This is a genomic window from Pectobacterium aquaticum, assembly GCF_003382565.3.
Taxonomy (GTDB): Bacteria; Pseudomonadota; Gammaproteobacteria; order Enterobacterales; family Enterobacteriaceae; genus Pectobacterium; species Pectobacterium aquaticum.
The window spans coordinates 1,092,511-1,207,853 of the sequence record NZ_CP086253.1; the positions used below are offsets into that span (position 1 = coordinate 1,092,511).

The 115,343-nt window shown below is 52.1% G+C and carries 95 protein-coding genes, 8 tRNA genes, 3 rRNA genes, 11 pseudogenes and 1 other annotated feature (2 of these 118 only partly in view); of the genes and pseudogenes, 77 read left to right on the top strand and 40 right to left on the bottom strand.

Going from position 1 to position 115,343, the window contains the following annotated elements:
• From tssK to DMB82_RS05185, 17 genes are all read left to right on the top strand, one after another.
• Positions 1-1,306, top strand: partial view of a type VI secretion system baseplate subunit TssK gene (gene tssK, locus DMB82_RS05100; RefSeq protein ID WP_010303141.1) — the 3' portion only. The gene continues 32 nt to the left of window position 1, outside the view; only the last 1,306 of its 1,338 coding nucleotides appear in the window; its start codon lies off the left edge, out of view; it ends in the stop codon at positions 1,304-1,306.
• Positions 1,307-1,321: 15 nt separating this feature from the next.
• A complete protein-coding gene (gene icmH, locus DMB82_RS05105; protein ID WP_039276629.1) occupies positions 1,322-2,098 on the top strand; it encodes a type IVB secretion system protein IcmH/DotU in 777 nt (258 codons plus the stop codon).
• A gap of 13 nt (positions 2,099-2,111) precedes the next feature.
• Positions 2,112-4,709, top strand: a complete 2,598-nt coding sequence (gene tssH / locus DMB82_RS05110) for a type VI secretion system ATPase TssH (protein ID WP_116163210.1) — start codon at positions 2,112-2,114, stop codon at positions 4,707-4,709.
• A 2-nt stretch (positions 4,710-4,711) separates the two neighbouring features.
• Entirely contained in the window at positions 4,712-6,250 is a 1,539-nt protein-coding gene (locus DMB82_RS05115) for a sigma-54 interaction domain-containing protein (protein ID WP_116163212.1), read from the top strand.
• Positions 6,250-6,810 (top strand): type VI secretion system-associated protein VasI, encoded by a 561-nt coding sequence (vasI, locus tag DMB82_RS05120; RefSeq protein WP_116163214.1) that lies wholly within the window; start codon positions 6,250-6,252, stop codon positions 6,808-6,810. Before DMB82_RS05115 ends, vasI begins: the two co-directional genes overlap by 1 nt.
• Positions 6,811-6,821: 11 nt before the next feature.
• Complete coding sequence (tssA, locus tag DMB82_RS05125) at positions 6,822-8,243, top strand: type VI secretion system protein TssA (protein ID WP_116163215.1); 1,422 nt, start codon at positions 6,822-6,824, stop codon at positions 8,241-8,243.
• Between the two features lie 24 nt (positions 8,244-8,267).
• A complete protein-coding gene (tssM, locus tag DMB82_RS05130; protein WP_116163217.1) occupies positions 8,268-11,765 on the top strand; it encodes a type VI secretion system membrane subunit TssM in 3,498 nt (1,165 codons plus the stop codon).
• Between the two features lie 48 nt (positions 11,766-11,813).
• Positions 11,814-13,250: a VasL domain-containing protein gene (locus DMB82_RS05135; RefSeq protein ID WP_116163219.1), complete on the top strand. Its 1,437-nt coding sequence runs from the start codon at positions 11,814-11,816 to the stop codon at positions 13,248-13,250.
• Positions 13,251-13,278: 28 nt separating this feature from the next.
• A complete protein-coding gene (locus DMB82_RS05140) occupies positions 13,279-14,634 on the top strand; it encodes a tetratricopeptide repeat protein (protein WP_116163221.1) in 1,356 nt (451 codons plus the stop codon).
• 1,441 nt (positions 14,635-16,075) lie between these two features.
• Positions 16,076-16,594: an Hcp family type VI secretion system effector gene (locus tag DMB82_RS05150; RefSeq protein WP_116163223.1), complete on the top strand. Its 519-nt coding sequence runs from the start codon at positions 16,076-16,078 to the stop codon at positions 16,592-16,594.
• 195 nt (positions 16,595-16,789) lie between these two features.
• Complete coding sequence (locus DMB82_RS05155; RefSeq protein ID WP_116163328.1) at positions 16,790-18,826, top strand: type VI secretion system Vgr family protein; 2,037 nt, start codon at positions 16,790-16,792, stop codon at positions 18,824-18,826.
• 9 nt (positions 18,827-18,835) lie between these two features.
• Entirely contained in the window at positions 18,836-20,209 is a 1,374-nt protein-coding gene (locus DMB82_RS05160; RefSeq protein ID WP_102119028.1) for a PAAR domain-containing protein, read from the top strand.
• A gap of 80 nt (positions 20,210-20,289) precedes the next feature.
• The gene (locus tag DMB82_RS05165; RefSeq protein WP_116163326.1) at positions 20,290-20,988 is read left to right on the top strand and encodes an ankyrin repeat domain-containing protein; all 699 of its coding nucleotides are present in this window, start codon (positions 20,290-20,292) and stop codon (positions 20,986-20,988) included.
• A gap of 159 nt (positions 20,989-21,147) precedes the next feature.
• The gene (locus DMB82_RS05170; protein WP_116163324.1) at positions 21,148-22,104 is read left to right on the top strand and encodes a DUF4123 domain-containing protein; all 957 of its coding nucleotides are present in this window, start codon (positions 21,148-21,150) and stop codon (positions 22,102-22,104) included.
• On the top strand, positions 22,101-23,018 hold the full coding sequence (locus tag DMB82_RS05175; protein ID WP_116163322.1) for a DUF4123 domain-containing protein: 918 nt from the start codon (positions 22,101-22,103) through the stop codon (positions 23,016-23,018). The genes DMB82_RS05170 and DMB82_RS05175 overlap by 4 nt, the downstream gene beginning before the upstream one ends.
• Positions 23,019-23,038: 20 nt before the next feature.
• Positions 23,039-28,228, top strand: coding sequence for an RHS repeat-associated core domain-containing protein (locus tag DMB82_RS05180; RefSeq protein WP_228400048.1), 5,190 nt, complete (start codon positions 23,039-23,041; stop codon positions 28,226-28,228).
• Positions 28,225-28,596, top strand: a complete 372-nt coding sequence (locus DMB82_RS05185) for a hypothetical protein (protein ID WP_116164927.1) — start codon at positions 28,225-28,227, stop codon at positions 28,594-28,596. The genes DMB82_RS05180 and DMB82_RS05185 overlap by 4 nt, the downstream gene beginning before the upstream one ends.
• A gap of 74 nt (positions 28,597-28,670) precedes the next feature.
• On the opposite strand, the gene DMB82_RS05190 is transcribed toward DMB82_RS05185, so the two are convergent.
• The gene (locus DMB82_RS05190; protein WP_338045021.1) at positions 28,671-28,787 is read right to left on the bottom strand and encodes a SymE family type I addiction module toxin; all 117 of its coding nucleotides are present in this window, start codon (positions 28,785-28,787) and stop codon (positions 28,671-28,673) included.
• On the opposite strand from DMB82_RS05190, the pseudogene DMB82_RS05195 reads away from it, so the two are divergent.
• The 3 genes and pseudogenes from DMB82_RS05195 to DMB82_RS05200 form a co-directional block, all read left to right on the top strand.
• Positions 28,750-29,982 (top strand): annotated as a pseudogene (locus tag DMB82_RS05195) (RHS repeat domain-containing protein); the annotation flags it as partial. The gene DMB82_RS05190 and the pseudogene DMB82_RS05195 overlap by 38 nt on opposite strands.
• On the top strand, positions 29,980-30,381 hold the full coding sequence (locus DMB82_RS20720; RefSeq protein WP_228400065.1) for an EndoU domain-containing protein: 402 nt from the start codon (positions 29,980-29,982) through the stop codon (positions 30,379-30,381). The pseudogene DMB82_RS05195 and the gene DMB82_RS20720, both read left to right, overlap by 3 nt.
• Positions 30,382-30,390: 9 nt before the next feature.
• Positions 30,391-30,711, top strand: coding sequence for a hypothetical protein (locus tag DMB82_RS05200; protein WP_116165006.1), 321 nt, complete (start codon positions 30,391-30,393; stop codon positions 30,709-30,711).
• Positions 30,712-30,776: 65 nt separating this feature from the next.
• Here DMB82_RS05200 and DMB82_RS05205 read toward each other — a convergent pair.
• Positions 30,777-30,911 (bottom strand): annotated as a pseudogene (locus DMB82_RS05205) (SymE family type I addiction module toxin); the annotation flags it as partial.
• A gap of 224 nt (positions 30,912-31,135) precedes the next feature.
• Here DMB82_RS05205 and DMB82_RS05210 point away from each other — a divergent pair.
• Together DMB82_RS05210 and DMB82_RS05215 are read left to right on the top strand one after the other, a co-directional pair.
• Positions 31,136-32,950 (top strand): annotated as a pseudogene (locus DMB82_RS05210) (RHS repeat-associated core domain-containing protein); the annotation flags it as partial.
• Between the two features lie 424 nt (positions 32,951-33,374).
• Positions 33,375-33,704, top strand: coding sequence for a hypothetical protein (locus tag DMB82_RS05215; protein ID WP_011094917.1), 330 nt, complete (start codon positions 33,375-33,377; stop codon positions 33,702-33,704).
• Positions 33,705-33,764: 60 nt separating this feature from the next.
• On the opposite strand, the pseudogene DMB82_RS20770 reads toward DMB82_RS05215, so the two are convergent.
• Positions 33,765-33,899: pseudogene (locus DMB82_RS20770) on the bottom strand (SymE family type I addiction module toxin); the annotation flags it as partial.
• A 124-nt stretch (positions 33,900-34,023) separates the two neighbouring features.
• Between DMB82_RS20770 and DMB82_RS05225 the strand changes: the two are divergent.
• From DMB82_RS05225 to DMB82_RS05235, 3 genes and pseudogenes are all read left to right on the top strand, one after another.
• Positions 34,024-35,823 (top strand): annotated as a pseudogene (locus DMB82_RS05225) (RHS repeat-associated core domain-containing protein); the annotation flags it as partial.
• On the top strand, positions 35,821-36,222 hold the full coding sequence (locus DMB82_RS05230) for an EndoU domain-containing protein (RefSeq protein WP_228400065.1): 402 nt from the start codon (positions 35,821-35,823) through the stop codon (positions 36,220-36,222). The pseudogene DMB82_RS05225 and the gene DMB82_RS05230, both read left to right, overlap by 3 nt.
• Positions 36,223-36,231: 9 nt before the next feature.
• Entirely contained in the window at positions 36,232-36,552 is a 321-nt protein-coding gene (locus tag DMB82_RS05235) for a hypothetical protein (protein WP_116165006.1), read from the top strand.
• Positions 36,553-36,617: 65 nt separating this feature from the next.
• On the opposite strand, the pseudogene DMB82_RS05240 reads toward DMB82_RS05235, so the two are convergent.
• A pseudogene (locus DMB82_RS05240) lies at positions 36,618-36,752 on the bottom strand (SymE family type I addiction module toxin); the annotation flags it as partial.
• 224 nt (positions 36,753-36,976) lie between these two features.
• On the opposite strand from DMB82_RS05240, the pseudogene DMB82_RS05245 reads away from it, so the two are divergent.
• Positions 36,977-39,211 (top strand): annotated as a pseudogene (locus tag DMB82_RS05245) (RHS repeat-associated core domain-containing protein); the annotation flags it as partial.
• Positions 39,208-39,537 (top strand): hypothetical protein, encoded by a 330-nt coding sequence (locus DMB82_RS05250; RefSeq protein ID WP_011094917.1) that lies wholly within the window; start codon positions 39,208-39,210, stop codon positions 39,535-39,537. The pseudogene DMB82_RS05245 and the gene DMB82_RS05250, both read left to right, overlap by 4 nt.
• Before the next feature lie 60 nt (positions 39,538-39,597).
• On the opposite strand, the gene DMB82_RS05255 is transcribed toward DMB82_RS05250, so the two are convergent.
• Positions 39,598-39,708, bottom strand: a complete 111-nt coding sequence (locus tag DMB82_RS05255) for a SymE family type I addiction module toxin (RefSeq protein WP_071778510.1) — start codon at positions 39,706-39,708, stop codon at positions 39,598-39,600.
• 262 nt (positions 39,709-39,970) lie between these two features.
• The gene (locus DMB82_RS05265) at positions 39,971-40,372 is read right to left on the bottom strand and encodes a helix-turn-helix domain-containing protein (RefSeq protein ID WP_011094905.1); all 402 of its coding nucleotides are present in this window, start codon (positions 40,370-40,372) and stop codon (positions 39,971-39,973) included.
• Positions 40,373-40,485: 113 nt separating this feature from the next.
• Here DMB82_RS05265 and DMB82_RS05270 point away from each other — a divergent pair, with 113 nt between their 5' ends.
• From DMB82_RS05270 to DMB82_RS05285, 4 genes are read left to right on the top strand one after another with little or no spacing between them, the layout of a single operon-like run.
• The gene (locus tag DMB82_RS05270; RefSeq protein ID WP_116163158.1) at positions 40,486-43,371 is read left to right on the top strand and encodes a DNA primase; all 2,886 of its coding nucleotides are present in this window, start codon (positions 40,486-40,488) and stop codon (positions 43,369-43,371) included.
• 29 nt (positions 43,372-43,400) lie between these two features.
• Positions 43,401-44,426, top strand: a complete 1,026-nt coding sequence (gene xerC, locus DMB82_RS05275; protein ID WP_116163160.1) for a site-specific tyrosine recombinase XerC — start codon at positions 43,401-43,403, stop codon at positions 44,424-44,426.
• 48 nt (positions 44,427-44,474) lie between these two features.
• A complete protein-coding gene (locus tag DMB82_RS05280; protein WP_102119017.1) occupies positions 44,475-44,753 on the top strand; it encodes a type II toxin-antitoxin system ParD family antitoxin in 279 nt (92 codons plus the stop codon).
• Positions 44,753-45,073 (top strand): type II toxin-antitoxin system RelE/ParE family toxin, encoded by a 321-nt coding sequence (locus DMB82_RS05285; RefSeq protein WP_102119016.1) that lies wholly within the window; start codon positions 44,753-44,755, stop codon positions 45,071-45,073. The genes DMB82_RS05280 and DMB82_RS05285 overlap by 1 nt, the downstream gene beginning before the upstream one ends.
• Before the next feature lie 1,006 nt (positions 45,074-46,079).
• Here DMB82_RS05285 and DMB82_RS05290 read toward each other — a convergent pair.
• Positions 46,080-47,207 carry an ISAs1 family transposase gene (locus tag DMB82_RS05290; RefSeq protein WP_116164942.1) on the bottom strand — a complete coding sequence of 376 codons (1,128 nt, stop codon included), beginning with the start codon at positions 47,205-47,207 and terminating at the stop codon, positions 46,080-46,082.
• A 183-nt stretch (positions 47,208-47,390) separates the two neighbouring features.
• On the opposite strand from DMB82_RS05290, the gene DMB82_RS05295 reads away from it, so the two are divergent.
• Positions 47,391-47,663 (top strand): hypothetical protein, encoded by a 273-nt coding sequence (locus tag DMB82_RS05295; RefSeq protein WP_125176123.1) that lies wholly within the window; start codon positions 47,391-47,393, stop codon positions 47,661-47,663.
• On the opposite strand, the gene DMB82_RS05300 is transcribed toward DMB82_RS05295, so the two are convergent.
• A protein-coding gene (locus tag DMB82_RS05300) for an IS1 family transposase (protein WP_116163613.1) occupies positions 47,635-48,332 on the bottom strand; the annotation gives its coding sequence in 2 pieces (ribosomal slippage) (positions 47,635-48,083 and positions 48,083-48,332; 699 coding nt in all). The genes DMB82_RS05295 and DMB82_RS05300 overlap by 29 nt on opposite strands.
• A gap of 438 nt (positions 48,333-48,770) precedes the next feature.
• On the opposite strand from DMB82_RS05300, the gene pvcA reads away from it, so the two are divergent.
• Positions 48,771-49,730 (top strand): L-tyrosine isonitrile synthase, encoded by a 960-nt coding sequence (gene pvcA / locus DMB82_RS05305; RefSeq protein ID WP_116163611.1) that lies wholly within the window; start codon positions 48,771-48,773, stop codon positions 49,728-49,730.
• Between the two features lie 407 nt (positions 49,731-50,137).
• Positions 50,138-50,560 (top strand): bacteriocin immunity protein, encoded by a 423-nt coding sequence (locus DMB82_RS05310; RefSeq protein WP_116156701.1) that lies wholly within the window; start codon positions 50,138-50,140, stop codon positions 50,558-50,560.
• A gap of 97 nt (positions 50,561-50,657) precedes the next feature.
• On the opposite strand, the gene grxB is transcribed toward DMB82_RS05310, so the two are convergent.
• Positions 50,658-51,293, bottom strand: a complete 636-nt coding sequence (gene grxB / locus DMB82_RS05315; protein ID WP_116163610.1) for a glutaredoxin 2 — start codon at positions 51,291-51,293, stop codon at positions 50,658-50,660.
• A gap of 186 nt (positions 51,294-51,479) precedes the next feature.
• Between grxB and DMB82_RS05320 the strand changes: the two are divergent.
• Positions 51,480-51,661, top strand: a pseudogene (locus DMB82_RS05320) (LysR family transcriptional regulator); the annotation flags it as partial.
• A 313-nt stretch (positions 51,662-51,974) separates the two neighbouring features.
• Here DMB82_RS05320 and DMB82_RS20680 read toward each other — a convergent pair.
• The 4 genes from DMB82_RS20680 to DMB82_RS05335 all read right to left on the bottom strand — a co-directional run bounded on the left by DMB82_RS20680 (position 51,975) and on the right by DMB82_RS05335 (position 53,789).
• Positions 51,975-52,154 carry a GGDEF domain-containing protein gene (locus DMB82_RS20680; RefSeq protein ID WP_264177038.1) on the bottom strand — a complete coding sequence of 60 codons (180 nt, stop codon included), beginning with the start codon at positions 52,152-52,154 and terminating at the stop codon, positions 51,975-51,977.
• Positions 52,115-52,468 (bottom strand): GGDEF domain-containing protein, encoded by a 354-nt coding sequence (locus DMB82_RS05325; RefSeq protein ID WP_240349038.1) that lies wholly within the window; start codon positions 52,466-52,468, stop codon positions 52,115-52,117. The genes DMB82_RS20680 and DMB82_RS05325 overlap by 40 nt, the downstream gene beginning before the upstream one ends.
• Positions 52,469-52,542: 74 nt before the next feature.
• On the bottom strand, positions 52,543-53,217 hold the full coding sequence (locus DMB82_RS05330) for a MarC family NAAT transporter (protein ID WP_010307203.1): 675 nt from the start codon (positions 53,215-53,217) through the stop codon (positions 52,543-52,545).
• Between the two features lie 83 nt (positions 53,218-53,300).
• A complete protein-coding gene (locus tag DMB82_RS05335; RefSeq protein ID WP_102119011.1) occupies positions 53,301-53,789 on the bottom strand; it encodes an SRPBCC family protein in 489 nt (162 codons plus the stop codon).
• Between the two features lie 479 nt (positions 53,790-54,268).
• Here DMB82_RS05335 and DMB82_RS05340 point away from each other — a divergent pair, with 479 nt between their 5' ends.
• The 14 genes from DMB82_RS05340 (at position 54,269) to luxS (ending at position 64,895) form a co-directional block, all read left to right on the top strand.
• Positions 54,269-54,604 carry a hypothetical protein gene (locus DMB82_RS05340; protein WP_010285350.1) on the top strand — a complete coding sequence of 112 codons (336 nt, stop codon included), beginning with the start codon at positions 54,269-54,271 and terminating at the stop codon, positions 54,602-54,604.
• A gap of 234 nt (positions 54,605-54,838) precedes the next feature.
• Positions 54,839-55,333, top strand: coding sequence for a nicotinamide-nucleotide amidase (gene pncC, locus DMB82_RS05345; protein WP_116163608.1), 495 nt, complete (start codon positions 54,839-54,841; stop codon positions 55,331-55,333).
• A 107-nt stretch (positions 55,334-55,440) separates the two neighbouring features.
• Positions 55,441-56,514, top strand: a complete 1,074-nt coding sequence (gene recA / locus DMB82_RS05350) for a recombinase RecA (protein ID WP_102119009.1) — start codon at positions 55,441-55,443, stop codon at positions 56,512-56,514.
• 45 nt (positions 56,515-56,559) lie between these two features.
• Positions 56,560-57,048, top strand: a complete 489-nt coding sequence (gene recX, locus DMB82_RS05355; RefSeq protein ID WP_102119008.1) for a recombination regulator RecX — start codon at positions 56,560-56,562, stop codon at positions 57,046-57,048.
• A 138-nt stretch (positions 57,049-57,186) separates the two neighbouring features.
• Positions 57,187-59,814, top strand: coding sequence for an alanine--tRNA ligase (gene alaS / locus DMB82_RS05360; RefSeq protein WP_116163607.1), 2,628 nt, complete (start codon positions 57,187-57,189; stop codon positions 59,812-59,814).
• A gap of 323 nt (positions 59,815-60,137) precedes the next feature.
• Positions 60,138-60,323, top strand: coding sequence for a carbon storage regulator CsrA (csrA, locus tag DMB82_RS05365; RefSeq protein WP_005972168.1), 186 nt, complete (start codon positions 60,138-60,140; stop codon positions 60,321-60,323).
• A gap of 294 nt (positions 60,324-60,617) precedes the next feature.
• Positions 60,618-60,710 (top strand) — tRNA-Ser (locus DMB82_RS05370).
• Between the two features lie 8 nt (positions 60,711-60,718).
• Positions 60,719-60,795 (top strand) — tRNA-Arg (locus DMB82_RS05375).
• 71 nt (positions 60,796-60,866) lie between these two features.
• Positions 60,867-60,943, top strand: a tRNA-Arg gene (locus tag DMB82_RS05380).
• A gap of 189 nt (positions 60,944-61,132) precedes the next feature.
• Positions 61,133-61,209, top strand: a tRNA-Arg gene (locus DMB82_RS05385).
• A 389-nt stretch (positions 61,210-61,598) separates the two neighbouring features.
• Entirely contained in the window at positions 61,599-62,165 is a 567-nt protein-coding gene (gene yqaB / locus DMB82_RS05390; RefSeq protein ID WP_102119006.1) for a fructose-1-phosphate/6-phosphogluconate phosphatase, read from the top strand.
• Positions 62,162-62,590 carry a YqaA family protein gene (locus DMB82_RS05395; RefSeq protein ID WP_116156399.1) on the top strand — a complete coding sequence of 143 codons (429 nt, stop codon included), beginning with the start codon at positions 62,162-62,164 and terminating at the stop codon, positions 62,588-62,590. Before yqaB ends, DMB82_RS05395 begins: the two co-directional genes overlap by 4 nt.
• Before the next feature lie 82 nt (positions 62,591-62,672).
• Positions 62,673-64,226 (top strand): glutamate--cysteine ligase, encoded by a 1,554-nt coding sequence (gshA, locus tag DMB82_RS05400; protein ID WP_116163605.1) that lies wholly within the window; start codon positions 62,673-62,675, stop codon positions 64,224-64,226.
• Positions 64,227-64,379: 153 nt separating this feature from the next.
• A complete protein-coding gene (gene luxS / locus DMB82_RS05405) occupies positions 64,380-64,895 on the top strand; it encodes an S-ribosylhomocysteine lyase (RefSeq protein ID WP_102119003.1) in 516 nt (171 codons plus the stop codon).
• Positions 64,896-64,965: 70 nt separating this feature from the next.
• On the opposite strand, the gene DMB82_RS05410 is transcribed toward luxS, so the two are convergent.
• Positions 64,966-65,760 (bottom strand): cytochrome C assembly family protein, encoded by a 795-nt coding sequence (locus tag DMB82_RS05410; protein ID WP_102119002.1) that lies wholly within the window; start codon positions 65,758-65,760, stop codon positions 64,966-64,968.
• A 169-nt stretch (positions 65,761-65,929) separates the two neighbouring features.
• On the opposite strand from DMB82_RS05410, the gene ffh reads away from it, so the two are divergent.
• From ffh to rplS, 5 genes are all read left to right on the top strand, one after another.
• Positions 65,930-67,291, top strand: coding sequence for a signal recognition particle protein (gene ffh / locus DMB82_RS05415; protein WP_095700327.1), 1,362 nt, complete (start codon positions 65,930-65,932; stop codon positions 67,289-67,291).
• A 157-nt stretch (positions 67,292-67,448) separates the two neighbouring features.
• Positions 67,449-67,697, top strand: coding sequence for a 30S ribosomal protein S16 (rpsP, locus tag DMB82_RS05420; RefSeq protein WP_010285998.1), 249 nt, complete (start codon positions 67,449-67,451; stop codon positions 67,695-67,697).
• A gap of 18 nt (positions 67,698-67,715) precedes the next feature.
• Entirely contained in the window at positions 67,716-68,264 is a 549-nt protein-coding gene (gene rimM, locus DMB82_RS05425; protein ID WP_102119000.1) for a ribosome maturation factor RimM, read from the top strand.
• A gap of 38 nt (positions 68,265-68,302) precedes the next feature.
• Complete coding sequence (gene trmD, locus DMB82_RS05430) at positions 68,303-69,058, top strand: tRNA (guanosine(37)-N1)-methyltransferase TrmD (protein ID WP_116156397.1); 756 nt, start codon at positions 68,303-68,305, stop codon at positions 69,056-69,058.
• A gap of 63 nt (positions 69,059-69,121) precedes the next feature.
• Positions 69,122-69,469 carry a 50S ribosomal protein L19 gene (rplS, locus tag DMB82_RS05435; protein ID WP_039483928.1) on the top strand — a complete coding sequence of 116 codons (348 nt, stop codon included), beginning with the start codon at positions 69,122-69,124 and terminating at the stop codon, positions 69,467-69,469.
• A gap of 356 nt (positions 69,470-69,825) precedes the next feature.
• Here the strand turns inward: rplS and DMB82_RS05440 are convergent, their stop codons facing one another.
• From DMB82_RS05440 to btsR, 3 genes are all read right to left on the bottom strand, one after another.
• Positions 69,826-70,764: a class I SAM-dependent methyltransferase gene (locus DMB82_RS05440; protein ID WP_102118999.1), complete on the bottom strand. Its 939-nt coding sequence runs from the start codon at positions 70,762-70,764 to the stop codon at positions 69,826-69,828.
• A 262-nt stretch (positions 70,765-71,026) separates the two neighbouring features.
• Positions 71,027-71,338 carry a DUF2799 domain-containing protein gene (locus tag DMB82_RS05445; protein ID WP_338090984.1) on the bottom strand — a complete coding sequence of 104 codons (312 nt, stop codon included), beginning with the start codon at positions 71,336-71,338 and terminating at the stop codon, positions 71,027-71,029.
• A gap of 82 nt (positions 71,339-71,420) precedes the next feature.
• Complete coding sequence (gene btsR / locus DMB82_RS05450) at positions 71,421-72,137, bottom strand: two-component system response regulator BtsR (RefSeq protein WP_010285977.1); 717 nt, start codon at positions 72,135-72,137, stop codon at positions 71,421-71,423.
• Positions 72,138-72,386: 249 nt separating this feature from the next.
• On the opposite strand from btsR, the gene DMB82_RS05455 reads away from it, so the two are divergent.
• Both DMB82_RS05455 and tyrA read left to right on the top strand, forming a co-directional pair.
• Positions 72,387-73,460, top strand: coding sequence for a 3-deoxy-7-phosphoheptulonate synthase (locus tag DMB82_RS05455; RefSeq protein ID WP_116163604.1), 1,074 nt, complete (start codon positions 72,387-72,389; stop codon positions 73,458-73,460).
• 6 nt (positions 73,461-73,466) lie between these two features.
• Positions 73,467-74,588 (top strand): bifunctional chorismate mutase/prephenate dehydrogenase, encoded by a 1,122-nt coding sequence (gene tyrA, locus DMB82_RS05460; RefSeq protein ID WP_116156569.1) that lies wholly within the window; start codon positions 73,467-73,469, stop codon positions 74,586-74,588.
• 81 nt (positions 74,589-74,669) lie between these two features.
• Here tyrA and pheA read toward each other — a convergent pair whose 3' ends face one another.
• From pheA to bamD, 3 genes are all read right to left on the bottom strand, one after another.
• Complete coding sequence (pheA, locus tag DMB82_RS05465) at positions 74,670-75,830, bottom strand: bifunctional chorismate mutase/prephenate dehydratase (RefSeq protein WP_116163602.1); 1,161 nt, start codon at positions 75,828-75,830, stop codon at positions 74,670-74,672.
• 28 nt (positions 75,831-75,858) lie between these two features.
• Positions 75,859-75,984 (bottom strand) — a sequence feature (Phe leader region).
• Positions 75,985-76,177: 193 nt separating this feature from the next.
• Positions 76,178-76,516, bottom strand: coding sequence for a ribosome-associated translation inhibitor RaiA (gene raiA / locus DMB82_RS05470; RefSeq protein WP_116163600.1), 339 nt, complete (start codon positions 76,514-76,516; stop codon positions 76,178-76,180).
• A 319-nt stretch (positions 76,517-76,835) separates the two neighbouring features.
• Positions 76,836-77,570, bottom strand: coding sequence for an outer membrane protein assembly factor BamD (bamD, locus tag DMB82_RS05475; protein ID WP_102118994.1), 735 nt, complete (start codon positions 77,568-77,570; stop codon positions 76,836-76,838).
• Positions 77,571-77,704: 134 nt separating this feature from the next.
• Here bamD and rluD point away from each other — a divergent pair, with 134 nt between their 5' ends.
• The 9 genes from rluD (at position 77,705) to DMB82_RS05520 (ending at position 87,961) form a co-directional block, all read left to right on the top strand.
• Positions 77,705-78,682 (top strand): 23S rRNA pseudouridine(1911/1915/1917) synthase RluD, encoded by a 978-nt coding sequence (gene rluD / locus DMB82_RS05480; RefSeq protein WP_102118993.1) that lies wholly within the window; start codon positions 77,705-77,707, stop codon positions 78,680-78,682.
• Between the two features lie 43 nt (positions 78,683-78,725).
• The gene (gene yfiH, locus DMB82_RS05485) at positions 78,726-79,451 is read left to right on the top strand and encodes a purine nucleoside phosphorylase YfiH (protein ID WP_102118992.1); all 726 of its coding nucleotides are present in this window, start codon (positions 78,726-78,728) and stop codon (positions 79,449-79,451) included.
• Between the two features lie 133 nt (positions 79,452-79,584).
• Positions 79,585-82,161, top strand: coding sequence for an ATP-dependent chaperone ClpB (gene clpB / locus DMB82_RS05490; RefSeq protein ID WP_102118991.1), 2,577 nt, complete (start codon positions 79,585-79,587; stop codon positions 82,159-82,161).
• A gap of 490 nt (positions 82,162-82,651) precedes the next feature.
• Positions 82,652-84,193 (top strand): 16S ribosomal RNA (locus tag DMB82_RS05495).
• Positions 84,194-84,266: 73 nt separating this feature from the next.
• A tRNA-Ile gene (locus tag DMB82_RS05500) sits at positions 84,267-84,343 on the top strand.
• A gap of 42 nt (positions 84,344-84,385) precedes the next feature.
• Positions 84,386-84,461 (top strand) — tRNA-Ala (locus tag DMB82_RS05505).
• A gap of 219 nt (positions 84,462-84,680) precedes the next feature.
• Positions 84,681-87,587: ribosomal RNA gene (locus DMB82_RS05510) — 23S ribosomal RNA — on the top strand.
• Between the two features lie 129 nt (positions 87,588-87,716).
• A 5S ribosomal RNA gene (gene rrf / locus DMB82_RS05515) occupies positions 87,717-87,832 on the top strand.
• The 16S, 23S and 5S rRNA genes sit together here with 3 tRNA genes alongside, the layout of an rRNA operon.
• A 52-nt stretch (positions 87,833-87,884) precedes the next feature.
• Positions 87,885-87,961, top strand: a tRNA-Asp gene (locus tag DMB82_RS05520).
• A gap of 136 nt (positions 87,962-88,097) precedes the next feature.
• Here the strand turns inward: DMB82_RS05520 and DMB82_RS05525 are convergent.
• Positions 88,098-88,426, bottom strand: a pseudogene (locus DMB82_RS05525) (IS30 family transposase); the annotation flags it as partial.
• Between the two features lie 321 nt (positions 88,427-88,747).
• On the opposite strand from DMB82_RS05525, the gene DMB82_RS05530 reads away from it, so the two are divergent.
• The 4 genes and pseudogenes from DMB82_RS05530 (at position 88,748) to DMB82_RS05545 (ending at position 91,317) form a co-directional block, all read left to right on the top strand.
• Positions 88,748-89,269 carry a hypothetical protein gene (locus DMB82_RS05530; RefSeq protein WP_226888939.1) on the top strand — a complete coding sequence of 174 codons (522 nt, stop codon included), beginning with the start codon at positions 88,748-88,750 and terminating at the stop codon, positions 89,267-89,269.
• Positions 89,262-89,810 (top strand): Mu transposase domain-containing protein, encoded by a 549-nt coding sequence (locus DMB82_RS05535; protein WP_226888940.1) that lies wholly within the window; start codon positions 89,262-89,264, stop codon positions 89,808-89,810. Before DMB82_RS05530 ends, DMB82_RS05535 begins: the two co-directional genes overlap by 8 nt.
• Before the next feature lie 145 nt (positions 89,811-89,955).
• A pseudogene (locus tag DMB82_RS05540) lies at positions 89,956-90,402 on the top strand (IS1 family transposase); the annotation flags it as partial.
• Between the two features lie 126 nt (positions 90,403-90,528).
• Entirely contained in the window at positions 90,529-91,317 is a 789-nt protein-coding gene (locus tag DMB82_RS05545; protein WP_116163106.1) for an endonuclease/exonuclease/phosphatase family protein, read from the top strand.
• Positions 91,318-91,383: 66 nt separating this feature from the next.
• On the opposite strand, the gene mltD is transcribed toward DMB82_RS05545, so the two are convergent.
• Both mltD and gloB read right to left on the bottom strand, forming a co-directional pair.
• Positions 91,384-92,757 (bottom strand): murein transglycosylase D, encoded by a 1,374-nt coding sequence (gene mltD / locus DMB82_RS05550; protein ID WP_102118603.1) that lies wholly within the window; start codon positions 92,755-92,757, stop codon positions 91,384-91,386.
• Between the two features lie 70 nt (positions 92,758-92,827).
• Positions 92,828-93,583 (bottom strand): hydroxyacylglutathione hydrolase, encoded by a 756-nt coding sequence (gene gloB, locus DMB82_RS05555; RefSeq protein WP_102118602.1) that lies wholly within the window; start codon positions 93,581-93,583, stop codon positions 92,828-92,830.
• A 43-nt stretch (positions 93,584-93,626) separates the two neighbouring features.
• Between gloB and DMB82_RS05560 the strand changes: the two genes are divergently transcribed.
• Positions 93,627-94,337 carry a class I SAM-dependent methyltransferase gene (locus DMB82_RS05560; RefSeq protein WP_102118601.1) on the top strand — a complete coding sequence of 237 codons (711 nt, stop codon included), beginning with the start codon at positions 93,627-93,629 and terminating at the stop codon, positions 94,335-94,337.
• A 19-nt stretch (positions 94,338-94,356) separates the two neighbouring features.
• On the opposite strand, the pseudogene rnhA reads toward DMB82_RS05560, so the two are convergent.
• Positions 94,357-94,924 (bottom strand): annotated as a pseudogene (rnhA, locus tag DMB82_RS05565) (ribonuclease HI).
• Here rnhA and dnaQ point away from each other — a divergent pair.
• Both dnaQ and DMB82_RS05575 read left to right on the top strand, forming a co-directional pair.
• A complete protein-coding gene (gene dnaQ / locus DMB82_RS05570) occupies positions 94,878-95,615 on the top strand; it encodes a DNA polymerase III subunit epsilon (protein WP_116156205.1) in 738 nt (245 codons plus the stop codon). The pseudogene rnhA and the gene dnaQ overlap by 47 nt on opposite strands.
• A gap of 171 nt (positions 95,616-95,786) precedes the next feature.
• Positions 95,787-95,863, top strand: a tRNA-Asp gene (locus DMB82_RS05575).
• 112 nt (positions 95,864-95,975) lie between these two features.
• On the opposite strand, the gene nrdF is transcribed toward DMB82_RS05575, so the two are convergent.
• The 7 genes from nrdF to DMB82_RS05610 form a co-directional block, all read right to left on the bottom strand.
• Positions 95,976-96,938, bottom strand: a complete 963-nt coding sequence (gene nrdF, locus DMB82_RS05580; RefSeq protein ID WP_104213592.1) for a class 1b ribonucleoside-diphosphate reductase subunit beta — start codon at positions 96,936-96,938, stop codon at positions 95,976-95,978.
• A 24-nt stretch (positions 96,939-96,962) separates the two neighbouring features.
• Positions 96,963-99,044, bottom strand: a complete 2,082-nt coding sequence (nrdE, locus tag DMB82_RS05585) for a class 1b ribonucleoside-diphosphate reductase subunit alpha (RefSeq protein WP_240822408.1) — start codon at positions 99,042-99,044, stop codon at positions 96,963-96,965.
• A 77-nt stretch (positions 99,045-99,121) separates the two neighbouring features.
• A complete protein-coding gene (nrdI, locus tag DMB82_RS05590) occupies positions 99,122-99,529 on the bottom strand; it encodes a class Ib ribonucleoside-diphosphate reductase assembly flavoprotein NrdI (RefSeq protein ID WP_102118596.1) in 408 nt (135 codons plus the stop codon).
• 9 nt (positions 99,530-99,538) lie between these two features.
• Positions 99,539-99,778: a glutaredoxin-like protein NrdH gene (nrdH, locus tag DMB82_RS05595; RefSeq protein WP_039352306.1), complete on the bottom strand. Its 240-nt coding sequence runs from the start codon at positions 99,776-99,778 to the stop codon at positions 99,539-99,541.
• A 688-nt stretch (positions 99,779-100,466) separates the two neighbouring features.
• Entirely contained in the window at positions 100,467-101,261 is a 795-nt protein-coding gene (gene speD / locus DMB82_RS05600) for an adenosylmethionine decarboxylase (protein ID WP_102118595.1), read from the bottom strand.
• Between the two features lie 45 nt (positions 101,262-101,306).
• Positions 101,307-102,170, bottom strand: coding sequence for a polyamine aminopropyltransferase (speE, locus tag DMB82_RS05605; RefSeq protein ID WP_102118594.1), 864 nt, complete (start codon positions 102,168-102,170; stop codon positions 101,307-101,309).
• 107 nt (positions 102,171-102,277) lie between these two features.
• Entirely contained in the window at positions 102,278-102,625 is a 348-nt protein-coding gene (locus DMB82_RS05610) for a YacC family pilotin-like protein (protein WP_010280797.1), read from the bottom strand.
• Positions 102,626-102,918: 293 nt separating this feature from the next.
• Here DMB82_RS05610 and DMB82_RS05615 point away from each other — a divergent pair, with 293 nt between their 5' ends.
• Positions 102,919-104,541, top strand: coding sequence for an ABC transporter permease (locus DMB82_RS05615; protein WP_116163104.1), 1,623 nt, complete (start codon positions 102,919-102,921; stop codon positions 104,539-104,541).
• A 4-nt stretch (positions 104,542-104,545) separates the two neighbouring features.
• Complete coding sequence (locus DMB82_RS05620; protein ID WP_102118592.1) at positions 104,546-105,631, top strand: ABC transporter ATP-binding protein; 1,086 nt, start codon at positions 104,546-104,548, stop codon at positions 105,629-105,631.
• On the opposite strand, the gene DMB82_RS05625 is transcribed toward DMB82_RS05620, so the two are convergent.
• Entirely contained in the window at positions 105,632-106,066 is a 435-nt protein-coding gene (locus tag DMB82_RS05625; protein WP_116163102.1) for a GNAT family N-acetyltransferase, read from the bottom strand.
• A 152-nt stretch (positions 106,067-106,218) separates the two neighbouring features.
• On the opposite strand from DMB82_RS05625, the gene hpt reads away from it, so the two are divergent.
• Positions 106,219-106,752, top strand: a complete 534-nt coding sequence (gene hpt, locus DMB82_RS05630) for a hypoxanthine phosphoribosyltransferase (protein WP_208644324.1) — start codon at positions 106,219-106,221, stop codon at positions 106,750-106,752.
• 58 nt (positions 106,753-106,810) lie between these two features.
• Here the strand turns inward: hpt and can are convergent, their stop codons facing one another.
• The gene (gene can, locus DMB82_RS05635) at positions 106,811-107,452 is read right to left on the bottom strand and encodes a carbonate dehydratase (protein ID WP_005969011.1); all 642 of its coding nucleotides are present in this window, start codon (positions 107,450-107,452) and stop codon (positions 106,811-106,813) included.
• A gap of 333 nt (positions 107,453-107,785) precedes the next feature.
• Between can and DMB82_RS05640 the strand changes: the two genes are divergently transcribed.
• Both DMB82_RS05640 and DMB82_RS05645 read left to right on the top strand, forming a co-directional pair.
• A complete protein-coding gene (locus DMB82_RS05640) occupies positions 107,786-108,724 on the top strand; it encodes an ABC transporter ATP-binding protein (protein WP_103862597.1) in 939 nt (312 codons plus the stop codon).
• On the top strand, positions 108,721-109,491 hold the full coding sequence (locus DMB82_RS05645; protein ID WP_039360891.1) for an ABC transporter permease: 771 nt from the start codon (positions 108,721-108,723) through the stop codon (positions 109,489-109,491). The genes DMB82_RS05640 and DMB82_RS05645 overlap by 4 nt, the downstream gene beginning before the upstream one ends.
• A 54-nt stretch (positions 109,492-109,545) precedes the next feature.
• Here the strand turns inward: DMB82_RS05645 and panD are convergent, their stop codons facing one another.
• The 7 genes from panD to dksA all read right to left on the bottom strand — a co-directional run.
• Positions 109,546-109,926, bottom strand: a complete 381-nt coding sequence (gene panD, locus DMB82_RS05650) for an aspartate 1-decarboxylase (RefSeq protein ID WP_014916285.1) — start codon at positions 109,924-109,926, stop codon at positions 109,546-109,548.
• A 17-nt stretch (positions 109,927-109,943) separates the two neighbouring features.
• Positions 109,944-110,798, bottom strand: coding sequence for a pantoate--beta-alanine ligase (gene panC, locus DMB82_RS05655; RefSeq protein ID WP_116163098.1), 855 nt, complete (start codon positions 110,796-110,798; stop codon positions 109,944-109,946).
• A gap of 335 nt (positions 110,799-111,133) precedes the next feature.
• Positions 111,134-111,931, bottom strand: coding sequence for a 3-methyl-2-oxobutanoate hydroxymethyltransferase (gene panB, locus DMB82_RS05660; RefSeq protein ID WP_116156209.1), 798 nt, complete (start codon positions 111,929-111,931; stop codon positions 111,134-111,136).
• A gap of 108 nt (positions 111,932-112,039) precedes the next feature.
• A complete protein-coding gene (gene folK / locus DMB82_RS05665) occupies positions 112,040-112,582 on the bottom strand; it encodes a 2-amino-4-hydroxy-6-hydroxymethyldihydropteridine diphosphokinase (RefSeq protein WP_116163096.1) in 543 nt (180 codons plus the stop codon).
• Positions 112,582-113,994 carry a polynucleotide adenylyltransferase PcnB gene (gene pcnB / locus DMB82_RS05670; RefSeq protein ID WP_208644323.1) on the bottom strand — a complete coding sequence of 471 codons (1,413 nt, stop codon included), beginning with the start codon at positions 113,992-113,994 and terminating at the stop codon, positions 112,582-112,584. Before pcnB ends, folK begins: the two co-directional genes overlap by 1 nt.
• A gap of 139 nt (positions 113,995-114,133) precedes the next feature.
• On the bottom strand, positions 114,134-115,066 hold the full coding sequence (gene gluQRS, locus DMB82_RS05675) for a tRNA glutamyl-Q(34) synthetase GluQRS (RefSeq protein ID WP_116163094.1): 933 nt from the start codon (positions 115,064-115,066) through the stop codon (positions 114,134-114,136).
• Positions 115,067-115,194: 128 nt separating this feature from the next.
• Positions 115,195-115,343 carry the end of an RNA polymerase-binding protein DksA gene (dksA, locus tag DMB82_RS05680; RefSeq protein ID WP_005969032.1) on the bottom strand. The gene runs 307 nt beyond the window's last position, so only the last 149 of its 456 coding nucleotides appear in the window; its start codon lies beyond the right edge, outside the window; it ends in the stop codon at positions 115,195-115,197.

Here is a 115,343-nt window from a genome sequence, read left to right on the forward strand (position 1 = left end):
AGGTCTGTTCATTAAACCGCAGCATTTTCAACAACAGCAACGACACACCGATTACGCACTGCACGCGCGTCTCAGCGCCCTCAGTGACTATTTCTATGGCTTGCAGTCGCTGGCGATTAATGAGGAATACCTCAATTTTGGCCGCATCGCGCTGGTTAACGCCAGCGGTGTGATGCCTGACGGCACCGTGTTCAATATTCCGGGTGATGACGCTCTGCCGCTGCCGTTGGAGATTACCGACGTCGCGCTGGCAAACCAGAAAGTGTATCTGGCGTTGCCGCTGGCGGTGAATGGCGTTAGTGAAGTCGGCCAACCGGGACAGGGGATCGCCAGCCGCCTGCAATCGCATCGGCATGATGTGCGCGATCTGCACAGCGACGGCGGCGACATCGTTTCTCTGGAGGTCGGTAAAGTCAGCCTGCGCCTGATGCTCGATCGTGACGATCGCAGCGCCTATGCCTCGCTGGCGATTGCCAACATTCTGGATAAGCGCCCTGACGGCGGCTTGATTCTGGATCCTAACTTTATGCCGTGCAGCATCAGCGTCACCGCGATCCCCACTTTAAAACGCTTTCTGGGTGAATCCGCCGGTTTAGTGGCAGAGCGCGCACGCAGTCTGGCGCAGCGTATTGCCGCCCCGGGACAGCAGGGCGTCGCGGACGTGGCTGAATTCATGATGCTGCAATTGCTTAACCGCGCTCAGCCTAAATTGTCGCATCTGGCGCGTCTTGGCACGTTGCACCCCGAACGCCTGCACGAAACGCTGGTTGAACTGTGCGGTGAGCTGATGACGTTTACCGATGAGTCGCGCCTGCCGCCGGAATTCCCCGCCTATCGCCACGAACACCAGCAAGCCAGCTTTGAGCCGCTGATGATGGCGCTGCGTCAGGCGCTGAGCACCGTGCTGTCGCCGCGTGCCGTCTCCATCCAACTGAAGAAACAGCCATACGGCGTGATGGTGGCAATGGTTGGCGATGCAGAATTGATGGCCAGCGCCGAGTTTGTACTGGCGGTGCGTGCGCGTATGCCGCAGGAGCATCTGCGTAAACAGCTGCTGCAACAAACGAAGATCGCCTCCAGCGAGAAGATCCGCGAACTGATTAGCCTGCAACTGCCGGGCATCCCGCTGCTGCCGTTGCCGGTGGCGCCGCGCCAACTGCCTTATCACGCGGGTTACAGCTATTTCCAACTGGATAGACAAAGCCCTGCCTGGCAGATGCTGGTGTCCGGCAATACGTTGGCGTTCCACATTGCTGGCGAATTCCCAGAACTGGATATGCAGCTTTGGGCTATTCGTGGCCAGTAGTCAGGAGAGGAAGAGATGAGCATCGAAGTGATTAAAAATGAGCAACTGGGCGATCTGCTTTTTGACCATGCCCGACAAATGGATATGGACTCCGACTACTGGTTCCGCCTGCGTGGACAAAGCATTAATCCGATGGTGGATGCGGTCACGCCGCTGTTGGGCATGGTGGAGCGGGTACGTCAGCTCTCGGCCTATGAGGGCGTAGAGGATCTGTACCAGCGTGTGGTGTCTGAAATTCAGGCTATCGAACAGGAATTACATTCTCATGGCTACGAAAACGGCGTGATTTTGTCGTTCCGCTACATCCTCTGCACCTTCATTGATGAAGCCGTGATGGGGCGGGAGTGGGGCGGTCAAAGCATGTGGTCGGCCCATTCTCTGCTGACCCGTTTTCACAATGAAACCTGGGGTGGCGAAAAGGTGTTTGTCCTGCTGGAGAAGCTGCTGGATGACCCCACCCGCTATCGCGACATTCTGGAGTTTATCTACCTCTGTCTCTGTCTGGGTTTTGAAGGGCGCTATCGGGTGATGACGCAGGGGCGTGAAGAACTGAACCGCGTTGTAAACAAGCTGCATGACACCCTACGCCCAGAGCCTGCGAATTCGCCGACGGTTTTCCACCTGAATCTGGGGCAGCAAGCCTCGCGCTATCAGCTGCGCAGACAGGTGTCATTACGCACGCTGTTTGTCGGCGTGTGTGTGGTCTTGGTGGCCGCCTTCGGCCTGTACCGCTATCAGCTAACTCATCAAACCCAGGACGTACTGCGTCAGCTGGGAGAATTATTACAATAACAGGAGCTACACCGTGATTCGAATTGAACTGCCGACACTGGTTGAACGACTCAACCCCGTGTGCCGTCATATGCTGGAAGAAGCGGCGGCACTCTGTATTCAACATCAGGGCGCGGAAATCCGTATTGAGCATCTGTTGCTGAAAATGCTGGAAACGCCGCTGTGTGATGTGCGCCAGATCCTCAAGCGTGCGGGCGTGGATGCGGATGAGCTGTCTTCGCTACTGTTGCCTTCCTCCATGGATAAAGAATTTGACGCGGGCTATCCCTCATTCTCCCCTCTGCTGGTGGAGTGGTTACAGGATAGCTGGCTGCTGGCCTCGGCTGAATTTCAACACGTACGCCTGCGCAGCGGCATTTTGCTGCTGGTCTTGCTGCTGACGCCCAATCGCTATGTGGCAGGCGCGGTATCCCGCCCGTTGGCGCAGATTAACCGTGAGCTTTTACGTCAGCAGTTTGATGAGTGGGTGAAGGATTCGGTGGAAACGGAGGTCGCGGTGCAATCCGCCACGGCCGAACAGGCTGCTGCGGCGAACACGCAACTCTCTCGCTATACCCAAAACGTGACGGAATCCGCCCGACAGGGGCAACTGGATCCGGTGCTGTGCCGCGACCATGAAATCGATCTGATGATCGACATTCTCTCCCGCCGTCGTAAAAACAACCCGATTGTGGTCGGGGAAGCGGGCGTCGGTAAAAGTGCGCTGATCGAAGGGCTGGCGCTGCGTATCGTGGCCGGTGCCGTGCCGGAAAGATTACGGGATGTGGAACTGCTCACGCTCGATCTGGGTGCGATGCAGGCCGGTGCCTCGGTTAAAGGTGAATTTGAGAAGCGCTTCAAGGGCGTGATGCAGGAAGTGAAGGATGCGCCGCGCCCTATCATTCTGTTTATCGATGAAGCGCATACGCTCATCGGGGCGGGCAATCAGGCCGGTGGGCTGGATGTTTCCAACCTGCTCAAGCCTGCACTGGCGCGCGGTGAACTGCGTACTATCGCAGCCACGACCTGGAGTGAGTACAAAAAATACGTCGAGAAAGACGCTGCGCTTTCCCGTCGTTTCCAGCTCGTCAAAGTCGGTGAGCCAAACGCGGAAGAAGCCACGGTTATCCTGCGTGGGCTGCGCGGCATCTATGAAAAAGCACACGGCGTTCTGATTGATGAAGATGCGCTTCAGGCGGCTGCGAAGCTGTCGGCACGCTATATCTCGGGTCGCCAACTGCCCGATAAGGCCATCGACGTGCTGGATACTGCCAGCGCGCGCGTGGCCATTAACCTGACGACGCCACCGCGTGCGGTCAGCCAGCTACAAACCCGTCTGCATCAGCAGGAGATGGAAATCACCCAGCTTGAGCGTCAGGCGCGTATTGGTCTGGGCAATACCGAAGAACGCTTAGCCGAGCTGCGTGACGCCCGCGAAACCGGTGCGGTACAGCTGGCACAGCTGGAAGCAGATTGGCAGCAGCAGAAAACACAGGTTCAACGCGTGATTGAACTGCGCACGGCTCTACTTGATGAAGAACAGTCTGTTGATTTTGATACGGTGTCGGCAGCAGCGGAACTGGCGGCCTGTGAACAGGCGCTGGAAGCGCTGCAACAGTCCTCCGTGCTGGTCTCTCCCCACGTTGATAAAACGCAAATTGCGGCCGTTATTGCCGAGTGGACGGGCGTGCCGCTGAACCGCATCTCACAGAGTGAAATGGATGTCGTCACGCGCCTGCCTGAATTCCTGGGGGATTTAATTAAAGGGCAGCAGTTGGCGATTGCTCAATTGCATAAACATCTGCTGACCGCGCGTGCGGATCTGCGTCGTCCGGGGCGTCCACTGGGGGCTTTCCTGCTGGTAGGGCCGAGCGGCGTGGGTAAAACGGAAACCGTGCTCCAGATTGCCGACCTGATGTTTGGCGGACGCAACTATCTCACCACCATCAATATGTCCGAGTATCAGGAAAAGCATACGGTTTCACGCCTGATCGGTTCGCCGCCGGGCTACGTCGGGTTTGGTGAAGGCGGCGTGTTGACCGAAGCCATCCGCCAGAAACCGTATTCCGTGGTGCTGCTGGATGAGGTGGAGAAAGCGCACCCGGATGTCCTGAACCTGTTCTATCAGGCGTTTGATAAAGGTGAACTTGCCGATGGTGAAGGCCGGGTGATCGACTGCCGCAACGTGGTGTTCTTCCTGACGTCCAACCTCGGGTTCCAGACGATTGTGAACTACGCCGAGCAGTCGGATGTGTTGCTGGATGCGCTTTACCCTGAACTGGCAGCCTTCTTCAAACCCGCGCTCTTGGCACGTATGGAAGTCATCCCTTACCTGCCGCTGGCGCATGACACCATGGTTGAGATCGTGCAGGGCAAACTGTCGCGTCTGGTGTCCCTGTTGCAACAGCGCTTTGGGGCGGAAGTCATCATTGAGAACGAAGTGCCGGAAGAGATTCTGCGGTTGGCAAACCGCAGCGAAAATGGCGCGCGTATGCTCGAATCGGTCATTGATGGCGCCTTGCTGCCACCGGTCTCGCTACAGCTGCTGCAACGCATGTCTGCGGGTGAACCTGTCAGCCGTATTCATTTCCGCGTCGAAGCCGGCCAGTTCCAGACTGAGGTTGAGGGCTGAGTATGCAACATGCCCTCGAACTGGCGCTTGCACTCACCCGACAGCATGACGAGGCCGGTCTGTGCGACTGGCTGCTGGAGACGATGCAGGCCGCCTGGCAGCCTCAAGGGATGCTACTGGGTATGGTGGATGTCAGCGGCAGGCAACTGACCTGCCAGGGACGAGTGCATGAAACGCCGGTGGCGCTGAGTCTGGGCGTGGATGACTTTAGCCACCCGCTGGCTTATGCGCTGCATAAGAATCAGGCGCGCACCTGGGATTCTCTCTATGGCGGTGCCCGCATTGAGCACCGTGAATTCCGGCAGATGCTGGTTTCTGTCGGGACGAACTGCGGGCTGCATGCGCTGCCGCTGCTGTCGGAGAGCGGTAAACCGCTGGCAGTGCTGGCGCTGCTGGATACGCCGACGCGCCTGCAAACGCTGCATCAGCGCGGCGAGTGTGAGCGGCTGGCGCAGGTGTTTTGCCGTCAGCTTATGCTGCTGCGTGAGCTGGCGCATACCCGGCGGGAGCAGGTCGCGCTGAGAGATTCACTCCGCCAGATTAAGGATGAAGGGCAGAGCCGCCGCGAGCAGGAAACGCGGGTGGAAGCGACGCTGATTGGTCGATCTGTCGTCATTAAAGAGCTGCATCAGCAGATTTATCAGGCGGCAAAACACCGTCTTTCGGTGCTGATTCAGGGCGAAACCGGTTCAGGAAAAGATGTGGTAGCGCGTCTGCTGCATCAGTGTTCCGAACGTGCCGACAAACCTTTTATCGCCATCAACTGCGCGGCGATCCCAGAAAACCTGATTGAAAGCGAGCTGTTTGGCTACCAAAAAGGCGCGTTCTCCGGCGCACAAAGTAACAAGATTGGTCTGGTCGAGCAAGCTAACGGCGGAACCCTGTTTTTGGATGAAGTCGGCGATATGCCGCAGTCCATGCAGGCCAAGCTGTTAAGGGTGTTGGAAACGCACAGCTTCCGCCCGCTGGGCGCGGAGAAAGAAGTGCATTCCGATTTCCGTCTGATTGCCGCGACCCATCAGCCGCTGGAGCAGCAGGTGTCTGACGGCGTATTTCGGCAGGATCTCTATCATCGTCTTTGCCAGTGTCTGTTGCAGGTCGCCCCGCTACGCGAGCGGCCGGACGATATTCGTCTGCTGTGTGAGCACTTCATCGGTCAATTTGCAGATAAACAGCAAAAGCACGTTGCACCATTGAACCGGGCCTTCCTGCGCCAATTGGTGGCGTATGAATTTCCCGGCAATGTGCGGGAACTGCGTAATCTGCTGGAAGTCGCCTGCGCACATACGCCGGACGGCGAAGCGCTGTCTCTGACATCGCTACCGCCGGAACTGCGCGAGCGACTGACGAGCAGTACAACTGAGGAACAGGATCGCTATCAACACATCTACGATTTGCGTATTGCCACACAGCGGTATGAAGCGGCTGTCATTGAGGCACGGCTGCGCCAGTTTCAGGGCAATCGCCTGCTGGTGGCTGATAGCCTCAATATCCCTAAACGCACTCTCGACCACAAATGCCAGAAGCTGGAGGTAAATTGATGTTTCTGACGATGGCACCTCTATTGTTGGCAACGGCCGCGACACCCGATCCCGCCTGGCAGTCATTATGGGAACAGTGCCGCAATGAGACGTCTTCAGAGCTCCGGCTGGCCTGTTATGACGCGCTGGGGCGGGAAGCGGAACGCAACGGCACGCTGTCCCCGCAGCGTGATAACGCCGCGACGGGCGGAACGTTTCAACTGGGACGTGAAGCAGACAGCGGCGATATGACGCTCACCCGCGTGCTGGCCGATGGCAATACGCTGGTGATTAGCTGCGCCAGCAATATTACACACTTGCGCTTAACGCTCAGTGAACCCTGGGCAGGTGAGTCCGTCACATCGCAACTGGATGGCGTGACGGTGTCCGACAGCTGGTTTGTCCGCAACCGTGGGCTGCTGCTGGAATCGGGACGCGGCCTGCCGGCGATTGATGCGTTAAAGCGTTGGATTGGGCATCGCGAACTGGTGCTTAACGGCGCGGACGGTCATGCGCTGCGTATCGAACTCGCCGGGCTGGGCGAAGCGCTCGCGCCACTGCGTCAGCAGTGTCACTGGTAAAGGAGGCGTTCATGCATGCACATCCCTGGTGTAAACGCCTGCAAACCTCGTTGCCGGATGAGAAATTGCGCGCGGCGGTATTGGCTGACGATCCGCTCTGGGAAAAGGTCGAAACAGAGCTGGTCAAGCTGGGGTCGCTGGCGCATAACCAGGTCGATCTTAACGTGGTGGCAGGGTATTGCCTGACCTTGCTGGAAAGCAAAACCAAAGATATGCGGGTACTGGTGCAGCTATTGCGCTGCTTACAGCACCCAGCCAAAGCGACACCGTTTTCTACTGCCCTGATGCTGCTGGACAGCTGGCTGGAGAGTTACTGGGTGCCTGCCTGGCCTGCCAGTCCGGTTCAGAAACAGAAGTTAATGATCCAGATTGTTCGGCGTTTTGAGAGTGCGCTGCCCCGCATTGCAGAAAGTGCCTCCAGCGCAGAGCTGGAGCAATTACAGCAGTTAACGGAACAGGTGGCGACCCGCTGGGGCGAACTGGCCAGTGACAAAGCGGTGCTGATGGATGAGCTGGTGCAGGGCGTTAAGCGTGCCAGACAGCGACAGCAGGCGCAGGAACAGGCGAATCAGACGGCGAAGCCAGCACCGGCAGCCAGCAGTAGTGGAAGCGCGGGCGGAAGTGAAACCAGCACGAGCGCGGCCTCGACGCCCGTCAGCTCGGTGGAGATTAATTCATCCGATGAACGCGGCTGGCGGCAAACCCAACTGAACGTCGCGGCGCTGCTGGTTGAGCGTCATCCCGCTTCACCGATGGGTTACCGTCTGCGACGCCACGCTATCTGGTCCGGCATTGCCACACCGCCGATGTCGTCCAAGGGGAATAAAACCCAACTGGCACCCGTCTCGTCAGACCGCGTGGATGAATACCAAAGTGCGCTGGCTCAGGCCGATTTGGCGCTGTGGGAACGCATAGAACAAAGTCTGGTGCTGGCACCTTACTGGTTTGATGGCCATATGTTGTCGGCCTCGGTGGCCTCACGTCTGGGGCATGCTTCCGTCGCGACGGCGATTGCCGAGGAGCTGTCTGCGTTTATTCAGCGTGTGCCGGAGCTGCGTGAACTGGCGTTCAGCGATGGCACACCTTTTTTGACCGGGAAATGTAGCCAGTGGTTGCAGTCCAGCCAGCCGGTTCGCGGCGGCGGGGCGCGGCAGGACGATCTGGCGACGGAGGCGGCGGCCTGTCGAGATGAGAAAGGCATTGGGGCGGCGATGCAGCTATTGGATGAACGCATGCGTCGCCTGAAAGAGCCGCGCGACCGCTTTTATGCCGAGTTGGTTCTGGCGGATTTACTCGCCGAAGAAGGGATGAAATCACTGGCAGCACAGCACTATCAGCACATGTGGCAGGAAAGCCAACAATTGGGCCTGATGCAATGGGAACCGGGACTGGTTAGCCGCGTGGAGCGGTTGGCGGCATCCCGCAAAAAATAAGACATTCGGAGTGAATGGTCACTTATGTTTAAAACAATCATAACCTTTCTACGCAAGCAGTTGCCTAAACTGAAACCCTCTTGGCTGCTTTTAGGCGTGCTGCTGTGGGTTGTCGTGTTGGTTCTGGCCTGGTGGCTGGGGCCGCGTTTGACGGTGGGCGAGTCCCGTCCGTTGCAGGGAATCTGGGGCCGCGTGGTGTTCACGCTGGTTTGGCTATGGCTGGCGTTCTCCTACAGTGCCTGGATGGTCTGGCGTCGTGTGCAGCAGATGCGTGCGGAGCGTCATGAACAGCAGGTGATTGAGCAGGATCCCTTGCAGGTGTATGTCGACAGCCAGCAGACGTTTCTCGATCGCTGGCTGGAAGCGTTTCAGACCCAGTTGGGTAAAAGGGCGCTGTATGCGATGCCGTGGTATCTGACGATTGGTCTGGCTGGCAGCGGGAAAAGTAGCCTGATCCATCGCGCTAATCCGGCAAACAAAATGAATCCGAAGCTGGATGCGGAGCTGCGAGACGTGGCGGCAGGCCAGCAGGTGAGCAGTTGGGTTGGTGAATCCGCGGTGATTTGGGACCCCAGCGGACAGCTACTTGCCCAGCCTGAACTGGAGGGCGATTCGCTCGGGCAGCGTCATGCTCGACTGTGGCAGCACCTGTTACAGTGGCTCAGCGAAAACCGCCGCCGCCAGCCGCTCAACGGTCTGGTGCTTACGCTGGATATCTCCTGGCTGGCACAGGCTGGGGTCGCCGATCGCAAAGCCTACGCGCAGGTCATGCGCGCCCGCTTGCAGGAAATTTCCGTCAACATTAATACGCGCTTACCGGTGTATATCGCACTGACCCGGTTGGATATGCTGAGCGGCTTCGATAAGGTCTATCGCCAGTTAAACCGCGAAGCGCGTCAGGCCGTATTAGGGGTGACGTTTACGCCGCAGGCAAGCAACAGCAAAGGCTGGCTAGAAGAGCTGGAGCGCTTCTGGGACGAGTGGGTCACGCACCTGAATGACAACCTGCCGGACATGCTGCTGACGCAATCCGACAGAAGCGTGCGCAATTCGCTGTTCTCGTTCGTTCGCCAACTGGCCGGCGTGAAAGATTACGTGATGGACGTGTTGACGGAAACGTTAGCGGCGGGCGAGGATCGCGCGTTCCTGATTCGCGGTGTCTACGTCAGCTCTGTCTACCAACAAGGGGTGCCGTTCGATGCCTTTGCGCAATCGGCTTCCCGACGTTACCAACTGCCCGAACCGATTAACCCTGCGCTGCGCGGTGAATCGAATACGTTCTTTGTACAGCGCCTTTTCCCTGACGTCATTTTCCCTGAGGCCAGTCTGGCGGGCGAAAACCGGCTGCATAGCCTCTATCGCCGACGTCGGCTGAGTATCGGCGTGGGCTGCATGCTGCTCGCCAGTCTGGCGCTGATTGGTAGCTGGCACCATTTCTACCGGGTCAATGAAGAAGCCGGACGTAACGTCCTGACGAAAGCGCAGGCCTTTATCGGCACCAATGAGCTGGAAGGCCAGCAGGGCTACGGCTATCAACAACTGCCGCGTCTGAATTTGATTCGCGATGCGACCTTATCCTTTGGTAATTACCATGAGCGCACGCCGCTGCTGGCCGATCTTGGCCTGTATCAGGGCGCCAAGATTGGGCCTCATGTTGAAGGCACCTATCTGCAAATGCTGAATCAGCGCTTTCTCCCTGCGGTGATGCAAGGGCTGCTGGAAGATCTGAATCAGGCACCGGCCAATAGTGAGCAAAAGCTGACGATTCTGCGCGTGATGCGGATGCTGGATGATGCGTCAGGGCGCAATAAATCGCTGGTCGAACAGTTTATGGCGCAGCGTTGGCAGAAGGCATTTCCCGGACAGGGCAACGTGCAGGAACAGCTGATGCAGCATCTGGATTACGCCCTTGAGCACACTGATTGGCACAAGGCGCGTGAGCAAAAAGATGCGGTAGCGATCAGCACTTTTGCACCCTTTAGTCAGCCGATTACGCTGGCCCAGCAGGAACTGAGCAAGCTGCCGATGTATCAGCGCGTTTATCAGAGTCTGGTGATGAAGGCGACGCAGGTGCTGCCGCCGGATTTAGCGATTCGTGATGAAGTCGGCCCGACGTTTGATCCGGTGTTTTCCCTGCGCAATGACAAAGCGGGAAGCGTGCCTCGACTGCTGACGTATCCCGGCTTTAGCGACTATTACCTCAAGCAGGACAAAGCGCTGTTAGAGCTGACAGCGCTGGATGCCTGGGTGCTGGGACAGCGTGAACGTGCACAGTTCAGCGAGGCCGATCGGCGGGAAATTCTGCGTCAGGTGAATGACCGCTACATTACGGATTACATCAACCAGTGGCAGAAAGTGCTGGCGAATATTGATGTGCAGACGCTCGATACGCCGGAGCAGGCGCTCGATATTCTCACGGATATTACCGGCAACGATCAGCCCTTCCAGCGCGTGCTGACCACGGTGAGTGATAACACCCGTATCCGCAAGCTGGCCGATGATGATAACGACACGGCGCAGAGCATTAACACGCGTACGGGTCGTCCGTTTATGACCATCAATGCGGCGCTGAGCGGGCGCGGTGAGCAGGGACCGCTGGTGCAAGAGGTCAATCAGAAGCTGACCGATCTCTACCACTATCTCGATCAGATCGTCAACGCGACCGATCCGGGGCAGGCAGCGTTGAAAGCGGTGCAGGCGCGGCAGGGAAATAAATTTGCCGATCCGGTATTCGCCTTACAGCAATACGCCCGCAGCCTGCCCGCGCCGTTGGATCGCTGGGTAGGACAATTAGCTGGAGAAAGCGCGAGTCTGGTGACTGGGTTGGCGATGTCGTCGCTGAATCAGGAATGGCTGGATAAGGTTGTCATGCCATTCAATGAGAAGCTGGCAGATCGTTATCCCTTCGACCCGTCATCGAACAAGGATGTGCCGCTATCGGAAATGGAAATGTTCTTCATGACTGGCGGGACGCTGGACAGCTTCTATCAAACCAACCTCAAGGCGATGATGGAGAGCGGCATGCTGGAAGAAGGCATGGCATCGCCTTTGCAGGCAGAGCTGGTGAAACAGCTTGAACGCGCGACCCGCATCCGCCAGACCCTGTTTAATGCACAGGGCAGCCTGGAAGTGCATTTCGTGCTGGAGCCGCTGGAACTGACGGCGAACAAGCGCCGCAGCGTGCTGAATCTGGACGGACAGTTGCTGGAATACAGCCACGGTCGTCGCCAGAAAACGCCGCTGGTATGGCCAAACAGTATGCGTGACGGTGCCGAAAGCAAGCTGACGCTGGTGCCGGACGATCGTGAACGTTCGCCGCGCAGCCTGAGCTTTAGCGGGCCGTGGGCGATGTTCCGGTTAGTCAATAGCGATCAGTTAACGCAGGTGAATGAGAACACCTTTGACGTACGCTTCTCGCTGGAGAACGGGGCGATGACGTATCGCGTGTACACCGATGCCAGCCATAACCCGTTTGCCGGTGGTCTGTTCAGCCAGTTCACGCTGCCTGACTCGCTTTATTAATTAACTCTCGGGAGCCTGCTTAGGCTCCCTATTGCTGGATGATGTGATATGCAAGATGCACAACAGGCCCTGAAAGTGGGCCGCGATCCACGGATGCTGCCGGAGTTTGACGCACTTCGGGCGGAAATTAACAAGTTGAGTCACGCGTCTCGCCCTGATGTGGATTGGATGCTGGTGCACGATATGGCCACCACTATCTTTGAAAAGCAGGGCGTGGATCTCCAGACCGCGATCTACTTTACGCTGGCGCGTTCACGACTGGGGGGATTGACCGGCTTCACGGAAAGCTGTGAGTTTCTGGCGAATTTGATCGTGACGCAGTGGGATAACTTCTGGCCGCCGGTGCATCAGGAACGAGCGCGTATCGAGATGCTGGACTGGTTTATTGCTCGTATCAGCGAAGTGGTGCGGCAGTATGCCATTAGCCATGAACACAAGCGGCTGGTTTATCGTTGCGAACGCGCGCTGCAATTGATGAGTGAAAAGCTGCACAACTCGGGGTTGAGCCGCATTCCTCGCGTCGAGAATCTGCTGCACTTCGTTGAAGGCTATACCCATTTGTTTGATGAAACCGAAATTGTCATTGTGTCGGACGATCAGGAACTGAAAAAGCAGGATATGCAGATTCCGCCCATGGTGTTCTTTCACTCTGACATGGAGCCCGGCGCGACGGTGCCAAGCAGTGGTTCATCAGGCTCGGGTCAGGCTGCTTTGCCTGCGGGTAGCATTCTCATCGGACGGGAGAAAGGGCAAATGAAACCGACGGTATTGAAAATTGAGGCGCATAAAAAGCAGAAGCCAGCGTGGTTCTGGTTTGTCTCCGGGCTGCTGACCTGTGCGTTGCCTGTTGCAGCGATGACAGGCTGGCAGTATTGGCAAGAACAGAAAGCCGATGCGCTGGCGTTACTGCAACAGCCAGCCTACGCGTTGCCCGCCGCCCCCGATCATAATGATATTCGCCGGGTACGTATTGCGCTGGGCGAGCAGAAATTGCAGGGCATGGAAGGTGAGCTGATCAACCGCTATCAGGCACAACTGGAACAGGTGAAAAATGCCTCGCCTTTCTACCTGTATCAATACGGCAACGGGTTGAAAAACGTGATGCAGCAACTCTATCCCGATTCGCTGGCGGTGAAGGAAATGGAACGCCAATGGCAGATTGCGCTTGAACGTCAGCAGGGCGATGAGCCGAAAACGCGGGGTTACGAACAGGTTCAGGCCAGAGTCAACGATACCTTGCAGCAACTGCTGGAACTGGAGCAGCAGCGCCGGACGGTGACGATTTCCTATCTGAAATCAAAGCTCTACGATATGCAAAAAGACCTGATATCGGACGTTCCCTTTGGGATACGGCTGCGGGAGCTTGAGGCGCGTAAAACCAGGAGCCAGTCGCTGACGCCTGCGGAGCTACGTGCGATGGAAGACGAACTGCGCGCCTTCAACGTTCGCTTGTACCGTTTGCAGCAGAGTAATTCTGCCAGCTGATTGTCGAGAAGGGAAAAACGCTGAGCACATGATGAAATACAAAAAATTAGTGATAGCTCTGTCGGCCTGTTGGCTGGCGTCATGTCAGGCGCCCGTCACATCGCTGTCTGAATCGGAACTCGTGGCGTCAGCGAACCGGGGAAACGGTGAGGCGCAATATCAACTGGCAAAGACGCTAGCCGCGCGATCGCAGTACACCGAGGCGATGCAGTGGATGCAGAAGGCATCTGGTCTGTCTGAACTTCCCGCTAATGCGGAACTGCGCGCTGCCGCCGCGCTTCAGGTTGGTGACTGGTATCAGGCCGGGCTGGGTGCGCCCAAGAACAGCCCGTCTGCTCGCCAGTGGTGGACAACGTCCTCACGTCTGGGAAATGGCGAAGCGGGGCATCGGCTTGGTATGGACTGTCAGGTTCAACATCAGGGAAAGCTGGTGGCGGCCTGCCTGAATGCTTTTGAATCGGCTGCGGCAAATGGTTATCCCCCCGCGCAGTTGATTGTCGCCCAGTGGCACGCAACGCATGCGGGCGGCGAAAAAGAGGCCATAGCATGGTTGCTGAAGGCCTCCGAACTAGGCAATCGGGATGCGCAATACCAGTTGGCGCAGCGCTATGAGCAAGGTAAAGGTGTGGTGATCCGTCGCGATCTGGCCGAACGTTGGTATTTCCGTGCGGCGACGCTAGGTCAGGCACAGGCGCAGCTGTGGATGGCGCGACACGAAGACGGCGAAAATGCGTTGAACTGGTATCAAAAATCCGCGTCATCAGGTGATGCCGAAGCACAGCTTTGGCTGGGCAAGGCATACCGCGAAGGTAAGCATTTACCTTGGGATGAGCAAAAGGCGCGTTATTGGCTGGAGCGTGCCGCGTCTGGCGGATCGGGCGAGGCCGATTATTTGCTCAGTCAGAGCCAGACAACCCATGAAAAGCGCGAACAGTATCTGGTTCAGGCTTCCTCTGCGGGCTATATCCAGGCACAGCGCGAACTGGGTGAGCGGTTATTTAAAGCGAACGAATTCGCACGTGCGCGTGAAGAATATGCCAAAGCAGCATCAGCAGGAGATGCTGAGTCCCGACTAGCCTATGGCGAGATGCTGCGGCTGGGACAAGGAGGAAAAGAGGATTATGTCGAGGCGATGAAGCAGTACCGTCTGGCGGCGAATGACGGTAATCGTATGGCTCAATATCGTATGGGCATGATGCGTCAGGACGGGCTGGGGGCTTCCCGTAATCGTATTCATGCATACGCCTGGTACGCGATGGCGGCGACGGAGGGAATGAGCGAAGCCATTCATGCGCGTAACGATCTGGAAGCGACGATGCAGCCGGATGAAATCAAAGCTGGGCAGCGGTTGGCGATGCACTGGTCATCCGGAAAAACGGAGTAATCCGTGGTGGTGCATTGAAGGGCAATATTTTTATCAGGATAGCGACGTACCGTACTGGGAGAACCGGTAGCCATAGCAACGGCGAAGAAGGAGAAAGCCGATAGCAAACAGTACAGGATTGCAGTTCACCGTAAAGGTCGGCGCCCTGACGGCAGGCACCTTTACGGTGGTGGATTTCTAGCTGGATGAAGGGCTGAACCGGCCTTTCAGCCTGTCGCTGAGTCTGGCTAACGCGCAGCCGGATATTGATTTCGGCGCAGTGCGGGAATATTGCGTGCAGTATCAGTAAAGACGATATTCCTGATGCGCAACCAAATGAAGAAACGAACGAGGCTGAAATTGAAAAAGAGTCAGTAAAAAATTCTTGCGCAGCAGGTCGAGATGGGACATTTCCCTTCCCATTATTTGATCGATAACTATTTCCCTGTCAGAACAGGTTGTTAAGTAAGTTCTTTTTTGTCACAGATGAGAAATGTGTTCTTCTTGCAGAAACACTGAACTGACAGGAATACTCATCCCAATATTGAAAAAGCGACTAATAGTATCTTCTTCACAATTTGTTGATCTTCACCGCGAGCGATCTGTGACGAGGCATGACTTAGCTGAGCATCAATATAAATGGCTGCAAACTCTGATGAAATTAATGCTGCCAAGCAACCCATTCAAGATCGTGTTTTGAAAGAAATGCAACTAGACAATGTGTTAGGCGGTTCTGACGTGTAATTTTCGGTGTCAGGGGCGAATTATTTTTTGCCCCTTTTTTGGCTTTGTTGAAGAAATCGAACTTTCTTCGATAAACAGGATCAGAATGTTCTCAACCCTGACAGAGCATGGCGAACCGTGGCAAAGCAAAAGTTCAACATTACCCATTGGAAAACTTATAACGATGCGCTTCGGCAGTGGGGGAAACTGATGCTCTAAATTCGTGATGACGCGACTGCTTCATGGTACGACAAGGCTCCTCCAGAGCGGCACGGCAGGCCGTTGCGCTACACCGATACGGCGATAATCACCGCGCTGATGCTCAAAATGTTTTTCATTAAATGTGAGTAAGTACTCGCATGCACGCAATATTTGTGTGATTTATTTATCGCCTAAAATAGAAGAAATTCTATCAATAAGTGTCGATTTAATAGATCATCCCTTGCATGAATTAATCCCTAACTCAAACTTTCAGAATAACTGCGCATTCTGCGCAACTTCTTGCTCACTTTCTGGTGTAAATCACTTTTTGCGCAATGGATGCCGTTTTTTCACGAGGTCTGCGCAACTTCTTGCTCAAATTTTGCTTAAGGAAAATTTGAGTTAAGTAAATGTTGTTATAAAACATATGGATAAAAGTTGGCATGCAGATTGCTATACAGAGCGTGAAGTTATTCATTCTGTTTAATAACTCAACTCGTTCAACAACTCATTTCGTTCAACAACAAGGAGCAAGACTATGCCAACGCCATGCTATATCAGCATCGAAGGTAAAACTCAGGGCAACATTACCGCGGGTGCTTTCACTTCTGATTCTGTCGGTAACATCTATGTGCAAGGCCACGAAGATGAAATGCTGGTACAGGAATTCAAACACATTGTCACCGTCCCAACCGACCCGCAGTCCGGTCAGCCATCCGGTCAGCGTGTACACAAACCGTTCAAATTTACCGTCGCGCTGAACAAAGCCGTACCGCTGATGTACAACGCCCTGGCGTCTGGCGAAATGCTGCCGACCGTGACCCTGAAATGGTACCGCACGTCGGTTGAAGGTAAGCAAGAGCACTTCTTCTCTACCATCCTGACCGATGCCACCATCGTTGACGTTAACTGCCAGATGCCACACTGCCAGGATCCAGCGAAGCTGGACTACACCCAACTGATTGAAGTATCGCTGGCCTACCGCAAAATCGATTGGGAACACACCGTTGCAGGAACCTCTGGTTCCGATGACTGGCGTGCACCGGTCGAAGCGTAATCCTTCTGTTTCTAACCCGGCCACCGTGCCGGGTTTTCAGCGTTTTTCTCAACGCGATGCTTTATCAACATGAACTGTGGTGTGAGCAGACTCAGACCACCGCGCAGGTTTTTATTTTAATCAGGATAGTGACGTGCCGCTCTGGGAAAACTCGGGGCGTGCGGTAGCCATGGCGAAGGAAAAAGGAGAGGACAGGTGGCAAACAGTGCAGGATTACAGTTCACCGTAAAGGTCGGTGCCCTGGAAGCAGGCACTTTCGCGGTGGTGGATTTCAGGCTGGATGAAGGGCTGAATCGGCCTTTCAGCCTGTCGCTGAGTCTGGCGAGCGCGTTGCCGGATGTCGATTTTGGTGCGGTGCTGGACCAGCCGTGTGAGCTGATGATGTGGTATGAGGGCGAGCTAAAACGTCGGGTCAGCGGGATTATCAGCGGCTTCACGCAGGGCGACACCGGATTCCGGCGCACGCGCTATCAAGCGGAAGTCCGTCCGGCGCTGTGGCGGCTGGGGTTACGCACCAATGCCCGCATCTTTCAGGCGCAGAAGCCGGAGGCGATTATCGGTACGTTGCTGGAGGAAGCTGGCATTACCGACTACGCCTTTGCACTGCGCCACGACCACGCACCCCGCGAATACTGCGTGCAGTATCGGGAAAGCGATTTAGCCTTTATCACCCGCTTGGCCGCCGAGGAGGGTATGTATTTCTTCCACGAATACGAAGAAGGTAAGCACCGCGTGGTGTTTGCCGACGATGCGGGTGCATTGACCAAAGGCCCCGAGCTGTTCTTCAATCTGGCGACACAAGGGCTGAGTGAGGGCGAATATGTTCGACGCTTCCACTATGCGGAGCGGGTGAGCACATCGGACGTCGAGCTGAAAGACTACAACTTCAAGACACCGGCTTACGGGCTGTCACACAAGAAAATGAGCGGCGAACTGTCGCACCAGCGCGAAAGCTACCAGCATTACGACTATCCGGGGCGCTATAAGCAAGACCCGAGCGGCAAGGCGTTCAGCGGTTACCGGCTGGATGCGCTGCGCTCAGGGGCGGTGACGAGCGAAGGGGAATCCAACTGTGCGGGGCTGATGCCGGGCAACACGTTTACGCTGACGGAACACCCGAATGCGGCGCTGAACGCGGTGTGGCAGACAGTGAGCGTCACGCACGTCGGGCAACAGCCGCAGGCGCTGGAAGAGGAAAGCGGCGGCGAACCGACGACCATGAGCAACAGTTTTACTGTGGTGAAAGGCACGACGACGTGGCGTGCCGCCATGCCCTACAAACCGATGGTGGACGGCCCGCAAATCGCCACCGTCGTCGGTCCAACGGGGGAAGAGATCTACTGCGACCAGTATGGTCGGGTAAAACTGCAATTCCCGTGGGACCGCTACGGGGCGAGTAACGACCAGAGTTCCTGCTGGGTGCGCGTCAGTCAGGGCTGGGCGGGCGGCCAGTACGGAATGATTGCGATCCCGCGCATCGGGCATGAAGTGATTGTTAGCTTCCTTGAAGGCGATCCGGATCAGCCGATTGTGACTGGGCGAACCTTTCACGCGACTAATCCGACGCCGTATGTTTTACCCGCGCACAAAACGCGTACCACGCTGCGTACCGATACCCATAAAGGCAGTGGTTTCAACGAACTGCGGTTTGAAGATGAGGCGACGCGTGAACAAATTTATTACCACGCGCAGAAAGATATGGATGGTGTCATCAACAACATTCATCGGCAGAGCGTGGGGCGGGATCAGCACCTCAGCGTAGCACAGGATCAATTCCAGCGGGTCGATCGCCATCGCCATCGAACGATAGGGAAAGATGATTTTGAGAACATTGGTCAGGATCATCATCAAGAGATTGGGCGGAGTTTTATTCAGAAGATTGGCTCTTCCTTCAAACGCTTTATCGGCGGGGGAGAAATTACCCGTATCGAAGGGAGCCGTCAGACCACGATGTCCGGCTCTGAAGAGACGCTGATTGGGGCGCACCAACGTGTTTTGGTCAATACGGACAGCTATCTGAAAGCCGCAGATATTGTGCTGGAAGCGGGGCAGGCGCTGACCATTAAAGCGCCTGGCGGTTTCATCAAGATTGATAGCGCGGGTGTCACCATTTCTGGGACGATTGTGAAGATCAACGATGGCGGTGCGGCGGGTGTAGGGACTGCGCCAGTATCCATTACGCCAGAAGACCCCACGAAGCCGACGCTGCCAGATGCGCCAGACAGACGTTAAGGAGGAACTATGCCAGGTGCTGCACGTTTAGGGGACAGCTGTGCGGGTCACGGCTGTTTCCCTGCCACCCCGATTATCGAAGGCAGCGGTGATGTCATCATCAATGGCAAACCAGCGGCCCGTAAAGGCGATGGGGTTTTGCTCCATGCGTGCCCTTGCCCAAATATGCCCCACGGCGTGCATAATCGTGCGATATCCGCGGGCTCCGGTACGGTCATCATCAATGGAAAACTGGCGGCGCGTATTGGTGATGCGATCGGCTGCGGCGGCTCGGTTGCTGCTGGCAGCGGGAATGTGATCATCGGCGACTCGCCCTATCAATCCCCGGTGAAACCGTGCGCCGAACAATCGGCAAAAAGTCGCGCCCCTCTGCTGGCATTGACGCCGATGTTATTGCCGACGTTAATGGAATGGGCGTCGGTCGCCGAGCTGCCCATTCTTGATGACCTGCTCTCCGTTGCCCAGCGTAAAGATCGTTATCTGGCGCGTGCCAAGTTGGCGACTGAGGCAGCGACTCTGCCGAGATTAGCCGATGCTGCAAAGCGGCTGGCGTTTAATAACGACAGCATCTTACGCGCCGAGGCGGCCCAGTATGTTTATTCGGTCGATGAATTTCGACGAGGCGTGCTGGATAAACTGCCTAAGGCACCGGTTGGGCTGGATATTCTGGATACAAGTAAGCTTCCTGGCCTGACAGACAATGATTTTATGGATAAGAAAACAGGGTTTGGTTCTGCTCTGTTCAAATCAGCAATTAATGGCGAAACGATGTTGACCTACCGGGGCACCAATAATGCGGTGACAGGCGTTAAAGACTGGTTGACTAACGCCACTCAGGGTATGGGATTTGAATCAGCGCAGTACAAACAAGCAATGGATCTCGCGACTCAAGTCAAAGATCTGATGCCAAATCCTCCACCTGTTATTGTTGGCCATTCTCTGGGGGGCGGGTTAGCCTCCGCTGCGGTCAGTGTGACAAAACTTCCCGGTTATACGTTCAATGCCGCAGGATTACATGAGAATACTGCCTTGCGAGGTGGTGGTGCGACATTGGCAGAAACAGCGTCATTGATTAAAATACAAGCGGTCGATGGCGAGATATTAACCATGGCACAAACCTACGGTAAGGCTTTGGTTCCAGGTTTACTGTCTGGCGCGGGCGCATTGATTGGTGGAACCGCTGGTGCAGTGCTTGGGGGAGTCATCGGTGTTGCAAAATTACTGGAAGGGGGCCTGCCGAAAGCCAGCGGTGATATGATGGCTCTTCCCGCTGTTGGCGGTTCACCGATTGCGCGTCACGGTATGGATCAGGTGATTGCGGGTATTGAAAGCCAGAAAAAGGAAGATATCGGGAAGATAACCAATACATTCAGGGGAATATAATGCAATGGTTGGCACGTATAAAATGGGTAGGCGTCGTTATTCTGGGATTATTAACCGCTTGTCAGGCAGGAGGACACAGTATGCGGGCGAGTGAACTTTTTGAACCGCCCGTGGTGGCGGTACTGGAAAGTATTCAAAAAGGTGACGAATCAGCAGCCCGTCATCAGCTGTCGCAGGGCGTTAACCTGAATATTCAGGGAAAAGAAGGCATCACGCCGCTGCTGTGGCTGATTTATGAAGCGAAGGATAAAAAAGCCGTCACGCTGGCGCTTAAACTGGGTGTCGATCCAAACTATAAAGACGGCTTTGGCGATAGCGCCGTCAATTCTGTTGCGGGCGCGAAAGACCCTGACTGGCTTCGCATTATTCTGGATGCGGGAGGCGACCCGAATGCGATTGGGCGTCGTGGTCAGCCTGCAATATTTAGTGCTATTAATGAGCAACGATGGGCTGATATTAAGCTACTCGTTGAGAAAGGGGCTGATCTGAATTTAGAAGATCAAAATAAAAGAAATAGTGCGCTTTATGCCGCCTATGTAAATGAATACGAAATTGTTTATTGGTTGATTGAACAGGGAGCAAGTTTCGAGACCTATTCTTCAACCGGTAGTAGCCTAGCGTGGCGTGTACACGACAGCTTATCCATTATGTCTCCTAAATCGCCTCACTACCCTTGGGCACTAAAGGTAAAACAGCTGTTACTGGATCGCGGCGTTAAATTCCCACCGCTTCCGCCTGCGGAGGTCAGGGAGCGTTGGGAAAAAGGACTGCCGTTGTAATTTCCTTTTTATTCACGGCTTTTATTATTTTCCCTACGTCATAAAAATAAACTGCACTTCCAGACCAGATAATCAGCATGATTATTTGGTCATTGCTATAACACTTAATACACGCTCATCGTATTAAAAATCATCTCATTTATTTATAGGCAAATAGCGATGATAACGAACAGTTATACTCTGTTTGAAATCAGCCAGGTTGATGCGCCTTTGTACGCGATTATTTCACCGCTGAGCTATCCCGAATTACCTGAATATTGGCAGGCTTTTCAACCTGCGGCGGCGGAGATATGGCAACCGCTGTATTTTGGCAAAGGTGCCGAAAGCTGGCAGATGTGGGCGCCTATTGTGGTGAAAATAGAAGAAGGCAAACCAGGAGAAACACTGCTGCACTGGCTGACTGAGACACAGCCGGAGCGGCATGGTGGCGTGATCCTCATGCATAGCGAGCTGGCATTGCAACAGGTTATTGATTTTTGGCAGCAGCGCATTTTTTGTCTCTGGCCTGATGGCACGCGAGCGCTATTTCGTAGCTATGCACCAGACGTTTTATCGGCCTGGTGGTCCACTCTGGATCGTGCTGCACAAACGGATTTTCTCGGCCCGCTAAATAACCTGTACTTGCCCATAGCGAATAGCGAACGTGGGGAATATCAGCTATTCGCACAACAGGATGTTAATAAAGAAAACAAGAAAAATATTAATAACGAATACCAGATTAATTTAACACGTTACCAATATTATCTTCTCGCTAATGATAATCGCCTGCACCGACTGGCTAATGAACTGTTTCTTTTTGTCAGTGCACAATGTTTTTTTCCTCTGGATATTGAAATAGTAAAAGCTCGCTTTATTAGCGGCATTGCATTAGCTGAGAACTATTACCCGAAAGCCAGCGAAGCGGAATGTGAAGCCTGGTCTGCTCATCGCTGGGTGCTCGGCAGTGAATTCTATTTGCACCCGATCTTTATTCATCTAACTGAACGTTATTCGATCGCGGACAGTATTCGGATTTTTAAATCCGAACCTGAACGTATTGATAGTGTGCAGCTTAATTACCATCGCCCTGGTTGGATGCGGGGCGAACTGCCTGACATAACGGAGGTCACGCTGTGAGTGTATCGCAACCTTTCCTTGAATTGACGCCGGAAGATGACGCCGTCTGGCAAACGCGTATCGCTCAGGGCGGCTGTTTTGTTATCGCCGAAGCGTCGATGAACGATGCTGTGCCGTGGCTGGCCGAACGCTGGGGGGGCAGCCTGGAACAGACGCGTTTGTACTGGGGTGAAGCAGGGCGCGTTCATGCTTCTGTCGCACCCTACTGCATCCCGCTTCACGCCGCTAACTGGTCGCAAGTGAAAGAACACATTATCACTCAGCCGGGCTGGGGAATGGGCCTGCAACTGGAATGGTTTATGCTGGCGTATTCACCGCTCGATCAACTGCTTGAGGTGACGAAGCATCTGCGACAGTGGAGCCTGGTGACTTCCCCTTCCGGGGAGAATGCCATCCTGCGTGTAGGTGACTGGCAGGTGATGAATCAGCTGCTATCCGCCAGTTCCGCACAGGAAGCCTGTGCACTCTATGGCCCAATAGCCAGCTTCTGCGATATTTCCCCTGACGGCGCGGTACGTGTTTTAAACCTCACCGCCCGCGAACCCCATTCTATTCCAGACATACTGCCGCGCCAACTGAGTGACGAACAATGGCAAGCCATCATGGTGCCGTATGGGCATCAGAATCTGGCGCGCTATATGGAACATCTGCGCACTTACCATGCTGACTGGCAACATGCGTCTGACGATGAACTACGGGCGTTTACCCATCAGCAGGCGGAACAGGCGAAGAGCAACGGCTTTAACAACGACCGCGATATCGTGCGTTGGCTGGCATTGGCGACAGAACTCTCGCCGGAATTTATTCATCAGCCCTGGGCAAAAAACATTCTGGTACAGCCTGAATACATTGGCACGCAAAGCCGTATGGATCGCCTGTATCAGGCAGCCATTGACCACCTGGACGAAGCATAAAATAAAAAGGACGTCATTTCATGAGTCAGAACAAACAGGCAACGTTGCTTTCCAGCGAGGACGCGGCGAGTCGGGGTTTTAGCACGGATAAAAAAATATCAGGAGGCTGTGCCAAGTGTGGTTATGAAGTCCTGATTTATTACCATTATGACTCTGGGGAGCCGGTTCCCAATGCGCCATTTGTCCTCATCGACAGCAATAAAACAGAAATCCACGGGCAGACGGATGCCAACGGCCTCTGTTTTATTTATGACATGGGGGGAGGTACGTTTGAGCTGCTACTGGAAGAAGGTGAAGATGAGTTCACGCCGCAGGAAACCATTCAGAATAACCCCGTATTACAGTCTACCCCAGGTTATGCCGCATTAGCAGGTGAGTACTTCACGCTGTTCCTTCTCCTGCGTAAACAGGGGCTAGTGACGTATGACGCCGATGACAGCAGTGATCGACACGTTGATGTTGATGGCGCGGGAATATTAACGTCTATCCCAGATGACTATAAAAAGGCTTACAAGCGTTTCTGGGAACTGGATAAACAGATTAACCGCGGTAATCGCCAACTGAAGCAAGCCATCAACAAAATCCACCATAGCCTCGCGGCAGAAACGGCGGATGCGGGTGGGGATGATAACGCCGCGCTCATGATGTTCTGCGAGATTATTCTGGGTTGTATTCCTGTGGTGGGGCAAGCGCTGGACGTGTACTCCATTGGTGAGTGGTGCTGGCAAACCCATGAAGATCCTAAACTGATGGACGACCCACTGCATGTGGCCGGTGGTGTCCTGTGTGTGATTGGGGTAATTCCCGGGCTGGGTGATGCCATTAAGGTGAGCGGGCGGGCGATTATTAAAGCACTGAGAAATGCCTCCTCACCTGCGGCTGTGCAGTTTGCCATCAAAACGATCCGCAGCCTGTCCAACGGTAACCTGGTGAAAGGCGTCACCGAACTGCGTGGTTTGCTGAAAGAATACGGAAAGAAAGGCAAAGCGATGCTGTTGACCATGCAGCAGGCTTTGGTGACGGCAATGAAGGCCTCGGAGAAGGATGGCTGGATTGTTGCGCTGATGAAAGATCGGTTCAGCAAGATGCTCGACTATCTGGATCAGTTAGTTAAACGTTACGATGAGGCCATTGCGACCCTTGAGAAAGAATTCGATAAGTTTATTCCTCTGATTGTGACACGGGTTTCCGGTAGTCCGCGGCCTAAAGGTTCCTTTGCGAAAAAGGCTGATGCCCCACAAAGCCATACGACGGCGGAAAGCAGGGCGGCCAGTCCATCCTCTGGTTCAAAGTCTGAGCCTACTGATGCGCCAACCGCAACGAAACAAAGCGATGCCAAGTCGGGTGGTGACAAAGGAAAAGATCAGCCGCCTAAAAAACAATCTCCAGAAAAAAATACGCCACACAAATCAGAAGCGTCAAAACCGACTGATGCCATTGAAGAAAAGCCCAAACCGAAAGCGCCCGTAAAGAAAAAAAGCGAATCCCCTCCGGAAGAGGCGAACAGCATTAATGCGGGCAGCAATACGGAAAAGCCATCGGGTAAAAAGGGGGCTAAGAAGGATGCACAGGCAAAGGATGACAATGCCAAGGCAAAAACAGATGACATTAAGAAAAATGGCGACCCGGTCGATATGGCAACCGGTGCCGTGGTGGAACAGCGCACCGATATTCAGCTAACGGGGACGCTGCCGCTGTCACTGCAACGCTACTACCGCTCGACGGGAGAGCGGTACGCCGGTTTGCTGGGGACTCTATGGCGCACCAACTGGGATATCAGCCTGACGCTCAACAACGGGGTAGCAACGCTAACGGATGGTGAGTTCAATCAGGCGTTCTTCGTCCTGCCCAATGAGGGAGAAGTCAGCCGTTCGCCGTCCAACCTGCAATGGCGGCTGACCCGCCAACAGGGTGAACTCGTTCTTCATCATGTTGATGGCCTGCGCTATCGGTTTGAGCATGCGCTCGGTCTCCAGCTTTGTCTGACGTCGATTGAAGATACAGCCGGCAATCGGGTGACGTTCGAGTGGATGCTGAGCGACCTGTGCTGGGTTGTATTGTCCGACGGGCGCTTGATTCACGTCACAACGGAGCGCCGCAGGATCACGGCACTTACGCTATGTACCCCGCAGCGTCAGCCCTTAAAAACGCTTGCCAGCTATACCTATGACGAACACGGGCATTTACTGAGCGTACGGGCGGATGAGGGGCGCAATTTTGACTATCGCTACTCGCCGGAAGGCTGGCTGCTGCGCTGGTCGGATTTAGGCTCGACCTGGGTTGAGCACGATTACGATAAAAAAGGCCGCGCCATCCGCGACAGAACGTCGGAAGGCTACTGGCCGGGTCACTTTGAATACGACGATGACACCCTGACCAGCCATTACCACAGCGGGTTTGGCGGGGTATTCAGCTATGTGCGCGATGAGCGTAATAATATTCTGCTCCAGCGCACGCCTGATGGTGGTGAGACCCGGTTCGAGTGGGTGGATAACCAACTGGTGGCGGAGACCGACCCGTTGGGCGGCCGCACGGCGTATCAGCGTAATGACTGGGGGCAGGTGACCGAGGTTACGCTGCCCGACGGCGCGACACATCACTACGCGTATGACGATAACGGACAACTGCTGGCCTACACCGACCCGCTGGGCAGCGAATGGCGCTATCAGCGTAACGCGGCCGGGCAGGTTGTCGAGGTGAATGACCCGGAAGGGCGCGAGTGGCTGTACCGTTATGGTGACACGGGACAGCTGTCGACGGTGATAGGCCCGGACGGTGTGTTGCAACGCTATCATTATAACCGCCGTGGCCTGCTGAGCCGCCTTGAGCGGGATACTGCACCGGCGGTGATGTTCCGCTATGACGACCTTGACCGTTTGACAGAGCGGCATATCGGACATGAAGCGGGCGTGCAGGTGCGGCGCTGGGAGTATGACGGCGTGCGCGAGTCACCGTCGAAAGTGGTGTACGAAGACGGCAGCGAGACGCGGTTTGGTTACGATGTGGAAGGTAACCTGACGGCGGTGACGGATGCGCTGGGGCAGCGCTACCAGTTCCGCTACGGGGCGTTCGATAACCTGCTGGAGGTGACGGACCCGCTGGGGGCGACGGTGCGCTACCACTATAACGCGGAAGCGGAGTTCGCTGGGGTGACGAACAGTCAGGGACGGGACTGGACGTACGGCTTTGACGCCAGCGGTAGGCTGAGCGAGGAGCGACATTACGACGGGCGGGTGTACCGCTATCAGTACGATGTAGCAGACCGTCTGGTGCAGCGCACCGCGCCAGATGGGAGTTCACTGCATTACGCGCACGATGCGGCAGGGCGGATAACACGCATCACGGCACAGAAAGCGGACGGGGAAACCGACGGCATTACCGAACTGGCGTATGACGTAGCCGGCCGGCTGACCAAAGCCGCCAGCCCGGATGCGGTGGTGGAATACGCCTATAACCGGGCGGGCCAGGTGACGTCGGAAACGGTGAACGGCGAGGCGGTGCAGAGCGGTTACGATGCGGGCGGTCAGCGTGCTGTCGTGGAAGGGATACTGGCGCCGCTGCAGCTGGCGTGGCAGTCGGGTCGGCTGTCGTCGCTGGGTATCGGTTCCCATCAGCCGCTGCAGTTCAGTCATACGGCGGCGGGGGAAGAGCAGCGACGCAGTAACGGCAGTGGATTTGCACTACGCCACGAATGGAGCCCGACGGGGCTGCTACAGCGTCAGGCGCTCGAAGGGGCGGACGGCCGGGTGAATGACGTGCTGGAGCGTCGCTACCAGTACGATGTGCTGGACCGTCTGACGGGCATCAGCGACAGCCACTGGGGCGAGCAGGCATTCCGGCTGAACGGGGCGGGCCAGGTGACGGCGGAGCGCCGTGATGAGGGGCGGCGGCGTCAGGCGCGGCTGTTTGGCTACGACAGTGAACAGAACCTGTGCGAGGTGTCGCAGATAGCACCGGGGCTGGGTGAGACGCTGAAGGTGCAGGATGCGGTGGTGCAGGTGTCGGCGCGGTACGATTCGGCGGGTCGGGTAATCGAGCGGAGCCATACGCAATACCGGTATGACGACTGCGGGCGTCTGGTGGTGAAGCGGGAAACGCGCCCGGGGTTCAGGCCGAAGGAAACGTACTTTGACTGGGATGTGCAGGACCGGCTGGTGCGGGTGAGTTTGCCGGACGGGGCGCGGTGGCGCTATCGTTACGATGCGTTTGGTCGCAGAGTCAGCAAGGTGCGCGAGGGCCAGGTAACGTCGGCGCAGGCGGTGGCACGGGTGGCGTACCGCTGGGATGGCGACCAGTTGATTGGTCAGCAGCAATACTATGCAGATGGCAGTGCGGCGCGGGAAGTGCAGTGGGTATATGAGCCGGGAAGCTTCCGGCCGCTGGCGCAGGTGGAGGCGCAGGGCGACAGCACACAGCTGCACTACATCGTGACCGACCTGACAGGGACGGCGAGAGAGCTGTGCAGCGAGGAAGGGGAAGTCCGCTGGCGCGGGGAACAGGGGCTGTGGGGCACCCACCGCGAAGAGCGACGGCCTATCCCGCTGCGGCGCTACCTGGGTGATGCAGCAAACGAGGAAGTGTACTGCGAGCTGCGCTATCAGGGACAGCTGTACGATGCGGAAACGGGGCTTTACTACAATCGCCATCGTTACTATGATGCGGAGAGCGGACAGTATCTGTCGCCAGATCCGATAGGGCTGCTTGGAGGCCGCAGACCGCAAGGTTATGTGCATAACCCGCTGGAATGGGTTGATCCTCTAGGTTTGGCTGCTTGCCCTGATTTATACGATTGGTATAAATACAATCGTTCTAAAGGTATGAATGCATCTGAGGCTCATGCAGCAATTAAGAACGCGTCACCTCAGGAAGTCTTTGATTATTCATTACACAGACAAGGTTTGTCAGGGCAAGATTATCCGATCAATTTTAAAGAGAAATTCTCAGCGGGAAATTATAAATATGAAGTAAGGGCCCATGATATAAATCCTAATGCTCCTTTAGGAAGTAATTCAGCTAATGGTCCTATTTTTAGGGTAGGAAGAAGTCAAATGGGTGTAAATCCATCAACGAATCAAGGATATGGTTGGGAATATGGTTCACCAAGCGGTGGGTGGCATCATACCTCGATATTAAAGCCTACGAGTCCTAATTATAATCCAGCAGCGGCAAATGATACTCATATACCTTTACCTAACGGAATTATCCCATGAATAACTGTGATTTAGTTCAGAAAATAAAGATGCATGAGTGGAAGGCGTCTTGGCTTGATTTTTCTATTTTCTCTTATGATCGGGGGAGGTTAGTTATCGCTGGTAGCGATGATTTATCTTATTATCATAATTTGGAAATTATATTCATTCAGCCAACATTTATTGATGGCGTTACTGAATGGTCTTGTGATGTATCTGAAGATTTTGTGAGATATCATCCTGAAAGTAAAACTATGGAGTTTTATTCTGATGGAGAGCGGAAGTTAAAAGTAATCGCCGAGGATATCTTGGTTAATTTTGATACGGTCTTTTATTATCTAAGAGATAGTTTAACTGACGGTCAGCGATTGGCTTATTGGCTAAAATAATAATTATCCGTTAGAAAAAGCCGGAAGCGATCTCATGATCCTTCTGGCTATTTTATTTTTAGCGGCTTGTGTTATTAGGCCAGTATAGTCTCTATCTCTGCCCGAATGATTATCTTACCGGGCGGCACCTCAATCCTTAACGTCTGGCCGAGTAGCCCGCTCAGGGTGAGCCAGTCGCCTGCCAGAATCAGTTCGCTGTTGTCACTTACCCAGTCCGCGCTTTCCGTCTCGTGGCCGCTGCAGTTCAGCCACACGGCAGCGGGGGAAGAGCAGCGACGCACTAACGGCAGCGGGTTTGCATTACGCCACGAGTGGAGCCCGACGGGGCTGCTACAGCGTCAGGCGCTGGAAGGGGCGGACGGCCGGGTGAATGACGTGCTGGAGCGTCGTTATCAGTACGATGTGCTGGACCGTCTGACGGGCATCAGCGACAGCCACTGGGGCGAGCAGGCATTCCGGCTGAACGGGGCGGGCCAGGTGACGGCGGAGCGCCGTGATGAGGGGCGGCGGCGTCAGGCGCGGCTGTTTGGCTACGACAGTGAACAGAACCTGTGCGAGGTGTCGCAGATAGCACCGGGGCTGGGTGAGACGCTGAAGGTGCAGGATGCGGTGGTGCAGGTGTCGGCGCGGTACGATTCGGCGGGTCGGGTAATCGAGCGGAGCCATACGCAATACCGGTATGACGACTGCGGGCGTCTGGCGATGAAGCGGGAAACGCGCCCGGGGTTCAGGCCGAAGGAAACGTACTTTGACTGGGACGTGCAGGACCGTCTGGTACGGGTGAGTTTGCCGGACGGGGCACGGTGGCGGTATCGTTACGATGCGTTTGGTCGCCGGGTGAGCAAGGTGCGCGAGGGCCAGGTAACGTCGGCGCAGGCGGTCGCACGGGTGGCGTACCGCTGGGATGGCGACCAGTTGATTGGTCAGCAGCAATACTATGCAGATGGCAGTGCGGCACGGGAAGTGCAGTGGGTGTACGAGCCGGGTAGCTTCCGGCCGCTGGCACAGGTGGAAGCGCAGGGGGACAGCACGCAACTGCACTACATCGTGACCGACCTGACGGGGACCGCCAGAGAGCTGTGCAGCGAGGAAGGGGAAGTCCGCTGGCGCGGTGAACAGGGGCTGTGGGGCGCACATCGCGAAGAGCGACGGCCCATCCCGCTGCGGCGCTACCTGGGTGATGCGGCGAACGAGGAAGTGTACTGCGAGCTGCGCTATCAGGGTCAGTTGTTTGATGCGGAAACGGGGCTTTACTACAACCGGCATCGTTACTATGATGCGGAGAGCGGACAGTATCTGTCGCCGGACCCGATAGGCCTGGGTGGGGGAATAAGGCCGCAGGCGTATGTGCATAATCCATTAGAATGGATAGATCCATTCGGGTTGGATAAGCGTGATCCTAAAATCAATGCGGAACATGTATTTCATGGAGAAATAAACAAGAAAGGTAAAGCCGTAGGTTTTCATCACCGAGCCAGTATTGGACATGAAGGAAAAGCTAGAATATCTGAGATTACTAATGGTCCAAATTCACAAGGTGTATATCGGGCTAAAGTTGAGGTATTTGATAAAGCATCAGGTTCTTGGGTAAATAAAGGGCCAGAATCTTCATTTTTCCCTGATAGTTGGAGTAGACAGAAAGTTATGTCGGAAATAAGAGGTGCTTACAATAATGGTACTGTTTCTCCAAACGGTAAATGGTCAGGCGTTTCTTCTAGTGGAGTGAAGATTGAAGGCTGGCTGGATAAGGCAGGGGATATTAATACAGCTTATCCAATATATTAGGTGGGTTTTATGAAATATTATTTTGCTACTGACGGATACCCTGTTCTTGAAATTAACTATGATCTTCATGTTATTTCTGATTTTTTACAAGGGGATATCCAAAGCAGTTTGTATGGTGTGAATGAATATATCTCTGCTTGTGATGATGTTCTTTCTGGGAAAGTTACTGTATGGGAAGGGACTGGTAATGCTCATACAGTCACCATTAAAACGAGTGGTGTTAATATATGTAATGAATACTCTGAGGAGGAAATCAATATATCCTCTATTGATGAGTTTAGAAGTTATTTAGAAGGTTGGAAGGAATTGTTGTTAAGTAAAAATGATTAAAAAATAAAAGCCGGAGGCGATCGCAAAGATCCTTCCGGCTTTTTTATTTTATTAGTAGTCAGTCGCTATAAATTAATCTGCGTCTCAATAATAATCCTGCCGCGTTCTACCGTGACGGTCACAGGCATCCCGGTGATAAATCCCGACTCTTCGAGCCAGCGGCCTTTAAGGTTGATGGCGGAGGGTGGGTTGGGCTTGCCGTTTTACTCACTTCATCCTGAGGCTCGCCCAGCGGACTAAATAGCTTCTCATAATAGCGCTACACTTGCAGAAGATGACATCCCGCCAGCGCTGGAGCCGCACAATGATAGGTGGAGCATTAATGCGAGAAGCTATTTAGTTAAAGCTGTACAAGCCTGTTTGCAACAGGCTTGTGCGGGGCGTATTCCACGGTGTAGTAACTCTCTGTTTATGCGCTTTTTATTACGAAGACGGCAGCGAGACGCGGTTTGGTTACGATGTGGAAGGTAACCTGACGGCGGTGACGGATGCGCTGGGGCAGCGCTACCAGTTCCGCTACGGGGCGTTCGATAACCTGCTGGAGGTGACGGACCCGCTGGGGGCGACGGTGCGCTACCACTATAACGCGGAAGCGGAGTTCGCTGGGGTGACGAACAGTCAGGGACGGGACTGGACGTACGGCTTTGACGCCAGCGGTAGGCTGAGCGAGGAGCGACATTACGACGGGCGGGTGTACCGCTATCAGTACGATGTAGCAGACCGTCTGGTGCAGCGCACCGCGCCAGATGGGAGTTCACTGCATTACGCGCACGATGCGGCAGGGCGGATAACACGCATCACGGCACAGAAAGCGGACGGGGAAACCGACGGCATTACCGAACTGGCGTATGACGTAGCCGGCCGGCTGACCAAAGCCGCCAGCCCGGATGCGGTGGTGGAATACGCCTATAACCGGGCGGGCCAGGTGACGTCGGAAACGGTGAACGGCGAGGCGGTGCAGAGCGGTTACGATGCGGGCGGTCAGCGTGCTGTCGTGGAAGGGATACTGGCGCCGCTGCAGCTGGCGTGGCAGTCGGGTCGGCTGTCGTCGCTGGGTATCGGTTCCCATCAGCCGCTGCAGTTCAGTCATACGGCGGCGGGGGAAGAGCAGCGACGCAGTAACGGCAGTGGATTTGCACTACGCCACGAATGGAGCCCGACGGGGCTGCTGCAGCGTCAGGCGCTGGAAGGAGCGGACGGCCGGGTGAATGACTGAATGACGTGCTGGAGCTGCGCTATCAGTACGATGTGCTGGACCGTCTGACGGGCATCAGCGACAGTCACTGGGGGGAACAGGCATTCCGGCTGAACGGGGCGGGCCAGGTGACGGCGGAGCGCCGTGATGAGGGGCGGCGGCGTCAGGCGCGGCTGTTTGGCTACGACAGTGAACAGAACCTGTGCGAGGTGTCGCAGATAGCACCGGGGCTGGGTGAGACGCTGAAGGTGCAGGATGCGGTGGTGCAGGTGTCGGCGCGGTACGATGCGGCGGGTCGGGTAATCGAGCGGAGCCATACGCAATACCGGTATGACGACTGCGGGCGTCTGGTGGTGAAGCGGGAAACGCGCCCGGGGTTCAGGCCGAAGGAAACGTATTTCGACTGGGATGTGCAGGACCGTCTGGTACGGGTGAGCCTGCCGGACGGGGCGCGGTGGCGCTATCGTTACGATGCGTTTGGTCGCAGAATTAACAAGGTGCGTGAGGGACAACTCCCTTCGGCACAGGCGGTCGCGCGGGTGGCGTACCGCTGGGACGGTGACCAGCTTATCGGTCAGCAGCAATACTATGCAGATGGCAGTGCGGCACGGGAAGTGCAGTGGGTGTACGAGCCGGGTAGCTTCCGGCCGCTGGCACAGGTGGAGGCGCAGGGCGACAGCACACAGCTGCACTACATCGTGACCGACCTGACGGGGACGGCGAGAGAGCTGTGCAGCGAGGAAGGGGAAATCCGCTGGCGCGGAGAACAGGGACTGTGGGGCGCCCACCGCGAAGAGCGACGGCCTATCCCGCTGCGGCGCTACCTGGGGGATGCGGCGAACGAGGAAGTGTACTGCGAGCTGCGCTATCAGGGGCAGCTGTACGATGCGGAAACGGGGCTTTACTACAACCGGCATCGTTACTATGATGCGGAGAGCGGACAGTATCTGTCGCCGGACCCGATAGGGTTAGGTGGAGGGATAAGGGCATATGGTTATGTAAAAAATCCGCTCAGTTGGGTAGATCCTCTTGGGTTGACGCCGAAAGAAGGCTCATCAAGAGTTGATAATGCGAGAGCACGGCAATCTAAGATGTTAGAGGACGATGTTGGATATAACATCAGTCCTAAGAGCTGGGATGAGTATCCTTCAATTGGAAGAGATGGAACTTTTGTTACGGATAAAGAAGGTGCACTGAAATATTTTGACGGTGTTCAAGGAAATGAAACTTCTATTTCTAGATCTATGGCAGAAAGAATCGAAAAAGATATGGGGTTAAACCCTGGATCTCTGAAAGATGGATTCAATGTCAGGAAAATAGAAGGAATAACAAATATGCAGCCTAGAAGTCCATTGGGTGGTAATGATTACTTCCTTGGCCCAGGCCAGCATTTGCCGGGAGGAGCACCTGAAATGGTTATAAACTCTGTTCCCACATCCACTCCCGTTATGCTAAGAGTAAATGTATTATGAATGTGATTCCTGATAACTCTATTGTTGTAAGTGATATTGCAACTAATACAATAAAGCTTAGAGTTCAAGGTGGTGACTCAGTAAAAGAGGTTGAAGCTCTTGGCTTTTTAGCTTCAGACCAGTTTATGGTTAAAACGGTAAAGGATGAAAATGAGAAATTGGAACTCATTAAATCTTTAGTTAAAGCCGATGCTTTTTTTGTATTTGGTTATGGATGGTATCCATCAGAGGTTATGGACTTTTATAAAGAAAAGAACGCTTATATAGGTAAGTACAAAGTCATATCTTGGTCAGATCCAAACCATTACAATATTGAAGAGAAATAAATAAAAGCCGGAGGCGATCTCACGATCCTTCCGGCTTTTTATTTTATTAGCGGTCAGCCGCTATAAATTAATCTGCGTCTCAATAATAATCCTGCCTCTTTCCACCGTGACGGTCACGGGCATCCCGGTGATAAAACCCGACTCTTCGAGCCAGCGGCCTTTGAGGTTGATGGCGGAGGGCGGGTTGGACTTGCCGTTTTACTCACTTCATCCTGAAGTCCGCCCAGCGGGCTAGCTAAAGCTGTTCAAGCCTGTTTGCAACAGGCTTGTACGGTGCGTATTCCACGGTGTAGTAACTCTCTGTTTATGCGCTTTTTATTACGAAGACGGCAGCGAGACGCGGTTTGGTTACGATGTGGAAGGTAACCTGACGGCGGTGACGGATGCGCTGGGGCAACGTTACCAGTTCCGCTACGGGGCGTTTGATAATCTGCTGGAAGCGACCGACCCGCTGGGGGCGACGGTACGCTACCACTATAACGCGGAAGCAGAGTTCGCCGGGGTGACGAACAGTCAGGGACGGGACTGGACGTACGGCTTTGACCCCAGCGGTCGGCTGAGCGAGGAGCGGCATTACGACGGGCGGGTGTACCGCTATCAGTACGATGTGGCAGACCGTCTGGTGCAGCGTACCGCGCCGGATGGTAGCGCGCTGCACTACGAGCATGATGCGGCAGGGCGGATAACACGCATCACGGCACAGAAAGCGGACGGGGAAACGGACGGCATTACCGAACTGGCGTATGACGTAGCCGGCCGGCTGACCAAAGCCGCCAGTCCGGATGCGGTGGTGGAATACGCCTATAACCGTGCGGGGCAGGTGACGTCGGAAACGGTGAACGGCGAGGCGGTGCAGAGCGGGTACGACGCGGGTGGTCAGCGTGCTGTGGTGGAAGGGATTCTGGCACCGCTGCAACTGGCGTGGCAGTCGGGTCGGCTGTCGTCGCTGGGGATTGGCTCACACCAGCCGCTGCAGTTCAGCCATACGGCGGCGGGGGAAGAGCAGCGACGCAGTAACGGCAGTGGATTTGCACTACGCCACGAATGGAGCCCGACGGGGCTGCTGCAGCGTCAGGCGCTGGAAGGAGCGGACGGCCGGGTGAATGACGTGCTGGAGCGGCGCTATCAGTACGATGTGCTGGACCGTCTGACGGGCATCAGCGACAGTCACTGGGGGGAACAGGCATTCCGGCTGAACGGGGCGGGCCAGGTGACGGCGGAGCGCCGTGATGAGGGGCGGCGGCGTCAGGCACGGCTGTTTGGCTACGACAGCGAACAGAACCTGTGCGAGGTGTCGCAGATAGCGCCGGGTCTGGGTGAGACGCTGAAAGTGCAGGATGCGGTGGTACAGTCGTCGGCACGATACGATGCGGCAGGCCGGGTGGTGGAGCGTGGCCATACGCAATACCGGTATGACGACTGCGGGCGTCTGGCGATGAAGCGGGAAACGCGACCGGGGTTCAGGCCGAAGGAAACGTACTTTGACTGGGACGTGCAGGACCGTCTGGTAAGGGTGAGTTTGCCGGACGGGGCACGGTGGCGGTATCGTTACGATGCGTTTGGTCGCAGAATTAACAAGGTGCGTGAGGGACAACTCCCTTCGGCACAGGCGGTCGCGCGGGTGGCGTACCGCTGGGACGGTGACCAGCTTATCGGTCAGCAGCAATACTATGCAGATGGCAGTGCGGCACGGGAAGTGCAGTGGGTGTACGAGCCGGGTAGCTTCCGGCCGCTGGCACAGGTGGAGGCGCAGGGCGACAGCACACAGCTGCACTACATCGTGACCGACCTGACGGGGACGGCGAGAGAGCTGTGCAGCGAGGAAGGGGAAATCCGCTGGCGCGGAGAACAGGGACTGTGGGGCGCCCACCGCGAAGAGCGACGGCCTATCCCGCTGCGGCGTTACCTGGGCGATGCGGCCAATGAAGAAGTGTACTGCGAGCTGCGCTATCAGGGTCAGTTGTTTGATGCGGAAACGGGATTATATTATAATCGCCACCGCTATTTTGACCCTGAGACAGCGCAGTATTTGTCGGCTGATCCGATAGGCCTGGGCGGGGGGATAAGGCCGCAGGCGTATGTGCATAATCCATTAGAATGGATAGATCCATTCGGGTTGGATAAGCGTGATCCTAAAATCAATGCGGAACATGTATTTCATGGAGAAATAAACAAGAAAGGTAAAGCCGTAGGTTTTCATCACCGAGCCAGTATTGGACATGAAGGAAAAGCTAGAATATCTGAGATTACTAATGGTCCAAATTCACAAGGTGTATATCGGGCTAAAGTTGAGGTATTTGATAAAGCATCAGGTTCTTGGGTAAATAAAGGGCCAGAATCTTCATTTTTCCCTGATAGTTGGAGTAGACAGAAAGTTATGTCGGAAATAAGAGGTGCTTACAATAATGGTACTGTTTCTCCAAACGGTAAATGGTCAGGCGTTTCTTCTAGTGGAGTGAAGATTGAAGGCTGGCTGGATAAGGCAGGGGATATTAATACAGCTTATCCAATATATTAGGTGGGTTTTATGAAATATTATTTTGCTACTGACGGATACCCTGTTCTTGAAATTAACTATGATCTTCATGTTATTTCTGATTTTTTACAAGGGGATATCCAAAGCAGTTTGTATGGTGTGAATGAATATATCTCTGCTTGTGATGATGTTCTTTCTGGGAAAGTTACTGTATGGGAAGGGACTGGTAATGCTCATACAGTCACCATTAAAACGAGTGGTGTTAATATATGTAATGAATACTCTGAGGAGGAAATCAATATATCCTCTATTGATGAGTTTAGAAGTTATTTAGAAGGTTGGAAGGAATTGTTGTTAAGTAAAAATGATTAAAAAATAAAAGCCGGAGGCGATCGCAAAGATCCTTCCGGCTTTTTTATTTTATTAGTAGTCAGTCGCTATAAATTAATCTGCGTCTCAATAATAATCCTGCCGCGTTCTACCGTGACGGTCACAGGCATCCCGGTGATAAATCCCGACTCTTCGAGCCAGCGGCCTTTAAGGTTGATGGCGGAGGGTGGGTTGGGCTTGCCGTTTTACTCACTTCATCCTGAGGCTCGCCCAGCGGACTAAATAGCTTCTCATAATAGCGCTACACTTGCAGAAGATGACATCCCGCCAGCGCTGGAGCCGCACAATGATAGGTGGAGCATTAATGCGAGAAGCTATTTAGTTAAAGCTGTACAAGCCTGTTTGCAACAGGCTTGTGCGGGGCGTATTCCACGGTGTAGTAACTCTCTGTTTATGCGCTTTTTATTACGAAGACGGCAGCGAGACGCGGTTTGGTTACGATGTGGAAGGTAACCTGACGGCGGTGACGGATGCGCTGGGGCAACGTTACCAGTTCCGCTACGGGGCGTTTGATAATCTGCTGGAAGCGACCGACCCGCTGGGGGCGACGGTACGCTACCACTATAACGCGGAAGCAGAGTTCGCCGGGGTGACGAACAGTCAGGGACGGGACTGGACGTACGGCTTTGACCCCAGCGGTCGGCTGAGCGAGGAGCGGCATTACGACGGGCGGGTGTACCGCTATCAGTACGATGTGGCAGACCGTCTGGTGCAGCGTACTGCGCCGGATGGTAGCGCGCTGCACTATGAGCATGATTCGGCAGGCCGGATAACACGTATCACCGCACAGAGAGCGGACGGGGAAACCGACGGCATTACCGAACTGGCGTATGACGTAGCCGGCCGGCTGACCAAAGCCGCCAGCCCGGATGCGGTGGTGGAATACGCCTATAACCGGGCGGGCCAGGTGACGTCGGAAACGGTGAACGGCGAGGCGGTGCAGAGCGGTTACGATGCGGGCGGTCAGCGTGCTGTCGTGGAGGGGATACTGGCACCGCTGCAACTGGCGTGGCAGTCGGGTCGGCTGTCGTCGCTGGGGATTGGTTCCCATCAACCGCTGCAGTTCAGCCATACGGCGGCGGGGGAAGAGCAGCGACGCAGTAACGGCAGTGGATTTGCACTACGCCACGAATGGAGCCCGACGGGGCTGCTGCAGCGTCAGGCGCTGGAAGGAGCGGACGGCCGGGTGAATGACGTGCTGGAGCGGCGCTATCAGTACGATGTGCTGGACCGTCTGACGGGCATCAGCGACAGTCACTGGGGGGAACAGGCATTCCGGCTGAACGGGGCGGGCCAGGTGACGGCGGAGCGCCGTGATGAGGGGCGGCGGCGTCAGGCACGGCTGTTTGGCTACGACAGCGAACAGAACCTGTGCGAGGTGTCGCAGATAGCACCGGGTCTGGGTGAGACGCTGAAGGTGCAGGATGCGGTGGTGCAGGCATCGGCGCGATACGATGCGGCGGGTCGGGTAATCGAGCGGAGCCATACGCAATACCGGTATGACGACTGCGGGCGTCTGGTGGTGAAGCGGGAAACGCGCCCGGGGTTCAGGCCGAAGGAAACGTACTTTGACTGGGATGTGCAGGACCGGCTGGTGCGGGTGAGTTTGCCGGACGGGGCGCGGTGGCGCTATCGTTACGATGCGTTTGGTCGCAGAGTCAGCAAGGTGCGCGAGGGCCAGGTAACGTCGGCGCAGGCGGTCGCGCGGGTGGCGTACCGCTGGGATGGCGACCAGCTTATCGGTCAGAAACAGTACTATGCAGATGGCAGTGCGGCGCGGGAAGTGCAGTGGGTGTACGAGCCGGGAAGCTTCCGGCCACTGGCGCAGGTGGAGGCGCAGGGCGACAGCACGCAGTTGCACTACATCGTGACCGACCTGACGGGAACCGCCAGAGAGCTGTGCAGCGAGGAAGGGGAAGTCCGCTGGCGCGGGGAACAGGGGCTGTGGGGCACCCACCGCGAAGAGCGACGGCCCATCCTGCTGCGGCGCTACCTGGGGGATGCGGCAAACGAGGAAGTGTACTGCGAGCTGCGCTATCAGGGGCAGCTGTACGATGCGGAAACGGGGCTTTACTACAACCGGCATCGTTACTATGATGCGGAGAGCGGACAGTATCTGTCGCCGGACCCGATAGGGTTAGGTGGAGGGATAAGGGCATATGGTTATGTAAAAAATCCGCTCAGTTGGGTAGATCCTCTTGGGTTGACGCCGAAAGAAGGCTCATCAAGAGTTGATAATGCGAGAGCACGGCAATCTAAGATGTTAGAGGACGATGTTGGATATAACATCAGTCCTAAGAGCTGGGATGAGTATCCTTCAATTGGAAGAGATGGAACTTTTGTTACGGATAAAGAAGGTGCACTGAAATATTTTGACGGTGTTCAAGGAAATGAAACTTCTATTTCTAGATCTATGGCAGAAAGAATCGAAAAAGATATGGGGTTAAACCCTGGATCTCTGAAAGATGGATTCAATGTCAGGAAAATAGAAGGAATAACAAATATGCAGCCTAGAAGTCCATTGGGTGGTAATGATTACTTCCTTGGCCCAGGCCAGCATTTGCCGGGAGGAGCACCTGAAATGGTTATAAACTCTGTTCCCACATCCACTCCCGTTATGCTAAGAGTAAATGTATTATGAATGTGATTCCTGATAACTCTATTGTTGTAAGTGATATTGCAACTAATACAATAAAGCTTAGAGTTCAAGGTGGTGACTCAGTAAAAGAGGTTGAAGCTCTTGGCTTTTTAGCTTCAGACCAGTTTATGGTTAAAACGGTAAAGGATGAAAATGAGAAATTGGAACTCATTAAATCTTTAGTTAAAGCCGATGCTTTTTTTGTATTTGGTTATGGATGGTATCCATCAGAGGTTATGGACTTTTATAAAGAAAAGAACGCTTATATAGGTAAGTACAAAGTCATATCTTGGTCAGATCCAAACCATTACAATATTGAAGAGAAATAAATAAAAGCCGGAGGCGATCTCACGATCCTTCCGGCTTTTTATTTTATTAGCGGTCAGCCGCTATAAATTAATCTGCGTCTCAATAATAATCCTGCCTCTTTCCACCGTGACGGTCACGGGCATCCCGGTGATAAAACCCGACTCTTCGAGCCAGCGGCCTTTGAGGTTGATGGCGGAGGGCGGGTTGGACTTGCCGTTTTACTCACTTCATCCTGAAGTCCGCCCAGCGGGCTAGCTAAAGCTGTTCAAGCCTGTTTGCAACAGGCTTGTACGGGGCGTATCCCACGGTGTAGTAACGCTCTGTTTTGGCTGCTTTATTAACGGTGACGCCTGACTTAGAATGTGCCTTAGCCATAGTAACTACCTCTTTTAGTTGCTTGTGGTGAGCGGCGTGGGTGAGGTGCGAACTCATCTTCGCCGCGCTAGTTATCCTTCAGTTACGCGCCTGAGCAATCAGAGCGCTTAACATCTCCGAAATCATCTTCTGTTTTGCCTTCGGCAAACTGTCTATCTCTTCCATCTGCTGCTGCCACTTCGGGGCCGGGCCGCGCTTGCGTCTCGCTGGCTCCGGGGCTTCCCCGAATACCTCTTCAAGCGAAACTGAAAAAATCTGTGCTACAGAAGGGAGTGATGAAACCTTAATCCTTCTGCGCCCGGCTTCCCATGCCTGAACCGTCTGCTGGGAAACGCCGAGCTTCTCCGCCAGTTCAGCCTGTGTGATACCCCGCTCTTTACGCAGGGTGGTGATGCGTTCACCCAGTGCCATGAAGAAATCGCGCTCTTCGTTACTGATAGCCATAGCTGTTACCGATGTTGAATGTAATAAGACAGCCATAACTTACCTCACGTTTTACCACGATATGTTGTATATACTACATTATGTGGTATATTGGCGTCGAGTTATTTTTAGCTAAACCCTATTGACAGGTTTTTAGAGGAAATCCGTTTATGGCACGCATCCCCGAATCCGAGTTGCAGCACCTGAAAGCCGCCGTGTCACTGGTTGAGGTGGTGCGTGGTCAAGGTCGCAAGGTGGTGAAGCGCGGTAAAGACTGGGTGGTGCTGTGTCCGTTCCATCAGGAGAAAACCCCTTCAATGGTTATCTCGCCGGACAAGAATCTCTATCACTGCTTCGGCTGTGATGCAGGCGGCTCGGTGCTGGACTGGGTGATGAAGACGGAGAATCTCAGCCTGCCTCATGCGGTCGATAGGCTGCGGCGTGAGCTGGGCAGCGTGCCCGCCGCTGAGCCGTTGCCGCCAGTGGCGGATATCGCGAATGAACAGGAGCGGCAGGCGTTACTGCATCGTGTTACCGAGTTCTATCATCACACCTTACTCAACGCGCCGGAGGCAATCGCCTATCTGGAAAAGCGCCGCCTCAATCATCCTGAGTTAGTGGCGCAGTTCCGCTTAGGGTTCGCCAATCGGACGCTGGGCTATCGTCTGCCGTCGAGCAAACTAAAAGACGGGGCAACGGTTCGCAGCCAGTTGCAGGCGCTGGGCGTGATGCGTTCATCCGGCCATGAGCATCTGGCGGGGTCGTTAGTGGTTCCGGTTATCGACCTTAACGGTCAGGTACGGGAGCTGTACGGGCGCAAAGTGGGCGACCGTCTGCGTGCGGGAACGCCCAATCACCTGTATCTGCCGGGATCCCACGGCGGGGTGTGGAACGAGCAGGCGTTAGTAGCGAGTAAAACGGTCATCTTATGTGAATCACTTATCGATGCGATGAGCTTCTGGGTGGCAGGTTACCGCAACGTGACGGCGGCGTATGGGGTAAATGGCTTTACCGATGAGATGCGGGAAGCCTTTATCCGTCACGGCGTAAAACAGGTGTTGATCGCGTTCGATAACGATGTGGCAGGCGATGAAGGCGCGGAAAAACTGGCCTCGTCTCTGGTTGCTGAGGGTATCACGCCGTTCCGGGTGGTGTTCCCGTCGGGCATGGATGCGAACGGTTATCTGTGCAGTGTGGCTGAACCGGAAACGGCGTTCGGGTTACTGGTTGACGGCGCGTTGCCAATGGGGGAAGTCGTCAGTGCGGAACCTGAATCCATGCCACAGCCTGAAAAGCCGTCTCAACCGACCTCTTCCTTAGCTGCCGGGGTTGTGGTTGAAGCGTTGCCAAACGGTGAGCTGGAGATAGCGCTGTCCGGCCAGCAGTGGCGCATCCGGGGTATGGCGTCAGTGAAAGCGGGTAGCGGCGTGATGAAGGTCAACGCGCAGGTACTGGACACGCAAAGCGGTGTGGTGTTCGCCGACAGTGTGGACATGATGAGTGCGCGGAGCCGTGCGGGTTATACGCGGTTAGCGGCCAGTGAGCTGGGGTTAGCGGAAAGTGATGTTAAACGCACTCTGGGGCGGGTGCTGCTTGCACTGGAAGCGCACCTGAGCCAGCCGGAAACCCACAGTGAAGCCACACAGAATATGACCGATGAACAACGGGATGCTGCACTGGCGTTGCTGCGTGACCCGAATCTTATCGGCAGGCTGACGGATGACTTGGCGGCCTGTGGCGTGGTCGGTGAGTCCACTAACTTAGTGGCGGGTTATCTGGCCGCTGTCTCCCGTAAGTTAGATAAGCCGCTGGCCGTGCTTATCCAGTCGTCGAGTGCGGCGGGCAAATCCTCACTGATGGATGCGGTACTGAATCTCATCCCGCCGGAAGAGCGCTTACAGTACAGCGCGATGACGGGGCAAAGCCTGTTCTATCTGGGAGAAACCAATCTCCAGCATAAAATCCTCGCCATCGCGGAAGAAGAGGGCGTGCGGCAGGCGGCGTATGCGCTGAAGCTGTTGCAGTCGGATGGAGAGCTGACGATAGCCTCAACGGGTAAAGACGATGCCACAGGCAATCTGGTGACCAAACAATACACGGTGAAAGGTCCGGTGATGCTGATGCTGACCACCACGGCCATCGATGTGGATGAAGAGCTGCTGAACCGCTGCCTGGTTCTTACCGTGAACGAATCCCGCGAACAGACGGAAGCTATCCATGCGTTGCAGCGGCACAAGCAGACGCTGGAAGGGCTGCTGATGGAGAACGAGAAAGGCTATCTGACCGAGTTGCACCAGAATGCGCAGCGGCTGTTACGTCCGCTTAAGGTCGTGAATCCGTTCGCGTCACAGCTCACGTTCCTGAGTGATAAAACCCGCACCCGCCGCGACCATATGAAATACCTGACCCTGATACAAAGCATCGCGCTGCTGCACCAGTACCAGCGGGAGGTGAAGACGGTGGCGCACCGTGGGCAGGTTATCGAGTATATCGAGGTAGAGCGTTCGGATATCGTGCTGGCCAACCAACTGGCGCATGAAATCCTTGGCCGGACGCTGGACGAGATGCCGCCACAGACACGCAAGCTGTTGCGGCTGATACAAGGGATGGTCAATCAGTTGGCGCATACGCAGAACAGGAAACCGGGCGACGTGCGCTTTACCCAGCGGGATATCCGTGATGCGACCCAGTGGAGCGATAACCAGTTGAAAGTCCACTGTCTGCGGCTGGTCGAAATGGAGTATCTGCTTATCCACGGCGGCAGTCGCGGACATCTGTTGCAGTACGAACTGCTGTGGGATGGTCGCGGAAACGGTGATAACACGCACCTGTGCGGCCTTATCGATCCGCCGGAAGATAATCCGGCAGGACAGTACGACTCACGCAAGTTGGAGGTTAAGGGGAGCAAGTTGGCCTCAAGTTGCCCCCAAGTTGGGGCTAAGTTGGAGTCGGGAAAATCCCGTCAAGCCACGCCGGATAAGGGGTCGTCAGCCGCAAATGGCGATAAGGTGAAAAGCACAGTTCCGGCGAAGAGAAACAAACGCATCACATCGTAACCCCTCATCACCCCGCAGGACGCGCCATCATGACCCGACTCAAACCACCCAGCCCGGAAGCCCTTTACCTTAGCGGCTTGTCACAGACGCTGCGCCAGTACACCACGGCGTACCTTGCGCACCTGAGCGCGACGAACCACAGCCCGCGCACGGTAGAAGGGTACGGTGAACGGCTGCGCCCGTTCGTGACGTGGTGTGAAGAGCGGGGACTCACGCAGGCGGCACAGGTCAGTCTGTCGGTGCTGGAAGCGTACCAGCGGCATCTGCACGGCTACCGCAAAGCCGACGGGAAACTGCTTGCACAGGGTGGACAGCTTAACCGTCTGACAGCCATCCGGATGCTGTTCCGCTGGCTGCTGCAACGGCACCATATCCTGTACAACCCGGCGGAGCAGATGACGCTGCCGAAAGCGGAGAAACGGCTTCCGGCACAGATACTGAGCGAGGAGGAAACCGAGGCGGTGATGGACGCGCAGGATACGAACACATTAACCGGACTGCGTAACCGTGCGGTGCTGGAAATGCTGTGGAGCACGGGGCTGCGGCGCAGCGAACTGGCTAACCTGATGCTGGACGATGTGGATGTGGGTCGCGGCGTTCTGGTGGTGCGACAGGGCAAGGGGAACAAAGACAGAGTGGTGCCAGTGGGAATGCGAGCGCTGGTCTGGGTACAACGCTATCTGGATGCGGTGCGGCCACGGCTGACGACGAAGCACGACAGCGGCACTCTGTTCGTCACGATATGGGGCAAGCGGCTGGCACGGTCAACGCTGACGATACTGGCGGGAAGCGCTATCCGCGAACAGGCGCACCTGAAAAAGGCCGGTGCGTGTCATGTGTTCCGGCACTCGATGGCGACACAGATGCTGGAGAACGGCGCGGACACCCGGCACATCCAGGCGATACTCGGTCATGAGAAGCTGGAGACGACGCAAATCTACACGCGGGTTGCTATCGGTCATCTGAAACAGGTGCATGAGAAAACGCATCCGGCAGAGCGGAAGCCGAAGTCACGCCGAAAGAAAACAACGCGGGTCGCCCCTGACAAGGGATAAAAGAATGAGTATGATTAAATCCTACTTGGCGGGAGAAAGGGGTTACCAATGAGAACGACACAGCAGATGAGCATCACGTTGCCGAATGAGATGGCGGCACTGGTCAAAGCGCGTGTTGCCAGCGGCGAATATGCGTCGGAAAGCGAAGTTATCCGAGAAGGACTTCGGGCGCTGCTGGCGCGTGATAATGCGGTGGAGAAGTGGTTGCAGGAGCAGGTTGTTCCGGCATGGAATGCGCTGCAACGGGGTGAAACGGACAGCCTCAGCGGTAACGACATAAGAAACCGACTGAAATCCGAGCATAAGAAGGCGACCGGAGAGTCATAATGGAGTATCAGGTGGTGTTCGCACCCGAAGCGGAAGATCAACTTGCCGCGTTGTATGGTTATATCGCGGAGGCGGCGACACCGAATACGGCGCTGAGCTACACGGAAAGCGTGGTTGATTACTGTGAGTCACTGGCGCTGTTCCCGGAGAGGGGAAACACCCGTAATGACCTTCTGGCGGGGCTTCGCGTGACGAACTACCGTAAAAGAACGGTCATTGCCTTCATGGTGGAAGAAGACAAAAGGACGGTAACGGTGCTGGGCATCTGGCACGGTGGTCAGGACTATGAAAGCGACCTGCTGACGGATGATGCTGACTGAACGCAGACAGTCACAAAAAGTAGCTCACTCTCTTCAACATCGCAGGACGGTGCAGGGCAAACGGTGCGCCGTCCATGGCGCACCGCTTGCCTTATGTGGCTAAGGCACTCCGGCGGTAAATGCCGCCCGGCCAGCGCTAACCTTCATCACACTCTGCTCTTAACGTTGCTGGCCGTTCGTCATTCAACATAATGTGGCATTACGCGCAAGTTGCTGAACGCAACCTGCGCGCAACACACATTATGTCTGCGCCGGTCGGGTAATGGGCGCGCTGCGGTTACTTCCACATCGGTGTGCGGCTGGCCGCCGGGGTTCGGCTCTTGGTGCGGTATGGCGCACAGCTCGCAGGCTCGCTCTGCTGCGAACATCGTGCCCGTTCTTCAGCATCGGCGGAGTGGCCGCCTTCCCTTGCGGCGCAGGCTCCGGCGTCAGCCTTCAGGCAACGTCAACATCAAGGTCAACCCCACAGCAGAAGCCGCTCCTTCGTCACGGCGCTTAACGGCTTCACCTCGCCCCCGCCCCAACCCCGCTGCACTGGCTTCGCCCGGCTCGCAGTCGCAAGCTCCTTGCTCGTTCCCGTGCTCGCCATCTTCGCCCCGTGCGGCCCCCGCCGGGGGCCTCCCCGGTTAATGGCTTGGCTTGCGGGCCTCGCCAGCCCGCACCCGGCAGACGCTTCACCATCCCACAGGCAAGCTGCGGAACGGCTCGCGCCGCGATAAAACCCGGTTCATTAACACAACGACTAATGGCAGCGGCTGACGCCGCTGCTATGATGTGGCACAGGCAGACAGGGAAGTCACAGCATGGCGGTAGCGTGTCCGGTGCTAAAAGTGCGCGTCGGGGTGTTCGGGTTACGGTGATGTTAAATAGGCCGAAAGCGCTGTCTGAAAAGGCCGTTGCATCAATAGGTTAAGTGCGCTAAAAAGTACGACGGCGTCAGGATCGTCCCTATGACCCGATAGGGTTGCTGGGTGGCATCCGACCCCCAGGGTGAGAGCATGAGTGTTCATTTTTCACTCGCTGCTGTAATTCCAGCCACAATGACTTGCTCCAGATAGTCGCTATTCATCGCGGCTATCTTTTGTTTGCGTCTGATGCTGGCTGTTTTGCCTTTCTCCGCTCGCAGCATATTCAGCGCCATATGCCTCACTGTTGCCAATATCTGAGCCGCTTCTCCACGATAGATAGAGCACGCATCTTCTTTCATCGTGACGTCCAGTACCCAGTGCAGTTGATTTTCTATTCCCCAATGACCGCGCACGGCTTTGGCCAATTGTTCTTCGGTCAACGCAGCTGAACTGATGTAATAGCGATATTCCAGTGATTCGTTGCCCTTGCTATCACGGCGGTAGCCAATCGCCACGCCCAGCGTGCTCAAGCCCTTCCAGCTAGAAAATTGTTTTACCATGTCGCCTGCTGGCATCACATGGTATTCTCGGAGCTCTGTCCGGCCTCGTGATTGTTCGATCTTGGCTTGATGACTGCCTTCCCGTATCAGAGGGGCAAGGGACTTGCGAACGGCGCGATGCAGGGTTTCTTGATTGCCTTTGACGGCCAACAGATAGTCGCCACCCTTGTCCACAATCTGGGCGGCAATCTCAGTCTGGCAACCCATCGCATCAATCGAAATCAGGCAACCCGTCATATCGAGCAATGCCAGCAATTCAGGGATCGCTTTAATTTCATTGGATTTTTCGTCTGTTTTTACTTGCCCGAGCACCATGCTGTTGGCGCTGGCAAATGCACTGACCATATGGATGGTCGATTGTCGGTCGTCCCGGTTATAGGAACTACGCAGAACCTTGCCATCAATGGCGATCAGCTCCCCCTTGGCACGAGAGTTGACTGCTTGCATCCACTTGAGGAAGCAGGCCTGAAACTGCTCGGGAGCTAGGCTGGACATCACTCTAGCAATGGTATCGTGAACGGGTAAGCCATTTGGAAACAATCCTTTATCCTGGAACCAGCGACTATGCGCTTGCCCGAAATCTTCAATATCTTCCCAGCCCTCGCAGCCACCGATGACAGCGCAAACTGTCAGGAACAGAATGTCGAAGAGTGGATAGGATATTTTCGCGGATTGGCGCGGGTCGTGAAGTTCGGAAAAGAACTCAGAAAAGGCATCGAGCTGCATGGATGGCTCCCAGGAAAAGGGAGTATAAGATCACAACTCGGTCTGCAGGTCAAAGCGTTCTGAATTTGTTTATAAAATGTTCATGATCTTGCCCTGATCCGACCCCAAGCTTACGTCCACAATCCATTGGAATGGGTTGATCCGTTGGGGTTGGCTGAATCTGCATGTGAACAGCGGCAGAGAGTGCTTGATAATATTGAGGCAAGTCGGAGAGCTAGAGAATCATCAAATCTTGGAGGAGCCTCACCTACTCCTGAAAGCCGAACAAGAGAAGGCTTCATGAAAGATCATGTATCTCCAGACTCTGAAACGACACTGCATACTAAATCTCCCGGTTTTAATACTGGTAAGAAAAATAAAGATGGACAATTTAAGCGTTACGGATTGGATTCTCACGGGGGGGCACGTATTCAATATGTAGATCAGGTCATTGCAGATAATGTTCACGCTCGATGAATGTGCCGATTATCTTGTCATGCATTTCCACTGATTTTGAGTACCCGATAGTTTTACGATTCAGTCGTTTTAACCGGTTGCGAAGATTCAGATTTTCACGTTCAATCCGCTGCGTGTAAAGCTTGCCAGTTATATGCTTTTTATCCGGCAACATCTCATAAGCACTGAAGTTATCCGTACACCAGAAAGCTATGCTGAAGCCTGAAAGCAATCCCAGTAATTTGCGCAACGTCTTTTTGTTCCGACGCCCAAAAGCATGAGCAACAATACGTTTGAGACGAGGCTCCCATGCATACCACAACCAGCGTTGTTGCTTGTTGTTGCCAACAAACGACCACATTTCATCAACTTCGCAGATAAGCTGAATCTGGAGATTGTCCAGCGGAAGCGTGGTTACACATCGCGGCGCGAGTTTTTTAAGGTGCGTACAACGGCATTAATACTGATATGCAGCGCGCGTGCGGTATCGCGGATACCGGCATTGTTCATGGCAAGGTCAACAATTTTCTCTTTCATACCCTGCTGACAGGCACGATATTCATACTCAAGCTGAAAACTTCGACAACAGGTCTGACAGCGGAAGCGCTGATGACCAGTGCTTCCCAGTCCATGTTTTTTAACCGGGTCTGTTTGCTCACAAAACGGGCATTTTACCTCAACCGTTGCCATCAGGCTCTTCTTCTAAATATTTAGGAAAACAGATGAACATTCTACCTGACGATCACCGAGTTGAATGCGTGACCTAAAATCGAAATAAGTTCTCTATTTCAATAAGTAAAGTGGGATCCCGCCCTGCCCTGGTGGTTGATTAGCTTTTTCTGAGTAGTTCAATTTCCATTATAATTATTTCCTCTTTATTCATGGTATTGCCAGCGTTGTGAATGGTATCTGCTGCATGATTATTTTCAATGCACAAAGGTGCTCTATTTTCTCTATGTTAATTTCATGAACAGAATTAATTATTAGCAGTGTAAATAAAAATACTGAATATGTTGTTCAGTATTTTCTTTGTACGCATGGATGGTTTTTATTCTATTGTTTCTGTGTCGTAGCTATGTGGTTAATTCCATTTTTAAATTAATGTAAATCAATAAGGTTATTTTTGATATGATAAATAATGAATTAGTTTCATCGCTAATATTAAGTGATTTAATTCAATACCGGCGTCGATTCACTCACTCGACGAAATCAGTGAATGAAGAAGAATCTCTGGTGACTCAGGTTCAATTACCCAGAATTCGTGCTTTTGTTGACGAAGGTCGTCGGGTTGAGCTTATTCTACCGGCGTTTCCCGTTAAATCTCCCAGCCCTTATAAAGTACTGGGGAGAATGCCAGACATGGCTGAGCGCTTGTCCCTGATATTTCTGAATTCGTTATGTCAGCGTATCCAGCTTTATTATCCGCCTGGCGCACATATCCGTATTTGCTCGGATGGGCATGTATTTGGCGATCTGATTGGGACCAGCGACGAAACCATTAATACCTATCAGGATGAGATAGAAAACTTATTGCATGAACTTGGAGCGGTTCATCTCAGCGTCTTTAATCTTAAGGATGTAGAGAATATGGCGGCACTCACCGCTGACTATGATCATCTTCGCCAACGGCTGGTTGAGGATTACGCCGAATCAGAAGAGGAGATTAAGGAGCAACTTATGCAGAGCGAAGAAGGTTTGCAGCTTTATCGTTCAATAACTCGCTTCCTCTATGAAGATAGCCTGCGGCCTGACTATACTGGCTCTAATGCAGCCTTACAGAAGGATGCTAAAAAACGCGCATGTGGCGTTATTCAACGTAGCTGGGCGTGGGGCAATCTGCTTGCTGAGAATTTCCCAGACGCTATCCGTTTGTCTATTCACCCTCAACCTGCGGACAGCCTAAAACTGGGCATTCATATGATGCCCACCAAAGATGACTGGTTGACGCCTTGGCATGGTGTTGCCGCCAATGTTAATGGGCAGTTTGTGCTGATGAAGAATACCGATGCGCAGCAGTTGGCCGGTGAAGTTGTGGAGATCCGTGGTACGCCTAGCCACTACTTAGTTAAACAGTCGGATGTTGCATAAGCGTGCTCTTTTCTCACTTTATGATCTGCTGAAAACATCGATATTGTCATCTTATAAAGGAATATACACGATGGAAAATAGAGTGAATTGCAGCATCGAGCTGCTTTCTCCTTTTGGCGCGATATTGACCCCTTTTGAAGCGGGACAGAGTATCGCCACACTGTCAATCGACTGACTGCGTGAGCTTGCTCGCGAGTATCACCTTCTGGTTCTACGTGGGTTTTCTTCTGGCTTTTCTGAGCAATGAAGCATTGACCGGGTATGTCGGCCATCGAGGAAATTATGCGTGATAATGTGCTGAAACCCGTCACGCGTTATGGGGTAAAAGCGTGCCCCATAACGCTATTGCGAACCGTGTTTTTAAAATAAAATACGCGCATGGATGTTCTATCGCAGGGTTGCAGTAAATGAAGCTATTTTTGGCCGTGATTTTTTCAGTATTGATGATTCCCCAGACCGGTTTTTCAGCAACAAAAACGGATGCGCTGACGCTGCTGAAACATTTGGATGTGACTACTTTCCGCAGTTCTTTTGGACCAAAACATTTCCCGAAGGGGACGTTGCTGAAAGATACCGGTGATTATGTGTTTAGCCAGGAAAAAGACCGGGCAGAAGCAACAGACACAGATGGCAGTTGGACGTATTCGCTACGTATTATCTCGGAAAATGAAAAGGAGATCATTGCCTGTTTCGTGGATGATGCGAACATTGGGAGCTATTTTTCGACAAGTCCTTTCCTGATAAAGAAAACGAAAAATGCTCAGTCGTATTCGGTGACTGAGCTTGAGCACGACGTAGAAGGGTGTGAACTTTATCCCAAGGATCAATAATCCTGATTGATATGGGTAAATGAACGACGTTATCCGAACGTTGCTAAAAATAAGGAGCCGCTATAAGCCGCTCCTTTGTTGTTTCTATCTTGCCGTTTTACAGCGCTTTATCGGTCAACAAGGCGACCTTGCTGGTTGTTGAGACACGATCAAGGTACGCCTGAACGTGAGGGCCAAATTGCACGCCTTTCACGATCGTGAGCGATAATAAAATAGGGAACAGAATAAAATCGGTGGTGGAAATGGCGCTGACGTTTGCCAGACGCGGTTCCAGCGCCTCGAGTTTCTGCTCCACTTCCGCAATCAATTCCGGTGTTTTCGCGAGCAGTGCATCCAGATCGCCGAAGGCTTTTTCTTCGCGCAGGATGTAGGCATGGCGCGCCTCCGGCGTGGAAAGCTCTTTGAAATCGGCTTTCGTAAAACGGGGAACCGCAAGGTTAAACACCGCGCTGGAAACGGACTTACACCAGGCTTCAATCTCAGCATCAACCGGTTTATCGGCGATTAACGGCGCTTGCTTGCTGTCGACATAGTGGACGATATCCATGCTTTCCGGCATGAAGCTGCCGTCTTCTTTCTGCAGGATCGGCACCACTTTGCGGCCTACCATGCGTGTTGGCGTGTCGATGTCGCCTTCCATAATCACAGATTGCTCAACAGGCAGATCCTTCAGGCCAAAAATCATTCTGGCTCTGACACAGAATGGGCAGTGTTCGTAAATGAATAGTTTCATACATCGCCTCGTAATATTTTGAAAAAGGCGGCAAAAATTTGCCAGCCCTGTCATGACAAGTCATGGCATCAGAGTAATACCTGATGCGGTCGGCGGTAAAGTGAATGTGCCTGAAGAAGGCGATGGCAGGGAAAGTAAGGGCACGGTGTGAATCGCGTGACCCACACCAGATTACTGCATGATGCTGGGCAACCCGCGGTGTTCAAAGCCATCATGCAGCTTGAAAATCAGTTGGCAACGCCGCTGCTGCTTCGCTCTACCCGACGCCTGACGTCGACAGAAACCGGGCAGAATTTTTATGAGCAAATCGCCCCGCGTTAAAGGTACTGGGGGATGCTCAAGAGCATGTGGTTAGCGGGAGGGGGCAATCATGGCGCTGCTGGTTGTGCTGATGAAACTCCAAAAAGCGCCATTGCGACCGAGGGAAAGCCAACTGAAATAGTCAGATAGGGCGGCCGGGAAGTCTCACCAATGTTGTTTTACAACCGATAGATTAACCTTACTTGCTGATGACAATACTATACATTTGACTTGCTATAGTCCTTACATCCCTTGTCAGTACCTCACATCCCTGTGAGTGTTGTGTTAGTTAACCATCCCTGTCATTAGAATGACCTTGGCCCGCCTTGCGCGGGTTTTTTTTGCCTGTATTCCCGCTTGTTGGATTCGTGTTGAGCGTGCCTATTCTGTGTCATGATTAACTGAGGCTATTTTGATAACGACTCGGCTTCTGCCTTCATACTCGGCCTGATAGAGGGCCTCGTCCGCGATTTTCAAGACGCTATCGATCTGCTCCGTTCCCAGAATAAAACAGGTGACGCCTAATGAAATCGTGATGGTTTCAGGAATCGGCAGTGGCATTTTTTCCACTTTTTACGCAACCATTCAGCAATATCAGCGGCCTGCGTCATGTCCGTATCGGGCAGAAGTGCGAGGAATTCCTCTCCGCCAGTACGGTAAATCAGATCGGATGCGCGCGAGCCCTGTTTTATGTTTTCTGCCAACAGCCTGATGACGTCATCGCCGATATTGTGTCCGTAGGCATCGTTCACGCATTTGAAATGGTCGATATCATTCAGATTTCCCGTAACGGGAATATAAGAATGGCTGATTAATGACTTTTGTTCCACGAGCGTCTGCTTGCTGGCATCAGAGGTCAGCGTACTTCCTTTCATGTTCAGCAAGGTTGGGTAGAACGCGTGTCTCTGATTCTGGGTATCTGCAACGAAAATAGAATTAAAGCTTCAATTTAATGCAGGGAGTGTACGATCTCCAGCGTACCGTTAATGATGAACTGTACGCCCATGCACACCAGCAGGAACCCCATCAGTCGTGAAATGGCTTCAATGCCGCTTTTTCCGATAAGACGCATAATCAGACCCGAACTTTTCAGACTGAGCCAGACGATCAGGCTGATCAACATAAACGTGAGTACGGGGGCAACGGTAATCACCCATGGCGTGATATCGACGCCGCTCTTGATTTGTGAGGCAGAGCTAATGATTAGGGCAATGGTTCCTGGCCCTGCGGTGCTGGGCATCGCTAGCGGCACGAAAGCGATATTGACCTCATTGGCGGAGAAACTGTCGTTGATTTCTTCTTTTTTGCTTTTTACTTCAGGCGCATGCTCTGGCTTTTGCTGAGGAAAAAGCATGCGAAACCCGATAAATGCGACGATGAGCCCGCCGGCAATGCGCAATCCGGGAATGGATATTCCGAAGGTATTCATTACGACCTGACCTGCGTAGTACGCGACGGTCATAATAATGAAGACGTAGAGTGAGGCCTGAAAGATCTGACGATTTCGTTCCCCCTGGCTCATGTTGCCGGACATCGCTAAAAATACCGCTACCGTTGTCAGTGGGTTCGCGAGTGGTAGGATTAACACGAGACCAAGACCAATGGTTTGAATCAATTCCAGCATTCTACGTTCCTTTTATTGGGGCGCTTTCGTTAGTTCAGGAAAACGGTCAATAGATGACCTGTCGCTACGGCGTTTGGCGCGGTTTAGGTCAGTTCATCCTCCGCTAATTTTTTAAAACGATAGAGTGTCTTTGTCAGCATATCGCGAGAAAACATATCAAACATTTGGCCGATTTTTTTCCCGATCAAGCCCCCAGGTGGGTTGTAGCGAATAGTCAGCGTTACGGTTGTACCCGCTTCCGATGTGGCCGGTTGAAAAGAAAGCCGGCCTTCATTCGGAACCCGCGCCCCTTCCAGCGAACGCCAGTGGATATACTCCCCCAGTTTTTCATCAATAATACGAGCCTGCCACTCAATGAGCGCGCCAATCGGCGTGTTAATCCGCCAATTAGAGTCGGTATAGTTCAGTATCTCGATACTGGCGAAATGGCCCATCAGGATCGGCAACGTTTCCGGTTTGCGCCAGAGATCAAACAAACGTTCTGCTGGGCGATTGATCGTAATGCTGCTACTGATTTCATTGGCATAACTGCCGTTTTTCGCTGCGGTTCTTCTTAAGAAAGAGGGAAACACCCGTCATTCTCCCTAATGGATTATTACCCCTTTATGGGCATGTTCACGCCATTCTGACCGATCTCGACCAACAAGCAAAGCGGAGACGGTGGTGATAGGGTTGGCGCAGGCTATCACAGCAATCGTCAGAATCTTTATGCGCCTAATGTTGCGTTAATGTTCGTTCGGTAGTGTAAGAATCAGACAGAAGCCGAATGACGTGCCGCAAAACACCAGGGTTTTTTACATAACGATAATAGCAGTACCCCGCCCACTATTTTTAGTGGGCTTTTTTTATTTGTACTTCTCTGTTTAGATATTTCATTGCTATATAAATTGATATTTATCAAGTTATCGTTAATGGTTTTGTACCTATTAAGATGTAATAAAAGGGTATCCCTATTTTCTATTATTTAAATGGCGAGATGGTTGTGTGTAATTTACTTTATAGACATGTCGTGATACGTTTATAACCAGCTTTCATGCTGGTAGGAATAAATATGAGTAACCCATTTATTGCGAGGTGGAGCCGTAATGGTAACCTGCTTTGCCACGGTCACTGGTTAATATCTTATAAAGAAAACGATTTCACGTTACCGGAAAAATATAAAGAAAATCATATGGGAACGATGGGGATCTACTCTATCATCGATCCTGATGATGAAATGTACCGAGACGGACTCGATGAGGATGATTGGATTCTGGAAAATATCGACTGGTTGGCCGATAGCTTTGAAGAAAATAATGTCCCTATCGAAGAATGTTATTTCAGATATTTCTTTCAGGCTATAAATAAGCAGGACTGGCGATGCACCAGTTGTGCAGGCTGTATGTAAATTGCTCCATCATTATTAATTACTCCTATTCCTCTCTATTCCTGCAAGCCGACGATCTATTCGCGTCGTGCTATTTTCTCCCTGATTATTCGGCAGCGTTTTATTCGCTCTTCTTCGGTTTTCATTCCTTTTTCATCTTCTTTGCTATGCGCTTCGCATACCGTGCAGCGGAGCGTCTTTTTCGGGGAAAAGTGTTACCCTGACCCAACAATCCTTGATTAAGATGAGGCGGCAATGACGGAAGCTGACATTCTGCGGTTAAGTACTTTGGTGGGCGAAAAACTGAAGGCGCGTGGTGCCACGCTGACATGTGCGGAGTCCTGCACCGGAGGCTGGTTGGCTAAGTCTATTACCGATATCGCGGGTAGTTCTGGCTGGTTTGACTACGGCTTTGTGACATACAGCAATCTGGCCAAGCAGCGTCTGGTGAATGTGAACGCAGAGACACTTGAACAGCATGGTGCGGTGAGTGAAGCCGTCGTCAATGAGATGGCCGCAGGGGCTTTGCAGGCCGCCGATGCAGATTTCGCCATATCGGTAAGCGGCGTCGCCGGGCCAGACGGGGGGACCGAAGAGAAGCCTGTCGGCACGGTGTGGTTTGGCTTCACAGACAAACAGGGTGGGGTATTCGCCCGGACAATGCGGTTCAGCGGAGACAGAAACGCGGTGCGTCTGCAATCGGTCCATTTTGCGCTACAAACGTTACTCGATGCGTTTCTGAAAAAATAACCTTGATGCTGTATGTGTATACAGTATAATGTCAGTAATTATTCGGCAATTCATGATTAAGCAGCCGCGTAGAGACAGCAGTGCTACGCCGCATGACAGGAGCAGAAATGGCTATTGATGAGAACAAACAAAAGGCACTTGCGGCAGCACTGGGTCAAATCGAAAAGCAATTTGGTAAAGGTTCTATCATGCGGTTGGGCGAGGATCGCTCAATGGATGTTGAAACCATTTCTACAGGCTCTTTGTCTCTAGATATCGCCTTGGGCGCCGGTGGTTTACCAATGGGGCGTATCGTTGAGATTTATGGCCCAGAATCTTCCGGTAAAACAACGCTGACCTTACAGGTTATTGCTGCCGCTCAACGCGAAGGCAAAACGTGTGCGTTTATCGATGCTGAGCATGCGCTGGACCCGATTTATGCGAAAAAGCTTGGTGTAGATATCGATAACCTGCTGTGTTCTCAGCCGGATACCGGCGAGCAAGCGTTGGAGATCTGTGATGCATTAACGCGCTCTGGCGCTGTTGACGTTATCATCGTCGACTCCGTTGCAGCACTGACGCCGAAAGCCGAAATTGAAGGTGAAATCGGCGACTCCCACATGGGGCTGGCTGCTCGTATGATGAGTCAGGCTATGCGTAAACTGGCGGGTAACCTGAAGCAAGCCAATACGCTGCTGATCTTCATTAACCAGATCCGTATGAAAATCGGTGTGATGTTCGGTAACCCTGAAACGACTACCGGTGGTAACGCACTGAAGTTTTACGCCTCTGTTCGTCTGGATATTCGTCGTACTGGTGCTATCAAGGAAGGCGAAGAAGTGGTCGGCAGCGAAACCCGCGTGAAAGTCGTGAAGAATAAAGTAGCAGCACCGTTTAAACAGGCTGAATTCCAAATTCTGTACGGCGAAGGTATCAATATCCACGGTGAGCTGGTTGACCTGGGTGTGAAACACAAACTGATCGAAAAAGCCGGTGCTTGGTATAGCTATAACGGCGACAAGATCGGTCAGGGTAAAGCCAATGCCTGTAATTTCCTGAAAGAGAACCCGACGATTGCTGCGGAACTGGATAAGAAATTGCGTGAAATGCTGCTGCACAAAGGCAATGAGCTGGTGCCAGCCACAGCGGGAAATAGCCGTGACGAAGATGAATTCGCTGGTGAAGGCAACGAAGAGTTTTAATGGTGGCTGAATTATCGCCGACAGAGTATTTCAGCGGGTAGATGGATGAATAAACCATTACGCTATGCGATGAATGTGCTTTCTGTTCGCGATTATAGTGAAACCGAAATACGCCGCAAATGTGCGGCGTATTTATATAAGTCAGAAAGCGCAGAAGATGAAGCAGATGAAGCTACAGCCCGAGCTGCGGTGAAAGATGTGGAAGCGGCGATTGCGTACTGCAAGGAACATGGTTGGCTGGATGACGAGCGCTATGCTCGCCGCTATATCAGCAGCCGGAGCCGCAAAGGCTATGGTGCCCAGCGGATCAAAATGGAGCTAAGCCAGAAAGGAATCGATAAAACAACGTTAGCCACGGCATTAAACGAGAGTGATATCGATTGGTGTGCGCTGGCGAAATCGGTTGTGGAACGAAAATTCGGGCATCCTCTGTCCGATGAATGGAAAGACAAAGTCAAACATCAGCGATATCTGCTCTATCGTGGCTTCTTTCATGAAGAAATCCAGTCAATTTATACGAATTTTTCAGATTGAACGCACACGGGATTTTACTTCCCATCGAAGAAAATTTATCTTATTCCCACTTTTTTGTTCGTGAGTTGCTCGGTAACGTCAGCATGCTGAACTAACCTTGCCCGCGATCTGTTCTTCTAGCTTGATTCCAGGACAATTATGAGCAAGAGCACCGCTGAGATCCGTCAAGCGTTTCTCGATTTTTTCCACAGTAAGGGACACCAGGTTGTTGATAGCAGCTCTCTGGTGCCGAACAACGATCCGACATTGTTATTCACCAATGCGGGTATGAACCAGTTCAAAGATGTGTTCCTCGGGCTGGATAAACGTAGCTATGTCCGGGCGACGACCTCGCAGCGCTGCGTACGTGCCGGTGGTAAACATAATGACCTGGAAAACGTAGGTTATACCGCACGTCACCACACCTTCTTTGAAATGCTGGGTAACTTCAGCTTCGGTGACTATTTCAAGCATGATGCGATTCGCTATGCGTGGGAATTGCTGACGTCTCCTCAGTGGTTCAATCTGCCGAAAGAAAAACTGTGGGTAACGGTATACGCAACAGATGATGAAGCCTACGACATTTGGGCTGACGAAGTTGGCGTGCCGCGCGAAAGAATTATTCGTATTGGCGATAACAAAGGCGGACCTTACGCCTCTGATAATTTCTGGCAGATGGGCGAAACGGGGCCATGTGGTCCGTGTACCGAGATTTTCTACGATCACGGTGAGCACATCGCAGGTGGCCCGCCGGGAAGCCCTGATGAAGACGGCGATCGCTATATCGAAATCTGGAACCTGGTGTTCATGCAGTTCAACCGTCAGGTTGACGGCACAATGCTGCCACTGCCAAAACCTTCCGTTGATACCGGCATGGGGTTAGAACGCGTTTCTGCCGTCTTGCAGCATGTCAATTCAAACTATGACATTGATTTGTTCAAAACGCTGATTAAGGCGGTAGCGAAAGCCGTCGGAACGACGGATTTAACCAATAAATCACTACGTGTTATCGCCGACCATATCCGCTCTTGTGCGTTCCTGATTGCCGATGGCGTGATGCCATCTAATGAAAACCGTGGTTATGTTCTGCGCCGTATTATCCGCCGTGCTGCGCGCCACGGTAATATGCTGGGCGCTACGGATACTTTCTTCTACAAACTGGTTGCGCCGCTGATTGCAGTCATGGGGCCAGCCGCTGAAGAATTGAAAAAACAGCAGTCTGTAGTTGAGCAGGCGCTGAAGACGGAAGAAGAGCAGTTTGCCCGCACGTTGGAACGCGGTTTGTCTCTGCTGGACGAAGAAATTAAACACCTGAAAGGGGATACGCTGGATGGTGAAACCGCCTTCCGCCTGTATGACACCTATGGTTTCCCTGTCGACCTCACGGCAGATGTGTGCCGCGAGCGCGGCCTGAAAGTCGATGAAGAAGGTTTTGAAGCTGCGATGACGGCGCAGCGCCAGCGCGCGCGTGAAGCCAGCGGATTTGGCGTAGATTACAACAGTTTCATCCGTGTGGATGAGAACACGCCATTCTGCGGTTATGAAAAAACGCAGCAGCAAGCGAAGGTTATTGCGATTTATCACAATGGAAACGCGGTTGATCAGATTGCGGCTGGTGATGAAGCGGTTGTGATTCTGAATGAAACGCCATTTTATGGTGAATCCGGTGGTCAGGTTGGCGATCAGGGTGAACTGAAAAATGCGGGCGTCAGCTTTGCTGTTCAGGATACTCAGAAATACGGTCAGGCAATTGGTCACGTCGGTAAACTGACTCGGGGTACGCTGCGTGTTAACGACAGTGTCGATGCAAACGTTGATAGCCAACGCCGCGATCGCATTCGTCTGAACCACTCCGCGACGCACCTGCTGCATGCTGCGCTGCGTCAGGTTCTGGGCGATCATGTCGCGCAGAAAGGCTCTCTGGTTAACGATAGCTATCTGCGTTTTGACTTCTCACATACGGAAGCGATGAAGCCTGAGCAGATTCGTCAGGTTGAGGATATCGTCAACGCTCAAATCCGCCGTAACCTTACCGTGCAAACGGATGTCATGGCTCTGGACGATGCGAGAGCGAAGGGCGCAATGGCGCTGTTCGGCGAGAAGTACGATGACCATGTCCGTGTTCTGACAATGGGGGATTTCTCGATTGAGCTCTGTGGGGGCACGCACGCAAGCCGTACTGGTGATATTGGCCTGTTCCAGATCATTTCTGAATCAGGTACTGCTGCCGGTGTGCGTCGTATTGAAGCGACCACGGGTGAGAATGCGTTGTCTGCGTTGCATCGCCAGAGCGACGTTTTGCAAGACATCGCGCAACTGCTGAAAGGGGATAGTCACAACCTGACGGATAAGGTACGCTCTGTTCTGGACCGTGCCCGCGCGTTGGAGAAAGAGCTTCAGCAGTTGAAGGCTCAGCAAGCGGCGCAGGAAAGCTCGTCGCTGTCCGGCAAAGCAAAAGAGATTAACGGTGTGAAGTTGCTGGTTACGCAACTGGACAACGTGGATCCTAAACTGCTGCGCACGATGGTTGATGACCTGAAGAATCAACTTGGATCTGCTGTTATCGTTCTCGGAACGGCGGCAGAAGGCCGAGTTAGCTTGATTTCTGGTGTAACGAAAGATCTGACTGACCGCGTAAAAGCTGGTGAACTGATTGGGTTTGTTGCCCAGCAGGTTGGCGGTAAAGGCGGTGGTCGCCCAGATATGGCTCAGGCTGGTGGTTCAGATGTGTCTGCACTGCCAACTGCGCTGGCAAGCGTTGAATCCTGGGTTGCTGCTAAGCTGTAAAACGACAGATAACGTTTTATTCGCGTTATCCGACAAAACGCCATAACTTTCTGGTTGTGGCGTTTTTGTCTGCGGAAAAGGATCCGCAAGCGGGATAGAAAGTGTGTTACCTTCAGATATTCTGAAGCTTTACATGCTCAGGCCTGTTGTTGTGATAACAAAAGCACGAGCTACTGATATCGACTAAACTAACAAGTAGTGACAAACCGGATTGTGATGGTGTGGTTATACCATCGTCTAGGTTTACGTTTTCACGACACATGATGGATAATGGCGGGGAGACAGAGAGACCCGACTCTTTATAATCTTTCAAGGAGCAAAGAATGCTTATTTTGACTCGTCGAGTTGGCGAAACCCTCATGATTGGCGATGAGGTAACGGTTACCGTATTAGGAGTGAAAGGCAACCAGGTGCGTATTGGTGTTAATGCGCCTAAAGAGGTTTCTGTCCACCGTGAAGAGATCTATCAGCGTATCCAGGCCGAAAAATCTCAACCGACGTCATATTGATTGACAATGCGTCTCGTGTTCGCGGGACGCAATTGTTATTTCCTGTTTTCCCCCCACACATTTATCGATATATCCATTTTTCCTATGCGCTACCTTTGGCAAGGTAACCGCCTGTTTTTCTGTCGATAAAATAGACTTTTTGTTGTGAAAGTGCTCGTCTTGGATGCGAATTGTTCAAACGAACACAAGGTGGGAAAAATTGTTTGACTTATAAGTCTGGGAAAGTAATATGTGCGCCACGCAGTACCGGTGAGCACTAACAAGAAGTTCTTAGTAGCGAATCAGGTAATGTAAGGTGAGGTGGCCGAGAGGCTGAAGGCGCTCCCCTGCTAAGGGAGTATGCGGTCAAAAGCTGCATCGAGGGTTCGAATCCCTCCCTCACCGCCATTTAATATGCATCCGTAGCTCAGCTGGATAGAGTACTCGGCTACGAACCGAGCGGTCGGAGGTTCGAATCCTCCCGGATGCACCATTAAATACTGCCTTTGCAAGGCAAGTAGTATTAGTGAAAGCAAGTATTGTCGCAGATGAAGAATTATCAATGCATCCGTAGCTCAGCTGGATAGAGTACTCGGCTACGAACCGAGCGGTCGGAGGTTCGAATCCTCCCGGATGCACCATATTTCGATATGGGTAAGGTTGTTATCTTGTTCTTATAATCAGCCTATGTGGCCTATAAGTACAAGGGAGGAAAACGTTGCTTTAGCAACGGCCCGAAGGGCGAGGCGAAGCCGAGTAATCCTCCCGGATGCACCATTCTTAAGTATCTCGTTTAATTGCTCACCCCATTTATTTCTGCACCACACTCTGCATCCGTAGCTCAGCTGGATAGAGTACTCGGCTACGAACCGAGCGGTCGGAGGTTCGAATCCTCCCGGATGCACCATATTTCGATGTTAAATAAAATTCTTGCCTTAGCGCGAACCAATAAGCGTAAGAATAACCCTGCTTTAATAACGACTCAAAATACTAAGCAAGACAAATAATTTTCTCCGATACGCATTTCTGTTTTACCCATCGCTTTCTACCCTGTTTTGTGCGCTCTAGCGGAACAACCTTCTATTTTTCTGATATCAGAACGATATTTTCTCATCACTTCTGTGTATTAATTCTTACCCCTCCCTTGCCTATATATTGAGATTACGCTGAAGCGTAAATGAAGGCTACCTACTACTATGGAGGTAATAACCTGTTTTTTATAAGGTTATTGAATAAGCGACAACGTTTTCACTTTACGATAAAGTAAGCTCTCTTTTCAGTGATCATGGAGTCATGATGTACGATCGCTATCAAGGGCTGATCTTTGATATGGATGGCACCCTGCTTGATACTGAACCAACGCACCATAAAGCGTGGGATCAGGTTCTTGCACGATATGGTATGAAATATGATGCCAGTGCCATGGCTGCATTGAACGGCTCGCCCACCTGGCGTATTGCACAGCGTATTATCGACAGTCATCAGGTTGATATTGATGCTCACCAACTCGCGGCGGAAAAAACCGCTGTGGTTGAGGAAATGCTGCTGGATACCGTAAAACCACTGCCGCTGATTGATGTTGTTAAGCACTATCGCGGACGGCGTCCTATGGCAGTTGGTACGGGTAGCACGCATGGCATGGCTGATAGATTGCTAACGCATTTAGGGCTGCATGATTATTTTGATGCAATCGTTGGGGCTGATGATGTTATACAGCATAAGCCTTTCCCCGATACCTTTCTGCGTTGCGCGGCATTGATTTCTGTCGCACCAGAACACTGTATCGTGTTTGAAGATGCAGACTACGGCATTGAAGCCGCTAAGCGCGCTAACATGGCTGTGGTTGACGTTCGTATATCGTGAGTGAGTTCTGGGCCGCTTTTTCTCTTTTCTGGAGTAGCCTGCTCAGTGCAACACTGCTGCCTGGCAGTTCGGAAGTGCTGCTGGTAACGTTATTGCTTGCTGACAGTGCAAAACCCTACCTGTTGGTTGCTGTGGCAACGGTAGGAAATACGCTGGGCGGGTTAACAAATATTTTTATAGGGCGCTTACTCCCTCAGCCAAAACAACAAGCTGGGTATACGGTGGCCATGCACTGGTTACAGCGCTATGGCTGCGCTGCGCTGTTATTTAGCTGGGTGCCGGTAGTAGGCGATTTATTGTGCGTGTTAGCGGGTTGGCTACGCATGCCCTGGGTGCAATCGGCGGTTTTCATCGGTATTGGAAAAGCGCTGCGGTATATCGTATTGGCAGGTATAACGTTACAGGGGATGGCGTGGTGGTCTTAACCAGATTGCAATGCGAACTGGTGAGTGCTGCTGAGTTTCAATTATGCTTACAACCATTACATTTTAACAACGGGAGGTCGATTTGATCCCGGACATTTCAGAAGCACTTTCTTGGCTGGAAAAACACCCACTGGCAGTGAAGGGGATTCAGCGTGGAATTGAACGTGAAACATTGCGCGTAACAGCAAACGGACATCTTGCTACAACAGGACACCCAGAAATATTGGGCTCGGCGTTGGCACACCCGTGGATCACGACAGACTTTGCTGAAGCGCTGTTGGAGTTCATAACGCCAGTCGACAAAGATGTCGATCACCTGCTGACGTTTCTGCGCGATATTCATCGTCACGTTTCCCGTAATCTGGGGGATGAGCGGATGTGGCCATTGAGCATGCCGTGCTTTATCGACAGCGAGCAAAATATTGAGCTGGCGCAGTATGGCTCATCAAATGTTGGGCGCTTCAAAACGCTTTATCGTGAAGGGCTGAAAAACCGCTATGGCGCGTTGATGCAGACTATTTCCGGCGTGCATTATAACTTCTCTCTTCCGCTGTCATTCTGGCAGGCGCGAGAGGGGATCGCTGATGCAGAAAGCGGGAAAAAAGCCATTTCTGCGGGATATTTCAGGCTGATCCGCAACTATTACCGCTTTGGCTGGGTGATCCCTTATCTGTTCGGTGCTTCTCCGGCGATCTGTTCTTCTTTCCTAAAAGGGCGGGAAACCGCACTGCCGTTTGAGCGTACGGAAAAAGGCATGCTTTATCTGCCTTATGCAACCTCTCTACGGCTTAGTGACCTAGGCTATACCAATAAATCACAGAGTAATCTGGGAATTACGTTTAACGATTTGGATACCTATGTCGCCGCGTTAAAGCGCGCGATAAAAACGCCGTCTGAGGAATATGCTCAGGTTGGTATGAAGAAGGATGGTCGTTATCTACAATTGAATACGAACGTCTTGCAGATTGAGAACGAGCTCTATGCGCCGATTCGTCCGAAACGTGTAACGCGTGCGGGTGAAACGCCATCTGATGCCTTGTTGCGTGGCGGAATCGAATATATCGAAGTGCGTTCACTGGATATTAATCCTTTCTCTCCGACCGGGGTGAGTGAAAGCCAGGTTCGTTTCCTGGATTTATTCCTGATCTGGTGTGCGCTGGCTGATGCGCCTGAAATGAGCGCGGATGAGCTACTGTGTACGCGTAAAAACTGGAACCGAGTGATCCTGGAAGGGCGTAAACCTGGGCAAACCGTGGGTATGCGGTGTGAAACCATCCAGCAGCCAATTGCTGAGGTGGGAAAATCCCTGTTTGCGGATTTACGACGTGTTGCGGAAGTGTTGGACGCGGAAAACGATCAACCGCACTATCAGCAGGTATGTGACGAGCTGCTTGCTGGTTTTGACGATCCAGAAACGACGTTCTCTGGTCGACTATTAACGTTGATGAAGCGAGAAGGCAATGGTAGCGTGGGGCTGAATTTAGCGGAAGAATACCGCAAAATGCTCAGCAGCGAGCCGCTGCAGGTGTTGACGGAAAAACAATTGGCTGCTGCGAGCGAGAACTCTTGGCAGCGTCAACGTCAGATTGAGTCTGAAGATACGATGACTTTTGACGACTATCTTGCGACGTATTAAAAAGAAAAGGCCACAGAAACTGTGGCCAAATAAACATCTCTAATGGGGATGATGATAATAAATGCGCGTCTTTCAGTAAGTCAGACTCGTATAAAAAGGAAAAGTTCTCGGAAACGAGAAAAAATGAATGTTTTTCTTTGAGGAGGTGGAATTATGCCGTTACTAGACAGTTTTACCGTTGACCATACTCGTATGGCCGCACCCGCAGTTCGGGTTGCTAAAACCATGAAAACCCCTCATGGCGACAATATCACGGTATTTGATCTGCGCTTCTGTCGTCCTAACATCGAAGTCATGCCAGAGCGTGGCATCCATACGCTAGAGCACCTGTTTGCGGGCTTTATGCGCGATCATTTAAACGGTGAGGGTGTTGAAATTATCGACATTTCTCCGATGGGATGTCGTACGGGTTTCTACATGAGCCTGATTGGAACGCCGGATGAGCAACGCGTTGCTGATTCCTGGAAAGCGGCGATGGCGGACGTTCTGAAAGTGACCGATCAGCGTAAAATTCCTGAGCTGAACGAATTCCAGTGTGGCACCTATGAGATGCACTCACTGAAAGAAGCGCAGGAAATTGCTCAACACATCGTGGATCGCGATATTGGTATCAACCAAAATGACGATCTGGCGCTGCCGAAAGATAAACTAGCCGAGCTACATATCTAGTTTCCTGGATAGGCACAGATAAAAAAAGAGAACCGAAGTGGGTTCTCTTTTTTTATGCTCGTGAACGCAGTCAGACTGCGAGAAAGTGCTGTATAACCCGACTGCCAAAGTAGGATAGCGTCAGCATAAGGGCGCCGATCAGGCTGAACCAGACGACGCGTCGTCCCCGCCATCCTTCATGGTAATGTCCCCAGAGCAACAGAATATAAATGAACCAGGCAAACAGGGAGAACACGGCCTTATGTAGGTTCTCTTTGTTATCGATCAGGTCATCCATATAGAACAAACCGGTACAAAGCGTCAATGTGAGCAGAATGACGCCAACCTGCGTGATGTGAAACATCTTACGTTCAATGCCCATTAGCGGCGGCATGTCAGCGGCAAAACCCAGCTTTTTGTTCTTGAGCAGATAATCTAGCCAGGCGAGCTGGAGCGCATAAAGTGCCGCAATCAGCAAGGTTGCATAGGAGAAAAGCGCCAGTCCGATATGGATCATCAAACCCGGTGACGCTTCCAGATGTGTAATAAATTCACTCGGCATTAAGCTGGCGAAGGCCAGATTGATCAGCGCAAAGGTATAGACGATAGGAAGAATAAACCAGCCGCGATCGCGCGCGGCGACAATAGTCATAACCGTGCAGATGATGAGGCTGACAAGCGAACCAATATTCAGCAGGCTCAGGTTTTGGCCGACCTGAACATCAAAAATGCGTTGATAGAGCGCCACTGCATGACAAATTAGCGCAGCGCTGGCCGAGAGTATTGCCAGCCGACGATATGCACTGTTCTTGCGTAGCAGACTGGGGATAATCAGTCCAAGGCTGAGTGTGTAGGCGACAAGCGCCACAATAGCGAAAACAGACATACAAATAGGCTATTAAATATCAACTAGGTAAAATAGAGAATCAGTATAGCGTTAGTCGCCGTGGGCACCAACAGTTCTCCGTCAGCAGCGCTGAGATCGTTCCCGCTTTTGTGTATAATCTCTTCCATTCGTGTCGCGCTGGCGGCCTGTCTTACGTTGAGCATGAGATATGTTTGAAAATTTAACTGATCGACTCTCGCGCACATTGCGCAATATCAGCGGCCGCGGGCGGTTGACTGAAGACAACATCAAAGAAACGCTGCGTGAAGTCCGTATGGCATTGCTGGAAGCCGACGTCGCGTTACCCGTGGTGCGTGACTTTATCAATCGCGTGAAAGAGCGCGCTGTCGGACATGAGGTCAACAAAAGCCTGACGCCGGGCCAAGAATTCGTCAAGATTGTTAAAAATGAACTCGTTAGCGCAATGGGTGAAATCAACGCCGAGCTGAATCTTGCCGCGCAACCGCCTGCGGTTGTTCTGATGGCCGGTCTGCAAGGTGCGGGTAAAACGACCAGCGTAGGTAAGCTGGGTAAATTCCTGCGCGAAAAGCATAAGAAAAAAGTGCTGGTGGTATCAGCTGACGTTTATCGCCCTGCGGCGATAAAACAGTTGGAAACGTTGGCAGAGCAGGTAGGTGTCGATTTCTTCCCGTCAGACGTGCAGGAAAAGCCACTTGCTATCGTAGAACGTGCGTTACAACACGCTAAGCTGAAGTTCTACGATGTCTTGTTAGTCGATACCGCAGGTCGTCTCCACGTTGACGACGCGATGATGGACGAAATCAAGCAGGTTCACGCGGCGATTAAGCCGGTTGAAACGCTGTTTGTTGTTGATGCCATGACGGGACAGGATGCAGCGAATACGGCGAAAGCTTTTAATGAAGCGCTGCCGCTGACTGGTGTGATCCTCACCAAAATTGATGGTGACGCCCGTGGTGGTGCGGCGTTATCTATCCGCCATATTACTGGCAAGCCAATTAAATTCCTCGGTGTCGGCGAAAAAACCGAAGCGCTGGAGCCGTTCTACCCTGAGCGCGTTGCCTCGCGAATTCTCGGTATGGGCGATGTGCTTTCACTGATTGAAGATATTGAAAGCAAGGTCGATCGTACACAGGCAGAGAAGCTTGCTAATAAACTGAAGAAGGGCGATGGGTTTGATTTGACCGATTTCCTGGACCAGCTCAAGCAGATGCGTAACATGGGCGGCATGGCAAGCATGATGAGCAAAATGCCGGGCATGGGCCAACTGCCTGATAATGTTAAATCACAAATGGATGACAAGGTGTTGGTGCGTATGGAGGCGATCATTAATTCGATGACGCGTCAGGAGCGTGCCAAACCTGAGATTATTAAAGGATCGCGTAAACGTCGTATCGCGCAGGGTTCCGGCATGCAGGTACAGGACGTGAACCGTCTTCTGAAACAATTCGATGATATGCAACGAATGATGAAGAAGATGAAAAACGGCGGTCTAGCGAAAATGATGCGCGGTATGAAAGGGATGATGCCACCTGGATTCCCAGGGCGTTAATCACCGAAATCGATGATGTAGAGAAACTCTTGGCGTGATTATACGCTTTAGATTGCTTTTTGCGCCAAAATGAGTAAAATTTTCGGGCTTTTTATATGACATACTGGGCTCCGTTCCTCGATGGGGCCCGGTTGTTTTATTCACTAAAGAGGATGTTATGGTAACAATTCGTTTGGCACGTGGCGGCGCGAAAAAACGCCCCTTCTATCAAGTAGTCGTGACCGATAGCCGCAATGCGCGTGATGGTCGTTTCATCGAGCGCGTAGGTTTCTTCAACCCAATCGCATCTGGTCAAGCAGAAGCCCTGCGTCTGGATCTGGACCGTATCGAGCATTGGCTTGGTCTGGGTGCAACTGTGTCTGATCGCGTATCTTCGCTGATCAAAGACGCTAAAAAAGCAGCATAACTTGTTGCGGTGGTGATAATGAGCAATCAACTCAGCCCAAAAGCTCCCGTTAACCCAATTGTGATGGGGAAGATAGGATCGGCATATGGCATTCGAGGTTGGCTCAGAGTGTTTTCATCCACCGAAGATGCCGAGAGCATTTTTGATTATCAACCTTGGTTCATCCAGAGTAAAAGCGGTTGGCAGCTTGTCGAGATTGAAGGCTGGAAGTATCACAATCAGGATCTGATCATCAAAGTGAAAGGTGCTGATGACCGTGATGCGGCTAATTTACTGACCAATTGTGAAATTGTCGTAGATTCGTCACAACTGCCCGATCTGGGCGAAGGTGATTATTACTGGAAGGATCTTATTGGCTGTCAGGTCGTGACCGTAGCCGGTTACGAGTTAGGTAAAATCATCGATATGATGGAAACCGGCTCGAACGATGTGATGGTAATAAAGGCCAACCTGAAAGATGCCTTCGGAGTCAAGGAACGGCTGGTTCCGTTCCTCACCGAACAGGTTGTTAAGCGCGTCGACCTTTCTGCTCAAACTGTTGAAGTAGATTGGGATCCTGGTTTTTGAACTCTGAATCGATCAGTAGTACCCAGCGGAACGAGACTATGTGGATTGGGGTGATTAGCCTGTTTCCAGAGATGTTCCGTGCGATTACTGATTACGGAGTCACTGGCCGGGCAGTTAAAAATGGCCTGCTGAACGTACAGTATTGGAGTCCTCGCGATTTCACTTACGATCGGCATCGCACCGTGGACGATCGGCCTTATGGCGGCGGCCCCGGAATGCTGATGATGGTGCAACCTTTACGGGATGCGATCCACGCAGCAAAAGCAGCGGCAGGCGAAGGCGCGAAAGTGATTTATTTATCACCTCAGGGCCGTAAATTAGATCAGCAAGGCGTACATCAACTCGCTACGAACCAGAAGATGATTCTGGTCTGTGGACGGTACGAAGGGATTGATGAGCGTGTAATTAAAACCGAAATCGATGAAGAATGGTCGATCGGCGATTACGTACTCAGCGGTGGGGAACTGCCAGCGATGACCCTGATTGACTCCGTTGCCCGCTTTATACCGGGCGTTCTGGGACATCATGCTTCAGCAGAAGAAGATTCTTTTGCCGATGGATTGCTGGACTGTCCTCATTTCACTCGCCCTGAAATACTGGAAGGCATGGACGTTCCGGCAGTGTTATTGTCTGGCAACCATGCGGAAATACGCCGCTGGCGATTGAAGCAGTCGCTGGGCCGAACCTGGCTTAGAAGACCTGAACTTCTGAAAAGCCTAGCTCTGACTGACGAGCAAACAAGGTTGCTGGCTGAATTCCAACGTGAATATCAGTCTGAGCAACAAGAGTATTAGGTGGTTACGCCGGTTTGACCTGGCGAACCCAACTATCAGTTTACCTAGGGTAAGAGACATATTATGAGCAACATTATTAAGCAAATCGAAGACGAACAAATGAAGCAGGACGTACCTGCATTTCGTCCGGGTGATTCCGTAGAAGTGAAGGTATGGGTTGTTGAAGGTAGCAAAAAACGTCTGCAGGCATTCGAGGGCGTGGTTATCGCTATTCGTAACCGCGGTCTGCATTCTGCATTCACTGTTCGCAAAATTTCTAACGGCGAAGGCGTGGAGCGTGTATTCCAGACTCACTCTCCGGTTATTGACAGCATTACTGTTAAACGTCGTGGTGCCGTGCGTAAAGCCAAACTGTACTACCTGCGTGAGCGTACTGGTAAGTCTGCTCGTATCAAAGAGCGTCTTAACTAAGATAGCGCTTTCGCAACATCCGAAAGTTGTTATTTTTCAATAGCCTAGCGAATTCGCTAGGCTTTTTTTTATCTAAATGGCGGCAAAGTGGCGGCAGATCATGGTTGTGTGGCAGCCCTCTTTCTGGGAATAAGTCCTTTGCTTAAGGCCCGAGTCTAAGGCATGACCGTGTTGGCAGTAAAAAGCCCACCATCTTGGTGGGCTTAGCTTTCCCTGGTGCCATCATTATTGTTTGAATTTCAGTACCATGATGACATTAGACATGGTTATTTTATAAACGTTTATACAGATCAATTTTTCAATATTGATCGGTTACGGCGATCAAAATATTGTGTTGATACCGTTTTTTACTCTGTTCAGAACGGCTTATTCGCGATGACTGTTGGGTACATATGCATACGATCGTTAATGAACTGAATATCTGTGAATCCTGCCTGCTCTAGCTGCGACTGTGTTTTTTTGTGGGTACGAAACGCTGTCCATGTTGCCCCGATAATACGTGAGAAAAGCACATATTGGAGGGCTAGCAATTTTGGATCGGTGTTTATCCATGGGGAATCTTGTGACAGCGTAGGAGGCGGTGTCATAAAGCTGGTGATCAGCGTACCTCCTGGCTTTAAGCCTGAGTAGAACACGCGGTAAAGCTCGGTAACTTTGTCATCATCTTGTTCATAGACGTTGAGTCCGTTGCTGGTAATCACATCTGCTTGTGCTGCCAAATCCATTGTCCAGGCATCAGTAAGCACCAACGATATCTGGTTTTCTAACCCTTGCTGACTGGCAAGCTTATAAGCTTCTTCCAGCGCCTGTTTATCCAGATCGATTCCGATTAATTTCACATCTCGATGCCGCGTATAGTCCAGCAGCAGTAAATCGGCCATGACGCCACAAGGAACCGATACCATGATGGCGTCGGGGCGCAAGAGCTCTTGAAGCAGACGTTGGAAAATACCAAATCGTTCACGTGTTGCCAAAACGCTGGGTAACTGTGTGTAGATGATTTCTTCGAGGGGATTAACATAGTGAGCTGGCTGATGTGTTATCACATTATGCGTCCAGTACGCATTTAACCCGTGATGTTTTAGTAAAAACTGGCCTAGTTCAAGGTGGGAGAACGCCTCCAGAATCGCGAGTTGTTCCTCTACGGAAATGCCGGGATGGTCGCCGGACTCGATAATGTTGTTCTTTACCGCAGCGACTTGTTCATCATGGCTTTCCTGTGATGAGGTAGCGTGTGATAAGAGTCTTGAACTGCTATTTAGAGACGGGTTATGAGGCTTGCTTGAACCGGACATATGAGCACTCCATAATATCAATCGCTATCAGGAATAATAGATTTAACTATCAGTGAGATATTAATTTTCGTTATATCAGCATCAGGTTGTTAATAACTTAATGTGATTATTTAATGTGAGCGATAATAGAGGGGAGATATGTCTGACGTATTTCTGTGTGAGTACAAAAGTGAGTGGAATTGTTACCAGATGCGATGAGCCATAGCGCTTTTCCAGCTAAAGTGCTGGTGAGTATGGATCATCGTTTATCTTCGGGAGGATGTTAAGGCAGGCTCTGTTGCCAGCGAGTTCGCAGTATTTCAGCATTCTCTACGCCATCGCAGCTGGCGGGAAAGTTTTTCCCTGCTTTTCCCCATTCTTCCATGTTATCTGTACCGCAAAAAGCCGACTGTCCGGCCTGATAGCCACGTAGGTAGGTTTCACGGTCAACTTGAGGATTACCGAACCATTCCTGCAAAGTGCTATCGTCCTTTACGACCATGCCAGAGATTGCATCCTGATAACCCGTTTCGTACCAGAAGCCTGACTCACTTTTAGCGGGGAGCGACGGGACGTTGCTTTGGCATGCTGTCATTAAAAGAATTACAGCCAAGACATAACTGTATTTCATCATCAAACCTTCAATGTTGCGGCCATTGGCCTGAAGAAGCACCGCATCAGGCGATGCCTAATTTTTCTTTCAGTAATTTAAGGTAGCGGCGACTGACGGGGATGTGTTTTCCCGTATGCGTCAATACTTCTGCTGCGCCGTTCTCCATTAACTGGATTTCTTTCAACTGTTCCGTATTAACCATGTATTGGCGATGGCAACGGACGAAAGGCGTTTTCTCTTCCAGCGTTTTCAATGAAAGTTGGGTATAGCCAGACTGGCTGACGCCCACGACGTGTACGCCGCTGAGTTCTGAACAAAGATACTCGACTTCCTCAATCTTGAGCAAAAAAATACGGTTGTGTCCGTTACAGGGAATATGGCGAAGCAAAGGTTCTGAAATTATCTGTACGTTTTTGTTTACACTCACGCCGCGACGTAAACGATTTAGCGTTTTGCTTAGCCGTTGTGCATCTAGTGGTTTGAGCAAATAGTCAAAAGCATGCTCTTCAAATGCCCTCACTGCGTACTCATCATAGGCTGTCACGAAGACGACATAAGGCATATTTTCTGGATCCAACATGGCAACCAGCTCTAATCCGCTGATCTTTGGCATCTGTATATCCAGAAAAATCACATCCGGCTGTAGCCGATGTATAGCCGGTATCGCCTCCAGCGCATTGCTGCATTGTGCAATGATGGTGATATCAGACTCATTTTCCAGCAGCAGGCTGAGCTCTTCACGTGCCAGCTGTTCGTCATCGATGATTATGGCTTTCAGCATCCTTCCCCCTTGTTGGCGTGATTCTATCACTATTCACGCTAGGGATTAGCATGGTTGCGTCGGGAAGTGATAGGGCAGACAACTATCGTTTTTTTGGCAATATTTAGGGTGGTAATTTTTTATTTACACCAAGTGGATTGAAATCTTTACGGTTCGTGTTATGGTGTAAACATCACGCGTAGGCAGGTTGTATAGACAGTAGTCTTTACAGGCGATCGCGAACATACCGAACTTTTCAGGAATGGGATCATGCAAAAAGATTCACTTAACAATATTAATATCAGCGCAGAGCAGGTTTTGATTACCCCCGATGAATTGAAAGCCAAGTTTCCGCTTAACGATGCTGAGCAGCGCGATATTGCACAAGCGAGAGCAACCATTGCGGATATCATTCATGGTCGTGATGATCGGTTGCTGATCGTCTGCGGGCCTTGCTCGATTCATGACACGGATGCTGCGTTGGAATACGCGCGCCGCCTGCAGTCGCTTGCCGCTGAATTAAACGATCGCCTTTACATTGTCATGCGTGTTTATTTTGAAAAACCGCGTACCACCGTGGGCTGGAAAGGGCTCATCAACGATCCGTTCATGGATGGTTCATTTGATGTGGAAGCAGGGCTGCACATCGCGCGTGGGTTGCTGCTGGAACTGGTAAATATGGGACTGCCACTGGCGACCGAAGCGCTTGATCCAAACAGCCCGCAGTACTTGGGTGATTTGTTCAGTTGGTCGGCTATCGGTGCACGTACGACAGAATCACAAACTCACCGTGAGATGGCTTCCGGCCTGTCGATGCCTGTCGGGTTCAAAAACGGCACGGACGGTAGTCTGGGAACGGCGATCAACGCGATGAGAGCCGCCGCGATGCCGCACCGTTTTGTGGGTATCAACCAAACTGGGCAAGTTTGTCTGCTGCAAACGCAAGGGAACATTGATGGTCATGTGATTCTGCGCGGCGGTAAAAAACCAAACTACAGTGCGCAGGATGTCGCCGAATGTGAAAAACAGATGCAGGAAGCGGGACTGAGACCGGCGCTGATGATAGATTGTAGTCACGGTAATTCGAATAAAGACTACCGCCGTCAGCCACTTGTTGTTGAATCTGCGATTGAACAAATCAAGGCGGGAAATCGTTCCATTATAGGCTTGATGCTGGAAAGCCACCTTAACGAGGGGAGCCAGTCTTCAGAACAGCCGCGTTCAGATATGCGCTACGGTGTATCGGTCACGGATGCCTGTATCAGTTGGGAAAATACAGAGACGTTGCTGCGTTCCGTTCATCACGATCTGAGCGCTGCACGGGTGAAACATTCAGGAGAGTAACAAGATATGGTAGCTGAACTGACCGTATTACGTGATCAGATAGATGAGGTAGATAAGGAGCTTGTCGCGCTGTTATCACGTCGGTTGCGTTTGGTGGCGGAAGTGGGTGAAGTAAAAAGCCGCCATGGTTTGCCCATTTATGCGCCCGATCGTGAAGCGGCCATGCTCAGCTCACGTCGTAAAGAAGCGGAGTCGATGGGGGTTCCGCCGGATCTCATTGAGGATATCCTGCGGCGTACCATGCGTGAGTCTTATACCAGTGAAAACGATAAAGGCTTTAAAACGCTGTGCCCGCAGTTGCGGCCGGTTGTCATCATCGGTGGCCGGGGGCAAATGGGCAACCTGTTTGAGAAAATGCTGACGCTGTCGGGCTATCAGGTGAGGATTCTGGAGCAAGATGACTGGCCGCGCGCGGATGAACTGCTGTCTGATGCCGGCATGGTGATTGTCAGCGTGCCGATTCACGTGACTGAACAGGTGATTGCTCGTCTGCCTGCTTTGCCGGATGACTGTATCTTGGTTGATTTGGCATCGGTAAAAAATGGCCCGCTTCAGGCGATGCTGGCGGTGCATAGTGGCCCGGTACTTGGTCTGCACCCTATGTTCGGGCCAGACAGCGGTAGCCTTGCTAAGCAGGTTGTCGTCTATTGCGATGGGCGGCAGCCGGAAGCCTACCAGTGGTTACTGGAACAGATTCAGGTGTGGGGCGCGCGTCTGCATCGTATCAGTGCAGTCGAACACGATCAGAACATGATGTTCATTCAGGCGCTGCGTCACTTTGCGACATTCGCGTATGGCCTGCATTTAGCGGAAGAGAACGTGCAGCTTGAACAGCTATTAGCGCTGTCATCGCCAATCTATCGTCTGGAATTGATCATGGTTGGTCGGCTGTTTGCGCAGGATCCGCAGCTGTATGCCGACATCATTATGTCTTCAGAGGATAATCTGGCGTTGATTAAGCGTTACTACAAACGTTTTGGCGAGGCGATTGAGCTACTGGAGCAGACGGATAAGGCAGGATTTATCAACAGCTTCAAGAAGGTCGAACACTGGTTTGGCGACTATGCCAAACGTTTTCAAGCGGAGAGCCGGGTGCTTTTGCGTCAGGCAAACGATATTCGTCAATAAGCACGTTTACTATCTTGGTTGTGTTTAAGAAGCCATCCCGGGGATACTAGGATGGCTTTTTCAATTATTCGTTCACATCGACTATTCGTTCACGTCCACGGGTACGACGTTTTCACTCGGGTAGCAGCCCAACACTTTTAATGAGCGGGTGATGGGGGCTAATCCTTTTAGCGCTTTCTGCATGGCATCGCTGCGCAGGTTGGCCTGTACGTCCAGATAGAACATCTCTTCCCATGGGTTACCGTTGATCGGTCTGGATTCCAGCTTGGTCATCACAATGCCGTTATCACGCAATACCAACAGAGCTTCTACCAGCGCACCTGACTGTTGACCGGTTGCCATAATTAGCGTGGTTTTTGCCGGCACTTGTTCCGTCACATCAATGGGCTTGCGTGCTAATACAATGAAGCGGGTGATGTTTTGCGACTGATTTGCCAGATCGTGTTCCAGCACCTGTAGCTGATAAAGCTGACCACCAGCTTCGCTGCCGAGTGCTGCTGCTTTTGGCGAGTTGAGCGCCGCGACTTTTTCCATCGCCGCAGCCGTGCTCTCACAATATTCAATCTTCCAGTGTGGAAAACGATTAATGAAATGGCTGCACTGCTGGAACGGTTGCGGATGGCTGTAAACCGTTTCGATCTGTTCCAATGATGTATCGGTGGCAACTAAAACGCAGTGATTTATCGGATTGGTTAATTCGCCGACGATGGATAAAGCCGTGTGTTGCAGCAGATCGTAGACATCGTTAATCGAACCAGAGCTGGTATTTTCAATTGGCAGAACGGCATAGTCCGCTTGCCCTGTTTCCACCATGTTGAAGATGTCCTGAAATTTCTGGCAACCACACTCGATAAATTGTTCGAAGTGTCGCGCAGCATATTGGCGGGCCGCGAGATGGGAATAAGAACCTTTCGGACCGAGAAAGGCAATGCGGGCAGAGTGTGACGTTGTTTGGTTGAGGTGATGCTGTAAGAGTGCCTGCTGCGTTAGTACTGAATCTTCAATGATGAGCTGGAATAAGCGGGTAATGTAGTGACCATCAAGATGATGCTTTTTCCCAGCGGCAGTCAGTTTGTCCAGCAAATCACGCTCACGCTCTTTATCACGGATTGGACGATGCGAATGCAATTTGCTGCGGGCAACGTCCAACGCGAGTTCTCGTCTTTGTGCCAACAATTCAATTAATTGCAGATCCAATGTGCTGATGCGTTCTCGCAGTGCCAGTAATGGGTTGTCTGTCATGATGCTGTTACCTGTCTTATGTTCTTATATAAAAAAAGCCTCCTGGTCAGGAGGCTTTTTTGTTCGTCTTCGTATTCTTGCTCTTACGACGAATCGCCTCCCAACTCAGGGGAAGGTGAAAAAGAATACGAAGAAGAACAGTTTATTTATCATGTTTACTCGGTTAGTCAGGAGGATATCCAGATTCTGAGTAGGTAAGGTAACTGTTGGCTTTTCATCCTGTCAATACAAAATCGCCGAGCGCAATTTTAAACGGGGTATCGCGTTGGTTTTTTAGGACGTGGATACGACACCTGGAATGCAAAAACGCGCCCTCAGGCGCGTTATATTGAGGTAAAGAGGGTTAATTACTCTTCTTGAGTCGGCTGGAGATTCGCTTCTTTGACACTCGCTACCGCGCGTCTGGCTTCACTTTTATGCTGGAGTTTGTCCAACTGGCGTTCCAACTTGGCAATCAGCTCGTTGATGGCGGCATACATATCATCATGCTTAGCGCTGGCAACCAGCGGGCCATTTGGCGTACTGATAGTGGCATCGGCCACAAAACCCTGTGGTTCTTTTGACAAAATAATATGTGGGTTAATCAGCTGGGTTTGCCACTTGTCCAGCTTAGAAAGACGGTCTTCGACATGTTGACGAATTGCGGGGGTGATATCCATTTGCTTACTGGTAATATTAATAGTCATACAAACTTACCTCTCTGCCTATGTCCGTCTTGGATAATTTCAGCATACAGTGAGTCGTGACAAAAAGCGTGATGTTGGTCGCTTTTTTTCGTCACTTTTTGTCAAGAAAATGCGATTTGTGAAGCATCATCGGGAATAGGACGGAAGTACTTGAGAGGGCATCTGGCCTGTGCCATTATTGATAGGATGTATTGACGCTACCGCGCTGTTGTTGACTCATGCCAACCTGTTTTTTTGCCCATCTATGCATAACCAACCGGTCTAACCATAAAAAACGGCAACCGAAGCTGCCGTCTTGTGACTGTGTGTCACTTATCGTTTATGCTGGGTTCGCCGCGATGACTTTTACGACTTTATCCGCTTGCGCGGCCAGTTGCAGTTCGCGATAAGCATTCTCCATTAACGGCAGGGCATTTTTTGTTGCCTGGGCATCTGGGTAATCACGCAGCATTTGCTCAACACGATTAACTACTGCCACATAAGCGCCGCGTTTCGTGTAGTATTGCGCGACAGAAAGTTCATACTTGGCCAGACGCTCTTTGAGGTAAACCAAACGCTTGTTTGCGTCGGTGGCGTATTGGCTGTTCGGATATCCCTGAATGAGCTTACTGAAATCCCGAAATGCGGTACGGGCATACTGCGGATCGCGATCGGAACGATCAACGCCGAAGAAGCCTTGTAACGCACTATCATCCAGCGCCATGTCGGTCAGGCCGCGAATGTACAGGACATAATCCACATTTGGATGGGTTGGGTTGAGTCGCAGGAAGCGGTCAATAGAAGCTTGGGCCAATGGCAGCTCTGCGGATTTGTAATAGGCGTAGATCAAATCCAACTGTACTTGCTGCGAGTAGGGGCCAAAGGGATACCGGTTATCCAGTGCTTCCAACTGTGTGATGGCTGCTTTAAAGTTGCCGTCTTGCAGTTTTTGTTGAGCATTGGCATAGATTTCAGATGGCGGACTATCAGGAACCGCATCTTTGGAATTGCTGGAGCAACCAGCCAGCGCCAGGCTCAACGTGGCGGCAGCCACCAGATATTTCATACGCGTCATGACGTTTTGATTATCCTCAGAATGTTATTCCGGGAGACTGTCCGTGAAGCTCCCGATTTAGACCAGCTACAATAGTACATTATTTTAAACGGCGTCGCCGTCAAAACCCAACGTTAACGAAGAAGCTGCATAATATGTCACAACAAGTACAACTCACCGCAACGGTGGCCGAATCTCAACTCGGACAACGTTTAGATCAGGCTTTGGCCGAATTGTTCCCTGATTATTCACGATCCCGCATAAAAGAGTGGATTCTTGAGAATCGAGTACAGATTAACGGCAATGTCATCAATAAGCCAAAAGAGAAAGTACTTGGCGGCGAATCGGTAGCCATTGATGCATTGATTGAAGAAGAAGCACGCTGGGAAGCACAGGATATCAAACTGGATATCGTGTACGAGGATCAGGATATCCTGGTCATCAATAAACCCAGAGATCTGGTGGTTCACCCCGGTGCGGGTAACCCAGATGGCACGGTATTGAATGCCTTGCTACATCATTATCCTGAGATTGTCGATGTGCCCCGTGCTGGGATTGTGCACCGACTTGATAAAGATACGACAGGGCTCATGGTGGTCGCGAAAACGGTACCTGCACAGACGCGTTTAGTTGAGGCGCTACAGGCGCGTGAAATTACCCGTGAGTATGAGGCCGTTGCGATTGGTTCGATGACTGCAGGTGGTATGGTCGAACAGCCTATCGCTCGCCACGCAACCAAGCGTACTCATATGGCCGTGCACCCAATGGGTAAGCCTGCCGTGACGCATTATCGCATCATGGAACATTTCCGTGCGCATACCCGTTTGCGGTTGCGTCTGGAAACGGGGCGCACCCATCAGATTCGCGTGCATATGGCGCATATTAATCATCCTCTGGTTGGCGATCAGCTATACGGTGGTCGTCCTCGCCCGCCAAAAGGCGCTTCGGAGGATTTCATTGAGATGCTACGTGGGTTCGATCGTCAGGCGCTGCATGCCACTATGTTACGTTTCTACCATCCTATTACGGGCATTCACATGGAATGGCATGCGGAATTGCCACAGGATATGGTCGAGCTGATTGATGCGCTTAAAGCCGATACCGAAGCGTTTAAGGATCAGCTCGACTGGTAATGTATTCAATACGATAAGTGCCGATTTATAGAGGTGACGGACTATGCTGATATACCCCGACTGGCCTTTGCCAGAAAGTGTGAAATCTTGTAGTACGACGCGCATTGGCGGGTGTAGTCGTGCACCTTATGATTCGCTAAATGTGGGGAATCATGTGGGCGATGAGCCCGCGCATGTCACCGCAAATCGGCAAACGCTGGTGGAGATGGCCAGTCTTCCAGCTATGCCGCATTGGTTGGAACAGGTTCATGGCACCGATGTGATTCGTATTGGTGAGGTGTCCCCTACGTCTGTTTGCGGTGATGCGGCTTATACCGATAAGAAAGGAAAAGTCTGTGCGGTGATGACGGCCGACTGTTTGCCCGTGCTTTTTTGTGCAATCAACGGTGACGAAGTCGCTGCCGCGCATGCTGGCTGGCGGGGATTGCACGCGGGGGTATTGGAAGAAACATTAGCCTGTTTCCGTGCACAACCCGCACAAATTATGGCGTGGCTGGGGCCTGCTATTGGGCCTGATACCTTTGAGGTCGGCCCTGAAATCAGGGATGCATTTATTCAGCATGATATGGCTGCGGCCTCAGCATTTCGGCCTGAAGGAAATAAATTTTTTGCCGATATCTACCAACTGGCAAGTCTGCGCTTACGTGCCGCAGGGATAACGCAAATTTTTGGTGGAAATGCCTGTACTGTGAGTGAGTCTCACAAATTTTTCTCTTATCGGCGTGATGGTGTGACTGGACGTATGGCAAGTTTAATCTGGCTGATATAACCTATTGAATTAAGACGATCCAAGACAAGTAACGTTTAAATCCTGTTACGACTGGCAAAATAACCTTGAAATGTTTGAGGGATGACCTCATTTAATCTCCAGTAGCAATTTTGACCAGTGTACGGGAGGTGTTATGCGTCTGGATCGTCTTACCAACAAATTCCAACTTGCTCTGTCTGATGCCCAGTCTCTTGCCCTTGGGCGCGATCACCAGTTTATTGAACCACTTCATTTGATGAGTGCTTTGCTTCATCAGGATGGTGGGACTGTTGGTCCACTTCTGACTGTTGCCGGAGCCAATCTTAATTACCTCAAAGCTGAAATCGACCAGGCAATCACGCGTTTGCCTCAGGTTGAAGGCACTGATGGTGATGTTCAACCTTCGAACGAGTTAGTCCGCGCATTGAATATGTGCGACAAATTTGCGCAAAAGCGTGGCGATACCTTTATTTCCTCGGAACTTTTCGTGCTTGCTGCGTTGGAGTCTCGCGGCACGCTGGGGGATATATTGAAAAAGGCCAGTGTCACGCAGCAAGGTATAACAAACGCCATCGATCAAGTAAGAGGAGGGGATCAAGTGAACGATCAGGGGGCTGAAGATCAGCGCCAGGCATTAAAAAAATTCACGATTGACCTCACGGAACGTGCGGAACAAGGCAAACTCGATCCAGTGATTGGGCGCGATGAAGAAATTCGCCGCACTATTCAGGTTCTACAACGTCGAACCAAAAATAACCCAGTATTAATTGGTGAACCCGGCGTGGGTAAAACCGCGATAGTGGAAGGGTTAGCCCAGCGCATCGTTAATGGTGAAGTGCCTGAAGGATTGAAAAACAAGCGCGTGCTTTCGCTGGATATGGGCGCGCTGGTGGCGGGGGCGAAATATCGTGGTGAGTTTGAAGAACGTCTGAAAGGTGTGCTCAACGATCTGTCTAAACAGGAAGGCAATGTCATTCTGTTTATTGATGAACTCCATACGATGGTGGGGGCAGGTAAAGCCGATGGCGCGATGGATGCCGGCAATATGCTAAAACCCGCGCTGGCTCGTGGTGAGTTGCATTGCGTTGGGGCGACAACGCTCAATGAGTATCGGCAATATATTGAAAAAGACGCGGCCCTTGAGCGTCGTTTCCAGAAAGTGTTTGTCGCTGAACCGACCGTTGAAGACACGATTGCGATTCTGCGCGGGCTGAAAGAGCGTTATGAATTGCACCATCATGTACAAATTACTGACCCGGCGATTGTTGCGGCAGCCATGTTATCTCATCGTTATATCGCGGATCGTCAGTTGCCGGATAAAGCGATTGACCTGATTGATGAGGCGGCATCCAGTATTCGTATTCAGATTGACTCGAAACCAGAGCCCCTTGATCGGCTTGAACGCCGAATCATCCAGTTAAAGCTGGAGCAGCAGGCGTTGAAAAAAGAATCTGATGAAGCCAGCCAAAAGCGGCTTGAATTGCTGAGTGCTGAACTTGACCAAAAAGAGCGTGAATATTCCCAACAAGAAGAAGAGTGGAAAGCAGAAAAAGCATCACTCACTGGAACGCAGAATATTAAAGCGTCTTTAGAGCAGGCGAAAATTGCGCTGGAACAGGCTCGCCGTCAGGGCGATCTGGGAATAATGTCTGAGCTGCAATACGGCAAAATCCCTGAGCTGGAGAAACAACTGGCAGCAGCAACGCAGCAGGAAGGGAAAACGATGCATTTGCTGCGTAATCGAGTAACGGATGTTGAAATCGCTGATGTGCTGGCGCGTTGGACTGGGATTCCTGTTTCTCGCATGTTGGAAAGCGAGAAAGAAAAATTATTACGCATGGAAGATGAACTGCATCAGCGTGTGATTGGGCAGAACGAAGCCGTTGAAGCGGTAGCGAATTCCATCCGTCGTAGTCGGGCTGGGCTATCCGACCCGAATCGTCCTATTGGCTCGTTCCTGTTCCTTGGGCCAACAGGCGTTGGGAAAACGGAACTCTGCAAAACGCTGGCGACTTTCCTCTTCGACAGTGACGACGCCATGGTGCGCATCGATATGTCTGAGTTTATGGAGAAACACTCGGTTTCACGTTTGGTCGGTGCGCCTCCGGGATATGTCGGTTACGAGGAAGGGGGATATTTGACGGAAGCGGTACGCCGTCGCCCTTATTCGGTCATTTTGCTAGATGAGATCGAAAAGGCACACCCTGATGTGTTTAATATCCTGCTTCAGGTATTAGATGATGGGCGCCTCACCGATGGTCAGGGCAGAACGGTCGACTTCCGTAATACTGTGGTCATTATGACGTCAAACTTGGGCTCTGACCTTATTCAGGAACGTTTTGGTGAGCGTAGCTATACCGGAATGAGAGATATGGTGCTTGACGTCGTTAGCCACAGCTTCCGCCCCGAGTTTATTAACCGTATCGATGAAGTCGTGGTATTCCATCCACTGGGAAGAGCGCATATTACGTCGATCGCACAAATTCAGCTCCAGAGACTGTACAAGCGTCTTGAAGAGCGTGGATATAGCGTCACGATTACGGATGCGGCTTTAGATATGCTCGGGGAAGTCGGGTTTGATCCTGTCTATGGTGCGCGTCCGCTTAAAAGAGCGATACAGCAACTGATAGAGAACCCGCTCGCTCAGCAGATGCTGGGGGGGAAATTGATACCCGGTAAACCGATCACATTAGATGTTGACGGCGAACAGATCGTCGCGCAGCAAGAATAATGTGAGTGAACTGGTAAGCGATCAACGGGGGCAGCCGTTAACGGATGCTCCCGTTTTCACATTATGAGCTCAGGTTATATTCATTTTCTGTATGTGAAGTGTGCTAAATGGTGTCTTTTGGCTTGTTTTTGAACGGTTGGAAAATAATTTGCATTTAGCGCTTGTCAGTGGCCGAGAAGTCCCTATAATGCGCATCCACTGACACGGCAACAGCGACACGCGGTTGTGGTGACAGCAAAAAGATTCAACGAAGCAGTCAGTAATGACTTGACTTCACAGCGGAAAAGCATAGTATGTGCAGCCCGCGCCACCGATGAAGTGGCACTGCTCTTTAACAATTTAATCAGACAATCTGTGTGGGCACTCACAAGACCGTATCTTAACGATATAAAAAAGTCTTGAAGAGTGAACAACAGTAAAATTCATTACGAATGAACAGTGACTAATTCTTTGAGCATCGCTGACGAGTTCAGCAAATCAAACAAATCTTAAATTGAAGAGTTTGATCATGGCTCAGATTGAACGCTGGCGGCAGGCCTAACACATGCAAGTCGAGCGGTAGCACAGGAGAGCTTGCTCTCTGGGTGACGAGCGGCGGACGGGTGAGTAATGTCTGGGAAACTGCCTGATGGAGGGGGATAACTACTGGAAACGGTAGCTAATACCGCATAACGTCTTCGGACCAAAGAGGGGGACCTTAGGGCCTCTCGCCATCGGATGTGCCCAGATGGGATTAGCTAGTAGGTGAGGTAATGGCTCACCTAGGCGACGATCCCTAGCTGGTCTGAGAGGATGACCAGCCACACTGGAACTGAGACACGGTCCAGACTCCTACGGGAGGCAGCAGTGGGGAATATTGCACAATGGGCGCAAGCCTGATGCAGCCATGCCGCGTGTGTGAAGAAGGCCTTCGGGTTGTAAAGCACTTTCAGCGGGGAGGAAGGCGGTGAGGTTAATAACCTTATCGATTGACGTTACCCGCAGAAGAAGCACCGGCTAACTCCGTGCCAGCAGCCGCGGTAATACGGAGGGTGCAAGCGTTAATCGGAATGACTGGGCGTAAAGCGCACGCAGGCGGTCTGTTAAGTTGGATGTGAAATCCCCGGGCTTAACCTGGGAACTGCATTCAAAACTGACAGGCTAGAGTCTTGTAGAGGGGGGTAGAATTCCAGGTGTAGCGGTGAAATGCGTAGAGATCTGGAGGAATACCGGTGGCGAAGGCGGCCCCCTGGACAAAGACTGACGCTCAGGTGCGAAAGCGTGGGGAGCAAACAGGATTAGATACCCTGGTAGTCCACGCTGTAAACGATGTCGATTTGGAGGTTGTGCCCTTGAGGCGTGGCTTCCGGAGCTAACGCGTTAAATCGACCGCCTGGGGAGTACGGCCGCAAGGTTAAAACTCAAATGAATTGACGGGGGCCCGCACAAGCGGTGGAGCATGTGGTTTAATTCGATGCAACGCGAAGAACCTTACCTACTCTTGACATCCACAGAATTTGGTAGAGATACCTTAGTGCCTTCGGGAACTGTGAGACAGGTGCTGCATGGCTGTCGTCAGCTCGTGTTGTGAAATGTTGGGTTAAGTCCCGCAACGAGCGCAACCCTTATCCTTTGTTGCCAGCGATTCGGTCGGGAACTCAAAGGAGACTGCCGGTGATAAACCGGAGGAAGGTGGGGATGACGTCAAGTCATCATGGCCCTTACGAGTAGGGCTACACACGTGCTACAATGGCGTATACAAAGAGAAGCGACCTCGCGAGAGCAAGCGGACCTCATAAAGTACGTCGTAGTCCGGATTGGAGTCTGCAACTCGACTCCATGAAGTCGGAATCGCTAGTAATCGTAGATCAGAATGCTACGGTGAATACGTTCCCGGGCCTTGTACACACCGCCCGTCACACCATGGGAGTGGGTTGCAAAAGAAGTAGGTAGCTTAACCTTCGGGAGGGCGCTTACCACTTTGTGATTCATGACTGGGGTGAAGTCGTAACAAGGTAACCGTAGGGGAACCTGCGGTTGGATCACCTCCTTACCAAGAAGATGTGTGTTAAGTGAAGTGCTCACACAGATTGTCTGATGAAAATAACGAGCAGAAATACCTTAATAGGCTTGTAGCTCAGGTGGTTAGAGCGCACCCCTGATAAGGGTGAGGTCGGTGGTTCAAGTCCACTCAGGCCTACCAACTCTTCCGTGAGTGGTATCTAAGGTATCTGTAAGCAACGATGGGGTTATAGCTCAGCTGGGAGAGCGCCTGCCTTGCACGCAGGAGGTCTGCGGTTCGATCCCGCATAGCTCCACCATCACTACTCGCTGTATAGAAAACTTCAGAGTGTACCTGTATGGGTGCACTGCGACGTTTTGCTCTTTAACAATCTGGAACAAGCTGAAAATTGAAACATGACAGCTGAACATGCATTGGTACCTGCGGGTATGAATGGTGTATCAGTGCGTCAATGAGTCTCTCAAATAATCGCAGCGCGACGTTGGCTTTATTTATTAAAGACACCTTCGGGTTGTGAGGTTAAGCGACTAAGCGTACACGGTGGATGCCTAGGCAGTCAGAGGCGATGAAGGGCGTGCTAATCTGCGATAAGCGTCGGTAAGCTGATATGAAGCGTTATACCCGACGATACCCGAATGGGGAAACCCAGTGTGTTTCGACACACTATCATGACATGAATACATAGTGTCATGAGGCGAACCGGGGGAACTGAAACATCTCAGTACCCCGAGGAAAAGAAATCAACCGAGATTCCCCCAGTAGCGGCGAGCGAACGGGGAGGAGCCCAGAACCTGAATCAGTTTGTGTGTTAGTGGAAGCGTCTGGAAAGTCGCACAGTAAAGGGTGATAGTCCCGTACACAAAAATGCACAAGTTGTGAGTTCGATGAGTAGGGCGGGACACGTGACATCCTGTCTGAATATGGGGGGACCATCCTCCAAGGCTAAATACTCCTGACTGACCGATAGTGAACCAGTACCGTGAGGGAAAGGCGAAAAGAACCCCGGCGAGGGGAGTGAAATAGAACCTGAAACCGTGTACGTACAAGCAGTGGGAGCCTACTTGTTAGGTGACTGCGTACCTTTTGTATAATGGGTCAGCGACTTATATTCTGTAGCAAGGTTAACCGTATAGGGGAGCCGCAGGGAAACCGAGTCTTAACTGGGCGTTAAGTTGCAGGGTATAGACCCGAAACCCGGTGATCTAGCCATGGGCAGGTTGAAGGTTGGGTAACACTAACTGGAGGACCGAACCGACTAATGTTGAAAAATTAGCGGATGACTTGTGGCTGGGGGTGAAAGGCCAATCAAACCGGGAGATAGCTGGTTCTCCCCGAAAGCTATTTAGGTAGCGCCTCGTGAATTCATCTTCGGGGGTAGAGCACTGTTTCGGCTAGGGGGTCATCCCGACTTACCAACCCGATGCAAACTCCGAATACCGAAGAATGTTATCACGGGAGACACACGGCGGGTGCTAACGTTCGTCGTGAAGAGGGAAACAACCCAGACCGCCAGCTAAGGTCCCAAAGTCATGGTTAAGTGGGAAACGATGTGGGAAGGCATAGACAGCCAGGATGTTGGCTTAGAAGCAGCCATCATTTAAAGAAAGCGTAATAGCTCACTGGTCGAGTCGGCCTGCGCGGAAGATGTAACGGGGCTAAACCATGCACCGAAGCTGCGGCAGCGACACTTAGGTGTTGTTGGGTAGGGGAGCGTTCTGTAAGCCGTCGAAGGTGGCCTGTGAGGGCTGCTGGAGGTATCAGAAGTGCGAATGCTGACATAAGTAACGATAATGCGGGTGAAAAACCCGCACGCCGGAAGACCAAGGGTTCCTGTCCAACGTTAATCGGGGCAGGGTGAGTCGACCCCTAAGGCGAGGCTGAAAAGCGTAGTCGATGGGAAACAGGTTAATATTCCTGTACTCGGTGTTACTGCGAAGGGGGGACGGAGAAAGCTAGGTTATCCGGGCGACGGTTGTCCCGGTTTAAGCGTGAAGGTGGATGACCTTGGTAAATCCGGGTCGTCATTAACACTGAGGCGTGATGACGAGTCACTACGGTGATGAAGTAACCAATGCTACGCTTCCAGGAAAAGCCTCTAAGCTCCAGGTAACATCAAATCGTACCCCAAACCGACACAGGTGGTCAGGTAGAGAATACTCAGGCGCTTGAGAGAACTCGGGTGAAGGAACTAGGCAAAATGGTGCCGTAACTTCGGGAGAAGGCACGCTGATGGTAGGTGAAGTGACGTGCTCACGGAGCTGAACTCAGTCGAAGATACCAGCTGGCTGCAACTGTTTAATAAAAACACAGCACTGTGCAAACACGAAAGTGGACGTATACGGTGTGACGCCTGCCCGGTGCCGGAAGGTTAATTGATGGGGTCAGCCGCAAGGCGAAGCTCTTGATCGAAGCCCCGGTAAACGGCGGCCGTAACTATAACGGTCCTAAGGTAGCGAAATTCCTTGTCGGGTAAGTTCCGACCTGCACGAATGGCGTAATGATGGCCAGGCTGTCTCCACCCGAGACTCAGTGAAATTGAACTCGCTGTGAAGATGCAGTGTACCCGCGGCAAGACGGAAAGACCCCGTGAACCTTTACTATAGCTTGACACTGAACCTTGAGCCTTGATGTGTAGGATAGGTGGGAGGCTTTGAAGCGAGGACGCCAGTTCTTGTGGAGCCAACCTTGAAATACCACCCTTTAATGTTTGATGTTCTAACGTGGGCCCGTAATCCGGGTTGCGGACAGTGTCTGGTGGGTAGTTTGACTGGGGCGGTCTCCTCCCAAAGCGTAACGGAGGAGCACGAAGGTTAGCTAATCCTGGTCGGACATCAGGAGGTTAGTGCAAAGGCATAAGCTAGCTTGACTGCGAGAGTGACAGCTCGAGCAGGTGCGAAAGCAGGTCTTAGTGATCCGGTGGTTCTGAATGGAAGGGCCATCGCTCAACGGATAAAAGGTACTCCGGGGATAACAGGCTGATACCGCCCAAGAGTTCATATCGACGGCGGTGTTTGGCACCTCGATGTCGGCTCATCACATCCTGGGGCTGAAGTAGGTCCCAAGGGTATGGCTGTTCGCCATTTAAAGTGGTACGCGAGCTGGGTTTAGAACGTCGTGAGACAGTTCGGTCCCTATCTGCCGTGGGCGTTGGAAGATTGAGAGGGGTTGCTCCTAGTACGAGAGGACCGGAGTGAACGCACCACTGGTGTTCGGGTTGTGATGCCAATTGCATTGCCCGGTAGCTAAGTGCGGAAGAGATAACCGCTGAAAGCATCTAAGCGGGAAACTTGCCTCGAGATGAGTCTTCCCTGGGCACTAGATGCCCCTGAAGGGCCGTTGAAGACGACGACGTAGATAGGCTGGGTGTGTAAGCGTAGCGATACGTTGAGCTAACCAGTACTAATGACCCGAGAGGCTTAACCTTACAACACCGAAGGTGTTTTGCGAGTGACTCATAGAGACGTGTTTTGATATTTAGCTTGTTCAAAGATTGGTTCTGATGGTTGTGCGAGAGCGTAAGCGAAGCATGACGGTTGGAATGAAACAGAATTTGCCTGGCGGCGATAGCGCGGTGGTCCCACCTGACCCCATGCCGAACTCAGAAGTGAAACGCCGTAGCGCCGATGGTAGTGTGGGGTTTCCCCATGTGAGAGTAGGGAACTGCCAGGCATCAAATTAAGCAGTAAGCCGGAGCGATCTGGTGGTTGTAGAGAAATTCGGTGGAGCGGTAGTTCAGTTGGTTAGAATACCTGCCTGTCACGCAGGGGGTCGCGGGTTCGAGCCCCGTCCGTTCCGCCACTTATTATGCCAAAGCCCTAAGCGCTAGCTTAGGGCTTTGGCATATTAGAATTTTTAGATGAATCCGTCTCTTCCTCTGCCTTTTGTGTTTTCCGATCATTTCATTTTTCGGCGGATTCAACTCCGAAGTGCAACGCTAAGCCGCCATTCTTAGTTCTGCAAACACCACTGACGGTTGCCTGAACCCCAGACACTTCCGCAGCCTGCTGTTTAAGGCATTCTGATACGCCAGTAACGCCTCTTCTGACACCGTCCTCAGGTCTGTTCCTTTCGGGATAAACTGCCTTAAAAGACCATTCGCGTTCTCGTTCAAGCCCCGCTCATACGACGCATACGGGGGGCGAAGTAGGTTTCCGCCTCCAGCGCCTCTGCGATTGCCTTGTGCCCGCTGAACGCCCTGCCGTTGTCGAACGTGATGGTGTGGCACACGTCCTTATAACCGCTCAGCATCGACATTATCGCCTGTAGTAGCCCCCATCTAAACCGGACACTTCATCAATAAGACATAGGCATAGACCTATGTTTAAGGAGTGTCTTGTGCAAAGAATCGAAGTGATTGCATATTCCGACCCAAACCGACCATTGATTCCGATGTAATCCGATCGCACTTTCCGATTTAATTCGACCGCTGATTCCGATTTGTTCCGGCCAAATCTGGCCATCCGTCGGAATCCGTGATCCTGTCGTCGGAATCCCGCGCTTTTCACTTTTAAAACAATGGGCAACACTTTCTCCTGATAACCCATCTTCCGGAGACGTGTCGCCATGGCAAGACTGAGAACGCGGATGAGTAAAATTAAAGAGCTGCTGCGCCTTAAATTTGACTGTCACCTGCCCAACAGGAGCATCTCGGCCTGTCTGAATATCGGGTGCAGCACCGTATCTGATGTGGTTACCCGCTTCAGGGGAAGCCAACTGGCATGGCCTCTGCCGGAAGATATGACGGAATTACAGCTTGAAGCGTTGTTTTATACCGGACGCGCCAGCGACCGGCATAAACGGATGCCGGACTTCCTGCGGTGCCATCAGGAACTGAAGCGTAAAGGGATGACCAAAATCCTGCTCTGGCAGGAATATCAACATGAAGCTGGCGAAAACGCTTACGGATACAGCCAGTTCTGTAACCTTTATGGTGAATGGCTGAAGCTACAGAAGCGCAGTATGCGTCAGCACCATGTCGCCGGAGAGAAACTGTTCCTCGACTTCTGCAGGCCGACGCTCCCGATTATCAACCCGGATACGGGTGAGGTACGGCAGGTGCAGATCTTCGTCGCCACGCTCGGTGCCTCGAACTACACCTATGAATGAGCGGCAGTTCCGTCGGTTACCGGGTTGCCGGAAAAGCCTGTACGAACAACTGGATAAGCCCGCACTGAAGGCCCTCCCGCCATACCGGTATGAATACGTTGATATCCGCCGTGCAAAGGTCGGTCCTGACTATCACGTGCTGTACGGCAAACATGCGTACTCCGTCCCTCACGCACTGGTTGGCAGCCATACCGATATCGAGGCAGGTGCCCGGCTTGTTCGTCTCTATCACTGGGGGAACGCTGGTTGCCCAGCATCCAGGGGCGCAGCAAAGGGTGGCTTCACTACGCAGGCAGAACATATGCCGGAGTCGTACCGGCAGCAACGCTGGAGCTCGGACAGGCTGTTGTCATGGGGAGAAAGCATCGGCAACGCCACCCGTGCCGTGGTGTCCTGGCATCTGCACCACTGGGCACATCCGGAACAGGCTTACCGGACCTGTCTGGGACTGCTCAATCTCAGCCGCGAATATGGCGATGCCCGGCTGAAGAATGCCTGCCAGCAAACAGATACGCGCCCTGCGGCTGGGGCACATGAGTAACGCGCTGGAGCTACAATGGTCACAGCCCATGACCTACACAGCGTTGAGCTTCGAGGAGCGCTGGGGCTTCTGCTGGAGCACGAACTGCTGCAGCGAGAGGTCTCGGAAGCAGCTGTTGCTGTTGTCGAAAAAGGAACTTTCGCACGTTAAAAAACTCGCGTCGAAGCGAATAACGTCATCTCCGGTTGCTCATGCTGATGTGGCACTTATAGGTGAACTTGATGAGCAGTGGAGCTTCGTTGGCAGTAAGGCGCGACAACACGGGCTCTGATACGCTTACGACACCAAAACCGGCGGTGTACTGGCCTACACCTGCGGTCCACGCACCGGTGAGACATGTCGGGAGTTGCTGGCCCCTTTGACGCCATTCAGCATTGGCATGATAACCAGCGATGAGTGGGTCGGAATATGCAGCTATGCCAGAGAAGTACCGAAAGTTAACTATCTGACGGGTAAAGTCTTTACGCAGCGCATTGAGCGTAACAACCTGACTCTCCGTACCCGAATCAAGAGGCTGGCTCGCAAAACGATTTGCTTCTCGCGTTCAATAGAGATCCACGAAAACGTCATTGGAGCCTTCATCGAAAAATAGATGTTCTACTCATTGGAGGCATTGCCGCCGAGCGTACATTGCAAGTCTGCGATAAAATTCTTATAACAGAAGAGAGTTCTTTTTTGATAGGGTATTTTGTGTATTGAAACGGAGAGTGGATTAGGCGTGCGGAAAAAAACCTATGCAATGAGGTATGTTGCTGGCCAACCAGTTGAACGTATCTTTCCTCCTAGAGAAATGCATTATCTAGGGCAAGTGCTACCGGCAGGCTCATTGTTGCTGGAGGGGAATATTTTACGCGTAATGGTGTGGAATATTTTTAAGCAGCAACGAATGAACTGGCTTTCCGTGTTGCAAAATTTCGGTAAAGGTACCCAGCTCGTCCTGTTGCAGGAAGCGCAAAGTACGCCAGAGCTCATCCATTTTGCAACCACCAACTATCTCTCAGCCGATCAAGTCCCCGCCATTATCCTCCCGCAACATCCATCTGGAGTGATGACACTATCAGCAGCCCAGCCCGTATATTGCTGCCCTTTACGTGAAAGGGAGCCTTTACTGCGTTTGGTTAAGTCCTCTTTGGTAACGGTCTATGCGCTTCAGAGTGGTCAGAGGCTGATGGTTATCAATATCCATGCGGTTAACTTTAGTTTTGGTGTTGAGGTTTATACCAAGCAGTTGGCTGCGATTGGGGAACAACTTGCACATCACCAGGGGCCGGTTATTATGGCTGGAGATTTTAATGCATGGAGTCAGCAGCGTATTAACGCACTTAATCGGTTTGCGGTAAAGATGAGGTTGCAGGAGGTACATTTCGTTGATGACCAACGACGAAAGGCGTTTGGGCGACCGCTCGATTTCGTCTTTTACCGTGAGCTGATCGTTAACCAGTCTTCTATATTGGTGACTCAGGCCTCAGACCATAATCCACTACTCGTTGAATTTAGCCTGAGTTAATCTCTATAAAAAAACAGCCCTCTACATCTGTAGGAGGGCTGTTTCTCGTTACTGTTTTGAATGACGTTAAGAATCAGGTTTTATGTTACTGCTAACATAAAGCGTCAGACGATCACCTGGCTGAATGTTGGCATTCTTGTTGATAAGCGTATTCCAGCGCATCACATCAGCGATATTTACGCCATGGCGTTTAGCAATGCTTGCCAGCGAATCACCCTTCCGAACTTGATAGGTGATAGAACTGCTATTGCCTGACGCTTTGGCAACTTGCAACGTTTGACCAACCTTGAGCGCACCAGCGCTACGCAGATTGTTCCAACTCTGCAAATCTTTCGTGCTGACATTAAGCCGTGCCGCAATAGCTGATAAGGTATCACCTGAGCTTACCTTATACTGCTGCGATGCTGGCTTTGGCTGTGTTTGCGCTAAACGTGTTGGTTGAATCGCTGCGATGTCACCATCAGCCAGTGAATCTTTCAACTGCTCAACATGCGCTTTAGGTACCATGATGTAATGTGGCCCATTTGGTGCGGTAACATTACGTTTATAGCCCGAGTTATAGCTCTTCAGCTTATTCAACGACAGTCCAGCCATCTCAGCCGCTTGTGTCAATTCTATCTGTTGACCCAGTTCAACCTTTGCTAATGCGCGGCTTTCATTGGGCTGCGGTAGACTTACGCCATACTTCTTGCTGTTTTTAAGAATATCACTCAAGGCCAGCATTTTGGGAACATAGATTGACGTTTCACGCGGCAACGCCAGTGCCCAGAAGCTGGTTGATTTCCCTTTCGCTTTATTCGCCTTCATCGCTTCCATGACGCGGCCTTCACCACTGTTATATGCAGCAACAGTCAATAACCAGTCGCCATCAAACATTGTGTTAAGCCGTTGCATCATATCTAGCGCAGCCGTTGTAGACGCAATCACATCGCGACGTCCGTCGTACCACTGGTTCTGTTTCAAACCATAATTACGTCCTGTGCCAGGGATAATCTGCCATAGCCCAGCGGCATTGGCGGATGATGTGGCACTTGGATCAAAAGCGCTCTCCACTATGGGTAGCAGTACCAGTTCCATCGGCATTTTACGTTGCTTAATCTGCTCGACTATCCAGTACATGTACGGCTCTGCCCGTAATGTTACATCGTGGAGATAGCTCTTATTCTTCAAATAACGCATTTTTTGTTCGCGGATCCGGGCGTTTTCCGGAACCTCCATCTTCAGCTCGTCGCCAATGAAGTTCCACAGATCTCGCTGCGTGAGGCTATCGTCATCTAGCCATCGCGCAGAGGCCTCTCGACCATCTGTGTACTTTCCTGCTTCACTTTGACTTGCCGAAGACAAACTCTGTGCATGCTGTTTGGATTGCGAGGTGTCATGCGGTGAGACCTGACAACCCGCCAGCAAGACTGAGGCGATAATCATCGCTTTAGCCTTCATATGTTGGTCAATAGTTGCTTAAAAGACGAGCAAGGATACTTTGGTTAGAGGAATTGCACAACCTAAACCTTCAAAAGCAGTCTTTCTTGCTGCGTAGCATCTCAAAAACTTGCCAATTCTCTATATTTTCAGGTTCTTTTGATAATTTCCTTTTTAAATCAATTTCATGGCAGCGAAGAAATAGATTAATTCTCCTCTCCAGACCCAGCGACGTAGGCAAACTCGACAGTGATTTTTCTCGTATCTGACTGATTTTATGGAGATAAGATTTAATTTCTGGATCTTCAGGCCAAATAACATTAGAAAATTTTAAGTTTGAGAGGGTGTATTCATGAGCACAACACACCACTGTGTCATCAGGAAGTTGTGATATTTTTTGAATTGATTCATACATTTGTTTCGGTGTGCCTTCAAAAATACGACCGCATCCCGCCGAAAAAAGGGTATCGCCACAGAACAAAAATGGCGCGTTATAGTAGGCAATATGACCAGATGTGTGCCCTGGTACCTCAATTACAGAAAATTCCGAATTTAACAAAGAGACGGTATTTCCTTCCTCTACCAGGTAGGCTGCGCCGCACTTAGCGGTTTCTTTTGGGCCAAAAACAGGCAGGTTGGGGTAATGCTTGAGGAGTTCACCGACGCCTCCAACATGATCATGATGGTGATGCGTGAGCAAAATTGCTTCAGGGAAAAGTGAGTGTTGATCGAGCGTATTAAGCACTGGAGTTGCCTCTCCGGGATCGACGATCACACAGCGGTTTTCTTTATTGCTTAATAACCAAATGTAGTTGTCCTGAAGTGCAGGGATACTGATAAGATTCATTCATCACCTCTTTTTGCTAGTAGCCTGAGGACGAGAACAGAAGATGAAATCGGCACAAATCCCTCAGACCATTGTGGCACCTGATTCATGGGATGATATCACCTGCGGGCAATTTTATCGCGAGTCGCTTGAACTGGCCTTGCTGCCATGGTGGCCAAAACTCTTTGGTTTTCATCTTATCAAGGTAGGGGCACTGAGTGCGGGAATCCACATAACAGAGTGCGCGATTGCGCATCAGGTTAATGTTGCGCCACACGGTGATAATCTTCAGGTAATTGCAGATGCTCATCAATTACCTTTCTCTGAAAAGTCGATCGATGCCTGCCTGCTCGCTCAAACGCTGTCTTATTCATCGGACCCGCATCGCATTCTGCGGGAGGTTGATCGCGTCTTGATCGACGATGGTTGGCTAATATTGAGTACGTTTAATCCGCTCAGCCTGGTGGGTCTTGGCAAACTGATTCCCAGACTCAATAAGAAACACCCTTATTGCAGCCGTATGTTTACTCAAATGCGTATTACGGACTGGCTGGGGCTATTGAACTATGAGGTTATCCATCAGGCCCATTTTCACGTTACGCCATGGCGAAGAAACAAAGGGAAGTTAAATAAACATATTCCGATGCTGGGATGCCTGACGTTGATTATTGCCCGAAAGCGCACCATTCCGCTGACGTTTACGCCGATGAGGGCGAGGTTGCGCAAAGCCTCAGTGCGCCGCACGGTGGGCGCAACAAAGATATATCGGAGATGAGGCGAACGCCTACGGTGATTTACTCAGCCTGATAGCCGGTGTCTTCAAGCGTTGGTGCACTTGCTGCAGCGCGGGCGAGTTCATCACAGCGCTCGTTTTCCGGATGTCCGGCGTGTCCCTTTACCCATTCCCATTGCACGGAATGGTGTTGAATCGCCGCATCCAGTTTTTGCCAGAGATCGACGTTTTTGACCGGTTTTTTGTCGGCGGTTTTCCAACCACGTTTTTTCCAGTTATGAATCCAACTGGTTATCCCCTGCCGAACATATTGGCTGTCAGTGCAGAGCACCACATCGCACGCAGTAGTCAGCGTTTCAAGCGCTGCAATCGCAGCCATCAGCTCCATTCTGTTATTCGTCGTAAGACGGTAACCTGCACTTAACGTTTTTTCGTGCTGCTTGTAGCGCAGCAGGGCGCCATAGCCGCCGGGACCGGGATTACCGAGGCAAGAGCCGTCGGTGAAAATTTCTACCTGTTTGCGCATCTCTGGTAGACTCTCCCTTATGGTAAAAACGGCAAGTCTGACATAAAACGAAAACGATGAGCACTGAAATTACGCGACAAATCGTCCTGGATACAGAAACCACCGGTATGAATAAGCTGGGGGTTCACTACGAAGGGCATAAAATTATCGAGATCGGTGCGGTCGAAGTGATTAACCGGCGCCTGACTGGTCGTCATTTTCATGTCTACATCAAACCCGATCGTTTAGTGGATCCAGAAGCCTATAACATACATGGTATCAGCGATGAGTTTCTGGCTGATAAACCGACGTATGCGGATGTCGTGGATGATTTCCTCGATTTTATCCGTGGCGCGGAATTAGTCATTCATAACGCGACGTTTGATATCGGCTTTATGGATTACGAATTCCGGTTGCTGAATCGTGATATACCCAAGACGGAGACGTTCTGTAAGATCACCGATAGCCTATTGATGGCGCGGAAGATTTTTCCTGGCAAGCGTAACAGTTTGGATGCACTCTGCGATCGCTACCTGATAGATAACAGCAAGCGTACGCTGCACGGCGCATTGCTCGATGCCGAGATTTTGGCAGAAGTTTATCTGGCGATGACCGGTGGTCAGACGTCACTGACTTTTTCGATGGAAGGTGAAACGCAGCAGAAGAGTGATAATACCGAAACGATCCAGAGAATCGTCCGCCCTCAATCGGCGTTAAAAGTGCTTTATGCGGATGAGGCAGAGCTGTTAGCGCATGAACAACGTCTGGATCTGATTGCTAAAAAAGGCGGTATTTGCCTGTGGCGGGCTGAATAGCACCGCTGTAATATCGTCCTTTGCGCAGTAAAAAGAATCGGTTGATCGCACTGCGGGTGAGAGAATAGTCAGTGAGATGAAATTATAAGCAAACAGAAACGGTTAGTTATAAAAAGCATTGACGTAATAGTGCCATCATCTTAGTATTCATCCCGCTCAGTGAGCACGAGTGGAGCGGTAGTTCAGTTGGTTAGAATACCTGCCTGTCACGCAGGGGGTCGCGGGTTCGAGCCCCGTCCGTTCCGCCACTTATATGAAGGCCCTGAATCAGAAATGGTTCAGGGTTTTTTCATTTCTTGCCCTGTAGAAAAAGGGCTGTAGAAAAAAAATATGGCCACCCAGAACTCGATGGCCGTTTTTTTAGAAGTCCCAGTCTTCATCTTCAGTATTGACGGCTTTACCGATCACATAAGATGAACCTGAGCCAGAGAAGAAGTCGTGGTTCTCATCCGCGTTTGGTGATAGCGCCGAGAGAATAGCGGGATTCACATCCGTCATGCTGGCGGGGAACAGCGCTTCATAACCCAGATTCATCAGCGCTTTGTTTGCGTTGTAGTGGAGGAATTTCTTCACGTCTTCCGTCCAACCGACGCCGTCATAGAGTTCCTGCGTATACAACACCTCGTTGTCATACAAATCCTGTAGCAGATCGTAGGCGAAATTTTTCACCTGCTGCTGATGAGCGGAATCGACCTTCGCTAAGCCGCGCTGGAATTTGTAGCCAATATAGTAGCCGTGTACCGCTTCGTCGCGGATGATAAGCCGGATCAAATCCGCCGTGTTGGTCAGCTTGGCACGGCTTGACCAGTACATCGGCAGGTAGAACCCCGAATAGAACAGGAACGACTCCAGAAACACGCTGGCGACTTTCTTCATCAGCGGATCGTCACTGCGGTAGTGCGACAGGATAATGTCGGACTTCTTCTGTAGCGCCGTATTCTCTTCGCTCCAGCGATACGCATCATCAACTTCGCTGGTTAGACACAGCGTCGAGAAAATAGAGCTGTATGAGCGGGCATGCACTGCTTCCATAAAGCTGATGTTAGACAGCACGGCTTCTTCATGTGGCGTCACCGCATCGGGCATGAGCGTTGGCGCGCCCAGCGTATTTTGGATGGTATCCAACAGCGTTAGGCCAGTGAACACGCGGATCGTCAACTGACGCTCGCGGGCATTCAGCGTACTCCACGACGGAATATCGTTAGAAAGCGGCACTTTTTCAGGCAGCCAGAAGTTAGACGTCAGCCGATTCCAGACTTCCAAATCTTTGTCGTCTTCAATTTTGTTCCAGTTAATCGCCTGGACGCGAGTGAGTGCGGTCATGCTTCGATTTCCTTCCGCGATGGCTTAGAGCGCACAGGACACACAGCCCTGAACTTCGGTGCCTTCCAGCGCCATCTGCCGTATGCGAATGTAATAAATAGTCTTAATGCCTTTGGTCCAGGCGTAGATCTGCGCTTTATTGATGTCGCGCGTGGTAGCGGTATCGCGGAAAAATAGCGTCAGCGACAGCCCCTGATCGACGTGCTGCGTCGCGGCGGCATAGGTGTCGATAATCTTCTGCGGCCCGATTTCATAGGCATCCTGGTAATACTCCAGATTGTCATTGTTCATATAAGGGGCAGGGTAGTAGACGCGACCAATCTTGCCCTCTTTACGAATTTCGATACGTGACACAATCGGGTGGATGCTGGACGTCGAGTGGTTGATATACGAAATCGAACCGGTCGGCGGAACCGCCTGCAAGTTCTGGTTATAAATGCCGTGCGCCATCACGGATTCGCGCAGCGCCGCCCAATCTTGCTGAGTAGGGATGTGGATGCCAGCCTGTTCAAACAGCTCACGTGCGCGTGTTGTTGTGGGTTCCCAGATTTGCTCGATGTACTTATCAAAATACTCACCCGTGGCGTATTTTGAGAGTTCAAAGCCTGAGAAGCGCTGGTTCCGCTCTATCGCTAAGGCATTCGATGCCCGAATGGCGTGGAAAGCGACGGTGTAGAAATAGATATTGGTGAAATCGACGGCTTCTTCTGTACCGTAAAAAATACGCTCTTTCGCCAGATAGCCGTGCAGGTTCATCTGGCCTAAACCAATCGCATGCGATTGGTCGTTGCCTTTTTCGATGGATGGCACGGAGCTGATGTGGCTCATATCGGAAACGGCGGTCAGCGCGCGGATCGCCATTTCAACCGTCTGGCCGAAATCGGGCGAGGCCATTGCGTTGGCGATATTCATCGAACCGAGGTTACAGGAGATGTCTTTACCAATGTGGCTGTAGCCAAGATCGTCGTCGTACAGGCTGGCCTCGTTGACCTGCAAAATCTCAGAGCACAGGTTACTCATGTTGACGCGGCCGTGAATCGGGTTCGCGCGATTCACGGTATCCTCAAACATCATGTAGGGATAACCGGACTCGAACTGGATCTCAGCGAGGATCTGGAAGAATTCGCGCGCCTTAATTTGGGATTTACGGATGCGCTTGTCGTTGACCATCTCATGGTACTTTTCGGTGACGCTAATTTCTGACAGCGGCACGCCATACACCTGCTCGACATCATAGGGCGAGAACAGGTACATCACCTGATTATTCTTCGCCAACTGGAACGTGATATCGGGAATGACCACACCTAAAGACAGCGTCTTGATGCGGATTTTTTCATCGGCATTTTCCCGCTTGGTATCCAGAAAACGCAGAATATCGGGGTGGTGCGCATTGAGGTACACCGCTCCCGCACCCTGACGCGCTCCAAGCTGGTTGGCGTAGGAGAACGCATCTTCCAGCATTTTCATGATCGGAATGATGCCGGACGACTGGTTTTCGATACGTTTGATCGGCGCACCGGTTTCGCGGATGTTGCTGAGCATGAAGGCTACGCCGCCGCCGCGTTTTGAGAGCTGAAGCGCGGAGTTAATCGCGCGACCAATCGATTCCATATTGTCTTCAATGCGCAGCAGGAAGCAGGAGACCAGCTCGCCGCGCTGCTTTTTACCGCAATTGAGGAACGTGGGGGTGGCAGGCTGGAAGCGCCCACTGATGATCTCGTCGACCAGCGCGCTAGCGAGTGCAGTATCCCCTTTGGCGAGGGTCAGTGCCACGAGGCAGACGCGATCTTCGTAGCGCTCCAGATAGCGTTTGCCGTCAAAGGTTTTCAGCGTATAGCCGGTGTAGTATTTGAACGCACCCAGAAAGGTTTGAAAGCGGAATTTGTGAGCGTAAGCCTGCTGGAAGAGGCTTTTGATGAAATCGAACTGATATTGATCCAGCACGTCCGCTTCGTAGTAGCCTTCTTCAACCAGATAACGCAGCTTTTCTTCCAGATTGTGGAAGAACACGGTGTTCTGGTTCACATGCTGTAGGAAATAACGACGTGCCGCGAGCTTATCCATCTCGAACTGGATATTCCCCTCTGCGTCGTAGAGGTTAAGCATCGCGTTCAGCGCATGGTAGTCGAGTGTATGGTAATCGAGCGAGTGGGCATCTGCGTCGGCCTTGGTTGCCTTTGCACTCACGTGGTCTGTTGTTGCCAAAATTTAGTTACTCCCTTACGCACGTTTGCAACGTCTTCTGCCGTGCCGAGCAATTCAAAGCGGTACAGGTAAGGCACCTGACATTTCTGCGCAATGATGTCGCCAGCGATGCAGTACGCTGCACCGAAATTGGTATTGCCTGCGGCAATCACGCCGCGCAGATAAGCGCGATTATGCGGATCGTTGAGAAAGATGATGACCTGACGCGGCACAGCCCCTTTCGTGCTGCCCCCGCCGTAGCTGGGGACAACCAGAATATAGGGGCGATCAACTTTCAATGCAGGCTGTTCTGTCGCTATCGGGATTCTCAGGGCTGGCAAGCCAACTCGGGAAATGAAGCGATGCGTGTTTTCCGACTGGCTGGAGAAATAGACCAGCGGGTTCATATTGCCCCCTTACTGCAATTGTAGGGCGGCGTTCAGAGTACTGATCTTATCTGGGCGGAAGCCGCTCCAATGATCGTCGGCCGTCATCACAACGGGGACCTGCTGATAGCCCAACGCTCTTACCTGCTGTAACGCCTGTTCATCTTCAGTTAAGTCCACCAGTTGATAGTGAATTCCTTGCTTGTCCAGCGCACGGCATGTGGCGTTGCATTGAACACAATCTGGCTTGGTGAAAATAGTAATACGCATGATTCGTATTTACCCTTTGGCGTGAAAGAAGTCTGTCGGAACGGCTATCTTCAGGGTAGGTGCACCCGAACCGATCCACTGTGTAGCGACCCGTTACGCGAGCGCCACACAAAGAATACTAAATGTAGGTGTTTTTAATTTCAACCACACAAGATATATGATTTTTAGTTAACCTTATACCCATTGGCGCAAACCCAGATGCAGCAAGGCTGGGAGAGAATGCAAGTAAAAAATGCAGAAAGAAATAAATGTGACGCGCATCATTTTTGACGAAATAGTGTGCGACGTAATGAAAGATATATGAACGCGCTACACCTCAACCCTCCTCAGGCGCTGTACCTTATACATTAATACAGGGAGTCATCATGGGCTTTGTCCTTATCCGGCGTAAAAATTATGCAGCGGTGAACATGAACACCGAGTGAGCGGAATGGATGCCGCGAAAGCCAGTGCCGCGTCTGGAACGCGTCACTGGCGGCTCGAAGGGGGCATGAACACCGATGGCACCGCGTAGCGGCATAATTTAGCCGGAAGCCTGGGTTCGCAGGGCGGCGGCGACTGAGCGCCCTGCGTCGGGCGCGTGCTACGGGGTAGCATGAAAATGACGGCATCATCGCGCACGAAACCGTCTCTTAGTCGGCATAAAAAATGTGACTAAGAGACAACCCTGTGAAGGGATATGTATTGATTACAGAACTGGCAGGTTTCTGCCGTAATAGATTTCCTGCATTTCGTGATACAGCAGATCGGTAATTCTTTTCCGTTCAGCAGCACTGAGCTCTTCTGGACTGACGTTGAACAGGTAGTGTTTTAGGTCGAAATCTTTCAATAGCATCTTGGTATGGAAGATATTTTCCTGATACACGTTCACGTCCATCATGTGATAGAGCGCTTTCATGTCCTCTGACATGAAGTTCTGAACCGAATTGATCTGGTGATCGATGAAATGCTTTATGCCGTTGACATCACGGGTAAATCCCCGCACGCGATAGTCGATGGTCACAATATCGGATTCAAGCTGGTGGATGAGGTAGTTCAGCGCTTTCAGCGGCGAAATGACGCCACAAGTAGAGACTTCGATATCTGCGCGGAAGGTACAAAGCCCGCCTTCTGGGTGGCTTTCTGGGTAGGTATGAACACAGATGTGGCTTTTATCCAGATGTGCAACAACGGAATGGGGCAGCGGCCCAGGATGTTCTGAGGTATCAACATCCCGTGGATCGATGGGTTCTTCGCTGACCAGAATGGTCACGCTGGCACCTTGTGGATCGTAATCCTGACGCGCGATGTTAAGGATGTTGGCACCGATAATTGAGCAGGTTTCAGTGAGGATTTCTGTTAAACGGTTAGCGTTATATTGCTCGTCAATATAGGCGATATAACCATCGCGATCGTCGGCTGTTTTGGTGTAACAGATATCGTAGATACAAAAACTCAGGCTTTTCGTCAGGTTGTTAAATCCGTGTAGTTTCAGCTTGTGCAATTTACGTCACCCCCTTGTCGTGGTGTGGTTACCCTAAGTGATGGGCTATTGCGCATTTTGTAACGCGCTCAGCAGATACTGCGGCAGGGCAAAGCTGCCGATGTGAACATCAGGCGTGTAATAGCGACAGGCGATAGCGGATTGCGCAAAACGTTGGCGCAGCATGGTGGCATCTATCTGACGCAGCGCCGGGTTATTGCTGGCCCAGGCAAACGTCATAATGCCGCCGTAGTAAGTCGGGATCGCAGCCTGATAAAAACTGACATCGTTGAAATAGTGGCTGAGTTTTTTATGGCTGCCGACGGCTTCGTCCTGTTGTAGGAAGCACACGCCATTCTGAGCGACGAAAATCCCGCCTTCGTTCAGGCAACGGGCGCAGCCCTGATAGAAATCGGAGGTGAACAGGCTTTCACCGGGGCCGATGGGGTCGGTGCAATCGGAAATGATGACGTCAAATTTTTCGCTGCACTGTCTGACGAAGTTAACGCCGTCATCAATCACCAGATTAAAACGCGGGTCGTCATAGCTACCGGCGCTGTGATTAGGCAGATACTGACGACAAAACGCCACTACGCCCGCATCGATTTCCACCATCGTGATCTGCTCGACGCCGCAGTGTCGGCTGACTTCCCGCAGCATGCCGCCATCACCGCCACCGATAATCAGGACGCGTTTAGCATTGCCGTGTGATAGAAGAGGAACGTGGGTGAGCATTTCGTGATAGATGAATTCATCGCGCTCGGTGGTTTGCACCACGCCGTCAAGCGCCATCACGCGACCTAATGCGTCGTTTTCAAAGATGATGAGATCTTGATGAGTGGTCTTCTCGTGATACAGCACGCGATCAACCGAAAAGTACTGACCAAAGTTGGCATGTAGGGTTTCATACCACATTTCTTTCTGGGACATGTTAGGGCTTCCTCCGCGATAACAGCCATGAAAATTGGCGCGCCATCATAGCCGACTCTTTTACCGCTTGCACGGTCAAATTTCAGTCAGCGCGGAGGTGGGGGGAACTACTGTGCGTAGGAGAGCAAGCCGAGAGAATTACGTGCCAGAGACTGACATTTCTTTGGTGTCGGGATAGCGATTTTACTCAGATCGCGATAGCTGTCTTCACCCATCGCCGTCATGTCATACGCGCTGTAATTGCTGAGATCCCAGCGGTTTTGCTGAGCAAAAGCGACCAGCGTCCGACGAATCTGTTCATTCGGCAGATCTTGATAACCACAGTGGTTTTTCAGATAAACAAAGATCGCGGTCAGATCGGCCAGATCTTCCGCTTCAAATTCATTCAGCGCCTTGCTGGCGGAAGAGAAGCTCATCAGGCTTAGCAGGAGCAGAGCCAGCGCAGAGTTTTTCATGGTTGAACCTGTTCCAAATGTTGTCAGATGACGTTATCACAGATATCCCATGAGGTTCCAAGTTTTCTTACGGGAAACATCTGATTGCGATAAAAAATGGTAGTTAAAAAGGTGGGAAAGAAAAAATTTAATTTATTGAAATAGTTGGTTTTTATTTTATTTACGGTCGGTAATGGAAATTACCTCGGGTTAATCGCAGGATTAAAGCCCATTTATCGCTGTTTGATACGATGACGCCACCGTCAGCCTCTGTTATTAATAACAGCGATCTCATCTAATACAGTTTTTATTCTATGATCTCCGGTGTCTGGCGCGTCAGTAGTTGGTTGTTGGCGGGACTGTTGCTGCTTCCTTTAGCAACGGTTTTTTATCAGGCTTTTTTTGCCGATGGGATGGGATTTACCCAACTGTGGCAAATTGGGTTACCCACCTACCTGATACATTCAGCGGTCATCGTGGTTGGCACACTGTTCTTCAGCCTACTGTTTGGATTGCCTTCCGCCTGGTTTATCGCTATGTACCGTTTTCCCGGTCATCGCGTACTGCAATGGGCGCTTTGCCTGCCGCTCGCGATGCCCGCGTTCCTGCTCGCCTACCTTTATACTGATGTGTTACGGCATCTGTCCCAGTTGTTGCAGGAAGGCGGGTGGCAGATAGCCCCACCGTGGGGAGAATTCCACGTGGCTGGGCTACCCGTTTCGCTGGGTGGCATAAGTCTGGTGCTGGCACTGGTGCTCTATCCCTATATTTACCTGTTAGTACGTGAAGCGTTGGTGAAACAACCCGCCAGCCTTATCCATTCGGCGCGTTTACTGAATCAGACGCGCACTCAGGTATTCCGCCGCTTATGTTTACCTATTGCATGGCCTGCGATTGCCTGCGGTAGTGCGCTAGTGGTGGTCGAAACGCTGGGCGATTATGGCGCGGCGTCTTATCTTGATACTCCAACCCTGACAACACAGGTGCTGGATATCTGGCAGCAGCAGGGCGATCTCGGTGCGGCGGCACGCCTTGGCGTGTTGATTTTGCCCGCGATATTTATCTTGATGTTTTTGGTTAATTTCTGGCGTCGCAAGCAGAGAATTTATCAAGCTCAAGCCAATCCTTCTCAGGTGGTTCCACCTGTGTTGAGTGGATGGCGCAGCAGGGTGGTACGTGGCTACTGCTGGGGAATCGTTTGTCTGTCGTTCCTGTTCCCGCTGTTGTATCTATTATTTCTGGCCCTACGACACATGCTGTCGGTATGGGATATGGCGTTCCTCCATGCAGTGATGAATAGCCTGTTGGCGTCGGCCATCGCGACAACTGTTATTACGCTGATGGCGTTGTCGTTTATCTTTTATACACGCACGGCCGGGGTATTTGCCAATCAGACGCCAGTTCGGCTCGTCAGCCTGAGTTTTGCCTTGCCCGGCGCGGTACTGGCCGTCGGACTGTTTACCTTGCTGTCGCTGGTGGACAGCGGAATTAATCTATTTGCCAACGTGGCGGGGTTACCTCCCGCGGAGGCTTTGCTAGCGGGATCGCTGTTTATTCTCATCCTCGCCTATAGCGTTAAATTTGGGCGTCTGATGCTGGACAGCCTTGAGCGCAGTATGGAAGATATTCCGCGTTCGCTGGACAGCGCGAGCCTTGTACTGGGGGCTTCCCCGCTCAGCCGCTGGTCACGTGTGCATATCCCTCTGCTGCGCCGCAGCCTGTTCATTGGGGCGTTGTTGATTTTTACGGAAAGTATGAAAGAGCTGAATGTGTCGCTGCTGCTGCGTCCTTTCGGGGTTGATACGTTGGCAACGTATATTTTCCGCTTTACGGCGAGTGAGCAAGTAGCGTCATTTGCCTTTCCTGCATTGGTGCTGGTGGCGGTGGGGCTAATCCCTGTTTTCTGGCTGAATCGCGCACTGAATATAAAAGGATAATGACATGGCTGCGTCGATAGATATTCTGAGCGTTCAGGCGGTAAGTTGTACGCTACAGCAGTCTCCCGTGTTGGAGAATATCTCCTTTGCCGTGCGCGATGATGAGACGATTTGCCTGCTGGGCAGGAATGGCTGCGGTAAAACGGCGCTATTACAGGTGATCGCAGGCCTGCTGCCGATTACTCAGGGCAAGGTTTTGCTGGAGGGTGAACCCGTCAGTTCGCCGCAAGCGTACGTCCTACCCGAGCTGCGTCAGGTTGGCCTGATTTTTCAGGACTACGCGCTCTTTCCGCATCTGACGGTGGAAGGCAATATTGCGTTTGGTTTATATGGCCGCCCGGACAGCGAGGTAAAGCCCATCTGTGCGGAGATGCTGACGCTCTTGCAACTGGATGATGTCGCCGCGCGCTATCCACACGAGCTATCCAATGAACAGCAGCAGCGTTTGGCGATTGCCCGGGCGCTAGCCTGTGAGCCGAAACTGCTGTTGCTGGATGAACCCTTCCCAGGGCTGGACAGCCAGACTCGCTACCGCTTGATCACCGAATTACGGCAGGTTCTCAAACAGCGCCATGTCGCGGCGGTTTTTGCCACGCACAGCCGGGAGGAGGCTTTTGCCTGCGCCGACCATCTGATTCTGCTGGATGAAGGGAAGATAATGCAGCAGGGCTATCCCTCCGAGCTGTACCATCGGCCGAATAGCCGCTTTGTCGCTGATTTTATGGGGAATACGAACTATTTGCCTGTGAAAATTATGAGCGACCATCAATGGCAAAGCCCATTGGGCGATCATCAGGCGACACATCCGCTCAATCAGCCGATGGATTCACAATGCGACTGGATGGTACGTCCGGCTGACGTGGCGTTGGCGCTCGATCCCGATGGCCCAGCGTCGATCGAAGATAGGCTATTTATGGGCACATCAAACTTGTATCGGGTGAAGATGGGAGAGCTGATGCTGCTGGTGCAGACCGGCAACTGGTTTGAGCCAGGACAGCAGGTGCGTTTAAGCATTAAGACGGATCCTCCGGTCTTGTATCCTGCTTTACCCGCCGCCAGCGGTCCGGCTGACGGCCCTGAAACGAAATGATTATGTCTCTGCGTGCAGGTCTGCTGCTGGCATGAGCCAGGTGCTATTGTGCTTTTCAAACCCTAACTTCGGGTAGTAATCCACCGCCAGCGGCGCGGCCAGCAAAATAATTTTGCAGCCTTTTTCAAGCTGTTGAGCGGTTTGTTGAATCAGCTTCTTACCTATTCCCGCATGCTGATAGTCCTCTGACACCGCGAGATCGGACAGATAACAGCAAAAATGAAAATCCGTCACGCTGCGCGCGATCCCAACCAACGTCTCCCCTTGCCACGCGGAAACCAGCAGGTTGGCGTGCTTAAGCATACCTGCAATTGCTGTTTCATCATCTAGCGGGCGGCGCGGCCCCAATGAAGTTTTCGCCAACAGCTCAATGAACTGCTGGCTGGAAAGCGGGGCATTCACTTTGTAGCAAACATCCACTGGTGGTGTACTCATGGTGTCTCCTTCATGGTGTGGTTTCTGATATACTTCGCGCGCTTGGGCATTGCCTAGGCTGATTCAAACGTCAGCATTGGCGCATCATCGATAATGAGTCTGTCATTTTGCCGATGGTGCTGAATACCTTACTTCAAAGAGTTATCAGTATGATGAAACATACCGTGGAAGTCATGATTTCTGAGCAGGAAGTGATGGCGCGGGTTACCGAACTGGGGCAACAGATTAGCGAACACTACCGTGATAGCGGCAGCGATATGGTATTGGTGGGGCTATTGCGCGGATCGTTTATCTTTATGGCCGATTTATGCCGAGCGATCGATGTCCCTCACGAAGTGGATTTCATGACGGCATCCAGCTATGGCAGCGGTATGAACAGTACGCGCGATGTTAAGATCCTGAAAGATCTGGATGAGGATATTCGCGGCAAAGACGTATTGATCGTTGAAGATATTATCGACTCGGGCAATACGCTGAGCAGGGTGCGGGAAATTCTGCAACTGCGTGAGCCGAAATCACTGGCTATCTGTACGCTGCTGGACAAACCAGATCGCCGTGAAGTGGCGGTGAAAGTCGAGTGGGTTGGGTTCTCGATCCCCGATGAATTCGTTGTGGGTTACGGCATCGACTATGCCCAGCACTATCGCCATTTACCTTACGTCGGCAAGGTTGTTCCACAGGAATAGCGTATCAGTAAGGCCGATGCCGTGAGCGACGCCCAGCGAGTGGGCGTCAGGCAACGAATCAAGACAGGGTAGAAATCGCGCGGCGATAACGCTGTTCCAGCGTCTCCCGATTGGTCGCGGTCACTTCCAGATCGCGCAGACGGCCATCCTGAATACCGTAAACCCAACCGTGGATCGTGACTTTCTGCCCACGCTTCCAGGCGGACTGCATGATGGTGGAGTGGCCGAGGTTGTAAACCTGCTCGACAACGTTGATTTCACAGAGCGTATTCAGCCGCTGTTCGGGAGGCAATTCCCCCAGCAGCGAACTATGCTTGTACCACAAATCACGGATATGCAGCAGCCAGTTGTTAATCAAACCCAATTCCGGGTTTTCCACCGCAGCCTGAACACCACCGCAGCCGTAGTGGCCGCAAATAATGATATGTTCGACTTCGAGAACTTCGACGGCATATTGCACGACAGACAGGCAATTGAGGTCGGTGTGAATAACCAGATTGGCGACGTTGCGGTGAACAAACAGTTCACCAGGCTCAAGGCTGGTCAGACTTTCCGCAGGTACGCGACTGTCCGAGCATCCAATCCATAGAAAACGGGGACGTTGTGCCTGCGCCAGACGTTCAAAATAGCCAGGATCCTCTTCCACCATCGTTTTAGACCAAAGCTGGTTATTGGCGATGAGCGTTTCAATTTCTTTCATGAAAGTAAATGACCTGTAACAAACAAGGGGCAGTGAGGAGTAATATAAGGCAACATGCGTCGTTTGAAAAACGATAGTTTATACTCGTCATACTTCAAGTTGCATGTGCGTTGGCTGCGTTCACTCACCCGAATCACTTACCTGAGTAAGCTCATCGGGATGAAATGAGAGACATCCTGTCTCTCACCGGAGGCCAGCCGTTGGCTGGTCAAATTCGTTCCCGACGAATTTGTCCTTCTCTTGCCGCCTTCCTGAAACTTGAATTATTTAGAGTATATATTTGTCACACTTTGAATCTGTAGAACTCACTGATAATAAGGCAATCCATTTCTTATGACATATGCACTGGAACTGGCGCAACTAACCAAAACCTATTCGGGAGGCGTCAAAGCGCTACGGGGGATCGACCTGAACGTGGAAGCGGGGGATTTCTATGCGCTTCTGGGACCAAATGGCGCGGGAAAATCGACCACGATTGGGATTATCAGCTCGCTGGTGAATAAAACGGCCGGTAAAGTTCGCGTCTTCGGCTATGACCTTGAGCTGGACAAAGTGAATGCGAAACGCCAACTGGGGTTGGTCCCGCAGGAATTTAACTTCAATCCCTTTGAAACGGTATTACAGATTGTGGTTAATCAGGCCGGCTATTATGGCGTGAAACGTCAGGACGCGTTGCAGCGTGCCGAAAAATACCTGAAACAGCTGGATCTGTGGGAGAAACGTAACGAAAAAGCGATGATGTTGTCCGGCGGGATGAAGCGTCGCCTGATGATTGCGCGTGCGTTAATGCATGAGCCTAAGCTGCTGATTCTTGATGAACCGACTGCGGGCGTGGATATCGAATTACGTCGTTCCATGTGGGGCTTTTTGAAGGAGCTGAACGCTCAGGGCACCACGATTATCTTGACGACGCACTATCTGGAAGAAGCGGAAATGCTGTGTCGCAACATCGGGATCATTCAGCGGGGTGAGCTGGTGGAGAACACCTCGATGAAGCAGCTTCTTGCTCAGCTTAAGTCAGAAACGTTTATTTTCGATCTGGCGGCGAAAAGCCCGCTGCCACAGCTTGAAGGCTATGCGTTCCGCCTGATGGATACGTCAACGCTGGAAGTGGATGTGATGCGCGAGCAAGGTCTGAACGCGTTATTCAGCCAGCTCAGTGCGCAGGGGATAACGATATTAAGTATGCGTAATAAAGCGAACCGGTTGGAAGAGCTGTTTGTCACGTTGGTTAATGGGGACGGGACGAACGGTAAGGGAGAAAAGGCATGATGCACTTGTATTGGGTAGCACTACAGAGTATCTGGGTGAAAGAAGTCACTCGATTTGGGCGTATCTGGATTCAGACGCTGGTGCCGCCAGTGATCACCATGACGCTATATTTCATTATTTTTGGCAACCTGATCGGCTCACGTATTGGGGAAATGCACGGTTTTACCTACATGCAGTTTATCGTGCCGGGTCTGATCATGATGGCGGTGATTACCAACGCCTATGCCAACGTCGCTTCTTCCTTTTTCAGCGCCAAATTTCAACGCAATATTGAAGAACTGTTGGTCGCGCCTGTTCCGACCCATGTGATTATTGCGGGTTACATTGGCGGCGGGATCGCGCGTGGCCTGTGTGTTGGGGTTTTGGTGACGGCGGTGTCGCTGTTTTTCGTCCCGCTGCATGTTCATGCCTGGTGGATCATCGTTCTGACGCTGTTGCTGACGGCGACGCTGTTCTCGCTAGCGGGCTTATTGAATGCGGTCTTTGCGAAAACGTTTGATGATATCAGCCTGATTCCGACATTTGTGTTAACGCCGCTGACCTATCTGGGTGGGGTGTTTTACTCGCTGACGCTGCTGCCGCCGTTCTGGCAGGCCGTTTCCAAGCTGAACCCAGTCGTGTACATGATTAGCGGCTTCCGCTATGGCTTCCTCGGGATTCAGGATGTACCGTTGCTGTTCACAATGTCGGTGCTGATTGCCTTTATTGTGGTGTTTTATCTGCTGGTTTGGTGGCTGATTGAACGCGGTCGCGGGTTACGGACGTAGTGTGCGAATGCTTCAAATGAGAAGGCGGTGGTAACACCGCCTTTTGCTTAGCGATCAGGCGACCTGAACCGGAATCGCTTTTGCCTGACGCTGCAGCTCGTTATCGCCAGAGAAATAGGCAACCTTCGGGCTGTGGCTTCTGGCTTGTTCGTCGGACATCTGCACGTAGGAGCAGATAATCAGTTTGTCGCCCACGCAAGCAAGGCGAGCGGCGGCACCGTTCACGGAGATAATGCGTGAGCCTCTTTCGCCCGCAATGGCGTAGGTCGAGAAACGCTGACCGTTATCAACGTTGTAGATATCAATCGCTTCGTATTCCAGAATGCCAGCGGCATCCATAAAATCCTGATCGATGGCGCAAGAGCCTTCATAATGCAAGTCGGCCTGAGTCACTTTGACCCGGTGCAGCTTGCCTTGCAGCATGGTACGTATCATCGCTTTGTTACCTCGGTTCATACAGTCAAATCGACCTGGTGGTTATCAATCAATCTGGCCTTGCCTAACCAGGCAGCCATCAAAATCACTGCTCGTGTGCTGGCCGCGCTCAGCGGTTGCAACGTATCAGCATCGCGGATAAACAGTTCATCAGGCGTAAAGCCCGCTTCACGCAGCTTGTCTGCCGCCTGTTCCAGCAATGTGTCTATCTGACGATCGCCGTTGTCCAACTGTGTCGCCATGTCCATCATCACCTGATAAACATGCGGTGCCCGCTGGCGTTCTTCCGCACTGAGATACCCATTACGTGAACTCAATGCCAAACCGTCTTTTGCACGTACGATTGGGACACCAATAATATCAATGTCATAGCCCATATCGCGGACAAGCTGCCGAATCAGCGCTAGCTGCTGGTAATCTTTCTCGCCGAAGCAGGCGACATCCGGCTGTACCAGATTGAACAACTTGCTGACGATGGTCGCAACGCCCCGGAAATGACCGGGACGGCTGGCACCTTCCAACAGGGAAGACAGGCCGGGCACATCGACAAACGTTTGCGACTCCAGTCCATTGGGGTATATCACATCTGGGCTTGGTGCGAAAACCAGATCGGCACCGCGGCGATTCAATTTCTCGCAGTCTTCCTGCAACGTCCGGGGGTAGCGGGCTAAATCATCTGGCCGCTCAAACTGCATAGGATTGACAAAAACGCTGACAATAACGATATCGGCACGCGCTCTGGCTTCATCGACCAGCGTCATGTGTCCGTCATGCAAATTACCCATGGTGGGAACTAAAGCAATGCGTTTCCCTTCCTGACGCCAGCGACGAACCTCGCGGCGCAGCAGCAGAGGGGTTTCGATTATTAACACACTCGTACTCCTAAAAATATACCCGTCATCCTTCAAGCTGCATGTGCGTTGGCTACGCTACTCGGCCCACTCGCGTGGACCTCGCCCCGTTGGGGTCGCTGCAAGCAGCGTTCAAATCTGCCTTTGGCTGATTTGTCACTCACCCGAATCACTTACTCAAGTAAGCTCATCGGGATTCTTTCTCTTGCCGCGTTATTCGGCCTTATGGCCTCACCCCTGCGGGGTCAGCGCAAACGCTGTTCAAAAACGCTTTGCCGTTTTTGTCCTGCAACTCGAATTATTTAGGGTATAAGCCCGATTAACGGAATGCTCGTTTTTTAATGAAATGACTGTTCTTAATGAAACGAGTGCTCTTCGGCCGGGTAAATACCCTGTTCGACTTCTTGTGCATACAAACGCACTGCCGCGCGGATATCACCACCGCTTTGCGCCAGAAAATTCTTGGCAAACTTAGGTGTGTTGTCGCCGGTAATGCCGAAGGCATCATGCATGACCAGAATCTGTCCGTCGGTTACATTGCCTGCGCCAATACCGATCACCGGAATCGACAGCGCTTCCGTTACGCGTTTCGCCAGTGCGACGGGCACACATTCCAGCACAAGCAGTTGCGCTCCAGCTTCTTCAAGCGCAAGGGCATCGGCCAGCAGTTGATTGGCATCGCTTTCGCTCCGGCCCTGAATTTTATAGCCGCCGAAGATGTTAACGGACTGCGGCGTCAGACCCAGATGACCGCACACCGGTACGGCACGTTCAGTCAGCATTTTTACCGTCGGGGCAAGCCAGCTTCCGCCTTCCAGCTTCACCATATTCGCACCGGCACGCATCAGTTCTGCGGCCTGGCTGAACGTTTGTTCTGGCGTGGCATAGGTCATAAAAGGCATATCGGAGAGAACCAGCGCCAGCGGTGCGCCACGGCGGACACACTGCGTGTGGTAAACGATATCGTGTGTGGTCACGGGCAATGTGGAATCGTGACCCTGCACGGTCATTCCCAGTGAGTCACCCACCAGCATCACGCGGATCCCTTGCTCGAAAAACAGGCGAGAGAAACTGGCGTCGTAAGCGGTAATCGTAGCGAATTTTCGCTGCTCTTGTTTCCATTGGCGCAAGTGGGAGATAGTCGTCGGTTTCATGACGGTCTTCCTATGTCAATAGGGCGAAGAATTGAGGGGGACATTCTAATGTAAGCCGACGTGTAGCGATATACCCGTCGCGCTTCAAGTTGCAGATGGGGAGAATTATTAGTGGTCGACTGTTCCGGTCAGCTTCTCGTTATCACACGGTTCAGCATCCCACTTTCTATTATCCCATAAAGTCAGACCGTTGCGGTCGACATGGGTTAACCGCTGGGCGAGGGTTTCGCCGTCGGGAAACGTCAGTTCAGGGGCGATTTCTGCGAGCGGGTAGAGCATGAATTCGCGATTCTTCATGTCGTAATGCGGCACGGTCAGACGTTCAGTCTGGATGACGGCATCGCCGAACAGCAGAATGTCCAGATCCAACGTGCGTGGACCCCAGCGATGTTCCTTGCGTTCGCGACCTTGTTCCAGCTCGATGGCCTGTGTGTGATCCAGCAGCGATTCGGCCGCTAATGCGGTTTCCAGTTCAACGACAGCGTTGAGGTAGTCTGGCTGATCCTGCGGGCCAAGCGGGCGGCTACGATAAAACGAGGAACAGCAAACGACGCGAGTATGTGGAATCGCATCTAGCGCAGACAATGCCGCGCGCACCTGTTGCAAAGGCTGGGCAAGATTGCTGCCCAGCGCCAGATACACGCGCGTCATTAGGCTGGATCTCTACGTGCTGTTGTCGGTTTACGCGGTCGACGAGGGCGGGAACGACGATGTGGCGTCGGGCCGTCATCCAGTGATTTCAGCATGTTTTGCTGACGTGGCGGTGCGGCAACCTGGAATTCACCCCACCACTGAGCCAGGCGCAGCAGCTCCTGATGGTTTTCGATTTCGGCACGCAGGCAAAGCAAGTCATACGCGGCGCGGAATTTAGGATGTTCCATCAGCTTATAAGCGCGTTTACCTTGACGACGAGACAGCCGCGTTTGCAACTGCCAGATATCACGAACTAAAGAGGTAATACGCTTAGGGATCGCCAGAGAACGGCACTGCTCATCCAGTACATCGTTCATCGCCAGCGAGAAGGCATCGAGGTAGGCCAGCCCGCTTTCCTGAGCCAATTTTTGCGCATGTTCAATCAGCGGATACCACAGCATGGCGGAAAACAAAAATGCCGGATTGACCCGCATGTCATTTTGCAGACGCTGATCGGTATTTTTCAGTACCTGTGCAACCATGCGTTCCAGCGTGGAATCGCCATTTGGTGTGAAATAGCGACTCAGCAGCGGGAAAAGCGGCTGGAACAGCTGGTATTCACACAGCATTTTATAGGTCGGGTAGCCATAGCCTGACTGAAGCAGCTTCAGCGACTCTTCAAACATGCGCGCTGCAGGAATATCGTGCAGCAATGAGGCCAGACGAGGAATCGGCTCAGCGGTTTCCGGGCTGACCGTCATGTTCAGTTTGGCGGCGAAACGGACGGCGCGCAGCATACGCACTGGGTCTTCACGGTAGCGTGTTTCGGGATCGCCAATCATACGGATGACGCCCTGATGCAGATCGTTCAGGCCATCGGTATAGTCACGTACGCTGAAATCAGAAATGCTGTAATAGAGGCTATTGATCGAGAAATCGCGGCGCTGGGCGTCTTCTTCAACGGAACCAAAAATATTGTCGCGTAACAGCATGCCGCTTTGAGCCTGCTGAGAGGAGTTTTTGACTTCTTGCTGTTCCTGATGCTGTTCGTGGTGACCACGGAACGTGGCAACTTCAATCACCTCTGGCCCGAACATGATATGGGCGAGACGGAAACGACGCCCGACCAAACGACAGTTACGGAATAGCTTGCGCACTTGTTCGGGGGTGGCGTTAGTGGTGATATCAAAATCTTTCGGCTTTTTGCCCAGCAGCAGGTCGCGTACGCCGCCGCCAACCAGATAAGCCTCGTAGCCCGCTTTGTTCAGGCGATAAAGTACTTTCAGCGCATTATCGCTGATATCGCTGCGTGAAATAGTATGTTGGTCACGCGGAATCACCGTCAGATGCTGGCGCGGTTCCTCGGATTCGACCATTTCGTTCTCACGATTCAGTACCTTACGACAAAAATTAGCAACTCGGGAAAAGATAATACACCTCGATAGTGATGGATAAATCAACGGCACAGCAAAAAATTTCTGGGAAACGTTTTTGACGTCGACCCAGCGACGGCCTGCAAGTGTGACGGTCAAAGGGAGTGCGTCACTAAAAATAGCGGCTAATCATAGCTCACCAATGCTCCTTTGAGAATGCCGATGTGATCGCCGATGGGTTTATTGCCGCCTGTAACGGGACAACATCAAGGGACCAGTGCGCGACAGACCAGGCCAGAAGGGCGGAAAGTGTCATATCCTGACCGTTCTCCGGCAGCGGTTGGTTCAAGAATTGCAGTGCGGCCAGCAGCACGGGACGCGGATCGCTATTCGGCAGCGCCGGTGCATGATTCTGCTTAGAAAGCTTATTTCCCTCGGTATTCAGCACCAGCGGCAGATGAACATAGGTAGGAATCGCGTAGCCCAATTGCTGATAGAGCGAAATTTGCCGCACTGTCGGTTCGATCAGATCGGCACCGCGCACGATCTCCGTAATCCCCTGATCGTTATCGTCGATCACGACGGCCAGATTATAGGCAAACAGCCCATCGCGGCGGTGGATAATAAAATCTTCCTGCGCGAGTGCCCTGTCGGCATACAGCTTGCCATGCAATTTATCGTGAAAGTGAAATACCGGCGTTGTCTGGCGCAGGCGTAGCGCGGCGTTATCGGGCGGTAGGTTACGCGTCCGGCAATAACCGTCATAGTGCCCACCCAACTGCTGAATACGGCTACGCGTACAGGTGCAGTAATAGCTCATGCCCTGCTGTCGAAGCTGCTGAAGGATCTCGCGGTAACGCGCATGCCGCTGCGACTGGTACATCACCTCGCCGTCCCAATACAGGCCGTAATGGTCTAATTGTGCAAGGATACGAGAGGCAGCGCCGGGAATTTCCCGTGGCGGATCGATGTCTTCAATACGTACCAGCCAGCGCCCTTGTTGGGAACGCGCTTGCAGATAACTACCGAGTGCGGCGATCAGTGAGCCAAAATGCAGGTCACCAGAAGGAGAGGGGGCAAAACGCCCGACATAACGATGTGTTTTGGTGAAACCAGTTGTTCCAAACATAAGAAGTGGGTGCTATCTCGTCAGCGTTTTATCCAGACAGAAGATAGAGTGATGAGCATCATTCATCAGCGGTAAAATACCTAAAGTCGGCCCCCGCGACGGGCAGGAGCCGATTCTGGACAGGAAAATTAGCCTGCCATTTGCTTTTCGCGTATCTCTGCCAACGTTTTGCAGTCGATACACAGATCGGCAGTCGGACGGGCTTCCAGACGGCGGATGCCAATCTCGACGCCACAGGATTCACAGAATCCGAAATCCTCATCTTCGATTTTCACCA

Bases quoted from the DNA above. Each gene is read 5' to 3' on its own strand.
- icmH (WP_039276629.1), top strand. From the start codon at position 1,322: ATGAGCATCGAAGTGATTAAAAATGAGCAACTGGGCGATCTGCTTTTT.
- DMB82_RS05115 (WP_116163212.1), top strand. From the start codon at position 4,712: ATGCAACATGCCCTCGAACTGGCGCTTGCACTCACCCGACAGCATGAC.
- vasI (WP_116163214.1), top strand. From the start codon at position 6,250: ATGTTTCTGACGATGGCACCTCTATTGTTGGCAACGGCCGCGACACCC.
- tssA (WP_116163215.1), top strand. From the start codon at position 6,822: ATGCATGCACATCCCTGGTGTAAACGCCTGCAAACCTCGTTGCCGGAT.
- tssM (WP_116163217.1), top strand. From the start codon at position 8,268: ATGTTTAAAACAATCATAACCTTTCTACGCAAGCAGTTGCCTAAACTG.
- DMB82_RS05135 (WP_116163219.1), top strand. From the start codon at position 11,814: ATGCAAGATGCACAACAGGCCCTGAAAGTGGGCCGCGATCCACGGATG.
- DMB82_RS05140 (WP_116163221.1), top strand. From the start codon at position 13,279: ATGATGAAATACAAAAAATTAGTGATAGCTCTGTCGGCCTGTTGGCTG.
- DMB82_RS05150 (WP_116163223.1), top strand. From the start codon at position 16,076: ATGCCAACGCCATGCTATATCAGCATCGAAGGTAAAACTCAGGGCAAC.
- DMB82_RS05160 (WP_102119028.1), top strand. From the start codon at position 18,836: ATGCCAGGTGCTGCACGTTTAGGGGACAGCTGTGCGGGTCACGGCTGT.
- DMB82_RS05165 (WP_116163326.1), top strand. From the start codon at position 20,290: ATGCGGGCGAGTGAACTTTTTGAACCGCCCGTGGTGGCGGTACTGGAA.
- DMB82_RS05170 (WP_116163324.1), top strand. From the start codon at position 21,148: ATGATAACGAACAGTTATACTCTGTTTGAAATCAGCCAGGTTGATGCG.
- DMB82_RS05180 (WP_228400048.1), top strand. From the start codon at position 23,039: ATGAGTCAGAACAAACAGGCAACGTTGCTTTCCAGCGAGGACGCGGCG.
- DMB82_RS05185 (WP_116164927.1), top strand. From the start codon at position 28,225: ATGAATAACTGTGATTTAGTTCAGAAAATAAAGATGCATGAGTGGAAG.
- DMB82_RS05200 (WP_116165006.1), top strand. From the start codon at position 30,391: ATGAAATATTATTTTGCTACTGACGGATACCCTGTTCTTGAAATTAAC.
- DMB82_RS05215 (WP_011094917.1), top strand. From the start codon at position 33,375: ATGAATGTGATTCCTGATAACTCTATTGTTGTAAGTGATATTGCAACT.
- DMB82_RS05235 (WP_116165006.1), top strand. From the start codon at position 36,232: ATGAAATATTATTTTGCTACTGACGGATACCCTGTTCTTGAAATTAAC.
- DMB82_RS05250 (WP_011094917.1), top strand. From the start codon at position 39,208: ATGAATGTGATTCCTGATAACTCTATTGTTGTAAGTGATATTGCAACT.
- DMB82_RS05265 (WP_011094905.1), bottom strand. From the start codon at position 40,372: ATGGCTGTCTTATTACATTCAACATCGGTAACAGCTATGGCTATCAGT.
- DMB82_RS05270 (WP_116163158.1), top strand. From the start codon at position 40,486: ATGGCACGCATCCCCGAATCCGAGTTGCAGCACCTGAAAGCCGCCGTG.
- xerC (WP_116163160.1), top strand. From the start codon at position 43,401: ATGACCCGACTCAAACCACCCAGCCCGGAAGCCCTTTACCTTAGCGGC.
- DMB82_RS05280 (WP_102119017.1), top strand. From the start codon at position 44,475: ATGAGAACGACACAGCAGATGAGCATCACGTTGCCGAATGAGATGGCG.
- DMB82_RS05285 (WP_102119016.1), top strand. From the start codon at position 44,753: ATGGAGTATCAGGTGGTGTTCGCACCCGAAGCGGAAGATCAACTTGCC.
- DMB82_RS05290 (WP_116164942.1), bottom strand. From the start codon at position 47,207: ATGCAGCTCGATGCCTTTTCTGAGTTCTTTTCCGAACTTCACGACCCG.
- pvcA (WP_116163611.1), top strand. From the start codon at position 48,771: ATGATAAATAATGAATTAGTTTCATCGCTAATATTAAGTGATTTAATT.
- DMB82_RS05310 (WP_116156701.1), top strand. From the start codon at position 50,138: ATGAAGCTATTTTTGGCCGTGATTTTTTCAGTATTGATGATTCCCCAG.
- grxB (WP_116163610.1), bottom strand. From the start codon at position 51,293: ATGAAACTATTCATTTACGAACACTGCCCATTCTGTGTCAGAGCCAGA.
- DMB82_RS20680 (WP_264177038.1), bottom strand. From the start codon at position 52,154: ATGCCACTGCCGATTCCTGAAACCATCACGATTTCATTAGGCGTCACC.
- DMB82_RS05325 (WP_240349038.1), bottom strand. From the start codon at position 52,468: ATGAAAGGAAGTACGCTGACCTCTGATGCCAGCAAGCAGACGCTCGTG.
- DMB82_RS05330 (WP_010307203.1), bottom strand. From the start codon at position 53,217: ATGCTGGAATTGATTCAAACCATTGGTCTTGGTCTCGTGTTAATCCTA.
- DMB82_RS05340 (WP_010285350.1), top strand. From the start codon at position 54,269: ATGAGTAACCCATTTATTGCGAGGTGGAGCCGTAATGGTAACCTGCTT.
- pncC (WP_116163608.1), top strand. From the start codon at position 54,839: ATGACGGAAGCTGACATTCTGCGGTTAAGTACTTTGGTGGGCGAAAAA.
- recA (WP_102119009.1), top strand. From the start codon at position 55,441: ATGGCTATTGATGAGAACAAACAAAAGGCACTTGCGGCAGCACTGGGT.
- recX (WP_102119008.1), top strand. From the start codon at position 56,560: ATGAATAAACCATTACGCTATGCGATGAATGTGCTTTCTGTTCGCGAT.
- alaS (WP_116163607.1), top strand. From the start codon at position 57,187: ATGAGCAAGAGCACCGCTGAGATCCGTCAAGCGTTTCTCGATTTTTTC.
- csrA (WP_005972168.1), top strand. From the start codon at position 60,138: ATGCTTATTTTGACTCGTCGAGTTGGCGAAACCCTCATGATTGGCGAT.
- yqaB (WP_102119006.1), top strand. From the start codon at position 61,599: ATGTACGATCGCTATCAAGGGCTGATCTTTGATATGGATGGCACCCTG.
- luxS (WP_102119003.1), top strand. From the start codon at position 64,380: ATGCCGTTACTAGACAGTTTTACCGTTGACCATACTCGTATGGCCGCA.
- DMB82_RS05410 (WP_102119002.1), bottom strand. From the start codon at position 65,760: ATGTCTGTTTTCGCTATTGTGGCGCTTGTCGCCTACACACTCAGCCTT.
- ffh (WP_095700327.1), top strand. From the start codon at position 65,930: ATGTTTGAAAATTTAACTGATCGACTCTCGCGCACATTGCGCAATATC.
- rpsP (WP_010285998.1), top strand. From the start codon at position 67,449: ATGGTAACAATTCGTTTGGCACGTGGCGGCGCGAAAAAACGCCCCTTC.
- rimM (WP_102119000.1), top strand. From the start codon at position 67,716: ATGAGCAATCAACTCAGCCCAAAAGCTCCCGTTAACCCAATTGTGATG.
- trmD (WP_116156397.1), top strand. From the start codon at position 68,303: ATGTGGATTGGGGTGATTAGCCTGTTTCCAGAGATGTTCCGTGCGATT.
- rplS (WP_039483928.1), top strand. From the start codon at position 69,122: ATGAGCAACATTATTAAGCAAATCGAAGACGAACAAATGAAGCAGGAC.
- DMB82_RS05440 (WP_102118999.1), bottom strand. From the start codon at position 70,764: ATGTCCGGTTCAAGCAAGCCTCATAACCCGTCTCTAAATAGCAGTTCA.
- DMB82_RS05445 (WP_338090984.1), bottom strand. From the start codon at position 71,338: ATGACAGCATGCCAAAGCAACGTCCCGTCGCTCCCCGCTAAAAGTGAG.
- btsR (WP_010285977.1), bottom strand. From the start codon at position 72,137: ATGCTGAAAGCCATAATCATCGATGACGAACAGCTGGCACGTGAAGAG.
- DMB82_RS05455 (WP_116163604.1), top strand. From the start codon at position 72,387: ATGCAAAAAGATTCACTTAACAATATTAATATCAGCGCAGAGCAGGTT.
- tyrA (WP_116156569.1), top strand. From the start codon at position 73,467: ATGGTAGCTGAACTGACCGTATTACGTGATCAGATAGATGAGGTAGAT.
- pheA (WP_116163602.1), bottom strand. From the start codon at position 75,830: ATGACAGACAACCCATTACTGGCACTGCGAGAACGCATCAGCACATTG.
- raiA (WP_116163600.1), bottom strand. From the start codon at position 76,516: ATGACTATTAATATTACCAGTAAGCAAATGGATATCACCCCCGCAATT.
- bamD (WP_102118994.1), bottom strand. From the start codon at position 77,570: ATGACGCGTATGAAATATCTGGTGGCTGCCGCCACGTTGAGCCTGGCG.
- rluD (WP_102118993.1), top strand. From the start codon at position 77,705: ATGTCACAACAAGTACAACTCACCGCAACGGTGGCCGAATCTCAACTC.
- yfiH (WP_102118992.1), top strand. From the start codon at position 78,726: ATGCTGATATACCCCGACTGGCCTTTGCCAGAAAGTGTGAAATCTTGT.
- clpB (WP_102118991.1), top strand. From the start codon at position 79,585: ATGCGTCTGGATCGTCTTACCAACAAATTCCAACTTGCTCTGTCTGAT.
- DMB82_RS05530 (WP_226888939.1), top strand. From the start codon at position 88,748: ATGAGTAAAATTAAAGAGCTGCTGCGCCTTAAATTTGACTGTCACCTG.
- DMB82_RS05535 (WP_226888940.1), top strand. From the start codon at position 89,262: ATGAATGAGCGGCAGTTCCGTCGGTTACCGGGTTGCCGGAAAAGCCTG.
- mltD (WP_102118603.1), bottom strand. From the start codon at position 92,757: ATGAAGGCTAAAGCGATGATTATCGCCTCAGTCTTGCTGGCGGGTTGT.
- gloB (WP_102118602.1), bottom strand. From the start codon at position 93,583: ATGAATCTTATCAGTATCCCTGCACTTCAGGACAACTACATTTGGTTA.
- DMB82_RS05560 (WP_102118601.1), top strand. From the start codon at position 93,627: ATGAAATCGGCACAAATCCCTCAGACCATTGTGGCACCTGATTCATGG.
- dnaQ (WP_116156205.1), top strand. From the start codon at position 94,878: ATGAGCACTGAAATTACGCGACAAATCGTCCTGGATACAGAAACCACC.
- nrdF (WP_104213592.1), bottom strand. From the start codon at position 96,938: ATGACCGCACTCACTCGCGTCCAGGCGATTAACTGGAACAAAATTGAA.
- nrdE (WP_240822408.1), bottom strand. From the start codon at position 99,044: ATGCTTAACCTCTACGACGCAGAGGGGAATATCCAGTTCGAGATGGAT.
- nrdI (WP_102118596.1), bottom strand. From the start codon at position 99,529: ATGAACCCGCTGGTCTATTTCTCCAGCCAGTCGGAAAACACGCATCGC.
- nrdH (WP_039352306.1), bottom strand. From the start codon at position 99,778: ATGCGTATTACTATTTTCACCAAGCCAGATTGTGTTCAATGCAACGCC.
- speE (WP_102118594.1), bottom strand. From the start codon at position 102,170: ATGTCCCAGAAAGAAATGTGGTATGAAACCCTACATGCCAACTTTGGT.
- DMB82_RS05610 (WP_010280797.1), bottom strand. From the start codon at position 102,625: ATGAAAAACTCTGCGCTGGCTCTGCTCCTGCTAAGCCTGATGAGCTTC.
- DMB82_RS05615 (WP_116163104.1), top strand. From the start codon at position 102,919: ATGATCTCCGGTGTCTGGCGCGTCAGTAGTTGGTTGTTGGCGGGACTG.
- DMB82_RS05620 (WP_102118592.1), top strand. From the start codon at position 104,546: ATGGCTGCGTCGATAGATATTCTGAGCGTTCAGGCGGTAAGTTGTACG.
- DMB82_RS05625 (WP_116163102.1), bottom strand. From the start codon at position 106,066: ATGAGTACACCACCAGTGGATGTTTGCTACAAAGTGAATGCCCCGCTT.
- hpt (WP_208644324.1), top strand. From the start codon at position 106,219: ATGAAACATACCGTGGAAGTCATGATTTCTGAGCAGGAAGTGATGGCG.
- can (WP_005969011.1), bottom strand. From the start codon at position 107,452: ATGAAAGAAATTGAAACGCTCATCGCCAATAACCAGCTTTGGTCTAAA.
- DMB82_RS05640 (WP_103862597.1), top strand. From the start codon at position 107,786: ATGACATATGCACTGGAACTGGCGCAACTAACCAAAACCTATTCGGGA.
- DMB82_RS05645 (WP_039360891.1), top strand. From the start codon at position 108,721: ATGATGCACTTGTATTGGGTAGCACTACAGAGTATCTGGGTGAAAGAA.
- panD (WP_014916285.1), bottom strand. From the start codon at position 109,926: ATGATACGTACCATGCTGCAAGGCAAGCTGCACCGGGTCAAAGTGACT.
- panB (WP_116156209.1), bottom strand. From the start codon at position 111,931: ATGAAACCGACGACTATCTCCCACTTGCGCCAATGGAAACAAGAGCAG.
- folK (WP_116163096.1), bottom strand. From the start codon at position 112,582: ATGACGCGCGTGTATCTGGCGCTGGGCAGCAATCTTGCCCAGCCTTTG.
- gluQRS (WP_116163094.1), bottom strand. From the start codon at position 115,066: ATGTTTGGAACAACTGGTTTCACCAAAACACATCGTTATGTCGGGCGT.